The 115,343-nt window shown below is 42.0% G+C and carries 112 protein-coding genes and 1 tRNA gene (1 of these 113 cut by a window edge); 50 read left to right on the forward strand and 63 right to left on the reverse strand.

What is annotated here, in order from left to right:
• The first annotated feature begins 32 nt into the window (after window positions 1-32).
• From OU683_RS04260 to OU683_RS04285, 6 genes are read left to right on the forward strand one after another with little or no spacing between them, the layout of a single operon-like run.
• Window positions 33-458, forward strand: coding sequence for an ATP-dependent zinc protease family protein (locus OU683_RS04260; protein WP_268135556.1), 426 nt, complete (start codon window positions 33-35; stop codon window positions 456-458).
• Window positions 455-1,327 (forward strand): 30S ribosomal protein S6--L-glutamate ligase, encoded by an 873-nt coding sequence (gene rimK, locus OU683_RS04265; RefSeq protein WP_268135558.1) that lies wholly within the window; start codon window positions 455-457, stop codon window positions 1,325-1,327. The genes OU683_RS04260 and rimK overlap by 4 nt, the downstream gene beginning before the upstream one ends.
• 3 nt (window positions 1,328-1,330) lie before the next feature.
• Complete coding sequence (locus tag OU683_RS04270; protein WP_268135561.1) at window positions 1,331-2,332, forward strand: succinylglutamate desuccinylase/aspartoacylase family protein; 1,002 nt, start codon at window positions 1,331-1,333, stop codon at window positions 2,330-2,332.
• Window positions 2,307-2,879: a 5-formyltetrahydrofolate cyclo-ligase gene (locus tag OU683_RS04275; RefSeq protein WP_268135562.1), complete on the forward strand. Its 573-nt coding sequence runs from the start codon at window positions 2,307-2,309 to the stop codon at window positions 2,877-2,879. Before OU683_RS04270 ends, OU683_RS04275 begins: the two co-directional genes overlap by 26 nt.
• A gap of 47 nt (window positions 2,880-2,926) precedes the next feature.
• Window positions 2,927-4,378 carry a sensor histidine kinase gene (locus OU683_RS04280; protein ID WP_268135564.1) on the forward strand — a complete coding sequence of 484 codons (1,452 nt, stop codon included), beginning with the start codon at window positions 2,927-2,929 and terminating at the stop codon, window positions 4,376-4,378.
• Window positions 4,379-4,381: 3 nt separating this feature from the next.
• Window positions 4,382-4,795 carry a response regulator gene (locus OU683_RS04285; protein WP_268135567.1) on the forward strand — a complete coding sequence of 138 codons (414 nt, stop codon included), beginning with the start codon at window positions 4,382-4,384 and terminating at the stop codon, window positions 4,793-4,795.
• Here the strand turns inward: OU683_RS04285 and OU683_RS04290 are convergent.
• From OU683_RS04290 to gdhA, 7 genes are all read right to left on the reverse strand, one after another.
• Window positions 4,792-5,427, reverse strand: a complete 636-nt coding sequence (locus OU683_RS04290; protein WP_268135569.1) for a lipoprotein signal peptidase — start codon at window positions 5,425-5,427, stop codon at window positions 4,792-4,794. The two genes, OU683_RS04285 and OU683_RS04290, sit on opposite strands and share 4 nt — an antisense overlap.
• A 34-nt stretch (window positions 5,428-5,461) precedes the next feature.
• Window positions 5,462-6,082 (reverse strand): hypothetical protein, encoded by a 621-nt coding sequence (locus tag OU683_RS04295; protein ID WP_268135572.1) that lies wholly within the window; start codon window positions 6,080-6,082, stop codon window positions 5,462-5,464.
• A gap of 69 nt (window positions 6,083-6,151) precedes the next feature.
• Entirely contained in the window at window positions 6,152-6,535 is a 384-nt protein-coding gene (locus tag OU683_RS04300; protein ID WP_268135575.1) for a TraR/DksA family transcriptional regulator, read from the reverse strand.
• Window positions 6,536-6,540: 5 nt separating this feature from the next.
• Window positions 6,541-9,945 carry an isoleucine--tRNA ligase gene (gene ileS, locus OU683_RS04305; RefSeq protein WP_268136143.1) on the reverse strand — a complete coding sequence of 1,135 codons (3,405 nt, stop codon included), beginning with the start codon at window positions 9,943-9,945 and terminating at the stop codon, window positions 6,541-6,543.
• Window positions 9,946-10,073: 128 nt separating this feature from the next.
• Window positions 10,074-12,476, reverse strand: a complete 2,403-nt coding sequence (locus OU683_RS04310; protein ID WP_268135577.1) for a TonB-dependent receptor — start codon at window positions 12,474-12,476, stop codon at window positions 10,074-10,076.
• Window positions 12,476-13,195, reverse strand: a complete 720-nt coding sequence (gene recO, locus OU683_RS04315; protein ID WP_268135579.1) for a DNA repair protein RecO — start codon at window positions 13,193-13,195, stop codon at window positions 12,476-12,478. The genes OU683_RS04310 and recO overlap by 1 nt, the downstream gene beginning before the upstream one ends.
• A 188-nt stretch (window positions 13,196-13,383) precedes the next feature.
• Complete coding sequence (gdhA, locus tag OU683_RS04320; protein WP_268135581.1) at window positions 13,384-14,724, reverse strand: NADP-specific glutamate dehydrogenase; 1,341 nt, start codon at window positions 14,722-14,724, stop codon at window positions 13,384-13,386.
• Between the two features lie 184 nt (window positions 14,725-14,908).
• On the opposite strand from gdhA, the gene OU683_RS04325 reads away from it, so the two are divergent.
• Window positions 14,909-15,685 carry a THC0290_0291 family protein gene (locus OU683_RS04325; protein ID WP_268135583.1) on the forward strand — a complete coding sequence of 259 codons (777 nt, stop codon included), beginning with the start codon at window positions 14,909-14,911 and terminating at the stop codon, window positions 15,683-15,685.
• 334 nt (window positions 15,686-16,019) lie between these two features.
• On the opposite strand, the gene OU683_RS04330 is transcribed toward OU683_RS04325, so the two are convergent.
• Window positions 16,020-17,162: a cystathionine gamma-synthase gene (locus OU683_RS04330; protein ID WP_268135585.1), complete on the reverse strand. Its 1,143-nt coding sequence runs from the start codon at window positions 17,160-17,162 to the stop codon at window positions 16,020-16,022.
• A 95-nt stretch (window positions 17,163-17,257) separates the two neighbouring features.
• On the opposite strand from OU683_RS04330, the gene OU683_RS04335 reads away from it, so the two are divergent.
• From OU683_RS04335 to OU683_RS04345, 3 genes are read left to right on the forward strand one after another with little or no spacing between them, the layout of a single operon-like run.
• Entirely contained in the window at window positions 17,258-18,034 is a 777-nt protein-coding gene (locus OU683_RS04335) for a DUF3298 and DUF4163 domain-containing protein (RefSeq protein ID WP_268135588.1), read from the forward strand.
• A gap of 9 nt (window positions 18,035-18,043) precedes the next feature.
• Window positions 18,044-18,397, forward strand: coding sequence for an arsenate reductase family protein (locus tag OU683_RS04340; protein WP_268135590.1), 354 nt, complete (start codon window positions 18,044-18,046; stop codon window positions 18,395-18,397).
• Window positions 18,390-19,283, forward strand: a complete 894-nt coding sequence (locus OU683_RS04345; protein WP_268135592.1) for a DMT family transporter — start codon at window positions 18,390-18,392, stop codon at window positions 19,281-19,283. Before OU683_RS04340 ends, OU683_RS04345 begins: the two co-directional genes overlap by 8 nt.
• Here OU683_RS04345 and OU683_RS04350 read toward each other — a convergent pair.
• Window positions 19,267-19,761 (reverse strand): acyl-CoA thioesterase, encoded by a 495-nt coding sequence (locus OU683_RS04350; protein WP_268135594.1) that lies wholly within the window; start codon window positions 19,759-19,761, stop codon window positions 19,267-19,269. The two genes, OU683_RS04345 and OU683_RS04350, sit on opposite strands and share 17 nt — an antisense overlap.
• A gap of 91 nt (window positions 19,762-19,852) precedes the next feature.
• Here OU683_RS04350 and OU683_RS04355 point away from each other — a divergent pair, with 91 nt between their 5' ends.
• The 6 genes from OU683_RS04355 (at window position 19,853) to OU683_RS04380 (ending at window position 25,114) form a co-directional block, all read left to right on the forward strand.
• Window positions 19,853-20,830 (forward strand): YheT family hydrolase, encoded by a 978-nt coding sequence (locus tag OU683_RS04355; protein WP_268135596.1) that lies wholly within the window; start codon window positions 19,853-19,855, stop codon window positions 20,828-20,830.
• 69 nt (window positions 20,831-20,899) lie between these two features.
• The gene (locus tag OU683_RS04360; protein WP_268135598.1) at window positions 20,900-21,733 is read left to right on the forward strand and encodes a DUF1206 domain-containing protein; all 834 of its coding nucleotides are present in this window, start codon (window positions 20,900-20,902) and stop codon (window positions 21,731-21,733) included.
• 103 nt (window positions 21,734-21,836) lie between these two features.
• Window positions 21,837-22,694 carry a YicC/YloC family endoribonuclease gene (locus tag OU683_RS04365; protein WP_228913711.1) on the forward strand — a complete coding sequence of 286 codons (858 nt, stop codon included), beginning with the start codon at window positions 21,837-21,839 and terminating at the stop codon, window positions 22,692-22,694.
• On the forward strand, window positions 22,694-23,284 hold the full coding sequence (gene gmk / locus OU683_RS04370; protein WP_268135601.1) for a guanylate kinase: 591 nt from the start codon (window positions 22,694-22,696) through the stop codon (window positions 23,282-23,284). Before OU683_RS04365 ends, gmk begins: the two co-directional genes overlap by 1 nt.
• On the forward strand, window positions 23,281-23,865 hold the full coding sequence (nadD, locus tag OU683_RS04375) for a nicotinate (nicotinamide) nucleotide adenylyltransferase (RefSeq protein WP_268135603.1): 585 nt from the start codon (window positions 23,281-23,283) through the stop codon (window positions 23,863-23,865). Before gmk ends, nadD begins: the two co-directional genes overlap by 4 nt.
• Before the next feature lie 253 nt (window positions 23,866-24,118).
• Window positions 24,119-25,114 carry an NAD(P)H-dependent glycerol-3-phosphate dehydrogenase gene (locus tag OU683_RS04380; protein WP_268135605.1) on the forward strand — a complete coding sequence of 332 codons (996 nt, stop codon included), beginning with the start codon at window positions 24,119-24,121 and terminating at the stop codon, window positions 25,112-25,114.
• A gap of 85 nt (window positions 25,115-25,199) precedes the next feature.
• Here the strand turns inward: OU683_RS04380 and OU683_RS04385 are convergent, their stop codons facing one another.
• From OU683_RS04385 to OU683_RS04400, 4 genes are all read right to left on the reverse strand, one after another.
• A complete protein-coding gene (locus tag OU683_RS04385) occupies window positions 25,200-25,595 on the reverse strand; it encodes a hypothetical protein (protein WP_228913715.1) in 396 nt (131 codons plus the stop codon).
• Window positions 25,596-25,763: a hypothetical protein gene (locus tag OU683_RS04390; RefSeq protein WP_228913716.1), complete on the reverse strand. Its 168-nt coding sequence runs from the start codon at window positions 25,761-25,763 to the stop codon at window positions 25,596-25,598.
• Window positions 25,760-26,779: a phenylalanine--tRNA ligase subunit alpha gene (gene pheS / locus OU683_RS04395; RefSeq protein WP_268135608.1), complete on the reverse strand. Its 1,020-nt coding sequence runs from the start codon at window positions 26,777-26,779 to the stop codon at window positions 25,760-25,762. Before pheS ends, OU683_RS04390 begins: the two co-directional genes overlap by 4 nt.
• 387 nt (window positions 26,780-27,166) lie before the next feature.
• A complete protein-coding gene (locus OU683_RS04400; RefSeq protein WP_268135610.1) occupies window positions 27,167-27,523 on the reverse strand; it encodes a hypothetical protein in 357 nt (118 codons plus the stop codon).
• A gap of 47 nt (window positions 27,524-27,570) precedes the next feature.
• On the opposite strand from OU683_RS04400, the gene OU683_RS04405 reads away from it, so the two are divergent.
• Window positions 27,571-28,101 carry a CvpA family protein gene (locus OU683_RS04405; protein ID WP_268135612.1) on the forward strand — a complete coding sequence of 177 codons (531 nt, stop codon included), beginning with the start codon at window positions 27,571-27,573 and terminating at the stop codon, window positions 28,099-28,101.
• Between the two features lie 31 nt (window positions 28,102-28,132).
• Here OU683_RS04405 and can read toward each other — a convergent pair whose 3' ends face one another.
• From can to OU683_RS04455, 10 genes are all read right to left on the reverse strand, one after another.
• Complete coding sequence (gene can / locus OU683_RS04410; RefSeq protein WP_268135614.1) at window positions 28,133-28,768, reverse strand: carbonate dehydratase; 636 nt, start codon at window positions 28,766-28,768, stop codon at window positions 28,133-28,135.
• A 24-nt stretch (window positions 28,769-28,792) separates the two neighbouring features.
• On the reverse strand, window positions 28,793-29,542 hold the full coding sequence (locus OU683_RS04415; RefSeq protein WP_268135616.1) for an SH3 domain-containing protein: 750 nt from the start codon (window positions 29,540-29,542) through the stop codon (window positions 28,793-28,795).
• Complete coding sequence (locus OU683_RS04420) at window positions 29,539-31,299, reverse strand: BatD family protein (protein WP_268135618.1); 1,761 nt, start codon at window positions 31,297-31,299, stop codon at window positions 29,539-29,541. Before OU683_RS04420 ends, OU683_RS04415 begins: the two co-directional genes overlap by 4 nt.
• A 6-nt stretch (window positions 31,300-31,305) precedes the next feature.
• Window positions 31,306-32,187 carry a tetratricopeptide repeat protein gene (locus OU683_RS04425; protein WP_268135620.1) on the reverse strand — a complete coding sequence of 294 codons (882 nt, stop codon included), beginning with the start codon at window positions 32,185-32,187 and terminating at the stop codon, window positions 31,306-31,308.
• Complete coding sequence (locus OU683_RS04430) at window positions 32,187-33,227, reverse strand: vWA domain-containing protein (RefSeq protein ID WP_268135622.1); 1,041 nt, start codon at window positions 33,225-33,227, stop codon at window positions 32,187-32,189. The genes OU683_RS04425 and OU683_RS04430 overlap by 1 nt, the downstream gene beginning before the upstream one ends.
• Before the next feature lie 12 nt (window positions 33,228-33,239).
• On the reverse strand, window positions 33,240-34,244 hold the full coding sequence (locus tag OU683_RS04435; protein WP_268135624.1) for a vWA domain-containing protein: 1,005 nt from the start codon (window positions 34,242-34,244) through the stop codon (window positions 33,240-33,242).
• Window positions 34,244-35,878: a DUF4381 domain-containing protein gene (locus tag OU683_RS04440; protein ID WP_268135626.1), complete on the reverse strand. Its 1,635-nt coding sequence runs from the start codon at window positions 35,876-35,878 to the stop codon at window positions 34,244-34,246. The genes OU683_RS04435 and OU683_RS04440 overlap by 1 nt, the downstream gene beginning before the upstream one ends.
• A 10-nt stretch (window positions 35,879-35,888) precedes the next feature.
• A complete protein-coding gene (locus tag OU683_RS04445; RefSeq protein WP_268135628.1) occupies window positions 35,889-36,752 on the reverse strand; it encodes a DUF58 domain-containing protein in 864 nt (287 codons plus the stop codon).
• Between the two features lie 99 nt (window positions 36,753-36,851).
• On the reverse strand, window positions 36,852-37,856 hold the full coding sequence (locus OU683_RS04450) for an AAA family ATPase (RefSeq protein WP_268135630.1): 1,005 nt from the start codon (window positions 37,854-37,856) through the stop codon (window positions 36,852-36,854).
• Between the two features lie 146 nt (window positions 37,857-38,002).
• Window positions 38,003-38,821 (reverse strand): DUF4382 domain-containing protein, encoded by an 819-nt coding sequence (locus OU683_RS04455; protein ID WP_268135632.1) that lies wholly within the window; start codon window positions 38,819-38,821, stop codon window positions 38,003-38,005.
• 149 nt (window positions 38,822-38,970) lie between these two features.
• On the opposite strand from OU683_RS04455, the gene OU683_RS04460 reads away from it, so the two are divergent.
• From OU683_RS04460 to OU683_RS04480, 5 genes are all read left to right on the forward strand, one after another.
• Window positions 38,971-39,738, forward strand: coding sequence for an aldo/keto reductase (locus OU683_RS04460; protein ID WP_268135634.1), 768 nt, complete (start codon window positions 38,971-38,973; stop codon window positions 39,736-39,738).
• A 24-nt stretch (window positions 39,739-39,762) separates the two neighbouring features.
• Window positions 39,763-40,515, forward strand: coding sequence for an SDR family NAD(P)-dependent oxidoreductase (locus tag OU683_RS04465; RefSeq protein ID WP_268135636.1), 753 nt, complete (start codon window positions 39,763-39,765; stop codon window positions 40,513-40,515).
• Window positions 40,516-40,521: 6 nt separating this feature from the next.
• On the forward strand, window positions 40,522-41,658 hold the full coding sequence (locus OU683_RS04470) for an ATP-binding protein (RefSeq protein WP_268135638.1): 1,137 nt from the start codon (window positions 40,522-40,524) through the stop codon (window positions 41,656-41,658).
• Window positions 41,659-41,660: 2 nt separating this feature from the next.
• Window positions 41,661-42,389, forward strand: coding sequence for a metallophosphoesterase family protein (locus OU683_RS04475; RefSeq protein ID WP_268135641.1), 729 nt, complete (start codon window positions 41,661-41,663; stop codon window positions 42,387-42,389).
• 101 nt (window positions 42,390-42,490) lie between these two features.
• Window positions 42,491-43,495, forward strand: coding sequence for an acyl-ACP desaturase (locus OU683_RS04480; protein WP_228913735.1), 1,005 nt, complete (start codon window positions 42,491-42,493; stop codon window positions 43,493-43,495).
• A 113-nt stretch (window positions 43,496-43,608) separates the two neighbouring features.
• Here OU683_RS04480 and OU683_RS04485 read toward each other — a convergent pair whose 3' ends face one another.
• The 3 genes from OU683_RS04485 to OU683_RS04495 form a co-directional block, all read right to left on the reverse strand.
• Window positions 43,609-44,079 carry a hypothetical protein gene (locus tag OU683_RS04485; protein ID WP_268135644.1) on the reverse strand — a complete coding sequence of 157 codons (471 nt, stop codon included), beginning with the start codon at window positions 44,077-44,079 and terminating at the stop codon, window positions 43,609-43,611.
• Between the two features lie 270 nt (window positions 44,080-44,349).
• On the reverse strand, window positions 44,350-45,429 hold the full coding sequence (locus OU683_RS04490; RefSeq protein WP_268135647.1) for a linear amide C-N hydrolase: 1,080 nt from the start codon (window positions 45,427-45,429) through the stop codon (window positions 44,350-44,352).
• Window positions 45,430-45,577: 148 nt separating this feature from the next.
• Complete coding sequence (locus OU683_RS04495; protein WP_268135649.1) at window positions 45,578-46,753, reverse strand: CapA family protein; 1,176 nt, start codon at window positions 46,751-46,753, stop codon at window positions 45,578-45,580.
• Between the two features lie 108 nt (window positions 46,754-46,861).
• On the opposite strand from OU683_RS04495, the gene OU683_RS04500 reads away from it, so the two are divergent.
• Window positions 46,862-47,803, forward strand: coding sequence for an EamA family transporter (locus OU683_RS04500; protein WP_268135651.1), 942 nt, complete (start codon window positions 46,862-46,864; stop codon window positions 47,801-47,803).
• A gap of 5 nt (window positions 47,804-47,808) precedes the next feature.
• Here the strand turns inward: OU683_RS04500 and OU683_RS04505 are convergent, their stop codons facing one another.
• The 4 genes from OU683_RS04505 to OU683_RS04520 all read right to left on the reverse strand — a co-directional run bounded on the left by OU683_RS04505 (window position 47,809) and on the right by OU683_RS04520 (window position 51,146).
• Window positions 47,809-48,186 (reverse strand): hypothetical protein, encoded by a 378-nt coding sequence (locus tag OU683_RS04505; RefSeq protein WP_268135653.1) that lies wholly within the window; start codon window positions 48,184-48,186, stop codon window positions 47,809-47,811.
• Window positions 48,187-48,268: 82 nt separating this feature from the next.
• Window positions 48,269-48,847: a nuclear transport factor 2 family protein gene (locus OU683_RS04510; protein WP_268135655.1), complete on the reverse strand. Its 579-nt coding sequence runs from the start codon at window positions 48,845-48,847 to the stop codon at window positions 48,269-48,271.
• Between the two features lie 134 nt (window positions 48,848-48,981).
• On the reverse strand, window positions 48,982-50,541 hold the full coding sequence (gene amaB / locus OU683_RS04515) for an L-piperidine-6-carboxylate dehydrogenase (RefSeq protein ID WP_268135658.1): 1,560 nt from the start codon (window positions 50,539-50,541) through the stop codon (window positions 48,982-48,984).
• Between the two features lie 83 nt (window positions 50,542-50,624).
• Window positions 50,625-51,146 carry a 3-hydroxyanthranilate 3,4-dioxygenase gene (locus OU683_RS04520; RefSeq protein ID WP_268135660.1) on the reverse strand — a complete coding sequence of 174 codons (522 nt, stop codon included), beginning with the start codon at window positions 51,144-51,146 and terminating at the stop codon, window positions 50,625-50,627.
• Between the two features lie 117 nt (window positions 51,147-51,263).
• Between OU683_RS04520 and OU683_RS04525 the strand changes: the two genes are divergently transcribed.
• The 7 genes from OU683_RS04525 to OU683_RS04555 all read left to right on the forward strand — a co-directional run bounded on the left by OU683_RS04525 (window position 51,264) and on the right by OU683_RS04555 (window position 60,256).
• On the forward strand, window positions 51,264-52,343 hold the full coding sequence (locus tag OU683_RS04525; protein WP_268135662.1) for an isoaspartyl peptidase/L-asparaginase family protein: 1,080 nt from the start codon (window positions 51,264-51,266) through the stop codon (window positions 52,341-52,343).
• 83 nt (window positions 52,344-52,426) lie between these two features.
• A complete protein-coding gene (locus OU683_RS04530) occupies window positions 52,427-52,849 on the forward strand; it encodes a transposase (RefSeq protein WP_268135664.1) in 423 nt (140 codons plus the stop codon).
• Window positions 52,850-53,128: 279 nt separating this feature from the next.
• Window positions 53,129-53,986 carry a phospholipase A gene (locus tag OU683_RS04535; protein ID WP_268135666.1) on the forward strand — a complete coding sequence of 286 codons (858 nt, stop codon included), beginning with the start codon at window positions 53,129-53,131 and terminating at the stop codon, window positions 53,984-53,986.
• Between the two features lie 89 nt (window positions 53,987-54,075).
• Entirely contained in the window at window positions 54,076-54,564 is a 489-nt protein-coding gene (locus OU683_RS04540) for a GbsR/MarR family transcriptional regulator (protein ID WP_268135668.1), read from the forward strand.
• A gap of 19 nt (window positions 54,565-54,583) precedes the next feature.
• Window positions 54,584-55,702: an efflux RND transporter periplasmic adaptor subunit gene (locus tag OU683_RS04545; RefSeq protein WP_268135670.1), complete on the forward strand. Its 1,119-nt coding sequence runs from the start codon at window positions 54,584-54,586 to the stop codon at window positions 55,700-55,702.
• 9 nt (window positions 55,703-55,711) lie between these two features.
• Window positions 55,712-58,849: an efflux RND transporter permease subunit gene (locus OU683_RS04550; RefSeq protein WP_268135672.1), complete on the forward strand. Its 3,138-nt coding sequence runs from the start codon at window positions 55,712-55,714 to the stop codon at window positions 58,847-58,849.
• A 3-nt stretch (window positions 58,850-58,852) separates the two neighbouring features.
• Window positions 58,853-60,256 (forward strand): efflux transporter outer membrane subunit, encoded by a 1,404-nt coding sequence (locus tag OU683_RS04555; RefSeq protein WP_268135674.1) that lies wholly within the window; start codon window positions 58,853-58,855, stop codon window positions 60,254-60,256.
• 3 nt (window positions 60,257-60,259) lie between these two features.
• On the opposite strand, the gene OU683_RS04560 is transcribed toward OU683_RS04555, so the two are convergent.
• From OU683_RS04560 to OU683_RS04575, 4 genes are read right to left on the reverse strand one after another with little or no spacing between them, the layout of a single operon-like run.
• Window positions 60,260-61,240 (reverse strand): DUF5996 family protein, encoded by a 981-nt coding sequence (locus tag OU683_RS04560; protein WP_268135676.1) that lies wholly within the window; start codon window positions 61,238-61,240, stop codon window positions 60,260-60,262.
• A 53-nt stretch (window positions 61,241-61,293) separates the two neighbouring features.
• Window positions 61,294-61,797 carry a YciI family protein gene (locus tag OU683_RS04565; protein WP_268135678.1) on the reverse strand — a complete coding sequence of 168 codons (504 nt, stop codon included), beginning with the start codon at window positions 61,795-61,797 and terminating at the stop codon, window positions 61,294-61,296.
• Window positions 61,794-62,279 (reverse strand): CYTH domain-containing protein, encoded by a 486-nt coding sequence (locus OU683_RS04570; protein WP_268135680.1) that lies wholly within the window; start codon window positions 62,277-62,279, stop codon window positions 61,794-61,796. The genes OU683_RS04565 and OU683_RS04570 overlap by 4 nt, the downstream gene beginning before the upstream one ends.
• A 9-nt stretch (window positions 62,280-62,288) precedes the next feature.
• Window positions 62,289-62,951 carry an NAD(P)H-binding protein gene (locus tag OU683_RS04575; RefSeq protein WP_268135683.1) on the reverse strand — a complete coding sequence of 221 codons (663 nt, stop codon included), beginning with the start codon at window positions 62,949-62,951 and terminating at the stop codon, window positions 62,289-62,291.
• A 150-nt stretch (window positions 62,952-63,101) separates the two neighbouring features.
• On the opposite strand from OU683_RS04575, the gene dinB reads away from it, so the two are divergent.
• Entirely contained in the window at window positions 63,102-64,199 is a 1,098-nt protein-coding gene (dinB, locus tag OU683_RS04580) for a DNA polymerase IV (protein ID WP_268135686.1), read from the forward strand.
• A gap of 361 nt (window positions 64,200-64,560) precedes the next feature.
• Here the strand turns inward: dinB and pyk are convergent, their stop codons facing one another.
• The 5 genes from pyk to OU683_RS04605 form a co-directional block, all read right to left on the reverse strand.
• Complete coding sequence (pyk, locus tag OU683_RS04585) at window positions 64,561-65,991, reverse strand: pyruvate kinase (protein ID WP_268135688.1); 1,431 nt, start codon at window positions 65,989-65,991, stop codon at window positions 64,561-64,563.
• Window positions 65,991-66,479 carry an IPExxxVDY family protein gene (locus OU683_RS04590; RefSeq protein WP_268135690.1) on the reverse strand — a complete coding sequence of 163 codons (489 nt, stop codon included), beginning with the start codon at window positions 66,477-66,479 and terminating at the stop codon, window positions 65,991-65,993. The genes pyk and OU683_RS04590 overlap by 1 nt, the downstream gene beginning before the upstream one ends.
• A gap of 109 nt (window positions 66,480-66,588) precedes the next feature.
• Window positions 66,589-67,326, reverse strand: coding sequence for a ribonuclease III (rnc, locus tag OU683_RS04595; RefSeq protein ID WP_268135692.1), 738 nt, complete (start codon window positions 67,324-67,326; stop codon window positions 66,589-66,591).
• Between the two features lie 6 nt (window positions 67,327-67,332).
• A complete protein-coding gene (fabF, locus tag OU683_RS04600) occupies window positions 67,333-68,586 on the reverse strand; it encodes a beta-ketoacyl-ACP synthase II (RefSeq protein WP_268135694.1) in 1,254 nt (417 codons plus the stop codon).
• A 17-nt stretch (window positions 68,587-68,603) separates the two neighbouring features.
• A complete protein-coding gene (locus OU683_RS04605) occupies window positions 68,604-68,840 on the reverse strand; it encodes an acyl carrier protein (RefSeq protein ID WP_013069791.1) in 237 nt (78 codons plus the stop codon).
• A 148-nt stretch (window positions 68,841-68,988) separates the two neighbouring features.
• Here OU683_RS04605 and purN point away from each other — a divergent pair, with 148 nt between their 5' ends.
• The 5 genes from purN to OU683_RS04630 all read left to right on the forward strand — a co-directional run bounded on the left by purN (window position 68,989) and on the right by OU683_RS04630 (window position 74,011).
• Window positions 68,989-69,591, forward strand: a complete 603-nt coding sequence (gene purN, locus OU683_RS04610) for a phosphoribosylglycinamide formyltransferase (protein WP_268135719.1) — start codon at window positions 68,989-68,991, stop codon at window positions 69,589-69,591.
• Window positions 69,584-70,066: a ribonuclease HI gene (gene rnhA, locus OU683_RS04615; RefSeq protein ID WP_228913766.1), complete on the forward strand. Its 483-nt coding sequence runs from the start codon at window positions 69,584-69,586 to the stop codon at window positions 70,064-70,066. The genes purN and rnhA overlap by 8 nt, the downstream gene beginning before the upstream one ends.
• 65 nt (window positions 70,067-70,131) lie before the next feature.
• Window positions 70,132-71,055, forward strand: coding sequence for a PfkB family carbohydrate kinase (locus OU683_RS04620; protein WP_268135722.1), 924 nt, complete (start codon window positions 70,132-70,134; stop codon window positions 71,053-71,055).
• Window positions 71,056-71,119: 64 nt separating this feature from the next.
• The gene (locus tag OU683_RS04625) at window positions 71,120-73,018 is read left to right on the forward strand and encodes an amidophosphoribosyltransferase (protein WP_268135724.1); all 1,899 of its coding nucleotides are present in this window, start codon (window positions 71,120-71,122) and stop codon (window positions 73,016-73,018) included.
• A gap of 396 nt (window positions 73,019-73,414) precedes the next feature.
• A complete protein-coding gene (locus OU683_RS04630; RefSeq protein WP_268135726.1) occupies window positions 73,415-74,011 on the forward strand; it encodes a DUF2490 domain-containing protein in 597 nt (198 codons plus the stop codon).
• A 65-nt stretch (window positions 74,012-74,076) separates the two neighbouring features.
• Here the strand turns inward: OU683_RS04630 and OU683_RS04635 are convergent, their stop codons facing one another.
• Genes OU683_RS04635 through mce form a run of 5 tightly spaced genes read right to left on the reverse strand, consistent with a single transcriptional unit; the run spans window position 74,077 to window position 78,188 of the window.
• Window positions 74,077-75,330: a sodium ion-translocating decarboxylase subunit beta gene (locus OU683_RS04635; RefSeq protein WP_268135728.1), complete on the reverse strand. Its 1,254-nt coding sequence runs from the start codon at window positions 75,328-75,330 to the stop codon at window positions 74,077-74,079.
• A gap of 54 nt (window positions 75,331-75,384) precedes the next feature.
• The gene (locus OU683_RS04640) at window positions 75,385-75,813 is read right to left on the reverse strand and encodes a biotin/lipoyl-containing protein (RefSeq protein ID WP_268135730.1); all 429 of its coding nucleotides are present in this window, start codon (window positions 75,811-75,813) and stop codon (window positions 75,385-75,387) included.
• Between the two features lie 10 nt (window positions 75,814-75,823).
• Window positions 75,824-76,195, reverse strand: coding sequence for an OadG family transporter subunit (locus OU683_RS04645; protein ID WP_268135732.1), 372 nt, complete (start codon window positions 76,193-76,195; stop codon window positions 75,824-75,826).
• Window positions 76,196-76,205: 10 nt separating this feature from the next.
• The gene (locus OU683_RS04650) at window positions 76,206-77,765 is read right to left on the reverse strand and encodes an acyl-CoA carboxylase subunit beta (RefSeq protein WP_268135734.1); all 1,560 of its coding nucleotides are present in this window, start codon (window positions 77,763-77,765) and stop codon (window positions 76,206-76,208) included.
• A 12-nt stretch (window positions 77,766-77,777) separates the two neighbouring features.
• Window positions 77,778-78,188, reverse strand: coding sequence for a methylmalonyl-CoA epimerase (mce, locus tag OU683_RS04655; protein ID WP_268135736.1), 411 nt, complete (start codon window positions 78,186-78,188; stop codon window positions 77,778-77,780).
• An 866-nt stretch (window positions 78,189-79,054) separates the two neighbouring features.
• Between mce and OU683_RS04660 the strand changes: the two genes are divergently transcribed.
• The 6 genes from OU683_RS04660 (at window position 79,055) to OU683_RS04685 (ending at window position 87,363) form a co-directional block, all read left to right on the forward strand.
• Window positions 79,055-80,452, forward strand: a complete 1,398-nt coding sequence (locus OU683_RS04660; protein ID WP_268135738.1) for a methylmalonyl-CoA mutase subunit beta — start codon at window positions 79,055-79,057, stop codon at window positions 80,450-80,452.
• A 5-nt stretch (window positions 80,453-80,457) separates the two neighbouring features.
• The gene (scpA, locus tag OU683_RS04665; protein ID WP_268135740.1) at window positions 80,458-82,587 is read left to right on the forward strand and encodes a methylmalonyl-CoA mutase; all 2,130 of its coding nucleotides are present in this window, start codon (window positions 80,458-80,460) and stop codon (window positions 82,585-82,587) included.
• Between the two features lie 42 nt (window positions 82,588-82,629).
• Window positions 82,630-83,907 carry an acetyl-CoA hydrolase/transferase family protein gene (locus tag OU683_RS04670; RefSeq protein ID WP_268135742.1) on the forward strand — a complete coding sequence of 426 codons (1,278 nt, stop codon included), beginning with the start codon at window positions 82,630-82,632 and terminating at the stop codon, window positions 83,905-83,907.
• 113 nt (window positions 83,908-84,020) lie between these two features.
• Complete coding sequence (locus OU683_RS04675) at window positions 84,021-84,692, forward strand: succinate dehydrogenase cytochrome b subunit (RefSeq protein WP_268135743.1); 672 nt, start codon at window positions 84,021-84,023, stop codon at window positions 84,690-84,692.
• On the forward strand, window positions 84,689-86,611 hold the full coding sequence (locus OU683_RS04680) for a fumarate reductase/succinate dehydrogenase flavoprotein subunit (RefSeq protein ID WP_268135745.1): 1,923 nt from the start codon (window positions 84,689-84,691) through the stop codon (window positions 86,609-86,611). Before OU683_RS04675 ends, OU683_RS04680 begins: the two co-directional genes overlap by 4 nt.
• 5 nt (window positions 86,612-86,616) lie before the next feature.
• A complete protein-coding gene (locus tag OU683_RS04685) occupies window positions 86,617-87,363 on the forward strand; it encodes a succinate dehydrogenase/fumarate reductase iron-sulfur subunit (protein ID WP_268135747.1) in 747 nt (248 codons plus the stop codon).
• A gap of 228 nt (window positions 87,364-87,591) precedes the next feature.
• Here OU683_RS04685 and pckA read toward each other — a convergent pair whose 3' ends face one another.
• The 3 genes from pckA to OU683_RS04700 form a co-directional block, all read right to left on the reverse strand.
• Window positions 87,592-89,226: a phosphoenolpyruvate carboxykinase (ATP) gene (pckA, locus tag OU683_RS04690; protein ID WP_268135749.1), complete on the reverse strand. Its 1,635-nt coding sequence runs from the start codon at window positions 89,224-89,226 to the stop codon at window positions 87,592-87,594.
• A gap of 100 nt (window positions 89,227-89,326) precedes the next feature.
• Window positions 89,327-90,106 carry a universal stress protein gene (locus OU683_RS04695; RefSeq protein ID WP_268135751.1) on the reverse strand — a complete coding sequence of 260 codons (780 nt, stop codon included), beginning with the start codon at window positions 90,104-90,106 and terminating at the stop codon, window positions 89,327-89,329.
• A 406-nt stretch (window positions 90,107-90,512) separates the two neighbouring features.
• Entirely contained in the window at window positions 90,513-91,265 is a 753-nt protein-coding gene (locus OU683_RS04700; protein ID WP_268135753.1) for a UDP-2,3-diacylglucosamine diphosphatase, read from the reverse strand.
• Between the two features lie 129 nt (window positions 91,266-91,394).
• Between OU683_RS04700 and OU683_RS04705 the strand changes: the two genes are divergently transcribed.
• Together OU683_RS04705 and OU683_RS04710 are read left to right on the forward strand one after the other, a co-directional pair.
• Window positions 91,395-92,348, forward strand: a complete 954-nt coding sequence (locus OU683_RS04705; RefSeq protein WP_268135755.1) for a ring-cleaving dioxygenase — start codon at window positions 91,395-91,397, stop codon at window positions 92,346-92,348.
• A complete protein-coding gene (locus OU683_RS04710; protein ID WP_268135758.1) occupies window positions 92,348-92,995 on the forward strand; it encodes an alpha/beta hydrolase in 648 nt (215 codons plus the stop codon). Before OU683_RS04705 ends, OU683_RS04710 begins: the two co-directional genes overlap by 1 nt.
• Here the strand turns inward: OU683_RS04710 and OU683_RS04715 are convergent.
• Window positions 92,992-93,444, reverse strand: coding sequence for a 6-pyruvoyl trahydropterin synthase family protein (locus tag OU683_RS04715; protein ID WP_268135760.1), 453 nt, complete (start codon window positions 93,442-93,444; stop codon window positions 92,992-92,994). The genes OU683_RS04710 and OU683_RS04715 overlap by 4 nt on opposite strands.
• Before the next feature lie 140 nt (window positions 93,445-93,584).
• Here OU683_RS04715 and OU683_RS04720 point away from each other — a divergent pair, with 140 nt between their 5' ends.
• The gene (locus OU683_RS04720; RefSeq protein WP_268135762.1) at window positions 93,585-94,205 is read left to right on the forward strand and encodes a 2OG-Fe(II) oxygenase; all 621 of its coding nucleotides are present in this window, start codon (window positions 93,585-93,587) and stop codon (window positions 94,203-94,205) included.
• Between the two features lies 1 nt (window position 94,206).
• Here OU683_RS04720 and OU683_RS04725 read toward each other — a convergent pair whose 3' ends face one another.
• The 7 genes from OU683_RS04725 to OU683_RS04755 form a co-directional block, all read right to left on the reverse strand.
• Complete coding sequence (locus OU683_RS04725; RefSeq protein ID WP_268135764.1) at window positions 94,207-94,335, reverse strand: hypothetical protein; 129 nt, start codon at window positions 94,333-94,335, stop codon at window positions 94,207-94,209.
• Entirely contained in the window at window positions 94,335-94,511 is a 177-nt protein-coding gene (locus tag OU683_RS04730; RefSeq protein WP_268135766.1) for a hypothetical protein, read from the reverse strand. The genes OU683_RS04725 and OU683_RS04730 overlap by 1 nt, the downstream gene beginning before the upstream one ends.
• 32 nt (window positions 94,512-94,543) lie before the next feature.
• The gene (locus OU683_RS04735) at window positions 94,544-94,726 is read right to left on the reverse strand and encodes a hypothetical protein (RefSeq protein ID WP_268135768.1); all 183 of its coding nucleotides are present in this window, start codon (window positions 94,724-94,726) and stop codon (window positions 94,544-94,546) included.
• Between the two features lies 1 nt (window position 94,727).
• Window positions 94,728-95,495 (reverse strand): enoyl-CoA hydratase/isomerase family protein, encoded by a 768-nt coding sequence (locus OU683_RS04740; RefSeq protein WP_268135770.1) that lies wholly within the window; start codon window positions 95,493-95,495, stop codon window positions 94,728-94,730.
• Between the two features lie 44 nt (window positions 95,496-95,539).
• Window positions 95,540-97,111: an AbgT family transporter gene (locus OU683_RS04745; RefSeq protein ID WP_268135772.1), complete on the reverse strand. Its 1,572-nt coding sequence runs from the start codon at window positions 97,109-97,111 to the stop codon at window positions 95,540-95,542.
• A 120-nt stretch (window positions 97,112-97,231) separates the two neighbouring features.
• Window positions 97,232-98,557: an MATE family efflux transporter gene (locus OU683_RS04750; protein ID WP_268135774.1), complete on the reverse strand. Its 1,326-nt coding sequence runs from the start codon at window positions 98,555-98,557 to the stop codon at window positions 97,232-97,234.
• A complete protein-coding gene (locus OU683_RS04755; protein WP_268135776.1) occupies window positions 98,557-99,060 on the reverse strand; it encodes a GNAT family N-acetyltransferase in 504 nt (167 codons plus the stop codon). Before OU683_RS04755 ends, OU683_RS04750 begins: the two co-directional genes overlap by 1 nt.
• 91 nt (window positions 99,061-99,151) lie before the next feature.
• Here OU683_RS04755 and OU683_RS04760 point away from each other — a divergent pair.
• Window positions 99,152-99,225: transfer RNA gene (locus OU683_RS04760), tRNA-Ala, on the forward strand.
• Between the two features lie 121 nt (window positions 99,226-99,346).
• On the opposite strand, the gene OU683_RS04765 is transcribed toward OU683_RS04760, so the two are convergent.
• From OU683_RS04765 to OU683_RS04785, 5 genes are all read right to left on the reverse strand, one after another.
• Complete coding sequence (locus tag OU683_RS04765) at window positions 99,347-100,198, reverse strand: alpha/beta hydrolase family protein (RefSeq protein ID WP_268135778.1); 852 nt, start codon at window positions 100,196-100,198, stop codon at window positions 99,347-99,349.
• On the reverse strand, window positions 100,192-102,951 hold the full coding sequence (locus OU683_RS04770; RefSeq protein WP_268135780.1) for a PD-(D/E)XK nuclease family protein: 2,760 nt from the start codon (window positions 102,949-102,951) through the stop codon (window positions 100,192-100,194). The genes OU683_RS04765 and OU683_RS04770 overlap by 7 nt, the downstream gene beginning before the upstream one ends.
• 66 nt (window positions 102,952-103,017) lie before the next feature.
• Entirely contained in the window at window positions 103,018-104,409 is a 1,392-nt protein-coding gene (locus OU683_RS04775; RefSeq protein WP_268135782.1) for an OmpA family protein, read from the reverse strand.
• A gap of 395 nt (window positions 104,410-104,804) precedes the next feature.
• Window positions 104,805-106,001 carry a glycine C-acetyltransferase gene (kbl, locus tag OU683_RS04780; RefSeq protein ID WP_268135784.1) on the reverse strand — a complete coding sequence of 399 codons (1,197 nt, stop codon included), beginning with the start codon at window positions 105,999-106,001 and terminating at the stop codon, window positions 104,805-104,807.
• Window positions 106,002-106,031: 30 nt separating this feature from the next.
• Window positions 106,032-109,175: a UvrD-helicase domain-containing protein gene (locus OU683_RS04785; protein WP_268135786.1), complete on the reverse strand. Its 3,144-nt coding sequence runs from the start codon at window positions 109,173-109,175 to the stop codon at window positions 106,032-106,034.
• Window positions 109,176-109,401: 226 nt separating this feature from the next.
• Here OU683_RS04785 and OU683_RS04790 point away from each other — a divergent pair, with 226 nt between their 5' ends.
• Window positions 109,402-110,010: a superoxide dismutase gene (locus OU683_RS04790; RefSeq protein WP_268135788.1), complete on the forward strand. Its 609-nt coding sequence runs from the start codon at window positions 109,402-109,404 to the stop codon at window positions 110,008-110,010.
• A gap of 257 nt (window positions 110,011-110,267) precedes the next feature.
• Here the strand turns inward: OU683_RS04790 and recJ are convergent, their stop codons facing one another.
• Window positions 110,268-111,965, reverse strand: a complete 1,698-nt coding sequence (gene recJ, locus OU683_RS04795; RefSeq protein WP_268135790.1) for a single-stranded-DNA-specific exonuclease RecJ — start codon at window positions 111,963-111,965, stop codon at window positions 110,268-110,270.
• 164 nt (window positions 111,966-112,129) lie between these two features.
• Here recJ and OU683_RS04800 point away from each other — a divergent pair, with 164 nt between their 5' ends.
• On the forward strand, window positions 112,130-112,477 hold the full coding sequence (locus OU683_RS04800) for a hypothetical protein (RefSeq protein WP_268135792.1): 348 nt from the start codon (window positions 112,130-112,132) through the stop codon (window positions 112,475-112,477).
• On the opposite strand, the gene rsmI is transcribed toward OU683_RS04800, so the two are convergent.
• Both rsmI and OU683_RS04810 read right to left on the reverse strand, forming a co-directional pair.
• A complete protein-coding gene (gene rsmI, locus OU683_RS04805) occupies window positions 112,478-113,149 on the reverse strand; it encodes a 16S rRNA (cytidine(1402)-2'-O)-methyltransferase (RefSeq protein ID WP_268135794.1) in 672 nt (223 codons plus the stop codon).
• Between the two features lie 8 nt (window positions 113,150-113,157).
• Entirely contained in the window at window positions 113,158-113,979 is an 822-nt protein-coding gene (locus OU683_RS04810) for a DUF8457 domain-containing protein (protein WP_268135796.1), read from the reverse strand.
• A gap of 99 nt (window positions 113,980-114,078) precedes the next feature.
• Between OU683_RS04810 and OU683_RS04815 the strand changes: the two genes are divergently transcribed.
• Complete coding sequence (locus OU683_RS04815) at window positions 114,079-114,747, forward strand: thymidine kinase (RefSeq protein ID WP_268135798.1); 669 nt, start codon at window positions 114,079-114,081, stop codon at window positions 114,745-114,747.
• Window positions 114,719-115,343 carry the 5' portion of an alanine racemase gene (gene alr / locus OU683_RS04820; protein WP_268135800.1) on the forward strand. 485 nt of this gene lie beyond the right edge of the window, so the window shows 625 of its 1,110 coding nt (coding positions 1-625); its start codon is at window positions 114,719-114,721; its stop codon lies beyond the right edge, outside the window. Before OU683_RS04815 ends, alr begins: the two co-directional genes overlap by 29 nt.

Consider the following 115,343-nt stretch of genomic DNA (forward strand, 5'->3'; position numbering starts at 1 on the left):
TTTTAAAAATCTGCTTTTAGTACCTTGCACACATGGAAAAAATCACCATTGGCCGTTTTGACAAGGCAGATTTTCCCGATTTGCACCTGGAAGACATAGCGATTAAGGTAGATACTGGAGCCTATACCTCGTCCATTCACTGCGATCATATAGTGGAAGAAAAAGGAGTGTTAAAATGCACATTTTTAGATGAGGAACATCCCTTGTACAATGGCCGGACTTATAGATTCACAGATTACGACATCGTTTTTGTGAAAAGCAGCAATGGCATGGTACAGAAACGTTATCAAATTCAAACTACCATCACTTTGTTCGGGAAAACACGTAAAATTTCTCTATCACTTTCTGCCCGGCAGGAGATGAGATTTCCCGTACTTTTGGGCCGTAAATTTATAACAAGAAAATATATCGTAGACACCGAGTACTACGATCTCTCTTTTAAGCAGAAACAAGAATGAACATAAAGATCCTTTCCAGGAACAGTAGCCTGTACTCCACCCAACGCCTTGTGGAGGCAGCAAAAAAAAGACATCACGACGTAGAGATCATTGATCCTCTTAAGTGTGATCTTATTATTGAAAAAAAGCACCCCAGTATTTATTACAAAGGTCGGCATATTGAAGATGCCGATGCGGTGATCCCCAGAATTGGGGCATCGGTTACTTTTTACGGTACGGCTGTAGTAAGACAGTTTGAGATGATGGGTGTATTTTCAACTACCGAATCCCAGTCTCTGGTAAGAAGCCGTGACAAACTGCGAAGTCTGCAGGTACTTTCGAGAGCCCGTTTAGGTCTCCCAAAAACTGTTTTCACCAATTATTCCAAAGATGTTGGCGAGGTGATAGATCATGTTGGCGGGGCACCTTTAATCATAAAACTCCTGGAAGGAACACAGGGTCTTGGAGTTGTTCTTGCTGAAACAAAAAATGCAGCCGAGTCTGTTATTGAAGCTTTCAATGGTCTCCAGGCCAGAGTGATTGTTCAGGAATTTATTAAGGAAGCCGGTGGTGCCGATATAAGGGCATTTGTAGTAGACGGTCACGTAGTAGGCGCCATGAAAAGACAGGGGAAAGAAGGGGAGTTTCGCTCTAACCTTCACCGCGGCGGAACTGCCAGTATAATTCAACTTACAGATGATGAAGAGAATGCCGCTATTAAGGCTGCAAAATCTATGGGACTGGGGGTTGCCGGGGTAGATATGCTCCAGAGTTCACGTGGGCCATTGATCCTTGAGGTAAATTCTTCTCCTGGCCTGGAAGGAATAGAACAGGCTACGGGGAAAGATATCGCCAAAACCATAATTCGTTATATTGAGCGAAACGTTTAGTATATGGCATCAATAGATGAGAACAATGTCCTTGAGATTTTAGGCAAAAAGGTTCCTCCCGGTAAAAGTATGACGATCAACTTCAATATGGCGAAGCTTCATACTACCACACATGTAGAAGTACCAATCATCATTGAAAGATCGAAAAAACCGGGTCCGGTTATACTTATTACTGCAGGAATTCACGGGGATGAGATTAATGGAGTTGAGGTGGTACGCCAGCTCATTGTAAAAGAGATCAACAAGCCTGCAAGAGGTACAGTAATATGTATTCCAATTCTTAATGTCTTTGGGTTCCTAAACATGGCGCGGGAATTTCCCGACGGCCGTGATCTAAACAGGGTATTTCCGGGAACCAAGAATGGTTCACTGGCCAGTCGGTTTGCATACCAGTTTGTTCAAAAGATCCTCCCGGTAGCCGATTTCTGTATGGACTTCCATACCGGAGGCGCAAGTAGGTTCAACGCACCCCAAATAAGAATAAAAAAGGGAGAAGAAATGGCTATGCATTATGCCAGGGTCTTTAATGCTCCTTTTACTATAATTTCAAAAACAATTTCCAAGTCCTATAGGGAGACCTGTGCTAGACAGGGAAAACCCGTTTTATTATTTGAAGGTGGTAAATCACAGGACAGTAACAAAACCGTGGCTAAACATGGTGTTGATGGCGTAATGCGCATTCTTTCTCACTTTGAAATGCTCAAGCCAAAATTTGATGTCCCAGACCCTACAGGGGAAACAATTTTGATCGACTACAGCAGCTGGATGCGTGCAAAATACAGCGGACTCCTGCACGTAAAGATCCCATGTGGTAAACACGTGGAAAAAGGAGAGTACATAGCCATTATTACAGATCCTTATGGAAAACTGAGGCATAAAGTGAAAGCCCCAAATTCCGGGTATATAATTAATGTAAATGAATCTCCCATTGTTTACCAGGGGGATGCTATTTTTCATATTTCTCTTTCAAAAGAAACCTATGAACAAGAAGCAGCTTCGGCTTGAATACAAAAAACTGAGGGAGGTACTAACTCCCGATGATATTGAAAAAGGAAGCCTTAAGATCGCCAACAATCTTTTAAGTCTACCCATTTGGGATTACACTTATTACCATCTCTTCCTGAGCATTTCAGAAAAAAAAGAAGTAGATACGCAGGATATTATGCACATTCTGCAGGGAAAGGATAAGAATATAGTTCTCTCAAAATCAGATTTCAAAAGCGGCTCACTCATAAATTATTTGCTTACAGACTCCACAGTAATTAAAGTCAACGACTGGGGCATTCCCGAACCTGTAGACGGTATCGAGATCCCTGCTTCAAAAATCGACGTTGTATTTATTCCGCTGTTGGTCTTTGATCAAAAAGGCAACAGGATAGGCTATGGCAAAGGATTTTATGACAAGTTTCTTAGCCGCTGTACTAAAGAAGTAGTTAAGGTTGGATTGTCCCTCTTTCCTGCCGAAGAAGAGATCCAGGAAATTAATGAACACGACGTTCCATTGGATTACTGTGTCACTCCAGAGAAAATATATAATTTCAAAAATTTGTAAACCTACAGGTTTTCAATTACTTTTAGTCCATCCAATGTGGTATTTTAATGCTCAACGACCTCCAGCTAAACAGTATTCTAGAAGACTTTGACGTTGCTTACTGGAAGATCAACCTCCTTACCAAAGAGATTTCCTGGTCACCTCATTTTAATTTTCTAATTGGTAATCCCGACACTGGCGGAGATAAATTCGAATATTTCCTCAACAATATTCTGCATAAAGATTACCGCTACGACTTTAGGGAGCATTTTGAGGATCTTACCAACCGCCATAAACCATTTACTGCTGAAATTAGGCTTAAGCTCGAAAACGGCAAATACCGCTGGTTTGAATGCCGAAATCTTAAGAGCAGGGAGAAAGGGCTCGCAGATGCTGCCGTACTTTTATTTGTAAATATTCACCAGGCAAAGCGTGATGAATATACTATTGAAGAAAACTTTTTCTACTACCGTGAAACTGCCGAGATGACCTCCACCGGGGGCTGGTATTTTGATGTGGATACCCAGGCTGTATATTGGGATAATGTAACCAAGAAGATCCTTGAATGTCCAATGGATTACGAACCCAACCCCCATGATAAAATGAGGTTCTACGCCGGGGATCACCATGAGAAAGTGGAGAACATGCTCAAAAAATGTTCAAAATTCGGAGTTCCCTTTAAAATGGAAATCAAGATGCGAACCCTTCACAATAGGGAATTTTGGGTAAGGACCACAGGTAAACCGGTATACAATAATGATCAGGAGATAATAGGAATAAGAGGGGTTTATCAGGACATTGATGAGCAAAAGACGAATGAATTAAACCTTCAGAATTCTCTGGATATCATAGCTTCTCAAAATTCAAGACTCTTTAATTTTGCACATATTGTATCCCACCAACTGCGATCCCACAGCAGTAATTTGAGCCTCATTTCACAACTTCTTGGAGAGGCAAAAAATGTGGAAGATAAACTGGACCTGCTCCTTAATATAAATGACATTTCCGAAAATCTTGAAGAGGCCATTAGTAATCTTAACGAGGTAGTAACCAGACAGAACAATCTGAAGAAGGAAAAGCAACTGGTGAAATTCAAAGATGCTCTTGAGGTGGTTATTGCATCAACTTCTTCCCTGATTAAAAGGGAAAATGCGGAGATCATCGCCGAATTTGATGCATTGAACGAAATAAGCTACATTTCTGAGTATCTGGAGAGTATTTTATTAAATTTGATAACAAACGCCATAAAATATAAGTTCAAAGGAAGAAAACCTGTAATTTTTATCCAGACGTATAAAGAGCATGGGGAGAATTTCCTGGAGGTAAGTGACAATGGAATGGGGATCGATCTTGATGAGCACGGGGATAAAATGTTTGGAATGTACAAGACATTTCACCGGCATCCCGAAGCAAATGGAATTGGTCTTTTTATAACTAAAAATCAGGTTGAAACCCTGGGGGGAAGCATTTCAGTTACCAGCACAGTAAACATTGGCACAACCTTTAAAATTAAATTCTAAATCATGGCTCACCCTATAGAACTTGCATGCATAATTGATGATGACAAGATCTATGTTAACCTGGTAAAGAAGATCATTGAGATCAAAAAGCTCTCTCAAAACCTTATTATCTTCAAAAATGGCAAAGAAGCCCTTGATTATTTCAAGGCCACTTTGGAAAGTGTAAATGAAGATCGCCTTCCCAATATTATTTTTCTGGATCTAAACATGCCTATCATGGACGGCTGGGAATTCCTGAGTGAGTTTGTAAAAATTAAAAATAATTTCAATAAAAAGATCACACTTTACGTGGTAAGTTCTTCCATAGATCCAAGGGATCTGGAAAGAGCAAAATCGTTTAATATGGTAACCGATTATTTGATCAAGCCAATTGAACTAAAGCGGTTTGAAAAGATCTTTAGCCGGGAGGTGGCCTAAGCTACTGCTTTTTTGGAGTGCTTCTCTTCCTCTTCATGTTCCGGAAAAGCTTTTTTACTAAAAATAAGGAGCAGAAATACCCCTATCGTTATTGAGGAATCGGCAATATTAAATACCGGCTCAAAAAAAGTAAAATACTCACCTCCCCAAAACGGCAACCACTCCGGCAAATAGCCCGACCATAAAGGGAAATACAACATGTCTACTACATTACCATGCAGGAGGGTACCATAACCTCCTTCTTCGGGTAAAAATGTGGCAATCTGGTTATAACTGTGATTAAAGATTTCACCGTAGAAAACAGAATCTATAATATTCCCAAAAGCACCGGCGAAGATCATCGAAATTGCGACTATGAGTATTCTTGACCCGTTCTTGCGAACAGAATCCCAAAGCCAGTAAGCTATACCTACAATGGCCACCAGTCTAAAGCTGGTGAGCAGCAGTTTTCCATATTCCCCCGGAATCCTTGCGCCCCAGGCCATGCCTTCATTTTCCACAAATAAGATCCTGAACCAATCAAAGACTTTTATCTCCTCCCCCAACATAAAGTTGGTTTTAATATAGAATTTCGAAACCTGATCGATGATCAGAATAAGGATGATGATAAGGGAAGCTTTCTTTAAAGACATTGAAAATGAATTGAACGGGGCAAAAATACTAATATTATTTAGTTTCCGAGATCTTTATGTCCCCATTGATACTGGTTAATACCATTTTATGATTTCCATGAAGAATATTAGGAATTTCTACTTCTCCATTCCTGGATTTCGCTTCGGCATTTATGCTGCGCGCTGTGCCAAGGATATTGCCATCATAGGTGTTTATTACCGCATCTCCAAGAAAATCCTCAAGGTAACAGGAACCATTTTTTAGCTGTACAATTACTTGTTCATAAATCCCAGTGAGATAAACCGAAGCCACATTAGAATTTACTTCAATTATCATATTTTTTGGAATCTCGAGCTCCACTTCCATAGAAAATACTTTATGAGCACTAAGTTTATCATATCCATTTTGCAGGATCTCCCTATAACGGGAGGCAAGGATTAAGGTCTCATCGCGAAGCTCTGCATCCAGGCTAATGTCGTTAAAGTATTCTCCCTCGGTATGGGTGGTAATAACGACCTCCTTCCCGGGGCCGGTACTAAAACTCACTTTGAAAACCTCGTCGCCGGAGAGTGATATCTTTTTTATATTGTCTGCACTAATAACTTCCCGGGTCACCTTTTGAGCGTTTACCGAACAGAAAAAGAGCAGAAAAAAAGGAAAGAGGTAAAATTTCATAGCTGCAGGAAAACAAAAAACGCTCCAAACCCATAAGGACGGAGCGCTTTTTAATTGGAAAGCCAGGCCTTAGCGTTGCATATTCTTGGCTTCGATACTTAGTGTAGCATGTGGAACTAATTTTAGGCGCTCTTTGGCAATTAGTTTTCCGGTTACCCTACAAATTCCATAAGTTTTACTTTCAATACGCACAAGGGCGTTCTTAAGATCACGAATGAATTTTTCCTGACGAATTGCCAACTGCGAATTCGCCTCTTTACTCATCGTTTCACTACCTTCTTCAAAAGCCTTGAACGTTGGAGAGGTGTCATCTGTCCCGTTGTTTCCGTCATTCATGTAAGCGCTCTTGTAAAGGTCCAGCTGCTCCTTTGCCTTCTCGATCTTGGCAAGGATCAATGTCCTGAATTCCGCCAGCTCTGCGTCGCTGTAGCGTTCTTTTACTTCTGTTGACATAGTTCTTAATGTTTTTTAATTAACAACCTTGTGGTCACTTCATCAAAAGAAACTTCCAGTCCGTTGTTCACTTCTTCTGCTAAGTCGAGATTTGCAGTAAGGGTTTCGGTTTTTATATACTCAATATTTTGTTGAACGGCCTCCTCGACAGTACCGTCCTTTTGTAGGGTCACATCTATTTTATCAGTTACTTCAAATCCGGAATCTTTTCTAAGGTTCTGAATTCTGTTAACCAATTCTCTTGCAATACCTTCTTTCTTGAGATCATCAGAAATAGTAATATCAAGAGCGACTGTGATATTTCCTGAATTGGCCACCAGCCAACCTTCAATATCCTGGGAGGTGATTTCTACATCCCCACTCTCTAATGTAAGGAAATTCCCATTAACCTCAACCTGAATTTCACCGTCACGCTCAATTTTCTGAATGTCTTCTGCGGAAAAATTATTAATCTTTCCCGCTATAAGTTTCATATCCTTGCCAAATCGAGGTCCCAGAACTTTAAAGTTCGGCTTGATTTGTTTTACAAGAATTCCTGAAGCATCATCAATAAGCTCAAGTTCCTTTACGTTCACCTCAGATTTTATAAGATCGGCTACTGCGGCGATCTCTTTTCTCTGTTGTTCATCAAGTACGGGGATCATCACTCTCTGTAAAGGTTGTCTCACCTTGATCATCTCTTTTTTTCTAAGGGAAAGGACCAGGGAAGATACTGTTTGCGCCTTTTGCATTTGTCGCTCCAGCTCCTTGTCTACAAAGCGTTGATCTGCCTGTGGAAAGTATGCCAGGTGTACCGACTCAAAATCTTCTTTTTGAGTAGCCTTTTCAAGATCTCTGTACAACCTGTCCATAAAGAACGGTGCAACGGGTGCCCCAAGTTTAGCAACGGTTTCAAGACACGTATAAAGGGTTTGATATGCAGAGATCTTATCTGTACCGTATTCGCCTTTCCAGAACCTTCTGCGGCAAAGCCTCACATACCAGTTGCTCAGGTTTTCCTGAACAAATTCAGAAATTGCCCGCGTTGCTTTGGTGGGTTCATAATCTGCATAGAAATTATCTACTTTCTCGATTAAAGTGTGTAATTCTGAAAGTATCCAACGATCTATTTCAGGTCTTTCCTCAAGCGGCACATCGGCTTTAGAATAAGTGAAGTTGTCAAGGTTGGCATAGAGAGAAAAGAAAGAATAGGTATTGTAAAGTGTACCGAAGAACTTGCGTCTTACCTCTGCAATTCCTTCAATATCAAATTTCAAATTATCCCATGGATTTGCATTTGAGATCATATACCACCTGGTGGCATCGGGTCCAAAGGCAGCCAGGGTTTCAAAAGGATCTACCGCATTTCCAAGACGCTTGGACATTTTTTGTCCATTCTTGTCAAGCACGAGCCCATTAGAAACAACATTTTTATATGCAACATCATCAAAGGTCATTGTTGCAATAGCATGCAGGGTATAGAACCATCCTCTGGTTTGGTCAACGCCCTCGGCTATGAAATCGGCTTTTCGCCAGGTTTTTTCTACTTTTTCGGCATTTTCAAAAGGATAATGCCATTGAGAATAAGGCATGGAACCGGAATCAAACCAAACATCAATAAGATCGGCTTCACGTTTCATCGGCTTTCCTGAAGCCGAAACCAACACGATCTCATCAACCACATTTTTATGCAGGTCTACCTTGTCATAGTTTTCATCACTAAAGTTTCCGGGTTCAAAATCCGCAAAAAGATCAGCCTTCAGGAAGCCTGCTTCCACAGACTTTTTCATTTCTTCCTTCAGCTCTTCTATAGAACCAATGATCTTTTCTTCCTTCCCATCCTCGGTCCTCCAGATTGGCAGCGGAATACCCCAATATCTGGACCTTGAAAGGTTCCAGTCATTAGCGTTGGCAAGCCAGTTACCAAAACGACCTTCCCCGGTAGATTTTGGTTTCCAGTTGATTTGCTGGTTCAGTTCAAACATTCGGTCCTTGAAGTCTGTTACTTTGATAAACCAGGAATCTAAAGGATAATATAATATTGGTTTATCTGTTCTCCAGCAATTTGGATAACTATGGACGTATTTTTCAACCTTGAATGCTCTGTTTTCCTCCTTCAGTTTTATCGCCAGCTCTACATCTACAGATTTTTCGGGAGCTTCCCCGTCATCATAATATTCGTTCTTGACGTATTTGCCTCCATACTCACCCAGCTCCGGCCTGAATTTCCCCTGCAAATCCACAAGTGGAACAAGGTTTCCATTCTCATCTTTTACCAGCAGCGGTGGCACCTCTGGTTTAGCCTGTTTTGCGACCATGGCATCATCGGCTCCAAAAGTTGGAGAGGTGTGTACAATCCCGGTACCATCTTCTGTGGTAACGAAATCTCCAAGAATTACTCTAAAGGCATTTTCGGGATGTTCATATGGCTGCGCATAAGGCAGGAGCTGCTCATATTTTACATTTTCGAGTTCTTTTCCGCGGAAAGACTCACCTATCAAAAATGGTATTTTTTTGTCTTCTTTTTTATAAGCTCTTAAAGCCTCTTCAGAATCCACTTTCTGGAACTTCTTGTCGAACTGCTTTTCGGCAAGGTCTTTTGCCACCACAACAGTGATAGGCTCAAAAGTGTATTGATTATAAGTCTTTACAGTGACATATTCGATCTTTGGCCCTACAGTAAGTGCAGTATTTGAAGGAAGCGTCCAGGGGGTTGTTGTCCAGGCAATGAAGAATATCTCTCCTTCAATTTTAGAAAGCATTGCCGGAAGAGTCTCCTTTTTCGCTTTGAACATGGCCGTAACTGTAGTATCGGTCACATCCTGGTAAGTTCCCGGTTGATTTAGCTCATGGGAACTAAGACCGGTTCCTGCTTTTGGCGAATATGGCTGTATCGTATAGCCTTTGTAAATAAGGCCTTTTTTGTAGATTTGGGAAAGCAGCCACCAAACTGTTTCCATGTATTTCGACTTATAAGTAATATATGGATCATCCATATCCACCCAATAGCCCATTTTTTCGGTAAGGTCGTTCCAAACATCGGTATAACGCATCACGGCATTCTTACATGCTTCGTTATACTCCTCTACACTTATCTTTTTTCCAATATCTTCCTTGGTGATGCCGAGCTCCTTCTCCACTCCCAGTTCAATAGGAAGCCCGTGAGTATCCCAGCCTGCTTTACGCTTTACCTGGAAACCCTTCTGGGTCTTAAACCTACAGAAAATATCTTTAATGGCGCGTGCCATGACGTGGTGTATTCCGGGAAGTCCGTTTGCAGATGGTGGACCTTCAAAAAAGACAAAAGGCTCCTTTCCATCCCTGGAGGTAACACTCTTCTCAAAAACATCATTTTCCTTCCAAAAATGCAGAATTTCTTCAGCCACTTTTGGGAGGTCAAGTCCTTTATATTCAGGGAACTTTGCACTCATCATCTTGTTCTTTCAAAATAGTTGCGCGAAAATAACGATTTTAAATAAATCCTAAGGTTTAAAAAGCGAAAACCTGAATACCAGCTGATAGTTATCAACCATAACAGCTCTATTTCCTGAAGTTTTAACTAAAAAGAGTACTGCAACGCCAAAATTAGATTTCTTCCTGCTGCAGCAACACCCGAGGAGTAGGTTCGGTACCTTTGATCGGTGATATTTTCGAGACTGGCCGTCACAACCCACATTTTACCAAGTTGATATTGCGAGCTTAAGTTAATCGTGTACCACTCGGGAGCATATGGATCTCCGTTCTCATCCAGAGCGTAGAGATACGCCTTGTCTCTTTCTGAAGGTGCCAACTCTTCGGCATTTATTTCTCCGTTGTATTCAGTGAAAAGATCGAACCTAAGGTTATTGTTTTCCCAAACCAGGTGGACATTCCCGAAAAATGGTGCAGCATGACGCAAAGGAGCCGTGGTACCATCATCCTGCTCCTCTTCTCCTTCTGTAACACTTATTTGAGTTGTTAATTTTAATTGTTCTGAAAACCTGATTTTTGCCCCGGCCTCAAAACCATACACGCGAGCCCGTGCTGAATTCTGAATAGCCTGCACCCGGCTCGGTTCTCCACGATAAATAATGGTTGTCTCCCCGTTGAGATCAAAATCCCTGCGCACTAAAGCATCTTCGAGAAGCGTGTAATAACCCGCAAGATCCACCTGCACTACCCGATCAAAATTAAGCCGAAGCCCAAGTTCTGCATTATATGCTTTTTCGGGTTCAAGATTAGGATTGGGAATGACCACCAGGCCGGGCGCCGAATCAAATATTTTACCTACGTCATCTATGTTCGGCGCTCTAAAGGCAGTAGAAAAATTTAGTTGCCATCCAAAAATGTCATTTGGCTGCCAGTTTAATCCGGCACTTCCGGTTAGGGCACCTGTTCGCAGATTAGCATCTGAAAAAGGGAAATCATAGGTATCTTCATCAAACGTGGCATCCAGCAAAATATAATTATACCGTGCTCCGGTTTGCAGCGTAAGTTCGGGGTTTAATTCCCACTGAAAATTGCTGTATGCAGCCAAAGATTCCCACGAAGAATTATCGGGATATCTGGAAGCGCCGGGAATGGTCTCTCCCGTTACAATATTTTGTTCGCTTCCGGCTGAATTAACCCGGTTGAAAACGCATTCTCCTCCATAAAAAAGGCTGCTTTTCCTGAATTTTTTCTCAAAATCCAGGTTCAAAGAATAGGCATTCACCTTTTCCCTGGTATGAAAAAGCACCTCCTCACCGTATCCTCTGTCATTTCGGCTTTCTTCAAAATACTGGTAGGCGGCGGTAAACTTTGCCTCATCATAAAATCTCCCATTCCCCACTTTGTCCAGCTGCAAATTCGTTTGCAGCCATTCCTGCGGGCCGTAATACCATTCAGCAGCACGTAGAACTCCGTCGCGTTTGCGGTAGAGCCGGTCATAGCGTGGAAAGTTGGAAGTTGTTGAGTAAATAATTCCGAGGGAAAAATCGTATTCCTCGGTGGGTTTAAATCTTATTTTTTGAAGCAGGTTGAGCTGCTCATATCCCGTAGGTTTTTGAACTTCTGGATCTTCATTCTTTACCATATAGTCCCGGCCATCCCTTCGTATGGAATAATCTGGCCGCAAATATTCTTCGGGACCATGACTCCCCATGCTCATATGCCCAAAATCTGAATAGGAAGCACTGGTTAAAAAAGCCCATTCCCTGCTCCCGTAGGAAATATCAAAATGGCCGGTTTTTTCTTCATTGGCCGTGGCATAACGGGTGTAAGCCCTTCCGGAAAAATTGCCGCCCTTTGCTACCGAAAAAGCCGGAGTAAGCGTGAAAAAGTTGATAACACCACCAATTGCGTCACTCCCAAAAATGATAGAACCGGGGCCTAAAACCACTTCGGTCCGCTCTACCGAAAGTGGATCGATAGAAATTACATTCTGCACATTTCCTCCCCTAAAGATGGCAGTATTCATACGAACCCCGTCTACAGTAATCAATAACCTGTTGGTAGCAAAACCTCTAATCATGGGGCTTCCACCACCCAGCTGACTTTTCTGAATATAGACCTGCCCCGTACTTTCCAGCAAATCGGCCGAAGTCTGGGGAGCCGAGGACAAAACTTCCTTTTGATTGATGGTAACCACCTTTTGAGGAACAAGTTTTCTATCCTGTTCAAATCTAGAAACTGAAAGTACTACTTCATTAAGCTCATTCTTGGTTGGCTCCAGATAGATCTTATTACCGCGGTGGAGGATCTGCCTTTTGGTGGCATGAAATTCTGCATGGGAGATATGCCTGAAGAAAATTATTTCCCCGGAAGAAAACACCGAAAGATTAGCTTCTCCATCAAAACCTGTGAGCAGGCTTTTGGATTTATCCTTATTAAAAACAGCAACATTAAAAATAGGTTGCCCGCTTTCCTTGTCAAGAACGACAATCTCCTGGGCCGAAGAAATAGCAAAGAACAGGAATAGGAGAAGACTTGAAAACAGCCGCATTAATTGTAAATTTCGTTCAAGACCGCAAGAGATTTAGGCTTATGAAAACCCTGAAGATGAATTTCATAATATTTCAGGATCATAAGTAAAAATCCAGAGCGTGTCGTCTGGTTTAATTTGATAGCAGCAAGTTCATCAAAGTCTGTGCCCAATAGTCGCTGTAAAAGCACAACATTCTCATCATTTATGCAGTCGGGATTGGTCTCCACATCCTGAAAAGTCCCGTCTACAAGGTTAAAAACAGGCGCATCCTGCTGAGAATCATCGGGATAAAACCCAAGGTAACGGGTAAGCTTCAGCAGGAAAAGCAGGTGAAAATTTCCTGTTTTTTCATGCGTATCAAACCATTCAAGACTGGCCTCCACATAGTCGTAAAGGGCAGGATTTGCTTCCTCTTCTTTTACAGCATTCCGCAGCACTTCAGAAAGGAACATCACCACGGTAGATTTCACAACATTGGTGTGCAGGCTTTGGTATACAATTCCCAGTTTTGCCTCTTTCATGTACTCCAGGGCACCTTTGTCTTTATGACTGGCGACAATCTCCAGCTGCGTCAACGGCTGGAAAAGCGAGGCTTTAATTTTTCCTTTTTTGGACTTTAGAACACCCCGAAGAAGATAAGTTTTTAATCCGCTTTTTTGAGTGAAGCATTTGACAATAAGGTCAGCTTCCCCGTATTTTAAAGCACTAAAGACTATACCCTTGGTAGTGATCAACATTTAATAAAACTGTTTTTTATACTGAATTTAATATGCTTCAAAAATGCCATTTTTTAGCAGTAAAATTTCTGATGTATAATCTTCCAAAATAGGCGTTCTAAATAATTATTCTTCCGAAGCAATAAATGTAGGTCAAAAATAGAAAAAGCCGCAAATGCGGCTTTTTCAGAAATTATTTCAGCAGAAGTTTATACTACTCCCTGTGCTAACATTGCATCGGCAACTTTTACGAAACCTGCGATGTTGGCTCCTTTTACGTAATCTACGTAATCACCTTCAGTTCCATATTTCACACACTGGGCGTGAATATCATTCATGATCTGCTTCAGCTTAGTGTCCACTTCTTCAGAAGTCCAGTTGTATCTCATTGAGTTTTGAGACATTTCCAGACCTGAAGTCGCAACTCCACCGGCATTTGATGCTTTCCCCGGAGAGAAAAGGATCTTGGCTTCCTGGAAAACTGCAATAGCTTCGGGCGTACATGGCATGTTTGCACCTTCACCAACAACTTTACAGCCGTTATTCACAAGAGTTTTTGCATCATCTTCAAGCAATTCGTTTTGGGTCGCACATGGAAGAGCGATATCGCACTTCACATCCCATGGCGTTTTTCCTTCAAAGTATTTTGCTTCTGGATATTCATCAAGATATTCCTTGATTCTTCCTCTTTTCACATTCTTAAGATCCATGATGAAAGAAAGTTTTCCTGCATCTATACCTGTTTCGTCATAGATATATCCTGAAGAATCACTCATGGCAACTACTTTCCCACCCAGCTGGGTAGCTTTTTCGGCTGCATACTGCGCCACGTTACCCGATCCTGAAACCACTATAATTTTGCCTTTTATAGAATCTCCTTTGGTCTTCAACATGTTCTCGGTAAAATACACATTACCGTAACCTGTAGCTTCAGGACGAATTAAAGATCCACCATAAGAAAGCCCTTTTCCGGTAAGGATCCCGGTAAATTCATTCTGAAGTCTTTTGTACTGTCCAAACATGAATCCTACTTCTCTTGCTCCAACTCCAATATCTCCCGCAGGAACATCTGTATTGGCACCAATGTGACGCTGCAGCTCGGTCATAAAGCTTTGACAGAACTTCATCACCTCATTGTCTGATTTTCCTTTTGGATCAAAATCTGATCCTCCTTTTCCACCGCCCATAGGAAGGGTAGTAAGGCTGTTTTTAAATACCTGCTCAAAAGCAAGGAATTTTAAAATAGAAAGGTTTACTGAAGGGTGAAAACGCAAACCACCTTTGTAAGGTCCAATTGCAGAATTCATTTGAATCCTGAAACCGCGGTTCACCTGAACTTCGCCACTGTCATCGATCCATGGCACACGAAACATGATCACACGCTCGGGCTCTACCATACGCTCCAGCAACTTTTTATTCTGGTATTTTTTATTTTTTTCAATGAATGGGATAACTGTTTCAGCAACTTCATGAACCGCCTGTAAAAACTCGGGTTCATTGGTGTTACGTTTTGAAACGCTATCTAAAAATTCTTGTACATTTTTTTCCATGGTTTTGGCTAAAATTTTATTAACGAAAACGTTTTATACGATTCGTTGCAAATATACATTATCTGCAAAATTTAGCCTTAAAATATTTGTTATTCCTTTTATAATTAATCATTTTCTGAAAGGCCCATAATTCCCAGTTTCTTTAGGATGTTTTTATATATTTGCTAAGATACGAGATTCTCCTATGGCCAACATTTTCAAAACTTTAATGCTGAGTTACCTGCTTTTTTTCTTCGGAAAAATTGACTCTCATGCACAGGTTGGAATGGTGGGCCAGGAAATAGGAATCGTTGCCGGTCCTGTAGCCTATTTCACAGATTATGGTTTGCGCTGGAATCTCGAAACCAATTCTTCAAATGTTGGCCTTGGTGTAGGATTGGTCTACTATCTCAACTTTGCATATAGAGCAGATTGTGACTGCTATGCCCGGTACAGCTATTTTAACGATCATTTTAGAATTAGGGCAGAGCTGGATTACCATGAAGGACAATTGAACCATTTTGGAAAAATAGCTCAAAAGAAAACTACAGGAGGGGAGCAGCTTCGTAGCATGATAGGACAGGCAAAGGTATATGAGATTGGGGCGCATTTAGAATACTATCCTTTGAGCATAAGAGACTATACTGCGTTTGCTTATCCTATCGCCCCATACGTTAGCCTTGGTTTTAATTTTGTTGGTTATGATCCAAATACTTATTCCACCCTTGGACCTTTAGAAGATCACACCTTCCATACTTTTGTAGGTTATGTAGACCAGGAAGCAGGTTCCACATGGTCTGTAGTGGCAGGGGCAGGAATGCGTTACAAGCTCAACGTTAGTAGTGATCTTGTCATGAATATGCAGTGGAGGTACTATGATACAGATTGGCTGGACGGCCTGGATCACGATAACCCACAGAACAAGTTTAATGATATGATGTTCTGGCTAAACTTTGGGTACATCTACTATCTGAATTTCTAAATCTTTGTTGCCTGGGAAAGAACCAAGATCGCTGCGCTTCTAGAATCAAGAACCAAGACTTGTTTTCAGGTATTTGACTCTTAACAGTACACAACTCATCTTTATAATCAAAAAGGGATAAATCGGCAAACCACCCCCCTATAGCTCGAGAAACAACTTCAACCTCGTTGTTTACGTGGCTTTTCCAGATATCAAATTATTTTTATCGGACAACAATGTTTCTAAATTAAACAGTAGTTGGTAGACTTGAGTCGGCAGACTTTAGACTAGAGATGAAATTGTAAAGCCCCTGAAATATCTTCCAAAGCACCTTCTAAAATGCCATTTTTGATGCTTATTCCAAAGCCTGTTTCAGGTCATTGAGGAGATCCTCCTCATCTTCGATCCCCACACTTAGCCTGATCAACGAATCCACAATTCCAGTCTTCTCCCTTTCTTCCTTTGGAATAGAGGCATGGGTCATGGTCGCAGGATGACCTGCCAAAGATTCCACTCCTCCCAAAGATTCGGCAAGCGTGAATACCTTCAGTTTTTCTACAAAAGAAACCGCACTTTCCAAAGTCCCTTCGGCAGTGGTTAATGACACCATTCCACCAAAACCACTCATTTGCTTTTTCACAACCTCATGATTAGGATGATCTTCGAAACCCGGCCAGTACACCTTGTCAACTTTTGGATGATCCTTAAGAAACCGGGCTACTGCTTCGCCATTTTCGCAATGCCGTTGCATACGAAGGTGCAGGGTTTTTATTCCTCTTAAAACCAGGAAACAGTCCTGAGGTCCGGGAACTGCACCACTGGCCTTTTGTATGAAGTAAAGTCTTTCCGCCAGTTTCTGGTCATTAACTACCAGGCTTCCCAATACTACATCACTATGACCTCCAAGATATTTTGTAGCACTGTGCATCACAATATCTGCCCCTAATTCTAGTGGCCGTTGCAGGTAAGCAGTAGCAAAAGTATTATCTACTGCAAGCAACAGGTTGTATTTTTTCGCAACACGAGACATAGCTTCGATGTCGATAATATTCATCATTGGATTGGTTGGAGTTTCTACCCAAATCATCTTTGTATTCTCATTTATATACTGCTCCACCTCCCCTGCATTTTCCATGCTCACAAACCGAAATTTAATTCCGAAATCCTGGAATATTTTTGTGAACAACCTGTAAGAACCTCCATAAAGATCATTGGTAGAAATGATCTCATCGCCACTTTTGAATAATTTGAGCACCGCATCAATGGCCGCAAGCCCAGACCCAAAGCCAAGGCCGAATTTTCCATTCTCGATACTGGCGAGGGATCTTTCTAATGCAGCCCGGGTAGGATTTCCGCTTCGGGAATATTCGAATCCTTTGTGCCCGCCCGGAGTTGATTGTTTATATGTGCTGGTTTGATATATTGGAGGCATTACAGATTCAAAAGCAGGATCGGTATCATGCTGGCCACCATGAATGGTCTTTGTATTAAACTTCATTTTTTAGACTTTATTTAAGATATAAATGTAACATTCGATTTTGGGCTTTCCCAAAATAGCCCGTACCTTTCAGATCAGTTTAACAGTAACCATTTATGTCCCGCAAAGTTTTATGCCTGTTGTTGCTCGTGATCGTTTTTTCAAGCTGCAAAAAAGACAAAGAAGAAGAAAAAGAAGAAACACCGGTATCACTGAGATTTGAAAAAGAGAGCCTGGTAAAAAAAGCGGGAGAAAATTGTGACACGGCCGATTATGATTGTTCCATTATCGCACTTGATGTTGTAAGGGCTGCGGGTGCTTCGGAAGTTTCTAAAAAGATCAATCGCAACCTTGATGAACATCTCATAAGACTCATCTCAACCCAGGAAAACCCGGCTATCTTGACGCTCGAAGAACTTTCAGAAAAGTTCCTTGCTGATTACCGCGAGGCAGCCGAAAATTTTTCTGAAGAACCACCATGGGAGGCTTACGTGGATGAAAAAGTATACCTGCTTAGTGACAGCCTGGTTTCAATTGGGATAACTACTGAAATTTTTAGCGGAGGAGCCCACGGATATAAAACCCTTACCTTTCTTAACTTCGATCCCACCAGCGGAAAAATTCTCTCCAAACAAGACATTTTTGAAAAGGATTTCATCTCTTTTGTCGAAGAAAAATTCCGGAAGGAGCAAGGAATACCCGAGGATGAGAACATTAACAGCACCGGCTTCTGGTTTAAAAATGAGACCTTCAACCTTCCAGAGAACATTGGGTTTTCAAATGATAAAGTAGTATTGGTCTACAACTCCTACGAGATCGCTCCCTATGCAGCCGGAGATATTGTAATGGAAATTCCGCTTGAGGAAGTGCGGCCTTTCATAAGGATTGAATAATTTTACCCAATGAAAAAGATATACTATCTCTCCACCTGTGATACCTGCAAAAGAATCCTGAAAGAACTCGATCCCCCTGCATCTTTTGAAATGCAGGATATTAAGGACGAACCCATCACTGGGGAACAGTTACAGGAGCTAAAGCACAGAGCCGGAACTTTTGAAGCCCTCTTCAGCAAAAGAGCCAGGCTATATAAAGAGCGGGATCTAAAGAACAAGCAGCTTTCTGAAGATGATTACAAAAACCTTCTTTTAGAGCATTATACTTTCCTAAAACGTCCCGTGATCGTCGACGGCCAGAAGATCTTTATCGGCAATTCCAAAAAGGAGGTCGCTGCCGCAAAAGCTGCTCTCTGTGAATAACAGGCTGCTGGCAATTCTTGCAGCCATTGGCGCGGGTACTATCTACGGGATCAACCACACTGTAGCTAAAGGTTTAATGCCGGTTTATATCCAGCCTTTCGGATTTATTCTTCTGCGAGTAGCAGGGGCCGCGATTCTCTTTTGGCTCATAAGCTTTTTAGGGCCAAAGGAGAAGGTTGCCACCAGTGACTGGCCGCGGCTGTTTGGCTGTGCGGTATTGGGAATGTGTATCAATATGCTGTTTTTCTTCAAAGGCCTTAGTCTTTCCACCCCAATTAACAGTTCGGTAATTACTACAATAACCCCAATAATTGTCCTCGTTTTAGCCGCACTCCTCATTAAGGAAAGGATCACTTTGCTTAAAACCTTAGGGATATTAACAGGGCTGGCGGGAGCTCTTGGCCTTATTTTGTTCAGTAGTAATCAGGTACAGAATGCCCCGAACATTCCGCTGGGAAATCTTCTGGTGCTGGTAAACGCCACTTCTTACGGACTTTACCTTATTCTCGTGAAACCCCTTACTGCCAAATATCACCCTTTCACTTTAATGAAATGGCTTTTTTTAATGGCAGTTTTTATAAACCTACCCTTTACCCTTCAGGAATTTACAGAAGTCGACTGGTCCAACCTGCCCAAAGAGGCCATTTTGGGAATGAGCTTCGTTGTTTTTGGAACCACATTTCTCACTTACCTGTTGAATGTATATGCCTTAAAACAGTTGAGTGCATCAACAATTAGTGCATTTGTTTACCTACAACCCTTAATAGCAATTGTATATGCCGTCTCCACGGGAGCCGATTCTCTTAATATGTTGAAAATTGTGGCTGCTCTCCTTGTCTTCGCGGGAGTTTATATGGTAACCCGAAAACCTAAGCCTGTAGGATAGCAGGATCAATATCTTTAGGTTTCTTGCCGTATCTCCTGGTATCCTCTTTGGTTAGGACCTTAAAATCTTCGGTGTGATCAAGATGATCAAGACTATCGAAAAGATCTTTTGGAAGACCGGTAAGTTTTCTTTCTTTCAGGTCGATCCACCCGCCCATCATTTCACAACTTGCAAAATTACGGCCCTTGTGGTCGTAGAAATCATGCACAAACTCGAAGTACATTCCGTCTTCAGAAAGACCTTTTAGTTTTAGAGTCACTATCACAGGTTTTCCTGCAAAAACTTCTTTAAAATAAGAGATATGTTCGTAAAAAACTACAGGACCAAGGTTGTGCTGCGCCATTTCTTTATGACCAAACCCATTCTCCATTAGAAAACCCATCCTGGTGTGGCTCATAAAATTTATATACGCAGTATTGGCCAAATGCCTGTTGGCATCAATATCACTCCACCTTATCTCAAATTTCTTTTTGTACATATTCAAATTTTGAGATAAAATTACAAATTTATACTATGCGTGCATAATGAATTTTTCTTTCATTTACGGTTCTAAAATATAGGTGAGAACCATGCCCTTAGTAAAAAGCACATACAATCCACCGGTGATCTTCAGGAATTATCACATCTCCACGGTATATTCGGCGATGGTTAGGCGGGCGCCTGTCCAGCAAAAGCGGGAGCGAATGGACCTTCAGGATGGAGATTTTATGGATCTGGACTGGAGTTTTTCCAGAGAAAATACCAATAAGGTCCTGGTGGTGATCCATGGGCTGGAAGGAAGTGCACAAAGGCCATATGTTACCGGGCTCGCGAAATACTTCACGCAGCACGGTTGGGATGTGGCCGCTGTAAACTTACGTGGTTGCAGCGGAGAGATGAACCGCCGCTTTAGATCTTACCACGCCGGCGCTACAGATGATCTGCAGGAGGTGGTGGACCATATTCTGAAAAAGAACAAATATACAGAGATCGCATTTAACGGCTTCAGCCTTGGCGCTAACCTCATGCTGAAGTATCTGGGCGAAAACAGGGAGATCCCAAAGGAAATCAAGGCAGCCGCTATGGTTTCGGCTCCCTGTGACCTGCATGGCAGCCTCAAACAACTTCAGAAGCGGGAAAATTTCCTGTACGCAAAACGCTTTAGGATGAAGCTGCGCGAGCACCTGCTTTTGAGAGCAAAATACTTTCCCGATCAATTAACAAAGCAAGAGATTGAAGCCTGTGACAGCCTACTTGACATTGATAACCTGTACACCAGCAGGGCACATGACTTTGAAGATGCGCTGGATTACTACAACCGGAACAGTGCACGCCAGTTCCTGGAAAATATAAAGATCCCGACTCTAATCATCAATGCAAAAAATGACGGCTTCCTATCTCCCGGCTGTTATCCAGGTGATATTGCAGAAAAAAGCAAGCATTTATTCCTGGAAACACCAGAATATGGCGGGCATGTGGGATTTATACAGAATAGGCACTCCACCTACAATGAAGAAAGAGCACTCGAATTCATTGAGGCTCAACTACAAACCTTTCAAAAAAGCTAAATACAGGTTAAAATTTTTCGCTATTGCTATCGGAGTACCCGAAAAATTTAAATTAGTAGAAAAACAAGTATGTACCTGAAACCCGACAAAGGTTACGTTGCCAAGGTGCGGTCCGCTGGCTTTTTTACTAAGGGGTTGGTCTATGTGCTCATCGGCACGCTTACCTTTCTTGCGGCCTTTAATCAAGGTGGAGACATTAGCAGCACAGATGGAGCGGTGAAGTACCTACTTACCCTTCCTCTTGGCAAATTTTTGGGTGCCATGGTAGCCCTTGGTCTGGTGGCCTATTCCTTATGGAGATTTTACCAGGCACTGTTCCTACCCGGTACGTATATTGATGATAAAAGCATCAAAAGTGGCTTTAAAAGATTCAGATTTTTCTATTCGGGGGTCTTTTATGGATTTATTGCATATTCTTTTTTGAAGCCCCTCTTAAAGAGCTTTTCAAATACAACCAAAGGAAATTCTGGGGAAAACTTAGAACAAAAAGCGGCACTCTGGGAGTTGCTATCTACAGATTGGGGGAAGCTGGTCATATGGATCGTCGCTGCGGTTGTGGCAGGACAGGCGCTGTGGCAGTTCAAAATAGCCAGAGATGGAAAGTTTATGAAGAAGATGGACAAATATCCAGATTTGAAACATGAATATACCTTCATTCGGCGTTCCGGGAAATTTGGATATATCGCCCGCGGAGTAGTCTTCGGGATCATCTCATTTTTCCTGGTGAAAGTCATTCTGCAACACAATGCAAGTATTTATAAAGGGACAGAGGGAGCCCTTCAATATCTGCTTTCGTTCTCTTATGGTTCTCTTCTTTTGGGAGCAACCGCTTTAGGGTTAATTGGGTATGGAATATTTCATATTATGGTGGCCAGGCACGCAAATCTCACCACCCTTCAGTAAAAAAATGATAACCCAGTCCTATTCTCCTTAACTGTACAAAGGAGTCATAGCGCTTTGTCCTGCTGCATAATTCCTTATCTTTGTGCAACATTAAAAATTCAGCATGATTCAGTCAATGACCGGTTTTGGAAAGAGCGTACTCCAGCTACCTTCTAAAAAGATAACCGTAGAAATAAAATCCCTTAACAGTAAAAACCTTGATCTTAATGCACGACTTCCTTCCCAGTATAGGGAAAAGGAACTGCAGCTGCGCAACAAGATCTCCCGGGACCTTACCCGTGGAAAAGTCGATTTTTCGGTTTATGTAGAAGTGACGGGAGAAGAGACCACCTCGGCCGTGAATTCGGCAGCGGTCAAGAAATACATGGCACAGCTACGGGAGATTCATCCTGCAAGTGATGTTGATCTACTGCAAATGGCGGTACGCATGCCCGATGCCTTTAAGACTGAAAGGGAAGAAATTGATGCAGATGAATTTAAGGCCATTGAAGAAGCAGTTGATGAAGCTTTGAGAGAGATCAATGATTTTCGATCTGCTGAAGGAAAAGCCCTTGAAGATGAACTGGAGCAAAGAGCCGGAAATATCCAGGAATTGTTAAAGCAGGTGATCGCAATGGATCCTGAAAGAATTGCGGGAGTAAGGGAACGTCTTCAAAAAGGAGTAGCCGAACTAAAAGAAAATGTAGATCAAAACCGCTTTGAGCAGGAATTGATCTTCTACATTGAGAAATTCGATATCACCGAAGAGAAGGTAAGACTGGAAAACCATATGGATTACTTCCTGAAGACCCTAAAATCTTCAGATTCCAACGGGAAGAAGCTCGCATTTATTTCCCAGGAAATGGGTCGTGAGATCAATACCATTGGCAGCAAATCTAATTACGCTCCCATGCAGCAACTTGTGGTGCAAATGAAGGATGAACTGGAAAAGATCAAGGAACAACTTTTAAACGTACTCTAATGGCAGACGGGAAACTTATTGTCTTTTCGGCACCATCGGGATCTGGGAAAACAACTATTGTAAAATATCTGCTTGCCCAGGAAGAGCTGGGGCTTGAATTCTCAATTTCGGCCACCTCAAGAGAGCCCAGAGGCACAGAAGAACATGGAAAAGATTACTATTTCTTAAGTCTTAGAGAATTTAAAGATAAGATCAAGAATGACGAATTTCTTGAGTGGGAAGAAGTTTACCGGGACAACTTTTACGGTACTTTAAAAAGTGAGGTAGAAAGAATATGGTCGCATGGCAAAAATGTCATTTTTGATATTGATGTTGTTGGCGGCCTTGACATAAAGAATATTTACCCGGAAAAAACTCTTGCAGTTTTCGTAAAGCCCCCCAGTATAGAAGAATTGAAGATTCGGTTGAAGAAGCGGGAGACAGAATCTATGGACAAGATCAACATGAGGGTTGCAAAAGCTTCTATTGAACTGGCTACGGCTCCACAATTCGATCATATTATCGTAAATAATGATCTCAATACCGCTCTTGAAGAAGCCTACACTTTGGTTTCAGACTTTGTTGGAGCTACTAAAGTTTCAAAAAGGTGAAAAAAAGAGTCGGACTTTTTTTTGGCACTTTTAACCCGGTACATGTTGGGCATCTTATCCTGGCAAACCATCTACTACAGTACACAGATCTCACCGAGGTATGGATGGTAGTGACGCCTCACAATCCTTTTAAGAAGAAAAGCAGTCTTTTAAATAACCACCACAGGTTTGAAATGGTGTGGCAGCTTTGTGACGAATACCCCGGGATTAAACCCAGTGATATTGAGTTTAACCTTCCGCAGCCTAATTACACAGTTTATACCCTCGCGCACCTGGAAGAGAAGTATCCCAACTATGAATTTGTACTTATTATGGGAGAGGATAATCTCAAGAGTTTCCCAAAGTGGAAAAATTACGAGGTAATCCTGGAACGGCACGATATTGTAGTGTATCCCCGATATTCTGAAGGAGAAAATCATCCCGACCTGCTGGACCACCCAAGAATCACCCTTACCGATGCCCCAAGGGTGGAAATTTCTTCAACATTTGTAAGAAAAGCGATAAAACAGGGAAAAGATGTGCGGCCGTTGCTGCCCCAAAAGGTCTGGAAGTACATAGATGAAATGAACTTTTACAAATAAAAAAATTGCCCCCGGAGTTTGAGATCCCGGAGGCAACTTTTCACTAACTAACCAACCAAAAAAGATTAAACTCTTTTAAAAAATAATCTTTCTTACCTTATAACGTCATCTGCCCGGCAAATAGTACCTGAGTGTCAGGTTCAAAATGTTAAAGTTTTAAAGGAATCAGGCATCTTTTTAGAATTTTCTTTGCTGCGGCAGTTCTTTACAACCCCTTTATTTTCCTTACTTTTGGAGGCATAATTGACTTTTTATGGAGAAATCGCCAAAATTCGCCGTTATTGGTGGAGGGAGCTGGGCCACAGCCAATGTTAAAATGCTTTGTGAAAACCTGGATGAAGTGACCTGGTATATGCGTAGTGTGTATGCCATAGAACACATCAAGAAACAGGAACATAATCCCAATTACCTAAGCTCGGTAGAATTTGACACCTCTCAACTTCATCTTACAAGCGATATTAACGAGGCGGTAAAACGTGCTGATATATTAATTTTTGCCATTCCTTCGGCTTTTTTGAAACGGGAGCTCGACAAACTCACCGAATCCCTGGATGGGAAAATTGTTTTTTCGGCCATTAAAGGTATTGTTCCCGAAACCAGCCTAATTGTAGGGGAGCATTTCCATAAGACTTATAATATCCCATATGAAAATATTGGAGTTATTACAGGACCCTGCCACGCCGAAGAAGTAGCGCTGGAGCGGCTTTCTTATCTTACTATTGCCTGTTCTGATGAAGAAAAGGCCAAACTGGTGGCCAAATACCTTAGTAGCGATTATATCATGTGCAAGACAAGTGATGATATTGTAGGTACCGAATATGCTGCAATGCTTAAAAATATTTATGCCATTGCTGCAGGGATTGCCCACGGCCTTGGATATGGGGATAACTTCCAAAGTGTATTGATGAGCAATGCGATAAGGGAGATGAAGAAGTTCATTAAAAAGGTACACAAGATGAAACGGAACATTAATGATTCGGCTTACCTGGGTGACCTTTTAGTGACAGGATACTCAATCTTTAGCCGAAACAGGATGTTCGGGAACATGATTGGTAAAGGCTACACCGTAAAAAGTGCGCAAATGGAAATGAGCATGGTGGCTGAAGGTTATTACGCAACCGAAAGTGCATACAAGATCGTGCAGGAAACCGGCGCCAAAACACCTATTATCAATGCCGTTTACGGGATCTTATATCAGGGAAAAGAACCAAAGAAGGTTTTCAAGAAGCTGGCGGAAAAACTGGATTAATTGGTTCAAGGTTTAAGGTTCAAGGTTGGGAGATTCTAAGGTTTCCTCCCAATCCCAAATTTACCAATCCCTAATCACCAATCAACTATTTCAACAACACACCCTTCTTCAGCATCACCGGCAAATCCTGAAGTGCTTTCTCATTAATGCTGTTCTTTTTGAATACAAACTTCTTATGGAACATCTTTCCTTCAGAAAAGAAGGAGACTGAGAATTCATTATTCAGCTGGAGAACATCATCCTGTAGAAATTCCACTTTGGCAAAAGATTGAGGCGGTAAGTTAGAAAGACTGTGACGCATTGTAGAAGTTTCCTTTTTTCCGTCGTAACCTTTGGACACGATCAAAACTCCTTCAATAGCTTGAGAACGGTTGTTTATTAAATAAGCATTCCAGTCAAAAGTGCCATATTCTTCATGCTTTTCCCGCACGGCAGCAATGAAAACGTCCTTTACTTCGGGAATCTCGATATCCTTTTTCACTTAATCTTTGATCTTGCTTTTAGCCCATTTATAAAGTCCCCAAAGGATTAATGCAGCAACTCCCAATAGGATAGCCCCAATGGTGAATTCGATGATCTCGATGGCTACTAAAAGTATAATAATCCCAAGTGCAATAATACCGATAACTATAAGGCCTGCTGTTTTCATATAGATGATTTAAACTGTTCCAAAAACCTCATGTCATTCTCATAGAACATCCTGATATCCCCTATTTGGTAAAGCAACATCGCAATTCTTTCTATCCCCATTCCAAAAGCAAAACCTGAATATTCCGAAGGGTCTATGTTACAGTTGCGCAGTACATTTGGATCTACCATTCCGCAGCCCATGATCTCCAGCCAGCCGGTACCCTTTGTGATGCGGTAATCGGTTTCGGTTTCAAGGCCCCAGTAAATATCAACTTCTGCACTGGGCTCTGTAAACGGAAAATAAGAAGGTCTTAGCCTAATTTTGGATTTTCCGAACAACTGCTTAGTAAAATACAACAAAGTTTGCTTCAAATCTGCAAACGAAACGTTTTTGTCCACATATAGACCTTCCACCTGGTGGAATATACAATGCGAACGAGAAGAAATAGCTTCATTCCTAAAAACTCTTCCCGGTGAAATAGTTCTTATAGGCGGCTTGTTGTCCTCCATATATCGCACCTGCACAGAAGAGGTGTGGGTGCGAAGCAATACATCGGGATTGGTTTGAATAAAGAAAGTATCCTGCATGTCTCTTGCCGGGTGATATTCCGGAAGGTTCAAAGCAGTAAAATTATGCCAGTCATCTTCCATTTCGGGCCCTTCAGAAACATTGAAGCCAATATTTGAAAAGATCTCGATGATCTGGTTTTTTACAATAGAAATGGGATGACGTGCACCTATTTCCACCGGCTCTCCGGGACGTGTAAGGTCTCCATAGATTCCTTTTTCCTCCTCACGGCTCTCCAGCTCATCCTTAAGCTGCTGTACTTTGTTTGTTGCAGCATCCTTAAGCTCATTTACCGCCTGCCCAAAAGCTTTCTTCTCTTCATTGGGTACCGATTTAAACTCGGCAAAATATTGGTTTAAGATACCCTTTTTGCCAAGGTATTTAATGCGGAAATTCTCTGCTTCTTCCTTCGTCCTGGCCGTGAAGGCTTCGATTTCAGCGATGTGCTCCTTAATGGTTTCTGTCATGGTCCCTTATCTTTAGGAAGGGCAAATTTAGGAAAAGTAATTGGGATGTGATTTCCAGGAATAAGAAACTTGAATCTATTGTTGCCCGCAGAAAATATTTGTCTATCCTGAATTCTATCTTCCCTGTCTATTCCTGTGATCAAGAAATAATACAATAAAAGCCAGAATAGAAAATATTAATAAGAAGACTTCTGTGGGAATATCCAGTAATTTTGAGTCGGAAATATAGGCGTAAGCAACTCCAAGAAAGCCTATGGCAAGAAAAATTTTAAAAAACCTGATTATCCTCATCACTTCTTATTTAACACCAAAGCGATCTACCTGCTTCCTGCCGCTAACAATTAGTCTTGGTTCTTGGATCTTGTAGCGCAGTGGTCTTATATCTCTTTATTTGATATACTCCTTTTCCAAAAAATACTGCACAATAGCCTCTTTCATAAGAACAGCCTGCTCGCCTGCCCTTAAAGTGGGTAAATGTTCCAATACCTTGTAGTGCGGCCAGCCTTCATCATCGTAGTATTCAAATTCATAGTAACCGTAAGGTTCTAAAAGTCGGCAGATTGCTATGTGCATAAGATCGAGCTTGTGATCTTTTTTGTATTTTCTGTGTAACTGCCCCAATTCCTGAAGGCCAATTATATAAATTATAGCATCGAGTTCGAGTTTCTCCCCGTCTGCAAATTGCCGTGAAAGTTTTTCTTCCACCTCGGCCCAACGTAGTTTTAATTGTTCATCTCTAGACATGGCGCAAAGATAATTACTAAGAACTGGAAATTACTATCTTTGAGAACATGAATATCCTGGATCTGCTCCTCAGTATTTTCCTCCTTCTTGGACTTGCAAGGGGGCTTTTTAAAGGCTTTTTTACAGAACTTGCCGGCCTGCTGGCCCTCATTGGCGGGATATATGCCGCTATTCATTTTTCAGATGCGACCTATGCTTTTCTCGACGCCTTTATAGACTGGGAGGCAAAATACCTTACCATTCTTTCTTTTGCAGTCACTTTTTTCATAGTTGCTGTCCTCATTTCCCTTGCCGGAAGTTTTCTTACCAAAATGGTTCACATGGTAGCACTTGGGATCATTAATAGATTAGCCGGCGGCGCTTTAGGATTGCTAAAAATGGCTTTTTTGGCAAGTATATTTTTTATGTTCTTTGAGAATTTCGAAGTTTTCGAGATAGAGGAACCAACAAAAGAAGATTCTGTACTTTATGATCCGGTGAGGGTACTCGCACCTGCCTTTTTGCCTACCATCATTGAAGAAGTAAAAGAAGGGGATCTTTTCGAGACTTCTTCTGAAGCCGAAAAAACTCCCAGATAACCCCGAAAAAACCCCCTTTTTAAAAGGTATGTTAGAAATTTAACTGGTAAACCTCATCCAATTGGTCTTCACTGCTAACATTGACATTAAGATCTTTAATAATTCCCGATCCAACGCCATAAGCCCAGCCATGTAAATGGAGTTTTTGGCCTTGTCTCCAGGATGCCTGCACAATTGAAGTCTTGGCAAGATCATAAACCTGCTCCACTACATTTAGTTCTACAAAGCGATCAAAACGTTCCTGTTCATTATCGATAACATCAAGTTCTTTTTTGTGAAGCCTGTAGATATTCTTGATGTGCCTAATCCAGTTATCAATAAGCCCAATGGAATCGTTGCCCATAGCCGCTTTTATACCGCCACAGCCATAGTGACCACATACAATCACGTGCTCAACTTTAAGCACATTAACCGCATAATCCAGTACACTCAGCATATTCATGTCCGAATGTATGACCATATTGGCGATATTCCGGTGAACAAAGACTTCTCCCGGCTGGGCTCCAATAATTTGGTTCGCAGGCACGCGGCTGTCGGCGCATCCAATCCATAGCAATGGTGGCTTTTGACCTTCGGCTAATCGCGTGAAATATTCAGGGTCTTCTTTGATCATACTTTCGACCCAATCTTTATTATTCTGAATTATTTTCTTGTAGAAATCTGGCATCACATTTAATTTAGGAGAGCTAATTTACAATCTTTTTAGATCATTTTGAAGCATCCAGCCACGGCTTCCGTTTGGCAGCTCTATCTCTACCCAGTCCTGGAAATCTTCGGTGATCTTCACCTTGGCTCCCTCATGTAGCAAAAAGGCTTCTTCGGCCCGGGGCGAAGGTTCGGTCTTTATCTCCACCTCTTCAGAAAAGATTATGGCATAATTTCTTTCCTGCTGAAAATTTTGTTTGGTTGCTGCTACTACTGCTGAAGAAATTGAAATCACAAGGAAGAACATTGCGCCTATAAAAAGTAACCTTTTCACCATGGTTTTTCTACTGAAGTAGTACACCAGGAAAAACACCACAAATCCCACCATGCAAAAAATGGCGATCCAACCCCAGCCCGAAGCAGAGAAAGCCGCAGTTGAGGTGTCAAAAATGCCTTTAAAGCCGGTGTTTTCTTCTTCTCCAATAGCATCTATTGCCATGTTTTTAGCAAACTCCAGATTATTGCGAATATCCTCATCTCCGGGATTTAATTGTAAGGCTTTTTCGTAATGATAGATACTTGGAGCGATCCTGTCAAGTTTATAATAGGAATTCCCCAGGTTGTAATGCAACCCGGCGGAGGTTTCCCCATTAGAAAGGATCTCTTCATATTGATCAATTGCCTCTTCATAATTTCCTGCGGCATAGGCCTCATTCCCTGCTTCAAAAAGTTGAGAGTTTTGAGCTATTGCAGTGAAGCCGAAGAACAGTGCCAGTAAAAAGATCAGCTTTTTCATACTTGTTTGTCTAGTTCTGAAATTACACGTACAGCCTTGTCATAATCCTGCTGCATAGCAACGTTGGATGCCGGGGTATAGCGGGCGAATTCACAGCTCTTGAGCAGTTCATTGAATTCTGCCACCGTACCGGCATTTGCGCCTTTACTTTCCAGCAGTTCCTTTATGCGTTCCTTGCTCATCTCACTGGTTTGTATGTGAAGCTTGGCCTTTAAATAATTGTGTAAGGCTCTTTCGAGGGATTCATAGAACTTAGTTTGATCTCCCAGGTTCTTCTTAGCTTCAGAAAGATATTTTCGGGCCAGTCGATCGGCTTTTTTAATTCGGTTCCCGCGCACATCCCCTGCAATTGCCTGCCTTCTTTTTCCAAAAAGGATGGCTAGCGGGATAAAAAGCAACGGACTTAAAAATAAGGTCCAGAACAAAGGCGACCCTATAAATGGTGCCTCCCCAATTGATTTTAAAGAGGTATTGAGTTTAATGTATCTAAATTGATTTGCAGCCGCCGGAGTTTGTTGCGCAATTGGCCCCGAACTCTGGGAAGCTGCACGGCTTCCTGCAGGTGCCGCATCAACGTCAACCAGGATCTCATTTGAGGTAAGGGTTTTGTAAGATTGGGAATCAAGATCGAAATAGCTGAAACTCACCGGCGGGATGGGATATTTCCCTTTTGACTGCGGTACAAGCGTATATTCATTTGATATGCGTCCCTGCATCCCGTTTATTGTGGTCGTAACATTTTCGACATATTCGGGTTCATATTTTTCCATAGAGGCAGGAACCGTCAATGGTGGCAGGTCAAACAACTTAAGGTTCCCTTGCCCCGTCACTTCGACAGTAGCCTGTAAAGATTCGGTAGCTCTAAGAGTCGTCTTATCGGTAGTAACTTTGAGCCTGAGGTTCTTCCCAACGGCCCCGGTAAAATCGGCAGGACGACCTTCCTGGGGTAAAGGCTTGACGTCAATTGTACGATTTCCGGCAGCAACAACTTTGTCTACAGTCTCGTAAAACCTGTTACCAAAAATATCCCTTCGGTTGCCGGGCACCTCTACAGAAATATTTAGCGTAAGCGGCTCAATATTGAGTTTTCCGGTCTTCTGCGGATAAAGCACCGTCTTCCGCAGCACTACAAACCTGTATGGTTCTCCTTTATAAGTTCCGTTTTCTACTTCCAGCCTTCTAATGTCAATATTCTGACTCCAGAAATCGCTGAATTTTGGGCTATCCAGCTGCCGCCAGTCGCTAACGTTGATCCGCGGACTCACATACAGCTTGTAAACCACAGTAATGGCTTCATTAAGATAAGGGCTGGTATCAGAAATTTCCGCTACAAGATGAATATTTTCTGAAGCTACATATTCCGAATTTTCGCCGTCTGTAGGTTGATCTACAGCCGCGGTGACCTCCACCTGTACGGGGGTGGTTTTGTAAATATTCCCGTCAATGGTAATTTCTGCCTGGCCAATAGTGAATTTCCCGCGGCCCTTAGGAGCGAGAAAATAGCTGTACGTTTTGGAATAAGTTCTTTTACCATTGATCCAGCTGTTGCTCACCGCCTGGTTGGGTCCACCCACCACCGTAAAGTTGGTAAACTCCGGCGGATTAAAATTGTCCCCATCCTGGTTCATCTCAAAGTCCACTCTAAGACGTTCATTCACCCCCAGCTTGTCCTTGCTTACTTTGGCCTCAAACTGCACCTGCCCAATGGCAAGGCCGGAGACCAGTAACATTATTATAAGTAACAGCTTTTCCTTCATTGGTTTCTACCAGTCTTTTTCTGTTTGTACAGGAACACCTTTTGCCTTCTTGGCATTTATTTTTTCCTGAACTTTCTTTTCTTCATTCCCCATAGCCTCAAGCAAATTTTTCACTTGCTGAGGAGAAAGTTGCCCCGGCCGTTGCTGTGGCTGCTTAGGCTGCTCTCCCTCTTTTGGCTGCTCCTGTTTTTTCTGTTCTTTATCATCGGGTTGGCCTGCATTATCTTTCTTCTGTTCGCCTTCCTTGTTTTCGTCTTCTTTCTTGTCTCCGCCTTCTTTATCATCGGGCTGGCCTTCTTCATTCTGCTCCTTCTCGCCTTCGCCTTCCTGCTGTTCGTTCTTATCCTGCTGCTTTTGCTGGTCCTGCTCTTCCTTCTCCTTGCTGTCGCCACCGCCACCCTGCTTTTTCTCTTCCTCCAGCATCTTTTTGGCCAGGGCAAGATTGTAACGGGTTTCGTCATCATCAGGATTATTACGCAGCGATTGCTTGTATGCTTCAACAGCCTCACTGTACTTTTTTTGTTTCATGTAAGCATTTCCCTGGTTGTGATATGCGTCATGTTTTAATGGCTTTTCTTTGGCTGTGGTTGCAGCGCCACGGTGCCGCTCCAAAGCCTGACTTGTAATGTCTTTGTTGTAATAAAGGTTACCCAGGTTGTATTTTGCCTCGGCATTTGCGGGGTCTTTTGCGATGGCTTTGCGATAATAGGCCTCTGCTGTAGCCGGATCATTATCGGCCAGGGCAGCTTCGGCTTCCTGCATATATTTTTTCGCGGCTTTAGTAGCTACTTCAGGTTTTTCCTGTGCAGCGCCAACAAAAGGAAAAGAAAAAAGGAAACCAAAAAATAGCATTTTTGGCAGGTATATTTTCGTCATCCTTTTCATCATCAGCTTCTTTTTTCGTTAAACAAATTTAACCTTTTTAACCATGAGGTTTGGCGTTCAAGTAATAGAATATCAAGCAAGAGGAAGAGCAAACCAAGCGCTAAAAACCATTGAAACTGGCTTTTATATTCGGCTATTTGTTGCGACTCGAATTCCTTCTTGTCCATATTTTGAAGGATCTCTGTCACTTCTTCCACCACTTTGGAAGTGACTCTGCCATCAATATATCTCCCATTTGCCTGGGAAGCTATTTCCTTCAGGGTTTCTTCATTGAGCCGTGTAATTACCGTTTCCCCCCGATTGTCTTTCTTATAATTCTGAATTATCCCATTCCTTTTCACCGGGATTGGTCCTCCTTTGGCAGTTCCCACTCCAATAGTTACTATTCTAATGCCTTCACGCGCAGCTTCCGCAGCAATCTCTTCAATATCTCCTTCATGGTCTTCCCCGTCACTTATGAGGAACAGCACCCTGTTGGTCTGCTCTTCGTCATTAAAGTAGGTCTTTGCCAGCTCAATCGCTTCCCTAATAGCAGTTCCCTGCGAAGAAAGCATATCTGTATTCATGTTTTGCAGGAACATTTTCGCCGCAGCATAATCTGTAGTGATTGGCAACTGCGGGAAAGCGCTCCCTGCATAAGCTATGATCCCCACCCTGTCACTTGCCAGGTTATTAATGATCTGGGTGACCAGTTGTTTTGATTTCTCCAGCCGGTTGGGGGCAATATCTTCTGCCAGCATACTTTTTGAGACATCAACTGCGAAAACCACATCAACCCCTTCTCGTTTAACAGTTTCCAATTTTGTGCCAAACTGTGGATTCACAAGGGCAATGACAAAACTTGTAATGGCGAGGCAAAGCAGGATGATCTTCATAACCTGTTTCCCTGTGGACCGGTTAGGACTTAATTTATCCAGCAATTCTTTGTCGGCAAACTTGCGCTGGGTTCTTTTTTGCCAAAAGATCACCATGGCATACAACAGTACAATGACCGGGATGCCAATCAATAACCACAAATAAGTTTTATCTTCTAACAAAAACATCTTCTATTCTTTTTAAACAAAGCTCCTGAAAATCGTAAATCTCAACAGTACTTCTACCAATAACAGGAATCCTGCCAGCAGGATGAGCGGCCGGAATTTCTCTTCATAATTATAAAACCTGAATTCTTCTATTTCAGTCTTTTCCAGTTCATCTATTTCATCATAAATCTCCTCCAGGGATTGATTGTCTGTAGCCCTAAAGTATTTCCCGCCGGTAGTTTCAGAAATTTCCTTTAAAAGGGCTTCATCAATTTCCACGGGAACCCTGCCATACTGGAAATTGCCGTTTGGCAAAATGGCTATAGGAGACAGAGCGGTACCATTACTTCCCACTCCAATGGTATAAACTTTAATACCAAATTCCACCGCCAGTTCACTGGCAATCTTTGGGTCGATAAATCCAGCGTTGTTCATCCCATCGGTAAGCAGGATCACTACTTTACTTTCGGCCTTACTGTCTTTTAATCGATTCACTGCGGTAGCAAGTCCCATTCCAATTGCTGTTCCATTCTCCAGCATGTTGTTGTACTCTATATCCTCAAGCGCACTCAGCACAATACTTTTATCACTGGTGATAGGAGTCTGCGTAAAACTTTCCCCGGCGTACACGACCAGGCCAATACGGTCTGCCGGCCGGTTTCTCACGAAGTCTGCCGCCACTTCTTTTGTAGCTGCAAGCCGGTTAGGATCAAGATCGCGTGCCAGCATACTCGCCGAAACATCTATCGCCATAACAATGTCAATACCAAAATTACTGCTGGTACGGGAGGAGACATCAACGCTGCGGGGCCTCGCCAGGGCGGTGATCACCAAAGCAAGCACAAGTAACCTTAGCACGAATAATATTGGGCGAAATTTTCCCAATAAACCGGGTTTGGCTTCAAAGCCTTTAATGCTGGAGATCCTAAGCTCGGCAGTCTGCCGGTTTCGCTTCCAAACATACCAACCCAGGGCCAGCGGCAAGAGCAGCAACAACCAAAAGAACTGCGGATCTTCAAAAAATAATCTTTCGAACATTAATTCGCCTTGTTTATAAGTTCAACCGATGTGGTGATGCGCTGGGCAATTTCATCGGCATATTTATCTGCTTCGTTGTAGATCATCACCACCTGCTGATAACCTTCGCCCATTCCAAAGTTCAGAATTGAATATTCTTTGGAAACAGGTTGTGATTTTTCATTTTTTTGGAAGGTCATAGTTCCAAATATTTTAAGGCCTTCGGCTCCGTTTAAAGTGGTTATCTCCTCCTGCTTGGTAATAATATTTTTAGCCCCTCTTTTTTCCAGGTAAGTATAAACCTCTTCAACGGCCGACTCTAAATTAAAGTCTTCCCCGGCCGGGCGTGTATTTATACTTACAAAAAGGTTGCTTTCCAGGCTGCCATAGTTAAAGGTTTCCTTTCCTGCGGCCATTCCGCTGGTGTCGCTAATATTTCGCACCAACACATCGGGAGTGGCAATAGTGACCGAAGGGGTTCCATATTCACTGGAGATCCATTCATTTTCAAGCATTTCTTTGCTGCTGTTGCCAATGTAAGTATCTGTAAAATATTCAAAGCCGCGGGTAGAAATTAGATATGCAGCCCCGGCACTTATAAGTATTACTACAGCAACTATCCCTAAAATGATCTTTTTGACCTTCTTTTTTCTTTCCAGTCTCTCCCTGTATTCACGATCCCGTAACAACTCTTCTTCTGTGGGCTGCGGGATGGAGGCTTTAGTATCTTTTATAACATTTTCCACGCTACTGCGGTCTTCCTTGGCAGTAAGAACATCTGGTCTCGAATTTGCGAACTTTGCAAGATCGGCTCTTTCCAGAATTTCCTTTAATCGACCAATTGTAGTGTTTTCAAGTTTTAATCTTCCACGATCTCTTTCGGCTTCAAGATAAGCAATGAGTTCATTGGTGGTGCTTTCCAAAGCGTGATCGTAAATATCACCATCGAGATATCTCCTTACAGCAGCTGATAGTTGAGAGTAATATTCCTTGATCTCCCGTTGTTCTAATAAATGAGAATCATCCAGTTGCTTAAGCTCAAATAGAGCACGCTCATAAGGCGGAAGTTGCTTTGCAGCCTCTTTTCTTTTCTTCCTGCTTCTGTACAGCAGGTAAATCACCACCCCGAGAATTATTATTCCCAATAGCCACCATAGCCATGAAGGAATTCCAAAAGCCGGCGGTACTTCAACTGCAGGTTTTATGGGAAACATTTTTTGTTTTGTAGTGTCTACCACCACATCATTCACAACCACCGAAAACGAATCTGTGCGAAATTCCCGGTCATTGATTAGCACAAGCTGCCGCGGAATGGTATAACTTCCCGAATCAAATTGTGTTAAAGCGTATTCACGGGTAAGGCGGTAACGATCACTTATTTCATTGGTGTCAATGGCATAAGCCTCGATCATTTCCAGCGGAGAAAAAGTTTGTCCTTCCGGAAAGACCACCAGGTCCTCACGAGCTGCTTCCACGGAAAGCTCATAGGTGATCTGCTCCCCTATTTTTATGGTCGTGGTATCTACTGAAGCTGAAACTTCCTGCGCATGCAGGTTAAAAGTGCTTAACAGCAGGAAAAACATACACAGGCAGAACCAGGAAAAACTGTTCCTTAGGGTCCCAAAAATGCCATTCTGCCTAAAATTTTTTCGCATCAATTTTCTTTTATCTGGCTTTGAAATAGCCCAGTAATTTTTTTACATAACTTTCATCCACACGGGTGCTAAGGCTCCCGGCCCCGCTTCTTCTAAAACTTTCGGTAAAATAATCCACCCTTTCGCGGTAGTATTTTGAATAATTCCGTCGCACCGATTTTGAAGAGGTATCTACTAAAATTCTTTTTCCGGTCTCTTCATCCTGCATAGCGACCATCCCCAGGTTGGGAATATCCTCCTCCCGCTCGTCATAAACCCTAATGCCGGTAACATCATGCCGGCCACTTGTGATCTTGAGGGTACGCTCATAATCTTCAGCAATAAAATCGGAAAGCACAAAAACAATGGCTTTTTTCTTCATTACCCGGGAAAGGTAACTGAGCGCATTTTCCAGATTGGTCTTTTGACTTTTCGGTTGAAATTCCAGAAGCTCACGAATTATGCGGAGGACATGAGAGCGACCTTTCTTTGGCGGAATGTAAAGCTCAATAACATCGGTAAACAGGATGAGCCCTATCTTATCATTATTCTGAGTAGCCGAAAATGCCAGAGTAGCGGCAATTTCTGTAATGATGTCCTGTTTAAATCCTTTACGGGTACCAAATAATCCGGAGCCGGAGACATCCACCACCAGCATCATGGTAAGTTCCCGCTCTTCCTCGAACACTTTTACAAAAGGCTCGGAATAGCGTGCGGTTACGTTCCAGTCAATATTTCTTACATCATCTCCAAATTGATACTGGCGTACCTCGCTAAAGGTCATCCCGCGACCTTTAAAGGTAGAGTGGTATTCGCCGCCAAAGATGTGGTCACTTAACCGGCGGGTCTTGATCTCTATTTTCCGAACTTTTTTGAGTAACTCCTTAGTATCCATTTTTACAATTAACAATGATCAATGAGCAATTAACAGGGCCAATTTTCAATTACCAGATTTTACTTAGCCTGATAATTGGTAATTGTTTATTGCTAATTTTTACGGGACTTCGATCTCGTTTACGATCTTGTTGATAATATCTTCAGAAGTTACGTTTTCGGCTTCGGCTTCATAAGTAATTCCAATCCTGTGGCGCAGTACATCATGTACTATGGCGCGAACATCCTCGGGAACCACATATCCACGTCGCTTTATAAAGGCATAACATTTGGCAGCAGTTGCCAGGTTAATACTTCCTCTTGGAGAAGCTCCAAAATTGATAAGTGGCTTAAGGCTTTCCAGTCCGTATTTTTCAGGGAAACGGGTGGCAAAAACTATATCAAGTATATATTTTTCGATCTTTTCATCCATGTAAACTTCGCGAACCGCCTGTTGCGCTCTGGCTATCTGCTCCAGACTTACCACCGGATTCACTTTTTCAAAGCTACCTTTCAAATTGGCGCGAATGATCATTTGCTCATCGGCCATTTCGGGATATTGGATCACTGTTTTTAGCATAAAACGGTCAACCTGTGCTTCGGGCAGCGGATAAGTTCCTTCCTGCTCCACCGGGTTTTGAGTTGCCATTACCAGGAACGGCCTGTCCAGCGTAAAAGTTTCTTCCCCAATTGTCACCTGCTTTTCCTGCATGGCTTCAAGTAAAGCCGACTGCACTTTGGCAGGAGCACGGTTGATCTCATCGGCAAGTACAAAATTGGCGAAAATCGGCCCTTTTTTGATGCTGAAGTCATTTAGCTTCATATTATAAATAAGGGTTCCAATAACATCTGCCGGAAGAAGATCTGGTGTAAACTGGATACGGCTGAAAGAACCGTGAACGGCTTGAGAAAGAGTATTAATGGCGAGGGTTTTGGCCAGACCCGGAACTCCTTCGAGAAGAATGTGTCCCTGTCCCAGCAGACCGATCAATAAACGTTCAACCATATGTTTCTGGCCTACTATGACCTTTTTCATTTCTGAACTCAGTATATCAACAAAGGCGCTTTCGCGTTCTATTTTCTCGTTGATACTGGCGATGTCTATCGAACTGTTACTTTCCTGCATGTAAACAAATTTTTAAGATTGTGAAGATACTTATCTAAGGTCAACGGCGCAACCTCAGCAAATATTCAACCAAACTATCTTAAAATTTTGTTAAAAGAAAAGGCAGCGGAATTACCGCTGCCTTTTTTACCATTTTAAAATTTTGCCTACTCCCCGTCCAGGAACATAGCATCAAGAGTCACCAATTCGCCCTGTCCAACAGCTACATTGTTGACGGTTGAAACATTTAATCCCAATCCTGCTGCAGGAGTTGCAGTAACTTTATAAGTTCCTGCCGGTAGACCATGTACCTGGAAGTTTCCATTAGCATCTGTGTAAGCAGAAGCATTTACAGTAGCATTTTGCACACTAATAAGTGTTTGCTCTGTAGTTGGATGAACACTTCCTTTAATAGAACCTGAATTCTCTTCAACCCCCATTCTTATTACAGGATGAAGATTATAACCATCGGTAGTAGTACTTTTTACAGACTTGTCAACATCAAAGTCAAGAATAAAAGTATACTCTGCATTTGCTTCCAATTCCTGTTCAACCTTCACTTTTAATCCTGACTGTTGTGCACTTGGAGTTTTTAAAGCAAATTCCTGCTTCTGTTCTCCGTTCATGACTACAACCGTGTTGTTGTCTCCCAATACAAGTCTAATTTGATGAAGATATCCTGCCTCTATTTCGGTTTCAACCAGTAATTCGGAAACTCCACCGGTTAAGCTAAGAAGATCAATAACGCCTTTGTTTACACCTTCAAGGCTGGTCCAACCTTCTTCCTCACTACCTTCGGCAGTGGTTTTAATCATAACATCTTCCACTTCAACATAAACATGCTTATAATCCCCGGGAGCATCGGTCAATTTTACAGCCACTTTTGCCGTACCCTCCTCTGTTCCACCAGAATTGTCATCTGAACTACAACTAACAAGGCCCGTTAACAGAGCCGAAAAGAATAAAAATAAATGATACTTTTTCATAAAAGATTGTTTTTAGGTTTAGGCATGATAACGCTCGATAATCTGCTTTAATTTATCGACGAACGAAATTTAACTCTTTTTAACGATCCTGGATATTCTTTAACAATACAGCTTTTAGCTAAAATGCAGGAGTTCCTTACTTTTAAAACATGAGGCAAAGAAATTCTTATTCCCGGATTATACAGGATCCTAAAGACTGGGAAGAACTATCGAAAGGAAGTAAAATTCAGCTTTTCCAGCATTGCGTGGAAAAAGGGATCACTACATTCCTAATAGATCTGTCAAAAAGTGAAAGTTACAGCCATAGTCTCGGCACTGCATTTAGTGAGAGCGGACTTAGTCGGGACCAGGTCCAGTTGATCGCCTGTCCCGGAAAAAATCTTACAAACGAACAAGGTATACTGGACCGGGTGGAGAAAATTCTTAACCTCCTGGATACAGATTACCTGGACCTGTTGATCCTGGACTTTGATGCACCTTCAAAAGTTATACTTTCGAGCATGGAAAAGTTAAGGGCCCGGGGGAAGATCGTGGAAGTAGGGGTTCTTAAAAGAATAACGGGAGAGAAGATGGAATTTTTAAATGATTTTCCTGCCAGCGCCACACTTTCTACTTTCAGCTTTACACCGTCCGCCGTGAAAAGTCTTACCTTAGCTGAAGCTGCTTCAAGCGAAACCACTCAAATGATCATTCCTGAAAGTGGGGACTGGGAAAATGAGCATGAGGCTCTCAAAACAGTCGCAAACAAATATAACCTGCGGCCAAAAGAGATGCTCTTCGCCTGGTTACTACATCACAAAGCTCAATTTCACGCAGTGATTAAAGGAAATTCTCAAGCGGTTATAGATTCGGCTTATAAAGCTTTTCACACTTCTATTATTGAAGAAGATTTTAAGAAGCTTCCCGAAAAACTTTAATATAAATACACATTTTTGACACCTATGAGTAAGACAGCTTTAGTAACAGGAGCCAGCAGCGGAATTGGAAAAGCAACAGCCATTGCCCTGGCCCAAGCCGGTTTCAATGTAATTATCTGCGGAAGAAGAAAAGAAGCCCTTCAGGAACTTAAAACCCGGCTTGAGGACAAAGTAAAAGTTGAAATACTTCAGTTTGACGTCCGCAACAAGGAAGAAGTAAGTAAAGCCCTTAAAAAGCTTCCGCAGGATTTCAGAAAAATTGATGTGCTCGTTAACAACGCTGGAAATGCTCACGGCCTCAACCCCATCCAAACCGGAAACCTGGATGACTGGGACGCTATGATCGACATCAACGTAAAAGGTCTTTTGTATGTGAGCAGGGAGATCATTCCGCAAATGGTGGAGCGGGGTTCTGGAGACATCATCAACATTGGTTCCCTTGCAGGAAAAGAAGTTTACCCCAACGGAAATGTCTACAGCGCCAGTAAACACGCGGTAGACGCCCTGAATAAAGGAATGCGCATAGACCTAAACGGAAAAGGAATACGGGTAGGCGCCATAAATCCCGGTTTGGTGGAGACGAATTTCAGCGAAGTAAGGTTTAAAGGAGACTCAGAAAAGGCGAAATCTGTTTATGAGGGATACCAGGCTTTAAAACCCGAGGACATTGCAGAGCTGGTAGTTTTCATGGTAACCCGACCTGCTCATGTAAATATTGCCGATCTTTTGGTATTACCTACAGCCCAGGCCAGTTCCACGATTGTACATAAGGAATAGGAAGCCATGATCAACAAGCGCCTTCTCATAAAAAACCTGCTTGCGCATAACAGCGAAAACAGTTTTTATGATAAAAAGCGCCAGATCAACCTTGCCGAAAGAGAAGGAAAGGCCAAATTCCTTAAGCATATTTGCGCCCTTTCAAATTCTAATCCCAACAATAATTCATTTATGGTTATTGGCGTGGAAGACGCCGATAACGAAGTGAAGGGTGTAGATTTCTTTGATGACAGCAAGATACAGAACCTTGTAAATGCCTATTTGGATAATCCTCCATTAGTGTCTTATGAAAATATTCCCTTTCCACATTTGCCGGGGGAACTGGTGGTAGGTCTGGTAACAATCAGGCCGAACAAAGGCAGAACCTGCTCCTTGCGAAAAGGGATCTGGAAATATTCTGCAGGAAGTATTTTTGTGAGAGAGGGCAGCATAAGCATTTCTTCAGAATTTTCCCGCGGGACCCAAAGTGATAATTCCCATATTGTAGAGTCTATTGAAGCTCATTCCCAAAACAACATCGAAATGACCTTAGACGGGGTACTTGACTTTATGGGTAGACATGAAAATCTGAGCCCAACCTACAAGGTTTTTAAAGAATATTTTGTCATTTGCTGGAGCGGAAAGAAAAAAGAACTTAGTGGAAAAACATATTTTTCCAGGGTAGATATTGAACTAATCAACGAACAGGTAAAGCTTTTTTATTCTGAACTTGATGAGGTGAGCATAGAAATTTCGGAAGATCTTTTTACAATCCTGGAACATGTAAGACTTGGACTTAATGACAGGTTTCATTATTATCCTTTGGAGGAAGTGAAGATCCTTTTTAAGGATAATGCTACATATGAGATCAAGACCACTATGCTTTTTGAGCCTCCACAGTTCGAAAAAAAGACACTTTACCATATCTATAATTCCAATATCACCCTGGTAAGCAAACTAAGACAAAACTTAAAATTAACCCCGTCTGAAGAAAAGGATCTTTACAATTTGCCGGCCACTTATTTATTATGCTATTTTAACGGCTTTAATGAAGCACTCGACAAGCTTGAGGATTCAAAAGATGAATTAAGGAGATATGATGAAAGGATCTATCAACAGTACAAAGACAGTTTAAGGATCCTTCGAAAAGTAAAATATAACTGAGAATGGGAAGGACTCTTGTAATAGGAGATATACATGGCGGGCTAAAAGCCCTGGTGCAGTTGCTCGAACGTGCAAAAATCACCCCCGATGACCAAATAATCTTCCTTGGAGATTATGTTGACGGGTGGAGCGATTCGGCAAATGTTGTGTCTTACCTCATAGAATTTGCAAAACAAAATACCTGTATTTTTCTGCGTGGAAATCACGATGATCTTACTCATCGCTGGCTTAAGACGGGAGAGCAGAATGACCAGTGGCTGCAGCATGGCGGGCAATCCAGCATAGATGCTTACCGGCAGTTATCAAAAGAAGAAAAAGAAGAACACATAATCTTCTTCGATCAAATGGTCAATTATTATATTGATAAAGAAAATCGCTTGTTTGTTCATGCGGGTTTTACGAATCAAAAAGGTCCAGAAGAAGAATATACTCCCACTCCTTTTTACTGGGACCGTACGCTTTGGGAAATGGCTATGAGCATAGATCCCAATCTAAAACCCGGTGACACAGAGTATCCAAAACGATTAGCTCTTTTTAAAGAGATCTATATTGGGCACACGCCCGTGACAAGGATAGGCAGAGACAAACCCACCCGCTTTGCCAATGTTTGCAATGTCGACACAGGGGCTGCATTTATGGGGAAAATATCTTTACTTGACGTAAATTCAGGGGAGCTTGTTCAAAGTGATCCTGTCCACACTCTTTATCCCGAAGAATCGGGTAGAAATTAAGATTAATTTTAAGATGCTTCCTCTATTAACTTCTTATCTTTGTAGATTACCAATACGTTAATTTGGTGCGGTTATTGAACCTATATGTTTAAATTTTTTATATGGCCCTAGAGAATATTCGATTAGAAGTAATGAAGACTGTTGAGAAGTCTATTGATGAATTCGTGGAAAAATATCTTATTCCCGTTGAAGAAATATGGCAACCTACAGATCTTTTACCCAATTCCCAGGAAGAAGGTTTTTTTGAAGAGGTCACCCAAATACGGGAAGAGGCCAAGGAACTGGGATATGATTTCTGGGTAGTGCTGGTAGCCGATATGGTGACCGAAGAAGCTTTGCCTACCTACGAATCCTGGCTTATGGACATGGAAGGAGTGGAGCAGCACGGGCAGCAAAAAGGTATGCAGAACGGCTGGGCCAAATGGATTCGCCATTGGACAGGGGAAGAGAACCGTCATGGAGATACGCTTAACAAATATCTATATCTCTCAGGAAGGGTTGATATGAAAGAAGTTGAAAAAACCACTCAATACCTTATCAACGACGGCTTCGATATTGGAACAGGACGTGATCCTTACCGCAATTTTGTTTATACCAGCTTTCAGGAACTGGCAACCAACATTTCTCATAAGCGAGTAGGCCAACTGGCGAGAAAAAAAGGAAATAAAATGCTGGCGAAGATGTGCAATATTATTGCAGGGGACGAAATGCGTCACCACCTTGCTTACAGGGAATTTGTGAAGACAATCTTTGAATATGACCCGAGTGAAATGATGTTGGCCTTTGAAGATATGATGAAAAAGAAGATCGTTATGCCCGCCCAGTTTATTAGAGAATCTGGCCAGGGAATTGGCGAAGCTTTTGAAAACTTCTCGAATGCCGCTCAAAGACTTGGAGTATATACCACCCACGATTATATTGATATCCTTCAAAAACTAAATGAATTCTGGGAAATTGACAAGATGACTTCCCTGACAGATAAAGCCGAAAAAGCACGTGATTACCTAATGAAACTGCCGGACAGGATGACCAGGATCTCCGAAAGGATCAAAGTTCCACAGGATCCCCACCAGTTTGCATGGGTAGCACCAAACGGAACCTTATAAAGAATGACCCCCGCAAAAGCGGGGGTTTTTGTTCCTATCTTTTTTTTATTTTTTTGGCGCAGTCTCTTTTGTGCTAACCTGCCAGCGTTCTCCATAGACAGATTCATACTCCACTACAAATTCGAGACATTGTAAAGAAGACTGTAAAATTTCTCCAGGCCCGATCTACTGGAGTTCGGCTCAAGGTCGACCATGGAAATTCCTTCTTTTTCCGATATTAAATTTCCTCTAGATACATTCGAAATGAGAAAATTCACAGAATCTTTTACTGCTATATGCTCCTGAAGATACCTTCCCACATCAAGATCATATTTCTGCCCTTTAATAACTACATTCCTTGAAGTTATTAATGCGGGGCCTATTCCCTTATTTCTTAAAATCAGCTCATAATCGTCTGAGAAAACGGCGTGATGCTCAAACTCCAGATAAGGGAGAACAGACATATACTGTTGCTTCCGTACGAGATTTGTTTGATAGAGAAACACCAGCAGTGTGCCGACACTGATAATTACTGCGGTAATACTGAGAAGCTCCTGTTTTATCCAGGATACAGATTTCTTCGGTCTTAGCTTTTTTCTAGCCATCTTAAAGCCATTTTTCCCACCTCCTTCTCAAGATCTTAACGGTTAAAATTCTTGAGAATTTTACGCAAGGTGCTTATACCTATTTAAATTTAAGCGTTTTACAAATACAAAAAGCATAAATTTTAGGTCTAAAAATTACCTCATAAAATCTTTTGCTATCGTTATTAAGTTTGTACCAGAACCTTTTTATCCCGATTTTTGGACCTTTTAGAACCTGAAACAAATTCAAACTTGACGTTCAAACAGGCTTTTTAATCAGTCTCTGGTTTTTTAAAGCTTACGCTCTTCACACTTTAAGGTCATGGGATAGTCTGCGTAAAATTTCCTTACCTCTAATGGGAGTGGGGAGAGAAATTCCACTTCGCTCCAAACCCGGTTTATTAGATCTTCATTTTGTTCCGGCGAAAAATCTTCAAACAGAAGTTTCCCGGCAGTTGATCCTTCATCTATATTAGCATATTGAACAGGAGAATCACAATCAAAATCCATTTCCTGCAGGGAAAATTTTCTAAGTTCAGGATTATTCCGGGTTTTAAAATAAACCTCCAGATTATTGAGATCGTACACTATGCTCCACTGAGTGCTTGAATCTTCCTGCTTTACCCTTTCCAGTATTTTAAAAGAATAATCTATCAAGTCCTCTCCGGAAAATTCCTGAAGTGCAACTGCTGCATTGACAAAGCGATCCAGCGGTGCAGAAGAAACAGGTATGTCTTTAGTTCCTCCAAATCCCGAAAAATCTTCCAGATAATTCATACTGTTCTTATAGGTATCATTTGCTAAAACCTTTACAGGAAGCCCTTCTCCCGTGTGAGCAACCATTTTTCCATCTATGAATTCTATAGTTGCCACATTCCCCATTTTGTCTGCCACCAAAAAATGAAGTTTTGCTACCGACTGCGGAGAAATCCTTAAAAATTTCTCAGAAGCTATGACCTCCTCCACACTGGCCGAATTATCAAGCTGATATTGGATCCATTGTAGTTCGGTCAAGCCATACCTATGGTCTGATTCGGGATAAATGGATTCGTTTAGGGCCATTTGCTCAATAACGAGTCCACTTTCGTTTATTCCCCCGTATGGAAATTCTCGCCCATTTTGGTTAAAAGTGACACTGCCAAATTTGGAAGTCCATTCAAAGGGCTTTTCGGGTGGGCGAATCATTGCCGCTTTAGTAGTGTTTCGTTTGTTGATAACTACGTGGCCGTAACCTACGGGAAAGTCAAAGTTCCTACCAAAGACTACCCGGTTCCCGTCCTGCAAACAAAAAGTGGTGCAGGCAATACCTTCAAAAGAGATAAGAAAAAATGCATAGAAGGTGAGAATGCAAATAAGAGAGATCTTTTTCATTCGTCATTCCTTTAGAGATGAAGAAAATTTTTTAAACCTCAATAAATTTACCACTTTCAGGAATTAAAAACTACAAATAATCTCTTTAAAAGAATAATATAGTGCTGGTTTGTCTACACATTAAAAGGCTTTTGAGGGCCTGTAGAAACTAAAATAAATCTGCTTCTAAAGTGTCATTTTTGAGATCTATTTTTACACCATATCTCCTGCTCTCCCTATTAAGTACCTCCCGCAACCATTCAGCATCTTTTTTAGAAGCTCTGCGAAGGCTAAACTTCCTTATTTCCATGGGCACCATATTTAATTTTAAAAGATCTCCCGTTGAAGGATCCAACTCGGGAAAATACATAAGAGAAAGCTCACCTCTATACTTTTCATGGCCGCTAATGCCCTCATAATCATTGATGAAATCACCTGCTCCGTAAATTATTAGCTTTTTCTTATAAATTTCCAATCCCATGGGGTGATGGGAAGAATGTCCAAAGATGACATCCACTCCGGCTTTATCGATAAGATCATGAGCAAACTTTCTATGAACCTCAGGGACATTGTAGCCCCAGTTCGGTCCCCAATGAATGGAAAAAATAACGACATCCCCCTCCTTTTTTACGGCAGCAATATGATTGGTGATCTCCCGTAAATGTTCTTCGGAAAAACCGGATAAGAAATTTACCCCAGATCTGTCTTTTTTAGCAGCCCAGGTCTCAGGAATTCCGCTGCCGGGAGAGCCATAGGAATATACCAGTACCCTTGCACCTTTCAGCTGAAAAATTGCAGGTTCGGCTGCTTCCTTTTTATTTTTACCTGCTCCCGAAAATGCTATTTTAGAATCTTCAAGACTTTTCATCGTTTCCACCAAACCTCCCCTTTTCCAATCCAGAACATGATTGTTGGCCAGGCTGCAATAATCAATATCCGCTACTGTAAACAGTCTTACATTTTTTGGATGCATGCGGTAATGTATACCTTTTGCAGGCCACGGCTCATCGTGGGTGGTAAGACTTGTTTCCAGGTTGATGAGCTTGAGATGGGGATCTCTTTGATCCCAAATTCTCATTGCATCACCCCAAATATACCTGTAACTCAAAGGGAGCTCCAGCTCTCCGTTTTCCCTTTCTGCCAAAAGAAGGTAATCGCGCGCGTCCTTAACAAAGGGCTCATAAATTACCGGCCCTACAGAATACTTTAATGCCTGATCAATTCCCCGGCCTGTCATTACATCCCCCGCAAGAAAGATCTTCAAAGTTTTATTTTCCATAGCTGTCTGGGAGGTGCAAAACAGGCCGGTAAGTATCCCAAAACAAAGACATATTCCTTTCAGCATTTTTCGCAACCTTAATTTATATAAGTTACAAAATTTTAGGATTATGTATTTAAAGGCAATAGCAGTAGCAGCCGATTTATTCCTAAGTTTGTACAGCAAAATTTCAGCATGAATCAGTCGAAAAATCCTCTTTTTATCCTACTTGCTTTTTTTTCAATCTATGTGATATGGGGTTCGACTTACCTGCTTAACAAGGTGGCAGTAACCGAGTTGCCGCCTTTCATGCTTGCTTCAATAAGATTTGTCACTGCAGGACTCCTCATTTTTGCCATAAGTAAGGCCATGGGGAAAAAATTAAGAATAACTCGTGCCCAGTTCTTTAACACTGTTATTGCCGGTTTCCTGTTTCTGGCCTTTGGAAATGGAGTTGTAGTGTGGGCCCTGAGGTTCGTTGACAGCGGTTTTGCAGCTTTAGTTATTTCTGCACAGCCACTGGTAGTTCTGTTGTTTATGCGAATCCTTGAAGGAAAAAAGATACTGCCCATGTCTATGGTAGGCGTAGCTTTAGGACTAATAGGGATCTACCTGCTGGTAAGCCAGAAGCAGGTAACCTCCAATGAAAATTCTGTGCTCGGCATCCTTATGATCTTTGCCTGTCTTCTTAGCTGGTCCTACGGAAGTTTATTTGTAAGCAAAGCAAATCTACCCACAAATCATTTTGTGAATACCGGCTACCAGATGTTCACCGCGGGAATTATCTTGGGTATTGCAAGTTTGCTTTTTGATGAACCCTGGACTGCTCCCACAACCTGGAGCACACCCGTTCAGTATTCGATGGTATTACTTATTATTTTTGGTAGTATTGTGGCCTTCACCGCTTTCAATTACCTGCTGAAGGTGGTTTCTCCCGAAAAAGTAGCGACTTCCACCTATGTGAACCCCGTTATCGCCATGATCTTGGGCTGGTATTTTCTTGATGAGCAGATCACCAGCCAGTCGGCTATTGCCGCCGCGGTCCTGCTAACCGGAGTATATTTTATTAACACCAAGAAAAAGCTGGTCATCCTGTCAAGATTCACCAGCAGGGCTACTAAATATTCTGAAGAATAGATCAATTACTTTACCTCAAGAACTTTTTGATCGACATTCACCGCCTGTTCCTGAATTGAAAAAAGTAATGTTTTCTTTAGGTATCCTTCTCCTTCTTCAAGATAAGTTCCTTGAACCAACTCTTGTTCCCCATTGCTTCTGGTGAATCTGAAGGTGTATTTACCATCGGCTATATTACTTTTTACCTGGAGCGTATGAGCTATATCCTGCCCTGCAGGTAAAACATCGGCTGCAAATGAAACCCTGTCTCCTGCTGTAAGTATTTTAATATCTTTTACCGGCTGGGAAGTGTTGTTGACTATTTCTATTTCCAATACATGATCTTCCGGTACACATGCAAAGAATAATCCGGCAATAAATAAGAGAAGGTAAATTTTTTTCATAACGTTACTGGCTTAGTCTTTCCTAAGATAAAAAATTTTCGCCAGTAATATTCTAATACCGTATCACATGATCCCGCCTTATCTATTCATTTTTCACAATGATTTCCAGAATATTATTATCCACGGTTTCTATAATTGGAGTACGGTCATAATAGGTATAGATCCTATCAATTAAACTATCCTGATTAAAATGTGAGGCTGAATTAGAACGGATATTTACCGGCTGCCCATTGAAATTCATGTGATTTGAAAAATAGGTGATGGTTATCACCCCTGTTAAACCTGAATAATTTAATTCCTGATTTGCTTTAACAGGAATCGTTACCAAATCCACAAATTCCATGCTATCGATCCCCGAAGTTTTTCTCCAGTTTTTCCACCAGTTTACAACTTCCTCCTTTCCCTTTATTATTGTCCTGTCGGCATCACCATCAGGAAAATAATACTCTACATCATCGGCCAGCATATTGCTCCACTCATCAAATTCAAAATTGGCCAAATGGGTCATAGCTTTTTCATTCATTTCAGAAAACTTTTCTGATGCCACCTCGTAATTAGACTCAAATTCAGAAACAACAGGTTCCTCAGCTTCGGAATTCTTGTTATTACAGGAGAAATAAAATAATAAAAGAACTACCGCACAAAAAGATATCCTTCTCATAGTTCAACACTTTAAAGTTCTATTAAAGATAATTTAAAAAATTATCTTTTAAACACTAATTGTGAGGTAGTTATGATAAAAAAACCCGCTTCAGGAGAAGCGGATTTTTAAATTTCAGCAATATTTGTTAAATACTATAAATCAAATTTTATTCCCTGTGCCAATGGCAGCTCTGTTGTATAATTTATGGTATTTGTTTGTCGGCGCATGTAAATCTTCCAGGCATCAGATCCAGACTCTCTTCCGCCACCAGTTTCTTTTTCACCTCCAAAGGCTCCGCCTATCTCGGCTCCAGAAGTACCAATGTTCACATTGGCAATTCCGCAGTCAGATCCTTCCACAGAAAGGAATCTCTCAGCTTCGCGAAGGTTATTGGTCATAATTGCAGAAGAAAGCCCCTGTACCACTCCGTTTTGTAATTCGATTGCATTTTCGAGATCTCCTGAATACTTCATTATATAAAGGACCGGTGCAAAAGTTTCATGTTGCACGATCTCATATTCATTTTTGGCTTCGGCAATTGCCGGCTTTACATAGCAACCGCTTTCATAACCTTCACCTTCAAGCACACCGCCTTCCACGAGGATCTTTCCGCCTTCTTCAACTACTTTGTCTAAAGCAGCCTGATAATTTTTTACTGCATCTTTATCGATAAGCGGACCGACATGGTTATTTTCATCCAATGGATTACCTATTCGTATTTGTTTATAGGCATCAACAATGGCGTTTTTTACCTTATCATAAATAGAATCGTGAATAATTAGTCTTCTGGTAGAAGTACAACGTTGTCCACAGGTACCCACGGCTCCAAAGACTGCTCCTATTACTGTATTTTTTATATCAGCATCGGGAGTTACGATGATCGCGTTGTTTCCTCCAAGCTCCAGAAGAGATTTACCCAATCTTGCAGCTACTGCCTGGGCAACAATTTTACCCATTCTTATAGATCCGGTTGCGGATATTAAAGGAACTCTTTTATCATTGGTCATCATTTCGCCCACTTTATAGTCTCCAGTGATCAAACAGGAAATTCCTTCGGGAAGACCATTTTCTGAAAATACTCTGGCTGCGATATTTTGACAGGCAACAGATGTTAAAGGTGTTTTTTCAGATCCTTTCCAAACGCACACATCCCCACATACCCATGCAAGGGCAGTGTTCCAGGACCAAACGGCTACAGGGAAATTAAAAGCTGAAATCACTCCAACAATCCCCAGCGGGTGGTACTGCTCGTACATACGGTGGCCGGGACGTTCAGAATGCATTGTAAGACCGTGCAGCTGTCTACTTAATCCTACTGCGAAATCGCAGATATCAATCATTTCCTGCACCTCTCCAAGACCTTCCTGGTAAGATTTCCCCATTTCGTATGAAACCAGTTTCCCAAGTGGTTCCTTAAGTCGGCGTAATTCATCATTAAATTTACGCACTATTTCTCCTCTTTGAGGCGACGGCATAGTTCTCCAGGTTTTAAAAGCCTCCTGTGCAGTTTCAATTACACGATTATAATCTTCTTCTGTGGTAGCCTTCACTTTTCCAATTAAAGCTCCGTCTACAGGAGAATAGGATTCGATCACCTCTCCCGAAGAGAACCATTCCTTCCCGGTTGAAGTACCTTTATTGACTTCATCTACATTAAGACCAAGCTCTTTTAAAGCTTGATTTATTCCAAATTTTTCTGCAATTGCGCTCATTCTAGTTGTTGTTTTGTTATGGATTTGTTCGGATTGTTGCGAATATAAAAAAATTAAAGATGAAAGCCTTGAACAGCTGCAGTCTACTTCGGTTTCTCCATCACAGTCCCACAATTGTTGCAGGTGCGTAGCTCCTCACTCTGGTAAAAATGATCAAAATGTTTTTGAAAATCATTTTCTATATCATGTAAAGGGAAATAGACCTCATAAAGTTTGTTGTTACAGTTCTCACAGAACCACAATAGGCCGTCCTTGGCATTAATATCTGTTCTTCTTCGTTCTACCACAAGCCCCACAGAACCTTCAGTACGCTCTGGAGAATGCGGCACCTTTGCAGGATGCAGGTACATATCTCCGGGTCCCAGCTCAAAAGTTCGCTTTTGCCCCTCTTCCTGGATATGAACTTTTATATTTCCCTCAAGTTGGTAGAAGAGTTCTTCTGTTTCATTGTAATGATAATCTTTCCGGGAATTTGGTCCACCCACAACCATTACAATATAATCCTCGGCATCGGGATACAGGCTTTTATTGGCCACCGGCGGCTTGAGCAGGTCCCTGTTTTGCACTATCCATTTATTAAGATTAAAAGGTTTTGCTATGGCCATAGGTTTTGTTTTAGGACCCTAAATTTACGGAATCTTTTCCTGAAGATATCTTCCAAAGCAACAGTTGACTATCGAACCACCCTTTTTTCTTAACTTTCCTTCTGAAAATTTTAGAACATGAAAAAAATACTTCTCGTTTTTGCCCTTTTTGGAACCCTTGCCTGTAATAATTCTGCTGAAAAGAATTCAGTTAATTCTGAAACTCCTGAAGTTGCTTCAGAAGAAAAAGACAGCATTCCAAATTTTGGAATCGTCATTCACGGTGGTGCCGGGACCATCTTAAAAGAAAATATGAACGATAGCCTGGAGCAACAATACCGGGCAAAACTGGAAGAGGCCATTAGAACAGGGCACGAGATCCTTGCCAATGGCGGTACAGCCCTGGAGGCTGTGCAGCGTACCATTAATGTGATGGAAAACTCCCCATTATTTAATGCCGGGAAAGGTGCTGTTTTTACAAATGAAGGCACTAACGAACTCGATGCTTCCATTATGGATGGAGCAACCCTTAATGCCGGCGCAGTTGCCGGAGTCACCACAATTAAGAACCCAATTAATCTTGCCTACGAGGTAATGGTAAATTCTGAACATGTGTTGCTGGCAGGAAAAGGTGCCGAAAAGTTTGCAGAGGAACAGGGGATCGAGATTGTTGACCCTCAGTATTTCTATACCGAAGAAAGGTATAAAAGTCTGCAACGCATAAGGGAACAGGAAAAGACCCAGCTGGATCATGATGATCAAAAAACGGCATTTTTGGATCCCTATATTAAAGACTCCAAATTTGGAACAGTGGGTTGTGCTGCACTCGATAAGCACGGAAATCTTGCAGCAGGAACTTCCACAGGAGGAATGACCAATAAACGATACAACCGAATTGGAGATGCGCCCATTATTGGTGCAGGCACTTACGCCAACAATAAAACAGTTGCGGTTTCCAGCACCGGCTGGGGGGAATTCTTTATCCGCGGAATGGTAGCGTATGATATTTCCGCCCTTATGGAGTACAAAGGATTAAGCCTTGACGAAGCCGCCCGGGAAGTGATCCAGAAAAAAATTCCGGCTCTGGGTGGTGACGGAGGAATAATTGCCATAGACCATGAAGGAAATGTGGCCATGGAATTCAACACCGCGGGAATGTACAGGGCGAAAATGAACCGTGATGGTGAGCTGGAAATCGGGATCTATGGAGAGGAGTAATCCCCTTTCCAGCTTTTCTTAGCTTTTCCAAAGTTTGAAACTTTGGAAAAGCTCTTAAGTTCTTGCCCTTTTATTTTTTTACTATGATACCGTTAGAACCCGATAAATTTTACCACATCTATAATCGTGCTAACGGCAATGAAAAAGTCTTCGCCAATCCCGGGAACTACGAATTCTTTTTACGTAAGTATCAACAACATATCACACCAGTCGCAGAAACTTACTGCTATTGTTTGATGCCAAACCATTTTCATTTTCTAATTAGAATCAAATCTGCCGAAGACTTTCACGATTCGGGATTCTCGAATTCAGAAAAAATTGGATTGTATTGCAGTAAAAAATTTTCCAACTTTTTCAGTTCATACTCCCAGGCCTTTAATAAACAGCAAAATAGAATGGGAAGTCTTTTCATGAAGAATTTCAAAAGAAAGGAAATAGATTCAGAAAAGTATTTACACCAGCTCATCCATTACATCCACAACAATCCTGTGGCTGCAAATTTGTAGAGGCACCTCATGAATGGAAACACTCCTCCTACAACACATTGGTGTCGGCTAATCCCACTTTTCTTCTAAGAAAAGAAGTTTTAGATCTATATGACGGTGTCCAAAATTTTAAAATTATTCACTCCCGCCCAAAGCTTTACAACTTTCCTTTTGATCATCAGAAGAAGCCGAATTAACTTTCCAAGTCCTGAAATTTGGAAAAGTTGATAAGCTAAAGGTTAACATAAAATTAGCCTTACTTGTCATTCTATAAAACTAAAGTAAATTTAATTTCGCGGTATGAAAACAGCACGTTCATATCCCCGAAAATTGTGGATAATATTTATTCATAGCCTTTTTCTTCTTTGCTTCTTTCTAATAAGTGCTGACCTTCAGGGGCAGCGACTTTCAAGGGAACAGATCAAGGATACCATCAATGACATGCCCGCCTTCTCCCTGCATGAAGATAACTACTTCATCTCGGGGGTGCCGCTTAATAAAGACATTACCCGGCAAACTGCAGATGTAAAATACAAGGTAAACTTCAGGTATTTGCTAAGCCGCAATAAATTTCCGTGGGATTCATACCTTTTCCTTACCTATACGCAAAAGGCTTTCTGGGATATCTATGACCAATCAAAACCTTTTCAGGAGATCAATTTTAAGCCGGGTTTAAATTTGGGACTTCCCGTTTTTGACAAGAAAGACGAACTATTGGGAATGGCATTCCTAAAATTCGAACATGAATCCAACGGGCGCGACAGCATTTATTCCCGAAGCTGGAATAAAATTGCCCTGGCCTTTCATGCCGATCTGGGGAAAAGGCACACCCTGAGCGGAGAGGTATGGTGGCCTTTTAGATACAAAAAAGATAACCCGGATCTTCCCGATTATGTAGGTCTGGGGGAAGTAAATTATTCCTTCGAAATAAAACCCGAACTGTGGTCTTTTGAAATCATGGCTCAAAAAGGGCTCAACTGGGACCTCAAAGGTGCTCTACGAACCAGGATTTTATACAGCCCTTTTGAAATGAAGAGCATTAACTTTATGGCAGAGTGGTACTACGGGTATGCAGAAAGTCTTATCGCATTTAAGGAACTCCGCAGCATGGTAAGGATTGGTTTCTTAATGAAATCAAACGACCTCAACTTCCTGTAATTGCTTTAACTTAAATTTAAGGTTCTAATTGTTCGGAAAATTCCGAACTAATCCTATTTTTGCAGCTTCAAACTTTTGAAGAAAAGAAAATGGATTTAGAAAATCAACGAAAGAACCTTATAGAAGAGCTAGGCGTGCACCTAGAAGGAGATCACCTTGCTCCTCTTGCGGCACGCATTCTTTCTACTTTGATACTATCCGGCAAAAAAGGGATGACTTTTGACCAGTTGGTATGTGAATTACAGGCGGGCAAGAGCACGATTTCCAACCATCTGGACCATCTTCAAAATACCAACCGGGTCAAATATTTTACTAAAACTGGAGACCGCAAGAGATACTTCATTGTGGATCCAAATCTCGTTCTCAATGTCATGGACGAAATGATCAATAAATGGGAGAATGAGAAAAAGCTGCATTTAAAGATTAGAGAGTATAAAGAACAGTGCAACAAAGAGGCAGAAGAAACAGCCGAATTTCAATTTGATCTTGAATTTCAGGATGATTTTCTCACCTTTTTGGAGGAGACTTCTACTGCAGTAAAGAAATTTAAAAACAAGATCTTATCAAGAAACAACTAACACCAGACAGAAAGAAGATATGAGAAAAATAATTTATATAAGCCTAGTATTGAGTGTCTTTACAATGATCTCCTGCCAGGATGAGAATGCAGGCCAGGCGCAGCAAGGTGGTGCTATGCCATTCCCGGTTATAGAAGTACCGCAAAGGACCGTTACAGGCTTTACATCTTACCCGGTAAGTATTGAAGGTACTGTGAATAGTGCGGTTAGGGCCAAGGTGCCGGGGTATATTACACAGGTGCTGGTGGATGAAGGTGAAAAGGTGAAAAAAGGGCAGGTCCTTTTTAGACTTGAAACAGAGTCTCTTTCGCAGGAAGCCGGTGCCGCCCGTGCCAACGTAAATGCTGCCCAGGTAGAGGTTGATAAGTTAAAACCATTGGTAGAAAAAGGAATAATTAGTCCTGTACAACTGGAAACAGCAAAAGCAAGACTTGAACAGGCAAAAGCCGGTTACAGCAGTATAGCAGCCAGTATAGGATATTCGAATATTAAAAGTCCGGTAGATGGTAATGTGGGTGCCATCAATTTTAGGGAAGGGGCTTTAGTAAGTGCGGGAGACCCTACTCCACTTACAACAGTTTCAGATATTGACCAAGTCTACGCCTTCTTTTCAATGAATGAAAGAGATTATCTTAACTTCCTTCAGAATGCCGAAGGAGAAAATATTTCAGAAAAAATTGAGAATTTCCCGCCGGTCCAACTGCAGTTAGTAAATGACAGGATCTATTCAGAAACAGGTGAGATCCAAACAGTAACGGGACAGGTGGATCCTTCGACAGGAACAGTAGGCTTTCGGGCCATGTTCCCTAATCCTAATGGAATTCTTGCCAGCGGGAACAGCGGAAGGATAAGAATTCCCCGCACTTATGAGGAAGTTCCGGTAGTACCCGAATCTGCTTCCTTTGAACAACAGGGAAGAGTTTATGTTTATGGGGTGCAGGGAGATACTCTTGCAGTTTCAGTTCCTATCCAGGTTATAGATCGTGTTCAAAACCTTATTGTTGTAGGAGAGGGAGTTAGGCCTGGAGATAAGATCGTCGCTCAGGGAGTAGGTAAGTTAAGAAATAACACGCCTATTGTTCCGCAGCCAGTTTCCTTTGACAGTATTGCCACTTCCATCAAACCAATCTTTAAATAAGAAAGACTAATGCTCAAAACTTTTATAGAGAGGCCTGTTCTATCTACAGTAGTCTCCATAGTTATAGTTATGTTGGGGGTCCTCGCGATCACCACCCTGCCGGTGACCCAATATCCAGATATTGCTCCCCCCACGGTGCAGGTAAATGCCAGTTATCCCGGGGCAAATGCTGCCACGGTACTGGAGAGTGTGATCATCCCCATTGAAGAACAAATTAACGGGGTGGAGGGAATGGATTACATCACCTCTACTGCCAGTAACAACGGTAGTGCAAGTATCCAGGTCTTTTTTGAACAGGGAATAGACCCCGATATTGCAGCGGTAAACGTTCAAAACCGGGTGGCCAGGGCTACGCCTCTGCTTCCGCGGGAAGTTACCCAAAGTGGAGTGACAACCCAGAAACAGCAAACAAGTGCTTTGATGTTCTTCACCGTAGTTTCTGAAAATGATGCCTACGATGCAACTTTTATTCAAAATTACCTCAATATCAACGTGATCCCGGAATTAAAAAGGATCAACGGGGTTGGAGATGTGAACGTTTTTGGAGCCAAGACCTATGCAATGAGAGTTTGGTTACAGCCTGAAAAAATGGCTGCTTACAACCTCATTCCTGCCGATGTGATTGGAGCGATCAATGAGCAAAGCCAGGAAGCTGCGGCAGGATCTTTAGGACAAAATAATGCTGAAGCTTTTGAGTATGTTATACGATACAGCGGGAGATACAACAGCGAAGAAGATTACAGGAATATTGTAATCAAAGCCCTTGACGCCGGAAGGTTTCTAAGACTTGAAGATGTTGCAGATGTAGAACTCGATGCACAGGGTTACAATGTGATCTCCTTCACAAACGGAAAACCAGGGGTAAGTATGGGTGTTTATCAAACGCCCGGTTCGAATGCGCAGGAGATCATTGAGAATGTCCACCAAAAACTGGATGAACTGGAAGAGAACTTTCCAACGGGACTGGAAACCAGGATTAACTTTGATTCCAATGAGTTCCTTAATGCTTCTATAAATAAAGTAGTTCTTACCATTTTTGAGGCCTTTCTACTGGTGTTCCTGGTGGTGTTTGTGTTCCTTCAGGATTTTAAGTCTACGCTCATCCCGGCCATAGCGGTACCGGTATCGATCATTGGGACATTTTTCTTCCTTAACCTGTTTGGCTATTCCATTAACCTGCTTACGCTGTTCGCGCTCGTGCTGGCAATTGGTATTGTAGTAGATGATGCCATTGTGGTGGTAGAAGCAGTACATGCGAAGCTGGAACAGGGTGCCGAAAATGCCAAACAAGCGACACATTCTGCGATGGAAGAAATTGCAGGTGCAATTATTTCCATTACCCTGGTAATGGGTGCGGTATTTATACCGGTTACCTTTATAACGGGTCCTACAGGAGTATTTTATGAGCAGTTTGGGGTCACATTAATGGTTGCTATTGCTATTTCGGCAGTAAACGCCTTAACCTTAAGTCCCGCTCTTTGTGCATTATTTTTAAAACCTCATCATGAAAAAGAAGGAAAGAGAAAAGGCTTTTTAAAACGTTTCTTTTCTACCTTCAATGTCGCCTTTGACGTCACCACGAGGAAATATGTAAGGTCGGTTTCCTTCCTATACAAACATAAATGGATCACCGGAGTGATTATTTTGGCCGCGGTTGGAGCGATCTTCTGGGCTTCAGCTACAACTCCAACCGGTTTCGTACCCGATGAAGACCGCGGAATGATTTTCGCCAACATAGAACTTCCTGCCGGAGCTTCCCTTGACAGAACTGCGGAAGTTACTGCGGAATTAACCCGAAGGGTAGAGCAAATTCCGGGAGTAGATGTGGTTTCTGTAGTAAACGGATTCAGCTTTTTAGGTGGTGCCGGAAGTAACTATGGAATTGGATTTATCAAGCTTGACGACTGGGATGAACGAACTGAAGAAGGCATGTCGGCTGAAGCTATCATCGGAAAATTCTTTGGTACGGCTGCGGGAATAAGCGATGCCAATATTCTCTTTTTCCAGCCTCCCAGTGTGCCCGGTTTTGGAGCATCATCTGGATTTGAGATGAAGGTTCTGGACCGTACTGGCGGTAGTTTTGAACAACTCGATAACGCTACCCAGAACTACCTGGCCGATCTTTCTGCAAGACCGGAGATCCTTTATGCAAGAAGTTCTTTTAATACTAACTATCCGCAGTACGAAATCGACCTCAACATTCCAAAAGCCAAAGAAGCAGGAGTAGATATAGGAACTATCTTCTCCACCCTTCAGTCTTATATTGGATCTGTTTACGCTGCCGACTTTGCCCGCTTTGGAAAGCAGTATCGTGTATTTGTGCAGGCTTTACCCGAGGATAGAGCGACAGTGGACGATCTTAATTCGATTTTTGTGCGTAATGCACAAGGCGAGATGGCACCAATCACTCAGTTTGTAACCCTTAGCAGGGTATATGGACCACAATCGGTTACCAGGTTTAACCTGTTTAATTCGGCCAGTGTGAATGGTGCAGCGGCTCCCGGATATTCTTCGGGTGATGCTATTGCTGCAGTGCAGGAAGTAGGAACAGGATCCCTTCCGGAAGGTTTCGATATTGGGTTCTCTGGATTAACAAGGGAAGAGATTTCCGCAGGAGATCAAACCACCTTCATCTTCCTTTTGAGTATTCTGTTCGTGTTTTTCATTCTCTCGGCACAATATGAAAGTTACTTACTGCCCCTGGCGGTACTGCTTTCGCTACCGGTTGGGGTGATGGGAGCTTATGTCACCACAGCGTTGACCGGTCTTGAAAACAATATCTATTTCCAGATCGCACTCATCATGCTGCTGGGATTACTTGCCAAAAATGCCATTTTGATCGTGGAATTTGCCATACAAAGGCGTAACGCGGGGAATTCAATAGTAGACTCTGCCCTTGGCGCAGCACAGGCACGACTGCGACCTATCCTGATGACTTCTTTTGCCTTTATCGTGGGACTTCTTCCGCTGGTTTTTGCAACAGGAACGGGAGCTGCCGGAAACAGATCTATAGGAACAGGGGCTGTTGGCGGATTGCTGATAGGAACCTTACTTGGAATTTTCATTATTCCTATCCTCTTTATTCTCTTCCAGTGGCTGCAGGAAAAAATGACAGGTCAACCTAAAGCAGCAAATGAAAACCTTTAGAAAATGAGAAAAACCAAAATATATAAGTTCGTTTTAATCCCCGCTGTCCTGCTCTCCCTGCAGTCGTGCTTTGTGGCTAAGGAATACTCCCGCCCTGCCGAAGTTGTAGAGGCAGAAACTTACAGAACAGATGAACTTCCTACAGATACCATCTCCATGGCACAAATTTCATGGAGAGAACTTTTTACAGATCCTGTTCTTGAAAACCATATTGACCGGGCGCTGGAGAATAATATCGATATAAGGATAGCCCTGCAGCAAATTGAGGCTGCGGGTGCTTACCTCAAACAGGCGAAGTCACAGTACCTGCCAACGCTTAGCATATCGGCGCAGGTAGCTCATCAGGAACTGGCCCAAAACAGCCAGTTTGGAAGCTTCCTTGGCGGTTCCACCACACAATATGATGCAACGGCCAATCTTTCCTGGGAAGCCGATATTTGGGGTAGAATAAAGAGCAATGAAAGAGCACAGCGAGCAGCCTATCTACAAACTGTGGCAGCACACCGGGCCGTAAAGACAAGGCTGGTAGCTAACATTGCCAATCTCTATTATCAACTTTTGGCTCTTGATGAGCAATTGGAGGTGACAAGAGAAACAGTGGCAAACAGGATGAACAGCCTTGAAACAATTAAAGCGCTCAAGCAGGCGGGAAATGTTACCGAAGTGGGTGTTAAGCAAACTGAAGCCCAACTCTACCGCGCAGAGGCAGTTGTAATAGACCTGGAGAACCAGATAAGGCTACTGGAAAATACCTTTTCCATCCTGCTGGGGGAAGCGCCACATTCAATCGAAAGAACCGAACTGGGGCTACAGGACCTTAATACTGAGCTAAGAACGGGAGTACCGGTGCAACTGCTTAGGATGAGGCCAGATGTTATTGCTGCAGAATACAACCTCGTGAACGCATTTCAGCTTACCAATGTGGCCAGGAGCAACTTTTATCCTGCTTTACGTCTTACCGCCAACGGTGGATTCCAAAGTCTGGACCTGGCAGATCTTATCGACACTAATTCCCTTTTTGCAAGTGTGGTAGGTTCTCTTACCCAGCCCATCTTCAACAGGAGACAAATAAGAACGCAATATGAAGTTGCGCAGGCACAACAGGAGATTGCGTTCCTGGAATTTAGGAGGGCAATACTGGAAGCCTCAAGTGAGGTTTCAGATGCTTTGTACAACTATGCCGCAGCCGACAAAAAGCTGGATATAAAGCAGAACGAATTCGAAGCCTATGATCTAGCCACTTCCTATTCGGAAGAACTGCTCAACAATGGCTTTGCAAATTATCTGGAAGTTTTGACTGCAAGAGAAAATGCGCTCAATGCACAGCTGGAGCTCGTTAATATAAGATTTGATGAACTAAGTTCAATAGTAGATCTATACCAGGCGCTGGGAGGCGGCTGGGAATAATTTTCATGATTGGTTTTTTAGTTGTTGGAACTGCCCCCTTTTTGGGGCAGTTTTTTTTAAAAGGTCTCTTAAAGGCGGCACCTTTAGATCCTCAACATCCCACTCCTTAAGCCGGGCACCCGCCTGATAAGCACTTTCAAGAAAATCCAGTAGAACAGTAGCCGGCTCTTCCACTTCCTGCAAATCCCTGTATGGCAATATGGCCAGCCAATTACCGTTATTCTCAACCCACTTCGCCTGTTTCGGCTTTAGCGTGGTTTTCTCAATTCCTTCAGGTGCCGGGAAGGTGTAAGAGTAAAATGCAGGTTCAGGAATGTTGGGATCACCGGGCCAAAATCCGAAGCTAATGCACTCGTGGCTATAGGCATCTTTGTCTGAAATCCTTGCTTCAGAAGGCATTTTTGGCGCCCTTTTACCCGAGAATCTTGTCACCGCCAGGTCCATGGAATGCCAGAAAAGATGAACCGGGCAGGTCTTGCCATAGAACCGGCCACTAAAGTCTTTAAAAACATTTGATGCCCACAACATTACCTTCCAGTATCGCTGGACATATTCCCGGTCATAAGACCTTATTTCTTCCAACTCCTTGAAGCTTTTATCAATATTTAAATCAAAAGGTCTTTCCAGTATTTCTGTTTCTATCCCGAACCTCTTTAGAATGTTCTTTAGTTGCAGGTAAAATTCCGCCACAGATATTCCTTCAAAAATGTCAAAATAAGCCTCCTCTCCTCCAGATGTAAACACCTCCAGGCGTTGATTGTGCAGATTCAATAAAAGAGTAAAGGTCTCCAACCCGTTTTTGTAGGGAACAGGTCCTGTGGTGAAACCTTTTGTATCTAGGTATAGGGTAATATACCACCAGTGATTCTTTCGGGGACTACAACTCATCCTGATCTTTCCCATGATCTGGAAAAACAGATGTAATGTCAATTTTTGCTGTTCGCTGCCTTTATACTGCAGCCGGGGAAGGGCGTTCTTTTCCATAGCGATAGTGTTTTTACCTGCCATTAAGAATGCTAAGAAAAAGTAGATTGGGTTTACTTCAATGCTTGACCTTTGGCTGCCCACCAGGGGTGAATTTCTATATCAAGCCTTCCCGCTTCAACCATTGGGTCAAGCCTGGCCAGACTATCGGCCATTTCAATAGTTGGAGTATTATAAACTGCAATTCCCCGAATCTCTCCATCATCACCAAAAGGACCGGCAAGACTCATATAACCTTCATTGGCCATTCTGCTAAGATGTGCCAAATGTTGTTTTTGAAGCTCTGCAGCTGCAACAGAATCCTGACTCCTATTCGTACCTGATTTTAGGAATACAATAAAATATTGCTGCATAAGGTGTTTTTCCCCTGCCTCGTCGTAAATAAAGGTTTGATACCCCTGCTTTTGCAACTCCTCTGCCTCCAGTTCAATATTGCGGGTTGTGTCTGGCTGTCGCGCCTCAACTTCCTCGGGTCCCGGAATACCCCGGGTATCCTTACTTTGGTTGCAGGCCAGCGTTAGCATGATCCCAGCGATTACTGTAATGGTTTTTTTCATAATCTGTCGGTTTGCCATTCTTTAAAAGGAAATTTACTCAAATAAGAATTATAATATCTTTGATCTCCCGTGACTTCCTTTCCCAGCCACAAAGGTTTCTTTATTTCTTCAGTTTCATTATTTAATTCAACTTCAGCCATAAGTAAACCTTCATTCTCACCTAGAAATTCATCGACTTCAAAAGTGTGATTTTCCACCTTGATTTCATAACGGTATTTTTCAATTTTTCTCGGCTCTGATAACTTCAGAAGTTCTTCAGCCTCAAAAAGAGGTATTTCTCTTTCCCATTCATAACGGGAAAGTCCGTCGCTGCTACTTTTACCTTTAATAGTTAAAAAACCTTTATCCCCTCTTATCCTCACCCTCACAGTTCTTTCGGGTGCCGAGTTAAGGTACCCCTGCACGATCCTGGTCCTGCTAAAAGCATCTTCCCTGAAATTGGGGCTATCTAAAATGAGAAATTTTCTCTCTATTTCCTGCATTTCCTAATTTTAACGATAACTCTCTGCAATTTCCCTGATCTCCCTGGATTCAATTCGGGTGGCGGCATATTTATTATTAGCCACATAGATCATAGCATCTGCGATCGAACCTGCATGGATGCTGCGATACTTTTTTAGAGGTCCCAGGAGCAAGTGGTCTCCCACGCTCATCACCTTTTTCCATGCGGCTTCAAAAGGCCGGCTTTCTTCCCTGTTTCCGGCGATGAGGGATGGCTCAAAAATATAAGTTTCGGGTATACCTTGTGCCAGCACATCGCGTTCCATTTCTCCCTTAGTGCGATTGTAGAAAAAGCGGCTATCAGGATCGGCTCCCAGGGCAGAGATCACTATAAAACGTGGTATTTTGTTTTCTTTCGCCAGTTTTGCTGCCCCGACGGGGATTCCATGGTCGATTTTGTAATAGGTCTCTTCATCTGGAGTTTTAGCCTGGGTGGTCCCAATACAACAAAAGACCTCATCGGCAACAAAATCTTTGGAATGCTTCTCCAGCTCGAACAGATCAACTAAATGTTCTTCAATTTTGTCATTTTTGACACCTATGGAAGAGCGGGAGAAAAGTTTGATCTTGCTGTATCTATCATCCTCAAGAAGTTTGTGGAGCAGCTCCCCGCCCGTAAGACCGGTAGCTCCTAATATGATCGCTGTTTTCATTGCAATTGTTTTTTATGAAGGTAACCGATTTTGGCCTCAAATCAAAGTTTGTCAAAAAAGGGAAAACCAGAAAAGATTTTTCTGCGGAAAATTTTTCCTAAGGAAGAACTTCATCAAACCTGAAGCAGAAGTTTCACTAATTTTACAGCGATGCAGGAGACCAAACAGCGAAAGATCATTCACGTAGACATGGACGCATTCTATGCCTCTGTGGAACAGCTGGATAATCCTGAACTGAAAGGAAAACCTATTGCCGTGGGAGGCAGTTCCCAACGGGGAGTAGTGGCTGCAGCAAGTTATGAAGCACGCAAATTTGGTGTTAAAAGTGCTATGAGCAGTGTGCTGGCAAAACGCAACTGCCCCAACCTCATTTTTGTAAAACCACGATTTGAAAGATACCGGGAGATCTCACAGCGCATAAGAAGCATCTTTTTTGAGTATACCGATATGGTAGAGCCTTTATCACTCGATGAAGCTTATCTCGATGTTACGGAAAATAAAAAGGGAAATCCCAGCGCCTCTCTTGTCGCGAGGGAAATTCGTGAAAAAATCAAAGAAAAGACGGGGCTGAATGCCTCTGCAGGTATCTCAATCAATAAATTCATTGCCAAGGTAGCGAGTGATGTCAACAAGCCTAATGGGCAAAAAACCGTACCTCCCGAAGAAGTAGAAGCTTTTTTGGAAGACCTGGAGATTAGAAAGTTTTACGGTGTAGGCAAGGTAACTGCCGAAAAGATGTACCGATTGGGGATTTTTACGGGAAAAGATCTTAAAAACAGATCCCTGGACTTCCTAAATGACAACTTCGGAAAAAACGGGGAATATTATTTTTATGTAGTTCGCGGGATTCACAACAGCGAAGTAAAGCCTTCCCGGATTAGGAAATCTTTGGGTGCAGAACGCACTTTTGAGGAGAATATATCTTCAGAAATATTTATGCTCGAACGGCTGCAGAATATTTCCGATGAAATTGAGCGGCGCCTCGCAAAGAATAAAGTGGCAGGAAAAACAATTACCCTTAAGATCAAATACAGCGATTTTACACTACAGACCCGAAGCAAAACCCTCTCCTATTACGTTTCATCGAAGGAACTCATCCTGGAAACCGCAAAAGAATTGTTATACCAGGAAAAAATGAAGGATTCTGTTCGTCTCCTGGGTATTTCCCTGTCAAATCTCAATACTGAGAAAGAGGATGAGAAAGAAGAAAAGAAAGAGATCGCCGTGCAGCTCAAATTTGATTTTTAATTTTTTTATTCTGCTGCGCTCTAAAAGTCAAGAACCAGGAAAAAAGACTTAAAGTTGCGGGTGAAAAGCGTTGCGGGTTGCGGGTTCTTTGGCATACGTGCCTGAATAGAGAACTTTTTCGGTTAGCTAAAAAAAGGAAAGGTTCTGGAGAATATTTACTGCCAACTGCGCAATGCCCATTTAAAAAGCGGGTTGAGGTGGTGGTTCAAACCCGGTATTTAAAATTGGAATTTGGTGCTTAGAATTTGATTTTTAGGCTGGCTTCAGCTGGTAAGCTCCCCCTCCATTAATAAGAAAAGCCACAAAGATCGTGTCTCTGTGGCTTATTATTATCTAAAATCTCAAATCTCAGATCTCAGATCTACTCAATTTCAGAAATACGCAGCGTGTTCACCATCCCTTTGTTGGTGATTGGCATAGCTGCAAGGTTGATCGTAAAATCACCTTTTTCAACGAATTTAAACTCTGTTGCGATCCTGTTAATGTCGTCTATAGTTTCATCTGTACTCACCATTTTATCGTAATAGAACGCTCGTACTCCCCACAGAAGACTTAATTGATTAAGGATTCTTTTGTTGGAGGTGAAAACCAAAATATTGGATTCAGGTCTCCAGGCAGAGATCTGGAACGCGGTGTAACCACTATTTGTAAGGGTACAAATAGCCTGTGCCTTGATCTCATTGGCCATGTGAGCAGCGTGGTAACAAATTGATTTAGTAATGTATCTCTTTGTACGCACATGTGGTGGTTCATGAGGAACTTTGATAAGTGGTGAATTTTCAACACTCATGATAATTTGGCTCATTTTCTCGATCACCTGTACAGGATAATTCCCCACAGAAGTTTCTCCACTTAACATAACAGCATCGGCACCATCCATAACCGAGTTGGCTACATCGTTTACCTCGGCCCTTGTTGGGGTAAGGCTGGTGATCATGGTTTCCATCATCTGGGTGGCGATTATAACCGGAATCCTTGCCTTTTTAGCCTTTAGCACAAGCTGTTTCTGAATAAGAGGTACTTCCTGCGCCGGAATTTCAACACCAAGATCTCCACGTGCCACCATAAGACCATCACAGTAGGCTACAATCTTATCGATATTATCTACACCTTCGGGCTTTTCAATTTTGGCAATAATAGGGATCTTTTCATCTGTATGTTCCTTAATAAGGTTTTGAAGCTCAATAAGGTCATCGCTATTCCTAACGAAAGAAAGCGCGATCCAGTCTACACCCTGCTTTACTGCAAATTCGGCGTCCTGAATGTCTTTTTCTGTAAGGGCGGGAAGGGATATCTTTGTATTGGGGAGGTTAACTCCTTTTTTTGATCTGAGCGGTCCTCCTTGGACTACTTTGGCCAGGACCTCATCTTTTTTATTGGTGCTTACCACCTCAAAAATAAGTTTTCCATCATCCAGTAAAATACGTTCTCCGGCTTTTACATCCTGAGGAAATTCATCATAATTCATATAAACCCGGGAAGATGTTCCTTCGAACTCCGCTCCGGTGGCAAAAGTGATTTCGTCACCTTTTGAAACCACTACTTCCTCCTTCATTTTTCCAACCCTGAGCTTTGGCCCCTGCAGGTCCCCCAGAATGGCTGTTGTAAAGCCCAGTTCTTCATTGAGCTCACGTATAATCTTTATACGTTGTTTTACATCTTCATAATCGGCATGAGAAAAATTGATCCTGAACACGTTCACACCTGCTAGCATCATATCTCTCAAAACATCTTTAGAACTTGAGGCCGGCCCAAGGGTGGCCACAATCTTAGTCTTTTTCGTATTCGGCATTAGTCAAATATTAAATTTTCTTTTGTTTTTATGCGATGAAAATCAATGGCATAAGCGGTAGAAACCTGAGGGATCTCCAGGATTCTTGAGATGAGCATTTTTGTTGATATCGCATCCAGTTCATCTTCGATCTTCACCAAAAAATCTACCTGCTTGAATTCCGGTAATAAAAATGATTTTTTGACAGCCAGATGATCTTCAGAAAAAAGAGAATCTAGATCTGACCCTGACCTGCCTTCCTGTCTTGCGACATTGTTCACCAGATGATAGGTGCAATATTTTTGCAGATCCTCATAAATAAAATGGGCGAATAAACTGCTTTCATCCCCTTTATGAAGATCAATGTCTTTTGGTGTCCTGGCCAACTTTAAGTCTATATGCTTGTTCAACAGGTAAGCCAGCTTAAATTCCTCTACCGAAGAATGTATAGCAAGTAGCTTATAGGGCTGTTCAAAAACTTCATCTAAAACCAGTTTGTGCGCCGGCATATGATTTTACATCAAAGGCTAAAGATAATTATTGTGTCGTAGATAATTAATTTTTTTGGGCCTTATTTTCAGAATATCTTACGAAAACGTTATAGTTTCTGTGATATTTCTAAGATGTGGAAATTTTTGTCTGCAAGGCATAATAGGCTCTTTTAGATGCCTTTTCTTCAGCTTTCTTCTTGGAAGTTGCACGAGCCTTGGCCACGACCCTGTTATCAATTCGAAGTTTAACGGCAAAATGTTTTAATTCATCCTTCCCCGTGTCTTCGTAAATTTCGTAATTGAATTCCTTTTTTTCCTTTTGACACCACTCGATAAGAAGTCCTTTATAACTTATAACAGTACCTTCCAGCTGTTCTATATCTACATAAGGTTCTATGACCCTTTCATAGATAAACTTATTGGTGTACCTGTAACCTCTGTCAAGATAAATAGCCCCAATTAGGGCTTCAAAGAGATTGCCGTGGATGTTGGTTCCAAACTGCTCGGTTGGGATATTAGTATTGATGTGTTTGATCAAATCCAGATCCTTGCCTAACTCATTGAGATGTTTGCGACTCACGATCTTGGACCTCATTTTGGTAAGGTACCCTTCATTACCGCCCGGGACCTCATTGAACAGGTGGGAGGCGATAACTGCACTAAGCATGGCATCTCCAAGGAACTCCATTCTTTCAAAATTAATAGCATTTCCTTCGGCATCTTTTTGATTTAGGGACCGGTGTGTAAAGGCTTTTTTATAATGTGAAATGTTACGAGGTTTGAAACCCATGATCTTTGTCAATTCGACAAAAAAATTCCCGCCTCTGGAAGAGCGGGAATTTAATATATTTCTTATAACACTCATGATATTTTACTCGTCCAGCTTCTTAAATAGCACGCAGGCGTTATGACCACCAAAGCCAAATGTATTGCTCATCGCCACGTTCACTTCCCTTTTTTGGGCTTTATTTAAGGTGAGGTTGAGTTCTGGATCGATATTCTCATCCTGTACCTCGTGGTTGATTGTAGGCGGAACAACTCCATGCTTCATGGCGAGAATTGATGCAATCGCTTCAACAGCTCCGGCAGCACCCAAGAGGTGACCGGTCATAGATTTTGTTGAATTGATATTAATGTTCTTTGCATGTTCTCCAAACACCTTCTTGATAGCTTTAAGTTCGGCCACATCACCAAGCGGAGTGGATGTTCCGTGGGTATTGATGTGATCTACATCTTCTGGTTTGAGTTCGGCATTCTTCAGGCAGTTCTCCATTACAGCAACAACTCCAATCCCTTCCGGGTGTGGGGCAGTCATGTGGTAAGCATCCGAAGACAACCCTCCACCAACTACTTCTGCATAAATTTTGGCACCTCTTGCTTTGGCATGCTCATATTCTTCCAGAATCAAAGCACCCGCACCTTCACCTAAAACGAATCCGTCACGAGTCGCATCGAATGGTCTCGAAGCGGTCTCGGGGCTTTCATTACGGGTTGACAGGGCATGCATGGCATTAAATCCACCCATCCCTGCAGGAGCAACGGCTGCCTCACTACCTCCGGTTACAATTACATCACTGTAACCTAACCTAATGGTATTAAGGGCATCGATAAGCGCATTGGCCGCAGAAGCACAAGCCGAAACAGTTGTATAGTTCGGCCCCATAAAGCCGTGCTTAATCGAGATATTTCCCGGCGCGATATCAGCAATCATTTTTGGAATGAAGAAGGGATTAAACCTTGGGGTTCCATCACCTTTTCCAAAAGCCAAAACCTCATCCTGAAATGTTTCAAGACCACCAATCCCGGCACCCCAAATAACCCCAACACGAAGTTTATCTACAGTGTCAAGATTGAGCCCCGAATCCTTTATGGCCTCATCTGAAGCTACTAAGGCATACTGGGCAAATTTGTCTAGTTTCCTGGCCTCTTTTCGATCAAAATAATCTTCAGCCTTGAAGTTCTTGATCTCACAAGCGAATTTAGTTTTGAATTTTTCGGCATCAAAGTATGTAATGGGTGCAGACCCGCTTTTACCGTTTACAAGCCCTTCCCAATATTCATCAATATTCTTTCCAATTGGGGTAAGGGCACCTAATCCAGTTACTACAACTCGCTTTAACTCCATAAGGATATGTTACTTTTTTATTTTTTTGCGTCTTCAATATAAGAGATTGCCTGACCCACAGTAGCAATGTTCTCTGCCTGGTCGTCTGGGATCTGGATATCAAATTCTTTCTCAAATTCCATGATCAACTCTACAGTGTCTAATGAATCAGCGCCCAAGTCGTTGGTGAAGCTAGCTTCGTTTACTACTTCATTCTCGTCAACTCCTAACTTGTCAACGATAATCGCTTTTACTCTTGATGCAATGTCTGACATAACTTGTGTTTTTAATTTTAAATTAAGTGGCAAAAATAAAAAACTTTATTTTAAAACCTGTTTTTACTTGAAAAATGTGGTGGTAAATTACATAATTTCCGCCTAAAGCCAGTATTTTTACCTGCTAATAATTGTTAAGACCTTTCTCTTGCAAAAAGTTGAGAATACCCCAAAAAAGAAAATTGTGATCTTCGCCTCGGGTAATGGATCTAATGCTGAAAATATTATTAAATACTTTCTGAAGAAAGGAACTGCAGAAGTCGTGGCAGTATTTTCAAATAACCGCACTGCAAAAGTTCTGCGACGGGCCCATGACCTTGAGGTAAAAGCCCTGCATTTTGATCGCGAGGCACTATACGAAAGTGATGATGTTCTCAATTTGCTGAAAGATATGAAACCCGACCTTGTTGTACTCGCCGGCTTCCTTTGGATGTTTCCAAAAAAAATAATCAAACGTTTCCCTAACAAAGTGATCAATATTCACCCCGCCCTACTCCCAAAATATGGAGGAAAAGGCATGTACGGGATGAACGTTCATAAAGCCATTTTAGAGCAGAAAGAGGTGGAAACAGGAATTAGCATCCACTACGTGAACGATAAATACGATGAAGGAGAACTTATTTTTCAAACAACTACAGCTATCGAAGCAAAAGATACTGTAGAAGATATAGCTGAAAAAATTCATCAGCTGGAATATGAGTATTTTCCGAAGGTGATCGAGAAACTTTTATTTTCTTCAGAAGATGCATAACGCCCAGGTTCACATTTATACCGATGGTGCGGCAAGAGGAAATCCCGGGCCGGGTGGCTACGGAATTGTGATGGAATGGGTGGGAAAACCTTACCGGAAAGAATTCTCAAAAGGTTTCAAGCACACAACCAACAACCGCATGGAACTCCTTGCAGTTATTGAAGCTTTGAAAAAGCTAAAAAATCCTGAAACCACGGTTATTGTTTTCACAGATTCCAAATATGTGGCCGATGCTGTCGAAAAAGGTTGGGTCTTTAACTGGGAGAAAAAAGGATTTAAAGACCGCAAGAATTCTGACATGTGGATCGAATTTCTCAAGGAGTACCGCAAGCATAAAGTAAGATTCAAATGGATCAAGGGGCACAACGAACACCCTCAAAATGAGCGATGTGATGCTTTGGCCGTAAAAGCCTCAAAAGGAAACCGGCTTTTAATAGACACTGGATTTGAAGACGACTCAAAAAGCCTTTTTTAAGACCTCTCCATTTTATTGCTTGAAAAACAAAACCGTATATTTGCACCTCATTTTTAAAGAACACTATGAATAAATTATTAATAGTGGGTACCGTTGCTTTTGATGCCATCGAAACCCCTTTTGGTAAAACAGATAAAATACTTGGCGGGGCAGCAACTTATATTGGTCTTTCTGCTGCACAATTTGATATTGAAAGTGCTATTGTTTCTGTAGTCGGAGAAGATTTCCCGCAGGAATATCTCAATCTCCTTAAGAACAGGAATATTGATCTTAAAGGTACTGAAATCGTTAAGGGAGGGAAAACCTTCTTTTGGAGCGGAAAATATCATAACGACTTAAACTCCCGTGACACCCTGGACACCCAACTGAATGTCTTAGCCGACTTCCAGCCTGTAGTGCCAGAAAATTTCAAGGCACCAGATGTGGTGATGCTAGGAAATCTGCACCCATTGGTACAGTTAAGTGTTCTTGAACAAATTAAAAGACCAAAGTTAGTGGTGCTCGACACCATGAACTTCTGGATGGACAATACCTGGGATGATCTTATGAAAGTAATTGGTAAAGTTGACGCCCTTACTATTAATGATGAAGAAGCAAGACAACTTACCGATGAATTTTCCCTTGTAAAAGCCGCACGTAAGATCGCCAAAATGGGTCCTAAATACGTAGTGATCAAAAAAGGCGAACACGGAGCCCTTTTATTTCATAACGAGCAGATCTTTTTCGCACCTGCTTTACCATTAGAAGAAGTTTTTGATCCCACAGGAGCGGGAGACACCTTTGCCGGAGGTTTCACGGGGTATCTTGCCCATACAGGTGATATATCTTTTAAGAACATGAAGAATGCAGTTATCTATGGTTCTAACCTTGCCTCTTTTTGTGTTGAAAAATTTGGTACAGAGAGGATGCAGGATTTAACCAAAGAAGATATGCATCAACGCCTGGAAGAGTTTAAAGCTCTAACACAATTCCAGATAACACTAACATAATAATCCTGCCCTGTAATTTCAGGGCTTTTTTTATGACTAAACCCGGGTCAAACAACAACAGTTTATGAGTGATGCTTTAAAACACGAATGCGGAATTGCCCAGCTGCGCCTTCTTAAACCTTTAGAATACTACAAGGAAAAGTACGGTACAGCATTTTATGGGGTGAACAAAATGTACCTGATGATGGAGAAGCAGCATAACCGTGGCCAGGACGGCGCCGGTCTTGCGAGCATAAAGCTCAACACGCAGCCGGGTGACCGCTACATTAGCCGTATCAGGTCCAATGCAGCACAGCCTATTCAGGATATTTTTGCCCAGATCAATGATCGAATCAATGAAGAGATCAAACAACATCCTGAATACGCCGATGATGTTGCCTTGCAAAAAAAGCACATTCCTTACCTGGGGGAATTGTTCCTGGGTCACGTGAGATATGGCACCTTTGGGAAGAACAGTGTGGAAAATGTACATCCCTTTCTTCGCCAGAACAATTGGATGCACAGGAACCTCATCGTGGCAGGAAACTTTAATATGACCAATGTTCACCAGCTCTTCAACAATCTTGTTGAGTTAGGTCAACACCCAAAGGAGAAAGCAGATACTGTAACTGTAATGGAAAAGATTGGGCATTTTCTTGATGATGAAGTTCGTAAGCTGTATAAGAAATTGAAGAACGAAGGTTACTCCAAGGTAGAAGCTTCCCCGCTTATCGCCGAGCAGTTAAAAGTTAGCAAGATCCTTAGAAAATCGGCTAAAAACTGGGATGGAGGCTATGCCATGGCCGGGCTTTTAGGACATGGAGATTCCTTTGTACTTCGTGATCCTGCAGGTATTAGACCCTGTTATTATTATCGCGATGACGAGGTTGTAGTAGTCGCTTCAGAAAGACCTGTCATTCAAACAGTGTTTAATGTTGATTTTGATAAAGTAGAAGAATTACCCCCGGGGCATGCAATCATCACCAAGAAAAATGGAGAAGTTCGTATCAAACAGATCCTTGAGCCATTGGAGAGAAAAGCCTGTTCCTTTGAACGTATTTATTTTTCCCGCGGAAGTGATGCCGAGATCTACAAGGAGCGAAAAATGCTCGGAAAGCTGTTGATGCCCGAAGTGCTTAAGGCAATAGATCACGATACAGTGAACACTGTCTTCTCTTTTATCCCCAATACTGCTGAAACTTCCTTCTATGGAATGGTGGAAGCGGCCCAGGATGAGCTTAACAAGCAGAAGAACGATACCATTCTTGCCGAAAAAGAAACTTTGACCGACGCCCGCCTGCAGGAGATCCTTGCCCACAGGTTAAGGACCGAAAAGATCGCTATTAAGGATGCAAAGCTACGCACTTTTATTACCGAAGACAGTAGCCGGGACGATCTCGTGGCTCACGTTTATGACGTCACCTATGGCGTGGTAAAACCAGAGGACAACCTGGTGATCATTGATGACAGTATTGTTCGTGGTACTACTTTGAAGAAGAGCATCCTTAAGATGATGGACAGAACGAATCCAAAAAAGATCATCGTTATCTCTTCTGCTCCTCAAATACGTTATCCAGATTGCTACGGAATAGATATGGCAAGACTGGAGAATTTAGTGGCTTTTCAGGCCGCGCTCGCACTCCTGAAAGAAAGCGATCAACTTCACATTGTGGAAGAGGTATATGAGAAATGTAAAAAGCAGGTGGATCTAGATGATAAGGAAGTGAAGAATTTTGTCAAAGAAATCTATGCTCCTTTTACCGATGAACAAATTTCGGATAAGATAGCAGAATTGCTAAGCGATGAAAGCATTAAAGCCGAAGTAAAAATTATATTCCAAACCGTAGAAAACCTTCACAAGGCATGCCCAAAAAACCTTGGCGACTGGTATTTTACAGGAGATTACCCCACCTTTGGAGGAAATAGGGTGGTCAATCGTGCATTTATAAACTTTTTCGAAGGAAGTACAGAAAGAGCATATTAAAAAGGTCTTTTTCCGACGCTGAAAATGAACATTGTGCTGTTTGACTAAAATACATGCCGTTCATCTAAAAAGCTCTCGCAGACTCAGAATAAAGTTTATTTTTACAAAGCCATAACATAAGTAGGTTAAGTTCATGGTAGATTTGGGGCAAAAAAGGTGGAGCTATCCACCTTTTTTATTTTATATAAATCCCGATAATTTCTCCTCTCAAGTTCCAATCTTAATAATAAAACTTTTCAAAAAAGGCATTTTTGAAAGGTAATTACCAGTTGAATTTCTTTTAGACAATACCGTTATTCCTTAACTTTAAAGGAAATTACTATCGTGTCAAAAAGGGCATTTTTTCTACTGTTTCTGTTCTACAGTTCCTTTTTTTCAGCACAGAATTCCGAGGAGTTGACAGGTAGCTGGACCGAGGTCATTGGACAACATGAGTTATCTGAAAAATGGTGTTTGGGAACCACAGCTATCTCCCAACATTACAGGATGTTTGACGATTTTCAGCTTTTGCTATTTCGCATGGGACTTGCCTATCGATTTTCAGGGGATGCATTAGTTTCGGCAGGCTACGATTACTTTTATTCGGAATCATATTCAGAAGATAGACCAAAATTGCAACACAGAACCTGGGAAGAGTTTAATCTTGGCAGCCGTTACTCCACTCTCGCAATTTCCCATCGTTACCGCTTTGAGTCAATATGGACGCGACAGGAACCTCAATATGACCTGTCACACAGATTACGCTACAGATTAAAGCTGGAGCACCCACTTTACAAAAATTTATACCTGTCTGCCTTCAATGAGATCTTTATCAATGTGGGTAAGCCATATTTCAACCAAAACAGAATGGCCCTGGGGCTGGGTTATCGCCTAAATCCTGACCTTCGTGTAGAACTCGGCTATTTAAAACTGCATTTTGATCATGCTCATTATGACCGGCTAAGGTTAGCTATGTTTTTTAAAACCAACCTTTTCTCAAAGGACAAAAATTGAAGAGCCTAAATAAAAAAAGGTCCCGGCTCTTGTACCCAAGACCTTTTTCAACTATCATTTCTAATTTACATCAAGAAACTTATCATTATACCTGCCGCAACAGCAGAGCCTATCACGCCGCTCACGTTGGGGGCCATGGCGTGCATGAGTAAGTGATTGGAAGGATCACTTTTAATCCCTTCCTGTTGTACTACCCTTGCACTATCTGGAACCGCAGATACGCCGGCAGCACCAATTAACGGATTGATCTTATTTCCTTTGCTAAGGAAGAGGTTCATCACTTTTGCGAAAAGAAGTCCGCCGGCAGTGGCAATTATAAAAGATACAGCACCCAGAGCAAAGATCTTGATTGAACTTCCCGTAAGGAATACGCTTGCCTGGGTAGAAGCACCCACGGTAACCCCCAACAGAATGGTAACAATGTCAATCATTTTTGTTCTCGCTGTATCGGCTAAACGATCTGTGACCCCACTTTCTTTGAGGATATTTCCGAAGAAAAGCATTCCCAAAAGTGGAATAGCCGAAGGAGATATGAAGGTAGTAAGCAACAAGCCTATTATTGGAAACAGGATCTTTTCGGTTTTAGAGACCGCGCGCGGTGGCTTCATTCTTATTAGCCTTTCCTTTTTGGTGATTAAAAGTTTCATAATAGGAGGCTGGATCACCGGCACCAGGGCCATATATGAATAGGCTGCAATGGCAATACTACCAATTAAATGCGGGGCCAATTTTGCAGATGCAAAAATCGCGGTGGGACCATCTGCTCCTCCAATTATAGATATTGCACCCGCTTCATGAATTTCAAAACCCAGGGCAACAGCACCAATAAAGGTTCCAAAAACCCCGATCTGTGCAGCTGCACCCAACAACATGAGACGCGGATTGGAAATAAGGGATGAAAAATCGGTCATGGCACCAATTCCCAGGAAGATAAGCGGGGGATAAATCCCCTGCGTCACCCCAAAATACAGATAATTAAGTACAGAACCCGATTCATAGATCCCTACTCCTGCACCTGCAGGGAAAGGAATATTCCCCAGAAGAATCCCGGTTCCAATTGGGATCAACAGTAAAGGTTCATAATGAAACCTAATGGCAAGGAATATAAAGAAGAGGCCGACGACAATCATAATTATATTCCCGAAGCTCACATTTGAGAAACCTGTATATTCCCAGAAGTGGCGTAGCCCTTCTAAAAGACCACCTGTTTCTTCAGGTAATTCAGACATGATTGTCTGGGCCATCAAATTCCCGCCAAAAATGAGAGGAATGAGATATAAAACACCCAGTATGCTTATAACGGTTAGAAATTTTTTCACAATAGCTTGGTTTTGAGGATTAGGGAGCAGCTTTTATTCTTCTGAATAAAAATCTTACCCTATCACAAGTAGAAGATCGTTTTGAAGAACAGCATCTCCTTCCTTTACTTTTATTTCTTTTACTATCCCTGCCTGGTCTGCCAAAACATCATTTTCCATCTTCATAGCTTCCAGGATGAGCAGGGAATCACCTTTTGCTACAGTATCTCCAACTTTAACCTTTAGCTTAAAGATACTTCCCGGTAGTGGGGCCTCTACAGGAAATCCACCAGCAGATTGTTTCTTTTCTATTCGACCTTCCCCGGGTTGCCTTACTACGCTTTCCCTTACCAGTTTTGGAGTTTTTAACGGCTTTTTCTTTTCCTGGTGGACTTCCACTACATACTCTGTCCCATTCACCTGAATGGTAGCAAGATCGTCTTCAATATCCTGTATATCGACCGAATATTTATTTCCGTTTATTGTAAAATCAAATTTTTTCATTTTGAATAAATTATCGGGGATTATTGTTTACTCCGTAAATTTTTGAGCTCCACGGGGAATAGGTGCGGGCAACACGTTTAATTGTAATTATCCCGCTTTCTTCGTCGTGCTGCTCCTTAAAATAAAGGGTTAAGGCCAAACCAATTGCGGCACTTACCTCCCCGGAAATATATTTTTCCTGTTTGGTATCTCCATTCCTCCTGGCAGCGGCTTTTTCCCTCACCTCTCTTATCTTCTTACTAAGACCAAGATTTAAGACACGTGGCATACTTTTAAACAGTAACATGAGCATAAGGAGAGCTAAAAACACAACTGTATAACCTACTCCTGTGATGATCCATATTTGTGACCAGTCTACTACAGACGTTGTTGTTTCTTCCATAATGAATAAACTATAGTGGAATGTTACTGTGTTTTTTGGGAGGATTGGTGACCTTCTTGGTTTGCAGGGATTGAAGTCCTCTAATGATCCTGAAACGTGTATTGCGCGGTTCTATCACATCATCTATATATCCATAAGCAGCTGCCTGATATGGATTGGCAAATTTCTCCTGATATTCCTGTTCTTTTTCGGCCTTGTATTTGGCTCTTGCTTCCGGATCTTTGATCTCACTCATGGCTCTTCCCTCCAGTACCTCAATGGCTCCCGAAGCTCCCATTACAGCAATTTCTGCCGATGGCCACGCGTAGTTGAGATCTCCCCTAAGTTGCTTACAACTCATAACATCATGCGCTCCTCCATAAGATTTCCTCAAGGTAATGGTGATCTTGGGAACGGTAGCCTCTCCATAGGCGAACATTAATTTTGCCCCATGGATAATAATACCCGCATATTCCTGTCCGCTGCCGGGCAGGAATCCGGGGACATCGACCAGGGTTAGAATCGGAATATTAAAAGCGTCACAGAATCTTACAAACCTGGCTGCTTTCCTGGAAGCATCACTGTCGAGAACACCCGCCAGAAAATTAGGTTGATTTGCTACTATCCCAATGGATTCACCATTCATCCTGGCAAAACCTACAATGATGTTCTTTGCATAATTCCTGTGTACCTCCAAAAATTCCCCTTCATCGACTATGCTGTAGATCACCTCCTGCATGTCGTAAGGTTGATTGGGATTATCTGGAATGATCGTATTTAAAAAGTCGTCCCGCCTGTCTATGGGATCACTATTACTAAAGATGGGTGCTTCTTCCAGGTTGTTCTGCGGAAGGTATGAAAGCAGCTTTCTTATAAGCAACAAACCATTTTCTTCGCTGGACACCTTAAAGTGAGATACGCCCGATTTTGAAGAGTGAATATTGGCACCGCCAAGATTCTCAACAGAAATGTCTTCCCCGGTTACTGTTTTCACCACTTTAGGGCCGGTGACGAACATATAGCTGTTTTCTTCGGTCATCATCACAAAATCGGTAAGAGCAGGAGAATAAACCGCTCCCCCGGCACAGGGACCAAAAATGGCAGAAATCTGCGGAATTACTCCCGAGGCGAGAATATTGCGCTCAAATATTTCGGCATAACCGGCCAGAGAGGTAACCCCTTCCTGTATACGGGCTCCTCCACTATCATTTATACCAATGACCGGGGCCCCGGCTTTCATGGCCATATCCATAACCTTACAAATTTTCTGAGCAAAGGTTTCAGATAGAGATCCTCCAAAAACGGTAAAATCCTGGGAAAACACATAGACTACTCTCCCGTCTATAGTCCCATGCCCGGTCACAACACCATCTCCAAGAAATTTGGTTTTTTCCATTCCAAAGTTCGTGGACCTGTGGGTGACAAACATGTCAAATTCTTCAAAACTTCCGTCATCCAGAAGTATGTCGATCCTTTCCCTTGCAGTTAATTTACCTTTTTCGTGTTGGGCATCTATACGCTTCTGTCCACCGCCCAAACGGGCTATTTCCCGTTTCTGGATCAATTCGTTTACTTTATCCTGACTTGTCATTTTCTTTCTAGATTATTTTACCGGTTCCTCGCAGAGTTCTGTCAATACCCCAAAAGTGGATTTTGGATGAAGAAAAGCTATATTCAAGCCTTCTGCTCCTTTTCTTGGACTCCTGTCTATTAACTTCACATCTTTTTTTTCCAGTTCTCCCAGCCTGGCAGGCAGATCTTTTACCGCAAATGCAATATGGTGCACGCCCTGCCCTTTCTTTTCAAGGAATTTTCCTATTGGACCCTCCGGATCTGTGGATTCTAAAAGTTCTATTTTAGTCTGACCCACTTTAAAAAAAGCAGTTTTTACCTTCTGGTCTTTTACCTCCTCCACAGAGTAGCATTTTAACCCAAAGGTCTTTTCGTAAAAGGGAATGGCCTCTTCGAGGCTTTCAACTGCAATACCTATATGTTCTATATGCGTTGGTTCCATGACTTATATGATTTTTAAATAGACTTCAGTTTGGAGCAAAAAAAAATCGCCCATTGCGATTTCTATTTTCTTCCGGTAAAATTAATAACATCTCTGCCTCGACAGGAAAAGATAAAACGGGGCACAATTTGGACACCCAGGGAAAAATGAGAGGCAGCGCAATTCTCAAATTTTGATATGAAAAGCGCAACCTAAACCAATGTAAAATATGTCTTATTAGGTGTACCATTTTGATACATTTTATTGCATTATAAAGATAACGAAACTTTAACTCAACGTGACCTGGATTCCTCAAAAATTTTAATGAAATTAACGCAAACGTTGTAGTAATGACAAGACTTTTCAAAGGATCTCTAAAAAATCCATACCACAAATTTCAACGAAAACCTTTTCTTAAAAAATGATTAAAATCATAGGCTTTTAACCTTCAAAACAAAAAACTTATTTTTAACTTTACTGGAAAGATTTCTGGAATTCCTGAAAAGGAAAAATCAGCTGAAAGGAAAAAAATTCCTGTAGCTGGAAAGAATGTGAAACCAAAAAAGGGAAGAGAGAATCTTCTCCCTGTTTTTTATAATTCTTCCTCAAGGACAGCCTGGAAACCTTTACAACTAAGATTAAGATTGTGAACTTCTTGTTCCACTTCAGCAAACATCGACAGCCGGCTACCAAAATTTACAGCCAGACCAGACATTTGCAGTTTCTCAACCTTCTAAAGGAGTTGCCGGGCAAACAAAATCGGGGCAAAACCCCGTCCAAAAAGGCATTTTTAAAGAATTTACTAAAGAACATTTATAACATGGATTACGAGACGGTCCCGTAATCTCTCACGCAGCAATGCAATCACTTTCATTAATATGAAAACAATGAAGGAACAACTATTTCAAGAATTTCCTGAAGTTTCGGCAGAACAATGGAAAAATCAGGTCATAGCAGACCTTAAAGGAGCAGATTATGATAAAAGTCTGATCTTTGATTCTCCTCACGGAGTTAAAGTGAAACCTTTTTACACTTCTGAAGATATAAAAGGCAGCATACAATTACCTCCGCCTAAGCCATGGAGCATCTGCGAGCAGATCATTGCAGAAACTGCCGGGGAAGCAAATCGAAAGGCTGCTTATGCACTGGAAAAAGGAGCCGAAAGCATATGGCTAGTAATTACCAATGAAGACATAACTCCTGAAGCCCTTTTGGAAGGCCTGGACCTGGAGAAGGTCCGGATCTTTATTAGCATGCAGTTTCTTTCCGGGGACTATGTGGAAAACCTGAATAGCTTTCTGGCGGGTAAAAAGAACAAAGTCCACCTGCAAATAGACATCTTTGGTAATTTGGCCAGAACCGGAAATTATTTTTTAGGTAAAGAAGAAGATATTACGACCTTAAATTCCTTATTTTTCGAAACCTCCGGTTTTAAGTCTGTAGTAAGTGTAGACGCCGCCCTTTACCAGAATGCGGGAGCTACGATTCCCCAACAATTGGGATATGCTTTGTCTCATTTAAATGAGTATTTAAATATTCTGTCTCAAAAAGGGCAGATTTCAGAAGGATTTTTGCCACAGTTCATTCTAGCTACAGGAGGCAATTATTTCTTTGAAATAGCAAAAATAAGGGCTCTAAGATGGCTATATGCTACCCTCGCAAAGAAATATAACCTCCCTGGAGAATGTATGATCCTTTCACAGCCAACGAAAAGAGATAAAACCCTTTACGATTATAATGTGAACCTGCTAAGAACTACCACCCAAAGTATGAGCGCGATCCTGGGAGGAGCCAATGTTGTATACAATCACCCTTATGACGTGATTTTTCACAAATCCAATGAATTCGGGGAGCGCATTGCCCGCAACCAGTTACTTGTAATGAAGCATGAGGCTTATCTCAACAAAGCAGCCAATGCATCAGATGGGGCGTATTACATTGAAACCCTCACCCGTGAATTTGCAGAAGCCGGTTTACAAATCTTTCGCGAAGTTGAAAAAGAGGGTGGATTCTTAAAATTGCTGAAACAGGGTATTATTCAGGAAAAAATTGAACGGAGTGCCGAGAAAGAGCAGCAACTTTTTGATGATGGCGAATTGATCCTAATAGGCACCAACAAATTTACCAACCTTCAGGAGAATATGGGGCAGGACCTCGAGCTGGACCCTTTCAAAAAAACAACTTTAGCCAACATGGAGATTGAACCTATTGTTGAGAAAAGATTAAGCGAGAAGCAGGAACAGGAAAGGCTACAAAAGGAACAGTCCGAAATAACCCAAAGCTAAGAACCATGGAAAGAAAATCATTAGAAAATATTGAACTTTTAGAGCCTGAGGCAATCACACTTCCCCGGGATACCCAACAGGACCAATCCCCGACTAAAAATGGCCATACGGGTGAAATTTACACCCCTAAGGACCTGGAGGGAATTGAGCATCTTAAATATGCTGCAGGTATCCCTCCCTTCCTGCGAGGACCATATAGCACAATGTATGTTATAAGGCCGTGGACTATTCGCCAGTACGCCGGGTTCTCCACTGCAGAAGAAAGCAATGCCTTTTACCGAAGGAATCTCGCAGCCGGACAAAAAGGTTTGTCTGTTGCATTTGATCTACCCACTCACCGCGGGTACGATAGCGACCATGAACGTGTTGTGGGAGATGTTGGAAAAGCGGGAGTTGCCATAGATTCGGTCGAAGATATGAAGATCCTTTTCAATCAGATCCCCCTGGACCAGATGTCTGTTTCCATGACCATGAATGGGGCGGTACTTCCTATTCTTGCCTTTTACATAGTGGCCGCCGAAGAGCAGGGAGTAAAACCAGAGCTGCTTCAGGGAACAATTCAAAATGACATTTTAAAGGAGTTTATGGTGAGAAACACTTATATCTATCCGCCCACTCCTTCCATGAAGATCATTTCAGACATTTTTGAATACACCTCGAAGCACATGCCCCGCTTCAACAGCATTAGTATTTCGGGATATCATATGCAGGAAGCCGGTGCTACCAGTGAGATCGAGCTGGCTTACACTCTTGCAGACGGGCTTGAATACATTAGGAAAGGCCTTGACGCAGGTATGGATATTGACAGCTTTGCCCCCAGGCTTTCTTTTTTCTGGGCAATTGGTATGGACCACTTCACCGAAATTGCAAAAATGCGTGCTGCCAGGATGCTGTGGGCTAAACTTGTAAAACAATTTAATCCCAGGAATGAAAAGTCTCTCGCCCTTAGAACCCATAGTCAAACCAGTGGCTGGAGCTTAACAGAACAGGATCCATTTAACAACGTTGCCAGGACCAGTATAGAAGCAGCGGCTGCAGCATTTGGTGGAACCCAGAGTTTACATACCAATGCGTTGGATGAGGCTATCGCCCTGCCCACAGATTTCTCTGCTAGAATTGCCAGGAATACACAACTACACCTTCAGCAGGAAACCCAGATCACCAAGACAGTAGATCCCTGGGCGGGAAGTTATTTTGTAGAAAGCCTTACCCAGGAAATAGCTGAAAAAGCGTGGAAACTCATACAGGAAGTGGAAGACCTGGGGGGAATGACCAAAGCCATTGAAGCCGGAATTCCAAAAATGAGAATTGAAGAGGCTGCAGCAATAAAACAGGCACGAATTGATAGCGGGCAGGATATCATTGTTGGGGTAAATAAATACCGCAGGGAAAAAGAAGACCCAATTGTTACCCTGGAGGTAGATAACCAGAATGTACGCAGGCAACAAGTAGAACGTCTAAAACAGCTTAGGGAAGAGAGGAATAATGAAGAAGTAAAAGCAGCACTTGAAAAACTAACCTCTGCAGCACGATCTGGCGAAGAAAATTTATTGGCTCTGGCCGTAGATGCAGCCCGAAAACGAGCTACTCTTGGCGAAATAAGTGATGCCCTTGAAAAAATCTACGGCAGATATAAAGCTCAAATAAAATCAATAAGCGGCGTATATTCAAAAGAAATAAAAGAGGACTCTTCCTTTAAAAAAGCAAGGGAAATGGCCAATCAATTCGCTGAACAGGAAGGCCGACGACCCAGGATCATGGTAGCAAAAATGGGGCAGGACGGACATGACCGCGGTGCAAAAGTTGTCGCGACCGGTTATGCAGATGTTGGTTTTGACGTAGACATTGGACCACTTTTCCAAACTCCCGCAGAAGCTGCAAAACAAGCGGTAGAAAATGACGTGCATATCCTTGGGGTCTCTTCCCTGGCTGCAGGGCATAAAACTCTTGTTCCCCAGGTGATCGAAGAGCTAAAAAAATATGGCCGTGAAGATATAATGGTCATAGTGGGAGGAGTGATCCCATCGCAGGACTACCAGTATCTTTTTGATGCCGGTGCAGTAGCTGTATTTGGCCCCGGCACCAGGATAAGTGAAACTGCCATTAAACTTTTGGAGATCCTTATTGAAGAATAACCATCATGATTAGCACCAATTACAAATTAAAATTCCAATATTATGAGAAATACCCTCAATATAGTTTCGCCTGCAGAAGCTGTTTCGGTAGTAAAATCCGGTAACCGTGTCTTTCTGCAAGGGGCTGCAATGACTCCGAATATTCTTATCAATGCCCTTACCGAACGATATAGAGAACTTAGTGATGTGGAATTCATTCATATTCACACCGAAGGTCCGGCCCCTTATACTCAACTGCCTTACAGCGAATCCTTTAAGACCAACAGCTGTTTTGTTGCAGGTAATGTGAGGCAGGCGGTTAACTCTAGTATAGGAGCATATATCCCAATTTTTCTAAGTGAGATCCATCTTCTCTTCAGAAGGAACATCTTACCCCTTGATGTTGCTGTTATCCAGGTTTCTCCGCCAGACGAGCATGGATACTGTTCCCTGGGAGTTTCTGTTGATATCACTTTACCTGCGGTGCAAACTGCAAAAAAAGTAATAGCCCAGATAAATCCCCGTGTTCCACGAACCCATGGCGACGGAATTATTCATGTAAGTCAAATTTATGCTGCCATTGAAGTAGATCATCCTATTCATACTCATGATCTAACTACACCTTCAGAAATTGAAGAAAAAGTAGGAGAATATGTGGCCGGTTTGGTTGAAGATGGTGCCACTTTACAAATGGGAATAGGTGGTATTCCAAACGTGGTACTTTCCAAATTAATGAACCATAAGCGGCTGGGAATCCATACCGAATTATTTTCAGATGGTGTTCTGCCTCTAATTGAAAAGGGAATTATTACCGGCGAAGAAAAGAAGATCAAGACCGGCAAGATCGTGACCTGTTTTGCAGCGGGAAGTCAAAAACTATATGATTTTATTGATGATAATCCCGTGGTACATTTCAAAGAATCTGCTTATACCAATGATTCTGCAATCATTCGGCAAAATCCTAAGGTGACAGCCATAAACTCGGCCATTGAGATCGATCTCACGGGGCAGGTTTGCGCAGACACCATTGGGAAATATCATTTTTCGGGAGTAGGCGGACAGATGGATTTCATTAGGGGTGCATCTCTTTCTGAAGGCGGGAAAGCGATTTTCGCAATGCCATCTGTCACTAATAAGGGGATTTCGAAGATTGTACCTACACTAAAAGAAGGCGCCGGAGTTACTACCACCAGGGCCCACGTACATTATGTATCCACAGAATATGGCGTAGTTAATCTCTTCGGAAAAAACCTTAAAGAACGCGCAAAAGCCTTAATTTCAATTGCTCACCCGGCCCACAGGGAGGAACTTGAAAAGACCTTTTTTGAAATGGCATATTGATCAAATGATTTTAAAATCGATCGGAAATCAGATAGGGAGCAACTACTTTAGGAGATCACCTGAAGTAGTTGTTTTCTAAACATAAGCTTTCTGACTGCAATTATAAAATAACCATGATTTTTATAAAAAACTCGATTACCCGAAAAAACCTGATGGCGATCACGGGTCTGTTTTTATCTTTTTTTTTAATCATCCATCTCCTGGGGAATTTACAGCTGTTGCTACCCGCAGAAGAAGCGCAGCTTCAGTATAACTCCTACAGTCATTTATTGGGTGGTAATATTCTTGTGAAACTGGTAGCCTACGTCCTTTACCTGTGCATAATTCTGCACACTTTGGATGCTATCTATCTTTCATACAAAAGAAAACAAGCCAACGGCATTTCCTATGCTTACGACCGCCGCGGCAGGGCCAGCAGCTGGTACTCCCGAAACATGATGGCTCTTGGGATTATTATTTTTGTCTTCCTGGTCATACACTTTAAGGATTTTTGGTACCACTACAAGTTTGGAGAACTTCCATTAGACGCAAACGGCAATAAAGACCTATATACCCTTGTGGTATTGGCTTTTGAGCAACTGTGGTATGTTATCCTCTACATCATTGCCATTCTTGCCCTTGGTTACCACTTACTTCACGGGGTTTTTAGCGCCCATAGAACCATAGGCCTTTACCATCCCATGTACAACAGGATTGTGAGGGTCCTTGGGGTTGTTTTCGCGGCAACTATGACACTTGGCTATATAATTATTCCCCTCTTTTTATATTTTAATCTACAGTCATGAGTAAAACTATAAAAGCACCTGTTCCTGAAGGTCCTTTGGTTGAAAAATGGAATAACTATAAATCCAACGCCAAACTGGTAAGTCCTAATAACCGGAAAAAGCTGGAGGTAATCATCGTGGGTACTGGACTGGCGGGAGCCTCGGCAGCTGCATCTTTAGCCGAAATGGGATATAATGTAAAAAGTTTCTGTTTTCAGGACTCGCCGCGCAGGGCACATTCAGTTGCTGCACAAGGTGGTGTGAATGCCGCCAAGAATTATAAAAATGATGGCGACAGTGTCTACAGAATGTTCTACGACACCCTAAAAGGAGGAGATTTTCGTTCCCGGGAAGCCAACACTTACCGTTTGGCCGAATGCTCGGCAAGTCTTATCGATCAGGCCGTGGCGCAGGGAGTTCCCTTTGGAAGGGAATATGGAGGATACTTAAGAAACCGCTCCTTTGGTGGCGTGCAGGTATCCCGTACTTTTTATGCCAGGGGACAAACAGGACAGCAATTGCTGTTAGGTTCGTATCAGGCGTTATTGCGTCAACAGCATGCAGGAAAGGTAAAACTTTATGCCAGGCATGAAATGCTTGATGTAGTTATCATAGATGGAAAGGCCCGGGGAATTATTGCACGTAACCTGGATACAGGAAAAATTGAACGCCATGGAGCCCATACTGTAGTACTGGCCACCGGCGGATTCGGAAAGATCTACTATCTCTCCACTCTCGCTATGGGCTGCAATGCATCGGCAATATGGCGTGCTCACAAAAAAGGAGCTTATATGGCAAATCCCAGCTGGACCCAAATTCATCCCACCAGCCTTCCTCAAAGCGGGGAACATCAGTCAAAACTCACCTTGATGAGCGAATCTTTGAGAAATGACGGACGCATCTGGGTTCCCATAGATAAAAACGAAACCCGCCTTCCCGGAGAAATTCCGGAAGAGGACAGGGACTATTACCTGGAACGAAAATACCCTTCATTCGGGAATCTTGCTCCCAGGGACATTTCCTCAAGAGCTGCCAAGGAACAAATTGATCTCGGGAAAGGAGTGGGACCTCTCAAAAATGCCGTTTACCTCGACTTTTCCAGGGCTATTAAGGAGTATGAGAAGGACGTCATTGCCGAGCGATATGGTAATCTCTTTACCATGTACAAAAAAATCACCGGCATAGACGCCTACAAAGAACCTATGAAAATATCCCCTGCTGCCCATTTCTCTATGGGCGGACTTTGGGTGGATTATGAACTTATGACCTCTGTCCCCGGCCTCTTTGCCATTGGAGAAGCAAATTTCTCTGACCATGGCGCTAATAGACTGGGAGCGAATTCCCTACTGCAGGCCTGTGTAGATGGCTATTTTATCCTGCCTTACACGCTTCAGAACTTCCTGGCAGATCAAATAAATATACCAAAAACAGATGTGAACCATCCTGCTTTTGAAGAAAGTGAGCGGCTGGTAAAAGATCAAATGCAAAGTTTTCTTAACTCTAAAGGCAAAAAAACAGCCGAAGAATTCCACAAGGAGTTGGGAAAAGAGCTGTATGATAAATGTGGACTTCTAAGAACAAAAGAAGGATTAGAAAAAGCGATAGAAAACATTAAAAATTTAAGAGAAGAATATAAAGTGAACTTGTTGGTACCGGGAACTGCAGAGGAAGTTAACAGTGAACTTGAAAAGGCCGGTCGCGTCTCAGATTATATGGAGCTCGCAGAGCTTATGTGCATTGATGCTCTTCAAAGAGAAGAGTCCTGCGGAGCGCATTTTAGAGCAGAATATCAAACAAAAGAAGGTGAAGCTAAAAGGGATGATGAGAATTTCTGTTATTCCGCAGCATGGGAGTGGACAGGTAATGCATCTTCCCCGGTTCTAAACAAAGAACCTCTGGTGTTTGAGACAGTTAAACCATCGGTGAGAAGTTATAAATAGAAATTATGAAGATCACACTAAAAATTTGGCGTCAAAGGGACGCCGGGAGTAAAGGAGCTTTTAAAGAATATCATCTTGATGATGTTAGCCGGGATATGTCTTTTCTTGAAATGCTTGATACGCTCAACATAAAACTTATTAAACAGGGAGAACTACCGGTAGAATTTGACCATGATTGCCGGGAGGGGATCTGCGGTCAATGCGGGGTTATGATCAACGGGATCGCACACGGTCCCTTAAAAAACACTACCACCTGCCAGCTGCACATGAGGTCTTTTAAAGATGGAGATACGATTTATGTGGAGCCCTTTAAAGCTGCCGCTTTTCCAATTGTACGGGATCTTAAGGTCAACAGGTCTGCTCTTGATCATATAATTGCTGCCGGTGGATATGTCTCTGTTGACACAGGACAGGCGCCCGAAGCAAATTCCATCCCCATTACCTTTGAACAGGCAGAATCGGCTTTTGACGCCGCAGCCTGTATAGGCTGTGGAGCATGTGTGGCAAGTTGTAAGAACTCAAGTGCTGCATTATTTACCAGTGCAAAAATCTCTCACCTGTCACAACTACCCCAGGGAGATAAAGAAACCTCCACCCGGGTTGTGAGTATGGTCAATGAAATGGAAGAAGAAGGCTTTGGATTTTGCACAAATACCGAAGCCTGCCAGGTTGAATGTCCCGAAGATATCTCGGTTCTCAATATTGCTCGAATGAACTATGAGTACAACAAAGCAAGGTTGGTAAAAAAATAAATTTTTATGAACCTCTAGAAAGAGGCTGTCTGAAAAGCTTATAATACGTCATCCTGAATTTATTTCAGGATCTTAACCAATTGAAAGTCATAATCAATTAGAAGCTGAAACAAGCTTCAGCTTGGACGAAAAATGCCCTTTTTAAACAACCTCTTTTTTATTCATTATCTTAAAAACAAAACCACCCGAAAAGACTTCGGGCGGTTTCAAAGGTTGGTTAGTTATTGTTTAAAATTGAGCATCCATGTGGTGGTGCTCGTCAATTAGCGGTCCGCCTTCAATGATCTGCCTGGAAGCTTCAGCAGAGAATTTTTCAAAGTTGAGGTGGAAGCTATGTGCCAGCTGAATCGATTTTTGGATATAAGCTCCTTTCTGAAGCCATGTATTCAAAGGATTCAACATTTCTGAAGGCACATTGTGGCAATACTTTGGCATATGAAGGCCAAAGATAGGGTGCATCTCAAAATCTACATTTTGTAATTCTCCTTTAAGTATGGAAGTGATCATAGCCCGTGTGTATCTCAACTTGATTCTTGATCCCACTCCATAAGGGCCTCCGCTCCAACCGGTATTGATAAGCCATACATTAACTCCTGCCTCTTTCATCTTTTTGCTAAGCATTTCGGCATAGACAGTTGGGTGGAGGGGCATAAACGGTGCACCAAAACAAGCCGAGAAGGAAGGCACAGGCTCGTTAATTCCCGCCTCTGTTCCTGCAACTTTGGCTGTATAGCCAGAAATAAAGTGATATGCGGCCTGTCCTGGTGTCAATTTAGAAACAGGAGGCAACACTCCAAAAGCATCACATGTAAGGAAGAAAATATTCTTTGGGTTTTTTGCATAAGATGGCCATTGAATATTGTCAATGTGTTGCAAAGGATAACTTACCCGGGTATTCTGGGTAATACTGGCATCAAGAAAATCTACTTCTCTTGTGCCTTTTTTGAAGACCACATTTTCCAGTAAAGCTCCCGGTTTTATTGCCCGGTAAATATCTGGTTCAGATTCTTCTGTGAGTCCAATAACCTTTGCATAACAACCGCCTTCAAAGTTGAAGATCACATCTTCAGATGTCCAGCCGTGCTCATCATCCCCAATTAGTTTTCTATCGGGATCTGCAGACAGAGTTGTTTTACCGGTTCCCGATAATCCAAAGAAAATTGCGGTGTCGCCTTCTTCCCCTACATTGGCAGAGCAGTGCATTGGTAAAACTTCTTTTTCAATGGGAAGGATGAGGTTAAGCGCAGAGAAAATTCCCTTTTTCATCTCTCCGGTGTACGCAGATCCTCCCACGAGAGCAATCTTTCGGGTAAAATCAAGAATGCTGAAGTTACCCTGGCGTAAACCATATTTTTCCGGCTCTGCTTCTACATAACCGGGGGCGCAAACTACAAGCCATTCTTCAGAAAAATCGGCAAGATCTTCCTGCTCAAGACGAAGGAACATATTTTTCACAAAGAAAGCAGACCATGGATATTCGGCTATGGTACGTACATTCATGCGATAATCTGGATGGGAACAAACATAACCATCATGAACATACACTTCTTTGCCTGAAAGATATTCGGTGACCCTGTCGTAAAGCTGTCCAAAATTTTCTGAAGACAGAGGCTTGTTAATATTTCCCCACCACACTTTGTCGCGGGTATAATCATCCTTTACCAGAAAACGATCTTGAGGAGATCTACCGGTAAAAGTTCCTGTATTTACACAAAGGGTACCATTTTCGGTTTCTGTGCCCATGCCTTTGCGCACAGTGATTTCCTGAAGTGCTTCTCCCGAAAGGTTCCAGTGGATCCTGCAATTTTTCAAACCGTATCCTTCGAGGTTAACCGTTTGAGGTTTGTCTAAAACATTTTTCATGATTCAAGTATTGAGAGGTTATAATTGTGCCATATATTTCGCTGGCGGTAATAAGTGGTTAAAAGTTCCCTAAACAAAGAGTCGCTGCTCTTACCTAATTCTAATCGAGTACCAGTAGGGGAACATTTGAATGCAAAGTGAGCAACCTGGTTAGGCGGCCCGGAGAAGCCTCGCTGCCCGGCAAGTGGGTTTTAGGCATTATGGCAAGCATATCCATGTCGTTCTTTGTGATGTACTCAAGAATTCCTTTTTCTATATCTTCGTTTTCGTGGAAACTGTGGTGAGAATAGAACATTTCAAGGAAATAATTAAGGGTGTTTTCATTGCTCTCGTCATCCTCACTGTATCCCATAGCCATTTCTTTTTGTTGTATGGTTAACACATGAACCTGGGCATTGTGCCTGCGGGATACTTCCAGAAGTACATACAAGGGAGACCTGTCGGCTATCTTTTCGTTTCCAAGGGAAAGAATAATGGTGTTCAACCTGAATTTTTTGTATTTCTCTGGAATTACAAGTACAGGAAGATCTGCTTCCTGAACCAGCCGGGATGTAGTGGTTTTAATATTTTCTTCCTCCAGGTTGGCTCCCCTCGTTCCCATAATAATGAGATCAATTTTCAACTCTTTTTGAAGTTGAATAATGGAAGGTACAAGCTCCCCTGTTTTGACCATGGTATGAATTTCAGGAAACAGTGGTTTATTGTATTTTTTAATGATCTTTTTGAAGTTTTCTTCAGAAGCATTAAGATCATTATTACTGTTGGCTATGTTCAGCAGAAATAAATTGATCAAGGGATCCTTATCTGCAAATTTCACAGCATATTCCAAAGCATTTTTAGATACTTCAGAAAAGTCGAAAGGGATTAGGATATTTTTCATGGCTTAAAATTGACGGAAAATGCTGCACATATTTCCTGATTTATATCACCTAAAGATACCCCTGAAAAAAGCCGTGTATCATGACAAATATCATTTGCAGATTGAAAGAAATCAACATTTTAGCCCCGAAAACGTTTGCATTAATTCCGGAAATCCTGCTGCAGAATAATATGTGCCACAATTGACATTTTTGCCACCTATAAAAAAACAAAAGATCGCTGCGCTACAAGAGACAGGAATCAAGACAAAAAAGGAAAAATGGGAACTTTGTTTTTCCTTTAGAATGTGGAGTGGTTAAATACAACAGAAAAAGTGTTTAAATAAAACCCACCCAACGTTTTTTCAGTCCCTTTAAACAGATATAGAAATACCAGGTCTTGTCTCTTGGCTCTTACGTCTTAAAAAATTACCATTCTTTAAGCTGAAGGTCTTTCCCGTCAAAAACCCCGTAAGTGTAGAAATTGATCCAGTCACCCAGATTCATGTAAGTAGAATCTTCCTGAAGCTGAATATCCAGCGGAAGGTGCCGATGTCCAAAAATAAAGTAGTGGTAATGCTGCGTCTCGAGCTTGCGCCGGCAATACTGTATAAGCCATTCTTTTTCTTCTCCTAAAAATGCCACATCTTCTTCCCCAGAAATAGCCTTATTCTTAACCGAAAAATACTGTGCCAGGGGCATTCCAATATCGGGATGAAGCCAGCGATAAAGTTTTTTTGCAATGGGATTGGTAAACACTTTTTTCATGCGTTTAAAGCCTTTATCCCCCGGCCCCAGGCCGTCGCCGTGGCCTACGAGGAATTTTTTGTCATTGAAGATAAATTCCTTCGGCTTTCTAAAAACGGGAATATCAAGTTCTTTTTCAAAATAGTCGTCCATCCAGAGATCGTGGTTCCCTACAAAGAAATAGATGGGTATCCCCCTGTCTCTTAGTTGGGCCAGTTTGCCCAAGACCCGCACGAATCCTTTTGGAACTACGTGCTTATACTCAAACCAGAAATCAAAAAGATCACCCAGTAAGAAAATAGCCGCAGCATCTTCACTAACGTGATCGAGCCAGGCCACGAATTTTTCCTCCCTGGGACGGCTTTCTTCGGCTGTTGGAGCTCCCAGGTGGTTATCGCTGGAAAAATAGATCTTTTTACCCTCGGGTATCTGCATGCTAAGGATTTGCGGGTAAAGATAGTTTTTAAATTTCCGAAGTTAAAATCTTCAGAAAAAATGGCATCAAACCCGGCTCTCCTTGGGGGTTTTACAGAATAAAAGTATCTTTAAAAGAAACAGAGAAGCATGAACAATTTGATTACCGGAATTCATCATGTCACTGCTCTGGCAGGAGAGCCACAGTCAAACCTTGATTTCTATACAGGAATACTTGGCCTTCGTATGGTCAAGAAAACAGTGAATTTTGATGCCCCGGATGTTTACCACTTTTATTACGGGGATGAACAGGGAAAACCGGGATCCATAATGACCTTTTTCCCTTATGAAGGAATTCAAAAAGGGCGACATGGCAATGGAATGCTTAACATTACCACCTTCTCTGTACCGGCAGGTTCCCTGCTTTTCTGGGAGGAACGTTTAAAAAAGTACGATATTAATTTTAGACCTGCACAGGATCGTTTTGACGGCGAGGCTGTGATCTATTTTGAAGATCCTGATGGTCTCGGCCTGGAGCTGGTTTTCAATGATCGCGACAACAGGCCGGGCTGGACCTATGGAAATATCCCGTTGAAGCATTCCATTAGGGGATTTTACAGCGTAGAGATATGGCAGGAAGGATACGAACGCACCGCCGGACTTCTTACCGAAGGGCTGGACCATAAGCTAATCGCCGAAAAAGGTAACCGCTTTCGATTTGCCGCCACAGATGCTCCGGGAAATTATATTGATATCTTATGCAAACCCGACGCTCTTAGGGGTCTTGGAGGTGGCGGGACAGTGCATCATTTAGCTTTTTCAACAGCAAATAAAGAAAGCCAGCTAAAGGTTCGGGAAAAACTTACCAATTCTGGATACAATCCTACCCCGGTGCTCGACCGGCAATACTTTGAATCCATTTACTTCAGGGAACCCGGCGGAGTTCTATTTGAAGTTGCCACAGCCGAACCCGGTTTTGCTATTGATGAGCCGCAGGATAAACTGGGAGAAGCATTAAAACTTCCAGCACAGTACGAATCCCGCCGTAATCTTATTGAAAAAGCAGTTAAACCTGTAAAACTCAACCCTTCAAATTTCAAGTAATGTTACATAAGAAAGATTTCAAATACAATGGGACTCCTGTAGAACAAGCTAAAAAGGCTCTGATCATGGTGCATGGTCGCGGCGGTTTTGCCGAAGATATTCTGGCAGTAGCCGACCATCTTAAGGTAGAAGGCTTTGCAATAATCGCTCCCCAGGCCTATAACAATAGCTGGTACCCACTTTCCTTTATGGCACCGGAACAGCAGAACCAACCCTGGCTGGATTCGGCAATAGAAATGCTGCAACTCCTGGAAACCGAACTAAATCAAAAAGGGATCGAGTCCAGGGATATTTATTTTTTCGGGTTTTCACAGGGAGCCTGCCTCACGCTTGAATATGTAACCCGCAATGCCAAAAGATATGGCGGTGTTATCTCCATCATTGGAGGACTGATTGGTAAAAATATCAATACAGGAAATTATCTTACAGATTTTCAAAATACTCCCATCTACCTTGGCACCAGTGATCCAGATGCTCATGTCCCTGTAGATCGGGTAAAGCAGACAGCAGAAATATTAAACACTAAAAATGCCCGCGTAGAATTACAGGTTCATAAGGATGCAGGGCACGTGATCCTTCCAGAAGAACTGGGAAGGGCCAATAATTTTATTTTCGGGTATTCGGGAATGGAAAATGAAAAACCTTAGGAATTGTCTACAGCGAACCACTCGGCATAGGAGGATTCCGTTTCCTGCAACTTAAGTCCAAACAGTTTTATATGCTCTGGAAGGCGTTTCTGGATCTTTTCGGCAAAATCCTGAATCATATTCTCGCTGGTTGGCTGGTAGTCGACCAGGATGACACTGTGGCCTCTTGTTTGTAATTCTTCAGCAAGCTCAACATGCGGAGTGTTTTTATTGAAAACCGTAGCGTGATCAAACTTATCTACGATCTCCTGTTTCACGATCTTCTTTAGATCCCCAAAATCAATCACCATTCCCAGCTTCACATTATCCTCATCTTTAATAGGCTCGCCTATCACTGTGACACCCAGTTTATAGCTGTGCCCATGTACATTCCTGCACTTGCCATCGTAGCCAAAAAGGGCATGACCGGTTTCAAAAGTAAATTGTTTGGTGATGCGAATTAATGCCATGTCAAAGTTTTTTGCAAAGATAAAGCTTTTTGGCTGCCCAAATTTTAACTATTCTTTGCTGAAAAAATTTAATCTTTACTTGGGATACCGCTCAAAAATTGCCATTTTGAAGATACATTTGCAGCCTTAAAACAACTACTTTGGAGATAATTGAAAATCCGGTTTATGAAAAGATCATTTCAGATCTCTCAGAGCAGCAATACTCTGTTGTTGAAGATTTCTTTAGCCTTTCAGAAGTATTAGAACTGCGCAATTCCCTCCTGCACAAATACGAAGAAGACAATTTCAAGAAGGCCGCAATAGGAAACCGCACCAATGAGATCATAGCAAAATCAATTCGGGGGGATTTTATCCTATGGCTTAATGAAGCTGAAGCAGCCCAGGCCGAAAAAGCCTTTTTTAGAAAGATCAACGATTTTATTGATTACCTCAACAGGACCTGTTACATGGGGATTCTTCACAAGGAATTTCATTACGCACTTTACCCTGAAGGCACTTTTTATAAACGTCATCTGGACACCTTTCAAAATGATGACAGGAGGAAACTCTCTATGGTGTGTTACCTAAATGAACAGGACTGGCAACCGGAATATGGAGGGGAATTAGTGATCTATACTAATGAAAATGGTGTGGAAACCCCCAAAAGTATATATCCATTCCCGGGCAGAATGGTCATTTTTGAAAGCCAGATCCTGGAGCACGAAGTTAAGCCTGTAAAAACTGAAAGATTAAGTATCACCGGCTGGTTAAAAACGCGATAACTTACTTCCTTGTTTTTTTAATAAAAACCACTACAATTAGTAGCAAGGCGATCACCAACCACCAGCCATAGCCACTTAGAAACCTAAGAAGATCAAAGGTTTCCTCGTTTACGGGTAGATCTTCCTGCATCAACGCCTATTTCTTTTGCGCCACGCATAACGAGCATAAAAAAACACTGCAAGAACAATGAGGATCCCAATAAGGTACATCCATTGATCCTCCAGGAAGTGTTCCAATGAAAAACCATAACCTTCCCTCTCGCTCGCCGGCCTGTCTTTGGGTAAATGCTCCTGCTGAAAATTCATAGTGTAAATTTTAGGTGCCAAAAAAGGCATTTTTAATTCAATTCCCTATTCTTTTTTCTGAAAAAAGCCAGATAAAGAATGACAGCCAAAATCACAACGGCTGCTGCTACTACTTCCCAGAAGTTGGAACCTACAAAATATCCAATTTCATAGCCTAATTTATAAGCTTTGGATTTCTCAACTTCCTGAATGGCAAAAATTGCTAGTGAATACATATTATTTCCTGAGTTTTGATAAAGCATTCCTGGTAAATTCTGAAAGGACCAGCTCTCCCGAGATTGCTGCCCTTTCCTGTAGCAGCGAATCCCATTTTTGAGTTCCTTCCCAAAGCACTTTCTTCATCTCCTTAAGTGCCGCCGGATTGTATGATGCTAGTTTTTCTGCAAAGAACTCCAGCTCCCTGTCCATTTCCTCAATCGAATCAAAAACCCGTGCATAAAGGCCTTTTTCCTGAGCCCAATAAGCATTTTTCCAGTCCTGGGCGGCAAGAGTAAGTTCCGCAAGGGCTGCCACTCCCATTTTTCTTTCCACAGCCGGGGCGATCACAAAAGGTCCTATTCCTATACTTAATTCCGATAATTTTATAGCTGCCTGTTCGGTGGCAAAACAATAGTCACAGGCTGCAGCAAGTCCTACTCCGCCACCCACAGTTTTCCCGTGGATGCGACCCACAATAATCTTTTTACAACTGCGCATTGCATTAATAACATTGGCAAATCCCGCGAAGAAAACCTTCCCTTGCTGCATGTTCTCTACCGCCAGCAGTTCATCAAACGATGCACCTGCACAAAAAGCCTTTTCTCCTTCAGATTTCAGGATGATAACTTTTACGTCTTCATCTTCAGAAAGTTTTTCCAGTTCCTTCGAGAGCCGCTCCAGTAACACTCCGGGAAACGAATTACTGGCTGGATGTCCAAATTCTAAAGAGGCGATCCCGTTGTAAACATTTGTATATAGGCTTCCGTTTTCCCTGGTTGTGTTCATTTTTTAAATCTTTTTACTGTAAAGTTACATTTTTTAAGATGATATTACGATCCTGCAGGATAGACGTAATTAGCCTCAAAACTCAGCGGAATTCCCAGCCACCAGTAAACCAGCAAAAATATCGTCCAGGCAACTAAAAATATAACCGAATAAGGTAACATCATTGATATCAACGTCCCAATTCCCATTTTTTTCACATAGCGTTGACCAAAAACCACTACCAATGGGAAATATGGCAACAATGGTGTAATAATATTGGAAACTGAATCCCCTACCCTATAAGCCGCCTGGGTAAGGTCGGGTGAGATTCCCAGTTGCATCAACATAGGGACAAAAATAGGTGCAATGAGTGCCCATTTGGCCGATGCAGATCCCACCATTAAATTGACAAAAGAACTTAATATCACGATCCCTACTATTGTGACCTGCCCAGGTAAATCGAGTGCCTGAAGGAAATTTGCACCTTTAATGGCAATCAACAAACCTATATTAGAACGTGAAAAAGCATCTATAAAAAGTGCAACAAAAAAGGCCATAACAATATAGTATCCCATACTTTCCATAGACTTTTTCATACTTTGTATCAAATCCCCCGAAGATTTATACCTTCCAGATACAAACCCGAAGACAAGTCCCGGAATCAATAACAGTATAAAGATTAAAGGTACGATCGCCTTCATTAGAGGCGCATGAAATGAAGTAAGGGACTGGACTTCGGGGTCAACCATCCCCGGCCCTCTAAGGGCCGAGTCTTCGGGATATGCCCACAAAACAAGACCTATAATTCCAAGTACCATAGCCAAAAATCCCAGCCAGAAGGCTTTACTTTCCCTGGAAGTAACATTTTCCATCTTAGGCATTTGATCTTCATCCCCATCAACTTCCATCTTAGAAAGCCTTGGCTCCACGATTTTGTCTGTGATCCACCATCCAACCAGTACGATCAACAAAGTTGAAGCAGAGGTGAAATACCAGTTGTTCAAGGGGTTTAAATTGATATCGGGATCTAATATTCTCGCCGCTTCCAGGGTATAACTCATGATAAGCGGATCAATAGCCGAAGGGATAAAGTTTGCCGAAAATCCTCCCGAAACGCCGGCAAAAGCTGCTGCAATTCCTGCAAGAGGATGACGACCGGCTGCATAGAATATTACCCCTCCCAGTGGGATTACAAGCACGTAACCCGCATCTGCCGCTGTGTGACTCACGATGGCTATCAAAATTAGCATTGGAGTAAGCAGCTTTTTGGGCGTAAAGTTTAAAAGCTTTTTTAGTCCCGCGTCAATCCATCCCGAATGTTCTGCTACCCCCACTCCCAGCATGGCAACCAGAACAATTCCCAGGGGTGCAAAAAGCACAAAGGTATTCACCATATTAGCTAAGAATGCGGCCAATTGGTCTCCTGTGAGCAGGTTTTGAACGTTCAGACTGTTTCCGGTCATTGGGTGAGTTTCTCCAAAATCAAACGGAGACAGGATTGCAGATAGCACCCAGATGAAGATCAATAAATAGAAGAAAAGTATAGCAGGATCGGGTAGTTTGTTACCCATTTTTTCAACTACATCCAGGGCTTTGTTTAATATGCCCTTTTTAGGAGAAGTAACTGTTTCTTGCATGTTTAATGAAATAGTTGTTAATGAATTACTAAATTAAGGATTATTCAAAAACAACAGCTCATCTTATTGCCACAGCTCACAAAAAATATTAGCCTTTTGCTACGGGAAAATTCTCCTTTTTTAAGCCTCTCCATGTAAATATTTACTGCGGAATTTAATCACCAGGGCACTGCTCCTAATCAGCATCCAGACAAAAAAGGCGATCCAGATAGCATAAAGTTTGAGTCCGAAATAATCTCCTATCAATAATGCCGGAGTGAACCCGAGGAAGGTTGCTGCGAGTAATACATTCCGAAGATATTTTGCCTCTCCCAGGCCTTTAAAGATCCCGTCAAACATAAAAGCAATTGCATTAACCGGCTGCATGACCAGGACCATCCAAAAAACTGAAGAAAAAAGCACGAGGACAGAGGCTTCCTTACTGAATATCAAACCAATTTCTTCATAAAACAGGGCACAAATTCCTATCAAAGTAACCGCAATGATTAGAGAGTATTTACTTATCTTTTTGCTAAGTAACCATAAACCACTATAATCTTTCGCGCCTAAAAGTCGACCGCCCATGGCATTTCCTGCATTTGCGTAGCCGTCAATAAAGAAGCTGAAGAAAAGCCAAATATTCATAAGAATACTTTGGGCTGCGATAAAATTCTTTCCGTACCCCGTGGCGTAAGCATTGGCGAGATAAATTGCAAAATTGAGAGCGGCCGTTCGAACAAAGAGATTTCCGCTCATCAAAAGAAGTGCCCTCATCTGTGGATTAATATTGCGACTAAGCCCTAGATGAAAAGGAGTCTTTTTAAAGAAAAAGTACAAAGCCATTATAAGCATCACCAACTGTGCGATCACACTGGCATATGCTGCACCCTCAAGGTGCATGGCAGGGATCCATCCATCAATACCGTATACCAGTGCAAAATCAAGCCCCACATTTAAAATTGCGCCGGTGAGACTACATTTCATAGCCCATAAAGTATTTTGGAGCCCCCTAAATACTCCAAAGAGCGCAAAGGTGACTAAAGTGAGAGGATAGCCTATGGCCCGTATCTGGTAGTAATCGGCAGCGTAGTTGAGCACCAGGCCTTCGGCATTATACGCACTAAAGATAGCGGCTGCAAAATATGCCGTAACAGCATAGATAAGAAGACTCAGTAGAAAATTGAAGAAAATAGCCTGGGGGACAAGTGTTTTTACCGCATGTAACCTACCGGCTCCAAAATGTTGTGACACCAGGGCAGAAATAGCTGTTTTGGTTTGTGCCACTATCCAGATAATGGCCGATAAAAAGGAACCTACAATTCCTGCTGCCGCGAGAGCCTCAACAGGATCCTGCTCCACGTTGCCAATGATGGCAATATCTGTTAATGAAATTAAAGGTTCGGCGATGCCTGCAATAATTGCGGGAATTGCCAGCTGATTGATACTTTTGAAGGTGACTGCAGCCATTACTGCAATATTTTTTCATAACAGTAAAACGGGTGCTCGCTTTGTTTCGGAAAATAAATGTTCCCGAGCCTTTTATAACCTCTTGCCTCATAAAACCGCTGATTGCGTTTGTTCTGGCTAAAGGTGTCCAGCCTTACTGAGGTATAATTATTCTCCCGCGCAAAATCTTCGGCAAAATCCATTAATTCGCGACCTTTTCCACTGCCCCAGCTCCCGGGATTTGTGGCCAGGCGGTGCACATAGAGATTATTTTCGTTGGGAGTAAGCCATTCTATGGGCAAATACTCGTCGTCCATTTCACACGTAAGTACAATAATTCCCTGAAGCTCCTCTTTTTCTTTAAGAACGAACAATTCTTTTTTATCAATATCTGCCCGTAATCTTTCCAAAGAAGGGTAATGCTCATTCCATTGAAAAATGCCCTTTTCCTGCATGCTTTGAGCGCAGGCTTCAGTAAGGCCTTTAATCGCGGCTAAATCTTTTAAATTGGCTGTTCTAATCATGAGGAGATGGCTTCCTCCACAAAAATAATTTTATAGAAAGAAATAAAGCCTTTATACATTGAAATATATTTTATAAATTTGCCGTCACATTGGGGGATTAGCTCAGCTGGCTAGAGCGTTTGGCTGGCAGCCAAAAGGTCATCGGTTCGACTCCGATATTCTCCACGAAAAACCACTGCTTTGCAGTGGTTTTTTTGTTTTACCTCCCCGGTATTACAGAGTTCACATGTTTCGTAAGCTTGTTTTAGGTTTAAGGTGGTGTCTCAAAAATGACATTTTCAAGACACTATTTTTTCACAAATTCCGTAGCCTTTTTAATGATCTTCTCCATTGCAGGTGGCAGTTCATCTTGCTCCCATGGATGAGCAGCTTCAAAGACATGGTCACTTCCTTCCAACAGGAACAATTCAGAATTTGGTGACCACTCATGAAGATCATGTGCATCTTCAACTGCAACAGTTGGATCTTTGGTCCCATGAACAATGAGGTAAGGGATATTCAGTTTTTTGGCCGAGCTGGATATAGTTAACCTTTCCTCATTTTGTTTGAAATCTTCATAGAAATCGAACAGGTGAGGCATTTTCTGTTTCGTCCGGGAATTTTCTATATATGAAATACCTTTTTGCCGCCAGGCTTCCAGCTCTTCCCCTTTGGGAAACCTGTCTCCAAAATCACTCACTGCAGCAAGTGAAATAAGTTTTTGAATTCGGCTATCTTCAGCAGCTTTAACTACAACAATTCCGCCTCCCCGGGAGTGACCCATTAGGGTGAACCGGGAAAGATCGGTAATCTCAGAATATGGGAAATCTTCACTGCTTATCCAGTCAATGAGTACTTTAAGATCATCCAGTTCCTTGGTGTAGGTATTCTCCCCAAAAGCATCGAGGTCGGGGAAGTCTATGGGTTCTTCAAGAGTTCCGCCGTTAAAAGCAAAATTGAATTTGATAAATAGAAATCCATTTTTTGCAAATTCTTCGGCCATTAAATTCCATGCACCCCAGTCTTTAAATCCCTTATAACCGTGGCAGAATAACAGAACCGGCTTATTTTCTCCTCCTTCAGCATAAAATACGTCTGTAGGAATAGGACGCCCATGTAAACCGGGCAGGCTTATATTCTTCTCTTTCTTAATTACCATGCATTTTGTTTTATTTCTTTTTCTACAAAAGGAACTTCTGGATCACATATCTCTAAAATAAGATTTTCCAACTGGATTTTGAACTCTTCGAGGGTTTCTACAGTAACATCTGTATCTTTTTTGGCTCCATAACCTTTCTTGTCCTTTTTAGTGTACTTGAGGAATCCTTCTTTTAGATTTTTAAAGGAGATCACACCTGCCTCGGAAACCTCCGGCAATGGATCTTTATCATTCATCATTAGGGCATAAGTTAGGATCTGAAAAGGTTTGCTGTATTTGTCATAATCTGAAGTAATTTCTTCCCAGTCTACAACCTCTACCTTATTCTGCTCCACTTTCCCGGTTTTGTAATCTATGATCCTTAACTTTCCATTAAATTCATCCACACGATCCACGGTTCCCTTTAAAAACACAGGGAAATCTAAACCGTCAATTGATAATTGGATCTTCAGCTTTTCCTCAATTTTAAGGATTTTCAGCGTATTTCCTGCCTTTAAACTTTTAATTTCAGATCTTAAAAAATTCCGCACATAGCGACGGGCAACTTCAAAAATAAGCAGGTTCTTTCCCTTGTCCAGTGGTGCCCTGGTATAATGCTCTCTAAACTGCTTTTCAATCTCTGCATTAGTCTCTTTTAGTGCCTGCTCAAGCTTTGTAACTGTTATTTCTTCATTTAGCCACTGCCGGTAAAAAGTCTCCAGGGTGTCGTGCACCACGCTTCCCAGGGTATTATATGCCACTGTCTCCTCCACTTCTTCCCGTTCTTTGAGTCCCAGAACGTACTGCTTGTAAAAATCCAGCGGATTTCTCATATAGGTGGTAAGGGCCGATGGTGAGAACCCTTCTGCCGCCCTCTCCCTGATCTTCTCCAACACCTCTGCCGACTTATTAACAGTCTTAAGCTGAGCCGGTACGGGAGGCACCACAGGACTTATATTGAAATTTTCTATGCTGTGGTTCTCATTGTTTTCCATTTCAAGCTGCAACAAAAACCTGCTTTTCTCCCCGGCGTTGAGCCCGTCGCTTTCGGTATTGTAAAGTAAATACACGCTCTGAGCCCGTTGCAGCAAATGATAAAAATGATAAGCATAAACTGCATCCTTTTCTTTGTAAGTAGGCAATTTATAAGAGCATTTAAGATCAAACGGAATAAATGAGTTACTGCTTTTTCCTGCCGGCAGCACTCCCTCATTTACAGAGGTAAGAATAACATTTTTGAAATCCAGAACCCGTGACTCCAGCATTCCCATAAGCTGTAATCCTGAAAAAGGCTTTCCACGGAAATCTACAGTTTTGGAGGAAAGCAAGTCTTTAAAAATAGAGAACAGGATCTTAATAGAATTGATGTAAGGATACTCCTGAAGTAAATTATTTAGTTGATTGAGCAGTAAATGCAGTTGATAGAGGAATTCCAGAGTGATTTTATCCCGATCTTTATCAAGTTTATCTTTAAAGATCATTACCAATTCCTGAAGCGAATCCAGTGCGATACGCGGCTCATTCTTCCAATCCCCGAAACAAATTTTAAAAAGCTGTTTTAGCTCCCTGGGCACTATAGCAAGTATTTCTTCTTCTTTTAGGTATACCAGGTTATTTTGCCGGATATTTTCCAGCATGGTGCGGGAATAACCATCTGTTACCTGTTGTACAAGCGGGTGGCTTAGTACAAGCATAAGATCTTTGTAGTAGTGTGTGCCGTCCCCCTGCACAGTATGGATTTTTAATAAATGTTCAAAAAGAAAGGCTACAGGAGCATTTTGCAGGGCAAATCCCATAGTTATATTCACCTCATCCACGTTGGGAGGCAGAGAATTTAAAACCGGGAGTAACATACGTTCATCCCCAAGAACCACAGCCGTTTGTTGTAACTCCCCTGGCGACAATTTAGACAGCAGTTCCCCCACATATTTAGCCTGCCCAATGTTCTTGGGAACACCTACCACCTTAATGTCTTTATAATCCTCATAGGACCTGGAAATTTTAGCAGGTTTATTTTCCTTATAGTACGGCCAGGAATTAAAGTAATTTCTCAAAAATAGTGAGACATCGTGCTGTTCATCCTTCAGGAAAACCTCATCCACATCCCAGAATATTTCAGCTTTTCCTGCAGCAAGAAGGGATTGAAAAATATTTTGCTCTGCACTGTTAAGGGCATTAAATCCAATGAAAACAAAAGATCCTGAAGCAGCCTCAGCATATTCGGTAATCTTTTCGGAAGCCCGTCTGTAAACCATTCCCTGGTAAGCCAGCTCCTTTTTTTCAAGTTGCTTTTGAAGTGCCTCATAATACTCGGGAAGTTTATTCCAGAAGAGCAGGTAATTCTCCATGAGAGGGGTTCGCTCCTCCTGAAGATACCAGTGATTCATCTCCTGAATGCTTCCCAGATAGCCAAAGAAAGATTGGTAATCTACGAGGTACCGGTCAATTTCATTGAAATCATATAAAAGGGTTTGTGCCCAGGTGGAGAAGGTTTCAAATCCTTCCCTGTTTTCCTGCGGGGTACAGGCAAGATAAGCTGAATAGAATTCGAAGAGAGAAGTGACATTATCAATAGATTTTAAGCCTGCTACTTCTTCAGCAAAATCTTCTATACTCAAAACTCTTGGAGCAAACATAGGTGCCGAAGACAGCTTCGAAAGCCGGTTAAGCAATGAAGCTCCCGCCCTTTTACTCGGTAGAATGAATGTGGTTTCAGAAATGTTTTCTTTCCGGGACAATAAGTCCTGAAGCACCTGCTCGATAAATGATGTCATGCCCTAAAAATAAAAAACGCCCCGGTCATACCGGGGCGTTTTTTCAAAAGAATTTTAATAACAATTCTACATTCCAGAATTGTCGTCTTTCATAACCTTATCATCTTCAAGAGTGATCTCAACCCTTCTGTTTTCCTGTCTCCCTTTAGCAGTATTGTTGGAAGCAATTGGATTGTTTTCACCATATCCTTCTGCAGTAAGTCTTTCACGTGCAATTCCTCTTGCAACCAGAGCTTCTCTTACAGATTCTGCTCTTTCTCGTGATAACTGCATGTTATAAGACTCACTACCAGTGCTGTCTGTATGACCTCCTATGTGGAAGATCGTATTAGAATACTCATCCATAATGTCTGCAATAGCCTGAATAGTTTCTTCTGACTCAGAGCGGATTGTAGCTTTATTCAAGTCGAAAAGGATAGTTCTTGAATACTCGTTCAATTCTTCGATTACTTCAACAGTAGGTTCTGGACATCCATTATTTGCAGCAGTTCCTGCTACTTCAGGACATTCATCATCTTTGTCAAGTACACCATCGTTATCCATGTCTTCCCATGGGCAACCGTTATTTTCTTCCGGACCGGCTTCATTAGGACACTCATCGTCTCCGTCTCTTATTCCGTCACCGTCAGCATCAGGACATCCGTTCATTTCAGGAAGACCTGCTACAGTAGGACATTCGTCTTGTGGATCGGCAACACCATCACCATCAGTATCAGGACATCCATTGTATTGAGCCAAACCAGCTTCGTTAGGACATTCGTCCATTCTGTCCTCGATTCCGTCACCGTCTGAGTCAGGACAACCGTTGAATTGCTCTAAACCGGCAACTTCTGGACATTCATCATTTTTGTCATAGATACCATCACCATCGGTATCTTTTCCACCAAAGGCAAATTTAATTCCTGCCGCATGCTGAAAGTGTGACTCCATGTTGTCATCAAACCCATGCTTGTAGATAGTCTGAACCGATAATGCAAGGTGATCTGTAAACCAGAAGTTTAATCCTACTGTTCCATCAAGTGTTGCAAAACCTTCATCATCTAGCCAGGTATATCCACCACCAACTCCGACAATTGGATCTAACCAACCTGCGTTGGCGTCATTGCGAAAGCTGTAGTTAAAAGTACCATCAAGGCCATAATACATTAAGTCATCACGACCTTCATCTCCAAATTTGCTGATCTGGTTAACAGAACCAGCACCTTCAAAATAGAATCCTGCTCCAATATTACGGGCTATAGAAACTCTGGAAAGACCAGCAAGTATGTTCCAGTGATCACCGGTATTGAAGAATTCATCAAAATATCCACCTAAAGGAGCATCCTCCCCTGTTGGATAAAAGTCCACTGCGTTAACTCCTAAACCTAAAGCCCAGGGATTATTATCATCCTGCGCCTGCATAGTGCTGAAGCTCAGGATGCATAGTGAAGCCAATAATAACTTGTGTAGATGTTTCATATTGAAGTGTTTAATTTTAATTAGTTAGCAGAAACAAAAGTAGACCGATATTCAGTATTCACAAAGCTTAATTTAATAAAGTTTTCTTAATAAGAGCCTTACTATCGGCGGATACAGGGGATTTTGGAGCCTCAAATTTTCAGAAAAATACATTTTTTTAACAAAACATTAGGTCTAAGAACCTGCCTTTTTTAACTAATAAATAATGGATTACAGAAGAAAGCGCTGTTATTTCCCTAAACAAAGGGAAAGAATTTTAAGAAATTCAATGGTATTAACTGAAAAGTATTTACTGCACCAGCTGTAAATACCCGCATGGCCTGAAGTTTTGCCATAAAGAATACGATACCAAAAGGATGTTTTGCGGCAAAAACATCCTCTTGGTATCCCATCTACTATTGTATAATATCTAATTCTTTTCCCACTTTTACGAAGGCTGCAATGGCTTTATCCAAATGCTCTTTTGTATGTGCGGCAGAAAGCTGCACGCGAATACGGGCCTTCCCTTTTGGAACAACAGGATAAAAGAATCCAATCACATAAATTCCTTCCTCGAGAAGTTTGTCTGCCATTTCCTGGGACAATTTTGCATCATGGAGCATCACCGGAACAATTGCTGCCTCCCCGTCTATAATCTCAAAGCCGGCGTTTTTAATTCCTTCTTTGAAGTATTTCGTATTCTCCTTTACCTTTTTTCTAAGAGAATTATCCTTTGCCAGCATATCAAATACCTTAATTGAAGCTCCAACAATTGCCGGGGCAAGAGAGTTAGAGAAAAGATAAGGTCTTGACCTTTGACGAAGAAGCTCGATAATTTCTTTTTTGGCTACTGTATAACCGCCCATTGCCCCTCCCAGAGCCTTTCCAAGTGTACCGGTAATAATATCAATACGTCCAAGCACTCCTTTTTCCTCGAGTGTTCCAATTCCATCCTGGCCAATAAATCCTGTAGCATGACATTCATCGATCATCACCAGCGCATCATATTTATCGGCAAGGTCACAGATCTTGTCAAGGGGAGCCACAAGGCCGTCCATAGAGAAAACGCCATCGGTGACGATGATCTTGAATCGGGCACCTTTTTCGTTAGCCGTTTTTAGCTGCTGTTCGAGATCCTCCATATTACCGTTCGCGTAACGGTATCTTGCTGCCTTGCAAAGACGAACTCCGTCAATAATTGAGGCGTGGTTGAGAGAATCTGAAATAATTGCATCTTCAGCGCCTAACAAAGGCTCGAAAACTCCGCCGTTGGCATCAAAAGCAGCTGCATATAAAATAGTGTCCTCCATTCCGTAGAAATCGGATATTTTGCGTTCCAGCTCCTTGTGTATATCCTGCGTGCCACAAATGAAGCGAACGCTGGACATCCCGAACCCATGGGAATCAAGCGTATCTTTTGCTGCTTGAATAACTTCCGGATGGGATGAAAGCCCCAGATAGTTATTCGCACAAAAATTAAGAACCTTTTTACCCCCTTCAAGAGTAATCTCTGCTCCCTGAGGAGAGGTGATAATCCGTTCTTTTTTATAAAGTCCTTCTTCTTTTATTTGTTCTATTTCTTTCTTTAAATAATCCTTTAATGATCCGTACATAATGGTGATTTTTTACAAAATTACATTCTTTTAAACAAAACTTACTTCGATCTTCTGGTTAATGTAAACCAACATCTTTTTTGCGACCCTGTAGTTCATTTTTTCCAGAATCTGGCCGTATTCACTTATCTGTTCACGATGCTTTGGACTTTCGGCACCGGTTTTATAATCAATAATACTCACAGTATTTCCCGAGAAATTTAACCTGTCGGGTCGCAGAAGAGCCCCATCTTTAGAGATCATTTCCCTTTCATTGTAGTTCAGAGCTCCTTCTGAGAAATACTCCCTCAACTCTTCATGTCTTATCACATCAAAAATGCTCTTTTGAAGTTCTTCTCTTTCTGCGGAAGAAAAAAGCCCGTCATTTTTGGCATTTTCAAGTACCCGCTCAACATCTGCTTCAGTATTAATCCTGGCAAAAAGGTCATGGATTAACTGTCCTTTTTCAATAGCTTCTTTTTGTTTGGAGTTCCACATCAAGCCCGACCGGGTAATAATAGAGATCCCATTGCTCTGAGTAGGGGAAGAAAAAAAGAATTCCTGTTCCATAGAATTAACTGCTTTTTTCTCCTCCAAAAATTCTTCATGGGGGTTTCCAAAGTGGTATTCATTGCTGCCGTCCCATTTTCCTATTGACCGCAGATAAGAGATCAATAACCCGGAGAAACGGCCCGTATTCTCATTGCCTTTTTTGTCAAGTTCCATTTTGGAAATAACGTATAATTGCTGCTCGGGCCGGGTCATGGCTACGTAAAGCACGTTGAGGGCATCGAGCTGACTATTACATGACAATTCATGAAAAATTTGAGGGGCCACTCCTTCCCATTCTTTCATTTTTTCGGCTGCACGCAAGTAAGCAATGTTAACGTTGGAACCGAAATCCCCCGGCAGGTCCATCCAAAAATGTTCTCTGGCAGTATCAGTAAGCTGATTATTGGCGAAAGGATAAATTACCACCGGAAACTCCAGTCCCTTTGCCTTATGAATGGTCATTATTTGCACTGCGTCCTCCCCCTGGGGCACCACAATGCTCAATTCATCTTTTTTGCGCTCCCACTGTTCCAAAAATGAGAAAAACCCGGCACCTTCTGTACTGGAAACCTCATAGACAAAATCCAGGAAGAACTGCAAATAAGCATCAGAAGCTGCTTCAATGGAAAAAGCCCGAATGATATATTCCACGGCCTCATAAACAGACATTGCTGTGGCTGCCCCGGGAGAGAATTCAGTGCCGCTGGTGGACAGACCTTTAAAGAACTGCTCCCCTTCGGGTTGCAGATGCTCCATAAGGAAATCGAATTCATTTTCCACCTCCTTGCCTTTATTTAAAAGGTGATCTAGGATCTTAAATTTTAAAGTTCTATCTCCCGGATCAAGGCAGTACTGCAAAACCGAAGTAATAAAATTCACCTTTGGAGACCTGCTTATAAGCAGGCTTTCGGCAGAAATTACAGGAATGGAATTCTCACTCAAATAATTAGCAACAGCAATACTTTCTTTACGGGTGCGGGTAAGGATACAGATACCCGAAAGAGTTCTTCCTTTCTCCCGCACTTGAGTTATTATCTCCAGCACTCTTTTAGGGTAAGCCTCCATTTCTTCGAAAGCATTTTCGGCTTCTATAAATGAGAGATTTACATAGCCTTCTCTTTTACTCACAACCCCCTGTCCGCTGTTGAGAAAAAGATCTTTATGCTTTTCATTCAGAAAAAACCCGGAAGCAAATTTGAAAAAATCATTATTGAATTCCACTACGGTTTTTGCACTGCGATAGTTATTAGGAAGCACCAGCATTTCAACATCTTCGATGCTAAAGGGGTGTCGCTTTTGACACAACTCCATGAACTGCTCGGCTTTTCCTCCACGCCACCTGTAAATGGACTGCTTTGCATCCCCTACGAGGGTAAGGGAACCATGTTCCCCAACAGGATGTTCAATGGATAGCGTATTGTCAACCAGCGGGATCAAATTTTCCCACTGTAATTGTGAGGTGTCCTGGAACTCATCGATGAAATAGTGACGGTATCGATCCCCCAGCCGTTCATATATGAAAGGAGCGGGCTGATCTTTTACGGCTTTCCCTATTGTGGCATTAAATTCTGAAATTAAGACTATTGAATTCTCAGCCTTTATCTCTTCGATCTGAGCCTGGATAGCATTTAGTAGAGATAATGGCACCAGATTCTTTTCCACCGCATCCAGGAACTGAAGCCTTGTGATATTCTTCTTCACACTCTCGTAAATATCAACTATTTGCGGCTGAAGGTTGTCGAGGATCTGTTTTTTATTAGAATCCAATTTACTGGCGTAAAGCGCTTTTTCAGCAAGATCTTTTTGCCAGCCTGCCGAAAATGTGACATTAAAATCCCCTTTTTGAAGCTTCAGAAAAAATTTAGGACAATAGCCACCGCTAAAACATCCATTGTCAAGATTATTTTCCTCCAGTAATTGAAAGAATTCATTAGTTGTTCTACCTATCTTTTCTTCCAGATTTTTTTGACGGTCTTTTATTTCCGTTTTTAAATTTTCAAAGTCAGACAGCTTTAAAGTCTTTAAAATTTGAAGGAATTTGCCGCTGGTTTCCTGCGTTAGCAAGCGACCAATTGCATAAAGATCCCTCGCTATGTCCCAGCTCTTATCATCATCTGTCCTGGAAAGCACAAAATTAACCAGCACCCGGGTTATAGCTTTATCCTTACCCGCTTTGCTTATTAGCCTGTCCACAGCCTCGGTTAAGACCTCATCTGTTCGAAGCTCCACTTCAAAATTGAGAGGTAGTCCCAGGTCTTTGGCGAAAGTTCTCAACACACGATGTGTAAAACCATCAATGGTAGAAACTTCAAACGCAGCATAATTGTGAATGATGTTCTTTAGGATTTCCCTACTCTTCTCCTGAATTTTACCAGGAGACAACCCCGAGCTGGAAGAAAGATCTTCCAGTAAAGCCTGTTCTTTTCCCGATTTTTCGGTCTTTGCCAGGGAATTAAGGCTTTCAATGATCCTTGACTTCATTTCCCCCACAGCTTTGTTTGTAAAAGTAATGGCCAGGATGTTCTTATAACTGTCCACCCTGGAAGAGGAAAGTAAAAGGAGAAGGTATTCTTTAACAAGGGTATAGGTCTTCCCGGAACCGGCCGAAGCATTGTAAATTCTGAAGATATTGGACTGCCTCAATTTTTTTTCACTAAAGTAAGAAATGGTTCTCAATTGACTCCTTTCATTACTCCCTGTTTAATTGAATTATTTTCAAGGAGTTGAATATTCTCCTTTGTTATTCTAATTTAATTTTCAAAAAAAGCAAAAGCTTTAAGGATTTTATAACGTTTTATAATTTTAATTAAATGCGTTTATCTCTAATTTTGAAGTTGACCTAATTAATAATTATTAAAAACATATAACTATGGCTTTCGAGTTACCAAAATTAAAATATGGATTTGATGCATTGGAGCCTCACATTGACGCTAGAACAATGGAGATTCACCACGATAAGCATCATGCAGGATATACCAGCAAATTAAATGATGCCGTGAAAGGAACAGATATGGAAGGCAAGAATATTGAAAATATTCTTTCTAATCTGGATATGGAAAACAAAGCGGTTCGTAATAATGGAGGTGGATATTTCAACCACAATCTATACTGGGAAATAATGGGCCCAAATGGTGGTGGAAAACCCCAGGGAGATCTTGCCTCTGCAATCGATAAGGATTTCGGCTCTTTTGAGGCCTTTAAAGATGAATTTTCAAAGGCCGGTGCCACTCAATTTGGATCGGGATGGGCCTGGCTCTGCGTGCAGGAAGGCGGTAAACTGGAGGTATGTTCTTCGGCAAACCAGGATAATCCATTAATGCCCGGAGTTGGTTGCGGCGGACATCCAATCCTTGGAATGGATGTGTGGGAACACGCTTACTATCTTAAGTATCAAAATCAACGACCAGCATATATTGAGGCATTTTTTAATGTGATCAATTGGGAAGAAGTATCAAAAAGATATGCACAACATAAATAAAAGTCTTTTCAAAGATTTTTATTAAATAGAGCTGCCGGTAATCCCGGCGGCTTTTTTTTGCGCATAAAAAAAGGTGGAAAGCTCCACCTTTTTTTGCCCCAAATCTACCATGAACTTAACCTACTTATGTTATGGCTCTTCTAAAGTAGATAAACTTCTCTTTTTCAAAAATTTTATTAGACCAACTACTGGGATAATTGTTAAAGAGCATGTGTTCAACTTATCCTGTAAGAATTAGCTAACAACCTGAAAAGAAACTAATTAACATCAATATCTTTTAATTTTAATTGAAGGCTGATATTCCCCTGAAACTCATTTTCTTCAATGCAATAGGCTGCTTTTACTTTCTTAGCTTCCTTTAACAGTTCACACTTTTTACCCAAATCGAACCCTATGGCATCAAAACTTCGATCATTGCCTCTTTGAAAGAAACGGGCTTTAAGGTGCTTATCCTCTCCCCCAACACAGCGAGCATACCCGGTATCCCTTAAATTTTTAGTCATAAAAACCGGTGACATATTACCCGGGCCAAAAGGAGCAAACTGTTTTAGTATCCTGTGGAATTTTGAGGTAATATCTCCGAGTTCTAATTCGGCATCTATTTGAATTTCCGGAGTCAACAGCCTCGGATCTATTGTTGCTGAAACCACCTCTTCAAATTTCCTTTTAAAATTTTCGTATTGCTCAGATAATAAAGTTAATCCGGCAGCATATTTATGACCTCCGAATTGCTCAATGAATTCACTGCATCCTTCAAGAGCATCATAAACATCAAACCCGCGTACCGAACGTGCCGAGGCAGCAAGTTTTTCCCCGCTCCGGGTGAATACCAGCGTTGGCCGGTAATAGGTCTCGGTAAGCCTGGAGGCAACAATCCCAATAACCCCCTTGTGCCAGGTCTCCCGGTAAACTACCGTGGTATTTCTTTCCTGCTCACTAAGTTCTTCGATCTGGGCCAGAGCTTCTTTAGTTATGAGCTTATCTGTATCCCTGCGGGTGGTGTTGTATTCTTCGATTTCGGCTGCGAACATCCTTGCCTGTACCATATCTTCTTCAGTAAGCAGGTTGACAGCATGGAGCCCGTGCTTCATCCTTCCTGCAGCATTGATACGTGGTGCAACTATAAAAACCACATCTGTAAGTGTTAGTTGCTCTTTTTTCACTTGTTTGAGTATGGCACTAAACCCGGCACGAGGGGCGACATTAATTACTTGCAGACCGTGATAGGCCAGGATTCGGTTTTCTCCCGTCACCGGCACAATGTCGGCACCTATGGCTGTAGCTACCAGATCCAGGTATGGTATGAGAATCTCAAAAGGCTCTCCCCGCTTTTGGTTAAAAGCCTGCAGCAATTTAAAACCTACGCCACAACCACAGAGTTCTTTATAAGGATATTCACAATCCTGCCTCTTTGGATCCAAAACTGCCACCGCAGCGGGAATTTCTGCTCCCGGCCTGTGGTGGTCACAAATTATGAAGTCAACACCCTTTTGGCCGGCATAAGCCACTTTGTCAATAGCTTTAATCCCGCAGTCAAGAGCGATGATGAGGCTAATATCATTGTCTGCCGCGAAGTCTATACCTTTATAGGACACCCCGTATCCTTCTTCGTACCGGTCTGGAATGTAGGTGGCAACGTTAGGATATATTTTTTTTAGATAAGATGAAACCAGCGCTACACTTGTAGTGCCGTCCACATCGTAGTCACCAAAGACCATTATATTTTCACCTTTTTGAAGGGCAAGTTCGATCCTGTTCACTGCTAGCTCCATATCCTTCATTAAAAAAGGATCGTGAAGATCCTCAAGGCTGGGCCTGAAGAATTTCTTTGCCTCTTCGAATGTAGAAATCCCGCGCTGGACCAGTAATGAAGCAATGGGTTTTTCGACACCTAAAGCTTCCTGCAGATGTTCAACAATGGAAGGATCGGGTTTAGGTTTAAGTGTCCAGCGCATGAAGTTTTTTTTCAAAAGTACATATTGTTGCGATCAATTTGCTTCCTACACAACTTCAGAAAATGAGAAATGAAGAAATTTCTTTCCAAAGAAGAAGCTTCAAAAATGGCATTTTTGGAAGCCTACTGATTTATTTTCAATAAATTAGCTTTAAAGCTACGACTATGAGAAATTTCGTCTTTATTATAATATCAATCTTCCTCTTTGGCTGCAGTGGAGAATCTCTGAAGGCTCAAAAGGTACAGGATGATTATTCCATTTCAAACACTGAAACCCTGGAGATTCTTTTGGCTGAAGCTATTCCCATTGAAGGCGGATACAGCATTTCACAGCAGGCAGAACATTTTGATGTAAGTGAAATTCAATATAGAGATAAAGGAATCTATTACGTCTATGTTCCTGAAGCTGATTTTACGGGAAAAAATGTTGTAAAAATTACAAGAGCCGATTCAAATGGAGCGACGGTTTACGCCAAAACAGTGACAACATATAAGATTGATGTGACAGAATAATTACTTCTTACCGGCAATAACAAGGACAATTTCCCCCTTAGGTGGCTTTTTTTCGTAGTATTCCAGTACTTCTACTGCTGTTCCTCTTACTGTCTCCTCATGTAATTTTGAAATTTCCCGGGAAACAGAGACCTGCCGGTCTTCTCCAAAATATTCCTTTATCTGACCAAGAGTCTTCAAAAGCTTATGTGGCGATTCATAAAGAATTATGGTTCTTGTTTCCTGCGCAAGGATTTCCAGTCGTGTCTGCCTTCCTTTTTTCACCGGAAGAAAACCTTCAAAAACGAATTTATCATTCGGTAACCCGCTATTCACAAGCGCCGGAACAAAGGCAGTTGCCCCAGGAAGGCAATCTACTTCCAAACCGGCTTCCACACAAGCTCGGGTTAGTAAAAATCCAGGATCGCTAATGGCCGGGGTGCCTGCATCACTAATAAGCGCAATAGTTTTTCCATTCTGGATTTGCCGCACCACATTCTCCACCGTCTTATGCTCATTGTGCATATGATGGCTCTGCATGGGAGTGTTGATCTCGAAATGTTTTAGAAGTTTACCGCTGTTACGGGTATCTTCGGCCAGGATAAGATCGGCTTCTTTTAGAATCCTTACGGCGCGAAAAGTAATGTCTTCAAGGTTACCAATGGGCGTTGGCACAAGATATAATTTAGCCATACAACCTGTTACTCGAAGTTCTTTTCTACTATAGCCAAAAACCGGCTTTCATAATCTTCTTTTCCTTCCCAGTTATTATAATCTGGTTTGACCATGTTAGCGACAAAATTAAAGGCTTCTTCTTTCGACCTGATGGTTATGAGTTGCGAAAGCACCCGGTTATAGTCGGAAGTACTTCCGTCAAATAGATGTTTCACAAAGGCCATGCGATCATTAAGACCAATATTTATTCCCTTTTTGAGGCGGTCATTAAGAGAACGTGGTTTATCCTGGGATGATCCTGCCCTGTTTACGGGCTCAAACTGCGGGAGGTTATCATAATGAACCCCTCCAATATCGTCCATGTCATTCTTCTTATAATCACGTGATTCAACATGGGCAAAGAGATCATCCACCTGCTGAGTTTCGGGTGGCATCTGGGCAACTATGTCTTTTATCTTTTCGGTATTGGGTTCTGTGATCTCTTCAGAATCATTGTACTCAAGACCGGTAGGATTGTAATCGTCAAATTCGGGAGAATTTTCTTCCTGCTTAACAGGTTCAGCCTGTTTTTTCGGCGTTTTTTCCTCCTGCTTTTTTTCTGCAGGTGCTTTTACTGTTTCCTTCTCTTCTTTTGGCGCTTCTACTTTCTGCGCAGTTTTCACTACCTCCTGCTGCCTTAATTCAGCAGCGGTATAAAGGTTTGATTCAGTAAAATTATAAACCGTTAATTTCTCGTACAACCTCCTGGCCAGTTCTTTCAACTCACCAGTAGAGACCTGTTCCTGGCCTTTTAAAAGAGCAACTTTTTCGGCCAAAGCTACTAATTCCTCTTTCAACTGCTTTTTCATAACTTTCATGCTTGCAACCCAAATGCGGTTGTATTTTTAATAAATTTGTGTCACCTTTATCAAAAGCGATGTCCGCTTTTTGGTGTTGAAAAATACAAAATGTTTCTCGAAAATACAGTAAATCATAAGGAGCAATTTGGGTGGATTGAAGTTATATGCGGTTCGATGTTCTCGGGAAAGACCGAAGAGCTTATTCGCAGGCTCAAACGCGCAAAATTTGCCAAACAAAAGGTTGAGATCTTTAAACCTGCAATAGATGTTCGCTATAATGAGGAGATGGTGGTTTCCCATGACTCCAATGAAATAAGATCCACGCCTGTACCTGCTGCCGCCAATATTAGGTTGCTGGCAGATGATTGCGACGTGGTAGGCATTGATGAGGCTCAATTTTTTGACCAGGAGATCGTCTCTGTATGCAATGATCTTGCAAACAGAGGTGTAAGGGTCATAGTAGCAGGTCTCGATATGGATTTTAAAGGTAATCCATTTGGCCCCATGCCTAATCTTATGGCCACAGCCGAATATGTGACCAAGGTACATGCCGTATGCACCCGTACAGGAAACCTTGCACAATTCAGTTATCGCAAAACTTCTAATGAAGACCTGGTGATGCTGGGAGAGACCGAAGAATATGAACCACTTAGCCGGGGTGCTTTTTATAAGGCCCGTTTAAAGGAAAAATTAAGAAATTTCGAGGTGAAAGACCCTGAGGAAATAAAAGATACAAAAAGAAGTGAGCATGCCGAAAGCCAGGGAGACCGTACTTGAGATTGACCTCAATGCCTTAGCGCATAACTACAATTACATAAGATCAAAAATTGATAAAGACGTAAAGTTCATGGCCGTGGTCAAAGCCTTTGGCTACGGAAGTGATGTCACTGGAATAGCCCAAAAACTTGTGGAACTGGGGGCCGACTACTTTGCGGTAGCCTATACCTCTGAAGGTATTGCTCTTAGGGAGGCTGGTATTGAAACACCAATTCTTGTACTCCATCCTCAGTCTGCAAATTTTGAAGCTGTAATTGACCATTGTCTCGAACCCAGTCTTTATAGTGAATTTGTGCTGGACGAATTCATTAAAACAGCCGAAAAGCAGCAACAAAAGAACTATCCGGTACATATTAAATTTAACACCGGGTTGAACCGATTGGGTTTTTCAGAAAAAGAAACTTCTGTAGTGAGAGACCTGCTAAAAAGAACATCGGCTGTCAAGGCAACCTCTTTCTTTTCTCATCTTGCAGCAAGCGAAGACTGGCGGGAAAGGGAATTCACCCTAATGCAGATCCATACCTTTCGCAAAATTGCCGTTAAACTATACGATGAATTGGGTTACAGGCCATTGTTGCACATTTGTAATACTTCGG

It is taken from the genome of Salinimicrobium sp. TH3 (assembly GCF_026676115.1).
GTDB lineage: Bacteria > Bacteroidota > Bacteroidia > Flavobacteriales > Flavobacteriaceae > Salinimicrobium.

What these genes read in the sequence shown, in the direction of transcription:
- OU683_RS04260 (WP_268135556.1), top strand. Translation starts at nt 33, where the DNA reads ATGGAAAAAATCACCATTGGCCGTTTTGACAAGGCAGATTTTCCCGAT.
- rimK (WP_268135558.1), top strand. Translation starts at nt 455, where the DNA reads ATGAACATAAAGATCCTTTCCAGGAACAGTAGCCTGTACTCCACCCAA.
- OU683_RS04270 (WP_268135561.1), top strand. Translation starts at nt 1,331, where the DNA reads ATGGCATCAATAGATGAGAACAATGTCCTTGAGATTTTAGGCAAAAAG.
- OU683_RS04275 (WP_268135562.1), top strand. Translation starts at nt 2,307, where the DNA reads ATGAACAAGAAGCAGCTTCGGCTTGAATACAAAAAACTGAGGGAGGTA.
- OU683_RS04280 (WP_268135564.1), top strand. Translation starts at nt 2,927, where the DNA reads ATGCTCAACGACCTCCAGCTAAACAGTATTCTAGAAGACTTTGACGTT.
- OU683_RS04285 (WP_268135567.1), top strand. Translation starts at nt 4,382, where the DNA reads ATGGCTCACCCTATAGAACTTGCATGCATAATTGATGATGACAAGATC.
- OU683_RS04290 (WP_268135569.1), bottom strand. Translation starts at nt 5,427, where the DNA reads ATGTCTTTAAAGAAAGCTTCCCTTATCATCATCCTTATTCTGATCATC.
- OU683_RS04295 (WP_268135572.1), bottom strand. Translation starts at nt 6,082, where the DNA reads ATGAAATTTTACCTCTTTCCTTTTTTTCTGCTCTTTTTCTGTTCGGTA.
- OU683_RS04300 (WP_268135575.1), bottom strand. Translation starts at nt 6,535, where the DNA reads ATGTCAACAGAAGTAAAAGAACGCTACAGCGACGCAGAGCTGGCGGAA.
- ileS (WP_268136143.1), bottom strand. Translation starts at nt 9,945, where the DNA reads ATGAGTGCAAAGTTCCCTGAATATAAAGGACTTGACCTCCCAAAAGTG.
- OU683_RS04310 (WP_268135577.1), bottom strand. Translation starts at nt 12,476, where the DNA reads ATGCGGCTGTTTTCAAGTCTTCTCCTATTCCTGTTCTTTGCTATTTCT.
- recO (WP_268135579.1), bottom strand. Translation starts at nt 13,195, where the DNA reads ATGTTGATCACTACCAAGGGTATAGTCTTTAGTGCTTTAAAATACGGG.
- gdhA (WP_268135581.1), bottom strand. Translation starts at nt 14,724, where the DNA reads ATGGAAAAAAATGTACAAGAATTTTTAGATAGCGTTTCAAAACGTAAC.
- OU683_RS04325 (WP_268135583.1), top strand. Translation starts at nt 14,909, where the DNA reads ATGGCCAACATTTTCAAAACTTTAATGCTGAGTTACCTGCTTTTTTTC.
- OU683_RS04330 (WP_268135585.1), bottom strand. Translation starts at nt 17,162, where the DNA reads ATGAAGTTTAATACAAAGACCATTCATGGTGGCCAGCATGATACCGAT.
- OU683_RS04335 (WP_268135588.1), top strand. Translation starts at nt 17,258, where the DNA reads ATGTCCCGCAAAGTTTTATGCCTGTTGTTGCTCGTGATCGTTTTTTCA.
- OU683_RS04340 (WP_268135590.1), top strand. Translation starts at nt 18,044, where the DNA reads ATGAAAAAGATATACTATCTCTCCACCTGTGATACCTGCAAAAGAATC.
- OU683_RS04350 (WP_268135594.1), bottom strand. Translation starts at nt 19,761, where the DNA reads ATGTACAAAAAGAAATTTGAGATAAGGTGGAGTGATATTGATGCCAAC.
- OU683_RS04355 (WP_268135596.1), top strand. Translation starts at nt 19,853, where the DNA reads ATGCCCTTAGTAAAAAGCACATACAATCCACCGGTGATCTTCAGGAAT.
- OU683_RS04360 (WP_268135598.1), top strand. Translation starts at nt 20,900, where the DNA reads ATGTACCTGAAACCCGACAAAGGTTACGTTGCCAAGGTGCGGTCCGCT.
- OU683_RS04365 (WP_228913711.1), top strand. Translation starts at nt 21,837, where the DNA reads ATGATTCAGTCAATGACCGGTTTTGGAAAGAGCGTACTCCAGCTACCT.
- gmk (WP_268135601.1), top strand. Translation starts at nt 22,694, where the DNA reads ATGGCAGACGGGAAACTTATTGTCTTTTCGGCACCATCGGGATCTGGG.
- OU683_RS04380 (WP_268135605.1), top strand. Translation starts at nt 24,119, where the DNA reads ATGGAGAAATCGCCAAAATTCGCCGTTATTGGTGGAGGGAGCTGGGCC.
- OU683_RS04390 (WP_228913716.1), bottom strand. Translation starts at nt 25,763, where the DNA reads ATGAAAACAGCAGGCCTTATAGTTATCGGTATTATTGCACTTGGGATT.
- pheS (WP_268135608.1), bottom strand. Translation starts at nt 26,779, where the DNA reads ATGACAGAAACCATTAAGGAGCACATCGCTGAAATCGAAGCCTTCACG.
- OU683_RS04400 (WP_268135610.1), bottom strand. Translation starts at nt 27,523, where the DNA reads ATGTCTAGAGATGAACAATTAAAACTACGTTGGGCCGAGGTGGAAGAA.
- OU683_RS04405 (WP_268135612.1), top strand. Translation starts at nt 27,571, where the DNA reads ATGAATATCCTGGATCTGCTCCTCAGTATTTTCCTCCTTCTTGGACTT.
- can (WP_268135614.1), bottom strand. Translation starts at nt 28,768, where the DNA reads ATGCCAGATTTCTACAAGAAAATAATTCAGAATAATAAAGATTGGGTC.
- OU683_RS04415 (WP_268135616.1), bottom strand. Translation starts at nt 29,542, where the DNA reads ATGAAAAAGCTGATCTTTTTACTGGCACTGTTCTTCGGCTTCACTGCA.
- OU683_RS04420 (WP_268135618.1), bottom strand. Translation starts at nt 31,299, where the DNA reads ATGAAGGAAAAGCTGTTACTTATAATAATGTTACTGGTCTCCGGCCTT.
- OU683_RS04425 (WP_268135620.1), bottom strand. Translation starts at nt 32,187, where the DNA reads ATGATGAAAAGGATGACGAAAATATACCTGCCAAAAATGCTATTTTTT.
- OU683_RS04430 (WP_268135622.1), bottom strand. Translation starts at nt 33,227, where the DNA reads ATGTTTTTGTTAGAAGATAAAACTTATTTGTGGTTATTGATTGGCATC.
- OU683_RS04435 (WP_268135624.1), bottom strand. Translation starts at nt 34,244, where the DNA reads ATGTTCGAAAGATTATTTTTTGAAGATCCGCAGTTCTTTTGGTTGTTG.
- OU683_RS04440 (WP_268135626.1), bottom strand. Translation starts at nt 35,878, where the DNA reads ATGCGAAAAAATTTTAGGCAGAATGGCATTTTTGGGACCCTAAGGAAC.
- OU683_RS04445 (WP_268135628.1), bottom strand. Translation starts at nt 36,752, where the DNA reads ATGGATACTAAGGAGTTACTCAAAAAAGTTCGGAAAATAGAGATCAAG.
- OU683_RS04450 (WP_268135630.1), bottom strand. Translation starts at nt 37,856, where the DNA reads ATGCAGGAAAGTAACAGTTCGATAGACATCGCCAGTATCAACGAGAAA.
- OU683_RS04455 (WP_268135632.1), bottom strand. Translation starts at nt 38,821, where the DNA reads ATGAAAAAGTATCATTTATTTTTATTCTTTTCGGCTCTGTTAACGGGC.
- OU683_RS04460 (WP_268135634.1), top strand. Translation starts at nt 38,971, where the DNA reads ATGAGGCAAAGAAATTCTTATTCCCGGATTATACAGGATCCTAAAGAC.
- OU683_RS04465 (WP_268135636.1), top strand. Translation starts at nt 39,763, where the DNA reads ATGAGTAAGACAGCTTTAGTAACAGGAGCCAGCAGCGGAATTGGAAAA.
- OU683_RS04470 (WP_268135638.1), top strand. Translation starts at nt 40,522, where the DNA reads ATGATCAACAAGCGCCTTCTCATAAAAAACCTGCTTGCGCATAACAGC.
- OU683_RS04475 (WP_268135641.1), top strand. Translation starts at nt 41,661, where the DNA reads ATGGGAAGGACTCTTGTAATAGGAGATATACATGGCGGGCTAAAAGCC.
- OU683_RS04480 (WP_228913735.1), top strand. Translation starts at nt 42,491, where the DNA reads ATGGCCCTAGAGAATATTCGATTAGAAGTAATGAAGACTGTTGAGAAG.
- OU683_RS04485 (WP_268135644.1), bottom strand. Translation starts at nt 44,079, where the DNA reads ATGGCTAGAAAAAAGCTAAGACCGAAGAAATCTGTATCCTGGATAAAA.
- OU683_RS04490 (WP_268135647.1), bottom strand. Translation starts at nt 45,429, where the DNA reads ATGAAAAAGATCTCTCTTATTTGCATTCTCACCTTCTATGCATTTTTT.
- OU683_RS04495 (WP_268135649.1), bottom strand. Translation starts at nt 46,753, where the DNA reads ATGCTGAAAGGAATATGTCTTTGTTTTGGGATACTTACCGGCCTGTTT.
- OU683_RS04500 (WP_268135651.1), top strand. Translation starts at nt 46,862, where the DNA reads ATGAATCAGTCGAAAAATCCTCTTTTTATCCTACTTGCTTTTTTTTCA.
- OU683_RS04505 (WP_268135653.1), bottom strand. Translation starts at nt 48,186, where the DNA reads ATGAAAAAAATTTACCTTCTCTTATTTATTGCCGGATTATTCTTTGCA.
- OU683_RS04510 (WP_268135655.1), bottom strand. Translation starts at nt 48,847, where the DNA reads ATGAGAAGGATATCTTTTTGTGCGGTAGTTCTTTTATTATTTTATTTC.
- amaB (WP_268135658.1), bottom strand. Translation starts at nt 50,541, where the DNA reads ATGAGCGCAATTGCAGAAAAATTTGGAATAAATCAAGCTTTAAAAGAG.
- OU683_RS04520 (WP_268135660.1), bottom strand. Translation starts at nt 51,146, where the DNA reads ATGGCCATAGCAAAACCTTTTAATCTTAATAAATGGATAGTGCAAAAC.
- OU683_RS04525 (WP_268135662.1), top strand. Translation starts at nt 51,264, where the DNA reads ATGAAAAAAATACTTCTCGTTTTTGCCCTTTTTGGAACCCTTGCCTGT.
- OU683_RS04530 (WP_268135664.1), top strand. Translation starts at nt 52,427, where the DNA reads ATGATACCGTTAGAACCCGATAAATTTTACCACATCTATAATCGTGCT.
- OU683_RS04535 (WP_268135666.1), top strand. Translation starts at nt 53,129, where the DNA reads ATGAAAACAGCACGTTCATATCCCCGAAAATTGTGGATAATATTTATT.
- OU683_RS04540 (WP_268135668.1), top strand. Translation starts at nt 54,076, where the DNA reads ATGGATTTAGAAAATCAACGAAAGAACCTTATAGAAGAGCTAGGCGTG.
- OU683_RS04545 (WP_268135670.1), top strand. Translation starts at nt 54,584, where the DNA reads ATGAGAAAAATAATTTATATAAGCCTAGTATTGAGTGTCTTTACAATG.
- OU683_RS04550 (WP_268135672.1), top strand. Translation starts at nt 55,712, where the DNA reads ATGCTCAAAACTTTTATAGAGAGGCCTGTTCTATCTACAGTAGTCTCC.
- OU683_RS04555 (WP_268135674.1), top strand. Translation starts at nt 58,853, where the DNA reads ATGAGAAAAACCAAAATATATAAGTTCGTTTTAATCCCCGCTGTCCTG.
- OU683_RS04560 (WP_268135676.1), bottom strand. Translation starts at nt 61,240, where the DNA reads ATGGAAAAGAACGCCCTTCCCCGGCTGCAGTATAAAGGCAGCGAACAG.
- OU683_RS04565 (WP_268135678.1), bottom strand. Translation starts at nt 61,797, where the DNA reads ATGAAAAAAACCATTACAGTAATCGCTGGGATCATGCTAACGCTGGCC.
- OU683_RS04570 (WP_268135680.1), bottom strand. Translation starts at nt 62,279, where the DNA reads ATGCAGGAAATAGAGAGAAAATTTCTCATTTTAGATAGCCCCAATTTC.
- OU683_RS04575 (WP_268135683.1), bottom strand. Translation starts at nt 62,951, where the DNA reads ATGAAAACAGCGATCATATTAGGAGCTACCGGTCTTACGGGCGGGGAG.
- dinB (WP_268135686.1), top strand. Translation starts at nt 63,102, where the DNA reads ATGCAGGAGACCAAACAGCGAAAGATCATTCACGTAGACATGGACGCA.
- pyk (WP_268135688.1), bottom strand. Translation starts at nt 65,991, where the DNA reads ATGCCGAATACGAAAAAGACTAAGATTGTGGCCACCCTTGGGCCGGCC.
- OU683_RS04590 (WP_268135690.1), bottom strand. Translation starts at nt 66,479, where the DNA reads ATGCCGGCGCACAAACTGGTTTTAGATGAAGTTTTTGAACAGCCCTAT.
- rnc (WP_268135692.1), bottom strand. Translation starts at nt 67,326, where the DNA reads ATGAGTGTTATAAGAAATATATTAAATTCCCGCTCTTCCAGAGGCGGG.
- fabF (WP_268135694.1), bottom strand. Translation starts at nt 68,586, where the DNA reads ATGGAGTTAAAGCGAGTTGTAGTAACTGGATTAGGTGCCCTTACCCCA.
- OU683_RS04605 (WP_013069791.1), bottom strand. Translation starts at nt 68,840, where the DNA reads ATGTCAGACATTGCATCAAGAGTAAAAGCGATTATCGTTGACAAGTTA.
- rnhA (WP_228913766.1), top strand. Translation starts at nt 69,584, where the DNA reads ATGCATAACGCCCAGGTTCACATTTATACCGATGGTGCGGCAAGAGGA.
- OU683_RS04620 (WP_268135722.1), top strand. Translation starts at nt 70,132, where the DNA reads ATGAATAAATTATTAATAGTGGGTACCGTTGCTTTTGATGCCATCGAA.
- OU683_RS04625 (WP_268135724.1), top strand. Translation starts at nt 71,120, where the DNA reads ATGAGTGATGCTTTAAAACACGAATGCGGAATTGCCCAGCTGCGCCTT.
- OU683_RS04640 (WP_268135730.1), bottom strand. Translation starts at nt 75,813, where the DNA reads ATGAAAAAATTTGATTTTACAATAAACGGAAATAAATATTCGGTCGAT.
- OU683_RS04645 (WP_268135732.1), bottom strand. Translation starts at nt 76,195, where the DNA reads ATGGAAGAAACAACAACGTCTGTAGTAGACTGGTCACAAATATGGATC.
- OU683_RS04650 (WP_268135734.1), bottom strand. Translation starts at nt 77,765, where the DNA reads ATGACAAGTCAGGATAAAGTAAACGAATTGATCCAGAAACGGGAAATA.
- mce (WP_268135736.1), bottom strand. Translation starts at nt 78,188, where the DNA reads ATGGAACCAACGCATATAGAACATATAGGTATTGCAGTTGAAAGCCTC.
- OU683_RS04660 (WP_268135738.1), top strand. Translation starts at nt 79,055, where the DNA reads ATGAAGGAACAACTATTTCAAGAATTTCCTGAAGTTTCGGCAGAACAA.
- scpA (WP_268135740.1), top strand. Translation starts at nt 80,458, where the DNA reads ATGGAAAGAAAATCATTAGAAAATATTGAACTTTTAGAGCCTGAGGCA.
- OU683_RS04670 (WP_268135742.1), top strand. Translation starts at nt 82,630, where the DNA reads ATGAGAAATACCCTCAATATAGTTTCGCCTGCAGAAGCTGTTTCGGTA.
- OU683_RS04675 (WP_268135743.1), top strand. Translation starts at nt 84,021, where the DNA reads ATGATTTTTATAAAAAACTCGATTACCCGAAAAAACCTGATGGCGATC.
- OU683_RS04680 (WP_268135745.1), top strand. Translation starts at nt 84,689, where the DNA reads ATGAGTAAAACTATAAAAGCACCTGTTCCTGAAGGTCCTTTGGTTGAA.
- OU683_RS04685 (WP_268135747.1), top strand. Translation starts at nt 86,617, where the DNA reads ATGAAGATCACACTAAAAATTTGGCGTCAAAGGGACGCCGGGAGTAAA.
- pckA (WP_268135749.1), bottom strand. Translation starts at nt 89,226, where the DNA reads ATGAAAAATGTTTTAGACAAACCTCAAACGGTTAACCTCGAAGGATAC.
- OU683_RS04695 (WP_268135751.1), bottom strand. Translation starts at nt 90,106, where the DNA reads ATGAAAAATATCCTAATCCCTTTCGACTTTTCTGAAGTATCTAAAAAT.
- OU683_RS04700 (WP_268135753.1), bottom strand. Translation starts at nt 91,265, where the DNA reads ATGCAGATACCCGAGGGTAAAAAGATCTATTTTTCCAGCGATAACCAC.
- OU683_RS04705 (WP_268135755.1), top strand. Translation starts at nt 91,395, where the DNA reads ATGAACAATTTGATTACCGGAATTCATCATGTCACTGCTCTGGCAGGA.
- OU683_RS04710 (WP_268135758.1), top strand. Translation starts at nt 92,348, where the DNA reads ATGTTACATAAGAAAGATTTCAAATACAATGGGACTCCTGTAGAACAA.
- OU683_RS04715 (WP_268135760.1), bottom strand. Translation starts at nt 93,444, where the DNA reads ATGGCATTAATTCGCATCACCAAACAATTTACTTTTGAAACCGGTCAT.
- OU683_RS04725 (WP_268135764.1), bottom strand. Translation starts at nt 94,335, where the DNA reads ATGCAGGAAGATCTACCCGTAAACGAGGAAACCTTTGATCTTCTTAGG.
- OU683_RS04730 (WP_268135766.1), bottom strand. Translation starts at nt 94,511, where the DNA reads ATGAATTTTCAGCAGGAGCATTTACCCAAAGACAGGCCGGCGAGCGAG.
- OU683_RS04735 (WP_268135768.1), bottom strand. Translation starts at nt 94,726, where the DNA reads ATGTATTCACTAGCAATTTTTGCCATTCAGGAAGTTGAGAAATCCAAA.
- OU683_RS04740 (WP_268135770.1), bottom strand. Translation starts at nt 95,495, where the DNA reads ATGAACACAACCAGGGAAAACGGAAGCCTATATACAAATGTTTACAAC.
- OU683_RS04745 (WP_268135772.1), bottom strand. Translation starts at nt 97,111, where the DNA reads ATGCAAGAAACAGTTACTTCTCCTAAAAAGGGCATATTAAACAAAGCC.
- OU683_RS04750 (WP_268135774.1), bottom strand. Translation starts at nt 98,557, where the DNA reads ATGGCTGCAGTCACCTTCAAAAGTATCAATCAGCTGGCAATTCCCGCA.
- OU683_RS04755 (WP_268135776.1), bottom strand. Translation starts at nt 99,060, where the DNA reads ATGATTAGAACAGCCAATTTAAAAGATTTAGCCGCGATTAAAGGCCTT.
- OU683_RS04765 (WP_268135778.1), bottom strand. Translation starts at nt 100,198, where the DNA reads ATGGTAATTAAGAAAGAGAAGAATATAAGCCTGCCCGGTTTACATGGG.
- OU683_RS04770 (WP_268135780.1), bottom strand. Translation starts at nt 102,951, where the DNA reads ATGACATCATTTATCGAGCAGGTGCTTCAGGACTTATTGTCCCGGAAA.
- OU683_RS04775 (WP_268135782.1), bottom strand. Translation starts at nt 104,409, where the DNA reads ATGAAACATCTACACAAGTTATTATTGGCTTCACTATGCATCCTGAGC.
- kbl (WP_268135784.1), bottom strand. Translation starts at nt 106,001, where the DNA reads ATGTACGGATCATTAAAGGATTATTTAAAGAAAGAAATAGAACAAATA.
- OU683_RS04790 (WP_268135788.1), top strand. Translation starts at nt 109,402, where the DNA reads ATGGCTTTCGAGTTACCAAAATTAAAATATGGATTTGATGCATTGGAG.
- recJ (WP_268135790.1), bottom strand. Translation starts at nt 111,965, where the DNA reads ATGCGCTGGACACTTAAACCTAAACCCGATCCTTCCATTGTTGAACAT.
- OU683_RS04800 (WP_268135792.1), top strand. Translation starts at nt 112,130, where the DNA reads ATGAGAAATTTCGTCTTTATTATAATATCAATCTTCCTCTTTGGCTGC.
- rsmI (WP_268135794.1), bottom strand. Translation starts at nt 113,149, where the DNA reads ATGGCTAAATTATATCTTGTGCCAACGCCCATTGGTAACCTTGAAGAC.
- OU683_RS04810 (WP_268135796.1), bottom strand. Translation starts at nt 113,979, where the DNA reads ATGAAAAAGCAGTTGAAAGAGGAATTAGTAGCTTTGGCCGAAAAAGTT.
- OU683_RS04815 (WP_268135798.1), top strand. Translation starts at nt 114,079, where the DNA reads ATGTTTCTCGAAAATACAGTAAATCATAAGGAGCAATTTGGGTGGATT.